Raw genomic sequence first — 115,343 nt, 5'->3', positions numbered from 1 at the left:
ACTGCGTCTTCTTGCAAACAATGTACAGATTGACTGTCAGGAAACGTATGGCATGGCAGAGGAGGATTACCGCAGATTTTCTGAGATCATGCGTTCACCGAATGGTATTATTTATATTACAGGGCCTACCGGTTCCGGCAAATCGACAACGCTCTATATGGTTCTCGAGGAACTGGCAAAGGGGCAGGTGAACATTTCCACAATTGAAAACCCGGTGGAAAAGAAGGTGCCGAGGCTGAACCAGATGCAGGTGAATACTACAGCAGGGCTCACGTTTGAGTCCGGGCTTCGGGCGCTTTTGCGTCAGGACCCGGATATTATTATGGTAGGAGAGACGAGAGATGCGGAGACGGCTTCTATTTCCGTGCGTGCCGCCATTACCGGGCATCTTGTGTTTTCCACGCTTCATACGAACAGTGCAATGGCATCTGTGGTGCGACTGATTGATATGGGGCTGGCGCCGTATCTTGTGGCGAATTCCGTGGTGGGGCTGATGGCGCAGCGTCTGATGCGGAAGGTTTGTCCACATTGCTGTGAACTGCGGAAGCTTCGGGAGGAGGAGAAATATCTGTTTGAAGCAGACCTGATTCCCGAGCAAGTGAAAGAAGCCAGGGGATGCGATCGTTGCCATTATACCGGGTATAGCGGGCGGATTGCTGTACATGAGATTGTAAAGATCGACCGTGTGTTGCGGGAAATGATTACTTCAGGGGCTTCGCTTGAGAAAATGGAAGAATATGCGAAAGAGCAGCAGGGGATGAAAACACTGCGCCGCAGGGCAGGCGAGCTGACTGCTGCAGGCATCACAACAGTGGAAGAATTGCAGAAGATTGCATATTATACGTGATATTTGTAGGTAGCCTGCCAGCTTTTGGCGGGGATTACATAGTTGAAAAATAGATGATTTGTCAAATAGCCACTTGAAAGGGCTGACATGGACGTTCTGTACAGGAGGATTTCAGAAAACTATGAGAGTTTATCTGTGTTTGAAACAGAGCGTCCGTGTCAGCTTTTTTGCTGTACGTGCTTTTATGGGATATTTTCTGCAAGCCTTGTTACGGCAACGTAAATATCCTGAATCCGGTACCAGGTACGCGGGCCGACGATTCCGTCCCGGGCAAGACCAAAGACGGACTGGAAGGTGCGGACTGCTTCCTGAGTCTGTTCTCCGAAAATTCCGTCGGGCGTCAGTTTCGGAATCAGTGGATAGTTGTTGGAAATGGCGTTCAGCTGTTCCTGAATCTTCATAACATCGCTTCCGACGGAACCGATAGAAAGCGGAAAACCAGGATAGGATTCCGGGACGCCGGAGACTTCCTCTGCCATATTGACATACATCGAATCGCCATAATAGTTGCGGATAATGGAAAGTGCATCGTACCCCTGCTCCCCAAGTTCAGCACTTCCCCACTGGGAGAGCCACTGAGGACACTGGACGCGGCGGCCGTCGCAGTACTGGGTCAAAATGGGCTGACGCACATTTGGACGGGAAAGATAATTCAGAAAAACATCGTCTACAGCCTGATCAATACTGTCAAAAATATTTCGGCCGTAAACCCATTTCTGGTCAAAGGCAGTGGAGGAGGTAATGGTGAAATTATAGCCTTTGTTGCGATACCATTCTGTATAAATGCGGTTCATTGTGAAAGACTGGATGGCCAGGATGTTGGCGATCAGTGATTCATAAGGCCAGGTAGCATAGATTTCACAGCTTGCCACATTTTTAATGTAATCTTTATAGCGGACATAATAATTTCCGGCAGAGGTGTCGCGTGGGGTTCCGTTGTGAACGACTACGTATTCCGGTACGACAACCTGATCCAGAACGATCTCTCCGCTGACGTTTACGGGCTTGATTTCATCCTCGGCAATTTTGGGAGGATAGATGCCGTAAAGTGTATGATCCGGAATTGTGATGGTGTCGGGAAGCTCTCCGGCTTCGAGAGGTCGCATTTTTACATTTTGCAAAGCAAGCTGCGTACTTAGTACTTCAATTCCGCTGACCACGACCGGCTCATAGCCTGGTGCAGTGATACGGATGGTGTATTCTGCGTAAGGCATGGTTTCCGATGGTGCAAGGCTGTATTCAATCGGTGGTGCATTGAGTTCCAGAATCTCTGTTTTTCCGCTGCTACCGGTCTGTACTTCTTCGAGAATGCTGTCAGGATCTCCGGTGTAGGAAATATCAACGGTGGCATTTTCAATAGGAAGATTCTGTTCAGACAGGGCGGTGATTTGCAGACTGCCTGTATCAACCATTTCAGTCTGTGCGGTGCGGATCATAAAGCTGTCGGATCTGTGATTCATAAATGTGCTCCTGTGGTACACTTACTTTTACTTTATGCAGATTTCGGCGACTTGTTACTGCAAAAGAGGGGAATTTCTGATCTGACAGAGGTGGGAAAGTTTATGAAAAAAAGATTGCAATCCATTACCGGATATGGTAGAATCGAAACAATTTGAGCACAAGTGGATGAAAGGAGCAAGAGACAGTATGAAAGCTTATCTGATACTGGAAGATGGCACTGTGTTTACGGGACAGAGTATCGGTTCGACGCGGGAAGTCATCAGTGAAATTGTTTTTAATACCTCCATGACAGGGTATCTCGAAGTGCTGACAGACCCCTCTTATGCGGGACAGGCGGTAGTAATGACGTATCCGTTGATTGGTAATTATGGCATCTGTTATGAAGATATGGAATCTGACCGGCCCTGGCTGGATGCTTTTATCGTCCGCGAATTATCACGTCTCCCCAGTAACTTCCGCTGTGAAGATACGATTCAGAACTTTCTTTTGAAATATGATATTCCAGGTATTGCAGGGATTGATACCCGCGCTCTTACCAAAATTCTCCGTGAAAAAGGTACTATGAATGGCTGTATTACGACAGATGGCAATTATAATCTGGAGGAGCTTTTGCCGCGCCTTCGTGCGTATACGACCGGCAAGGTAGTGGAGAAGGTAAGCTGCAAAGAAAAATATGTGCTGGAGGGCAATGGCGCGAAGGTGGCATTCATGGATTTTGGGGCCAAGCGCAATATTGTGCGGCGTTTGCAAGATAGAGGATGTCAGGTGACAGTGTATCCGGCGCTCACAAGTGCAGAGGAGATTCTTGCAGCAAAACCGGATGGTATTATGCTGTCCAATGGCCCGGGAGACCCGAAAGAATGTACATCAATTATCGAGGAGCTGAAAAAGCTTTATGCATCGGATGTGCCGATTTTTGCAATCTGTCTTGGACATCAGCTCATGGCGCTCGCGAACGGTGCAGATACACACAAAATGAAATATGGTCATCGTGGAGGCAATCACCCGGTGCGTGACCTTGCGACAGGTCGGGTTTATATTTCTTCTCAGAATCACGGGTATGTTGTGGATGTGGAAAGTCTCTCGCCGGAGATTGCGGTGCCGGCGTTTGAAAATGTGAATGATGGGACGAACGAAGGACTTTGCTATACAGGAAAGAATATTTTCACAGTACAGTACCATCCGGAGGCGTGTCCGGGGCCGCATGATTCTGATTATCTGTTTGACCGGTTTATGAAGATGATGGAGGTGGAAGCGTAATGCCGAAGAATCCTGAGATTAAAAAAGTACTTGTGATTGGTTCTGGCCCGATTGTGATCGGACAGGCGGCAGAGTTTGATTATGCGGGAACGCAGGCGTGCCGTTCTCTTCGGGAAGAGGGGATTGAGGTTGTGCTGCTCAATTCCAATCCGGCGACGATTATGACGGATAAGGATATTGCAGATAAGGTTTATATAGAGCCGCTTACCGTAGAAGTTGTGGAGCAGCTTATTTTGAAGGAGCAGCCGGACAGCGTGCTTCCCACGCTTGGCGGACAGGCAGGTTTGAATCTGGCGATGGAGCTGGAGGAACGCGGATTTTTAAAAGAGCATCATGTGCGGCTGATCGGTACGACCTCTGAAACGATTAAAAAAGCAGAGGACCGTCTGGAGTTTAAAAGCACGATGGAGAAAATCGGCGAGCCGGTTGCTCCGTCTCTGGTCGTGGAGAGCGTTGAGGAAGGCGTGAAGTTCACGAACAGCATCGGTTATCCGGTGGTGCTTCGTCCCGCGTATACACTTGGCGGAAGCGGCGGGGGAATTGCATATAACTATCAGGAGCTTGTGGAGATTCTGGAAAACGGTCTCCGTCTGAGCCGCGTTGGTCAGGTGCTTGTGGAACGTTGCATTGCGGGCTGGAAAGAGATCGAGTATGAAGTCATGCGTGACAGCGCAGGCAATGTGATCACAGTCTGCAACATGGAAAATATTGATCCCGTGGGCGTACATACGGGTGACAGTATAGTTGTGGCGCCGTCCCAGACGCTCGGCGACAAAGAGTATCAGATGCTGCGTACGTCCGCCCTGAATATTATCAGCGAGTTGAAAATCACCGGAGGCTGTAACGTACAGTTTGCGCTGCATCCGACGAGCTTTGAATACTGTGTGATCGAGGTGAATCCGCGTGTCAGCCGTTCTTCTGCGCTGGCGTCAAAGGCTACCGGGTATCCGATCGCGAAGGTGGCGGCCAAAATTGCGCTTGGCTATACGCTGGATGAGATCAAAAATGCGATTACCGGAAAGACGTATGCAAGCTTTGAGCCAATGCTTGATTACTGCGTTGTGAAAATGCCGCGTCTCCCGTTTGATAAATTCATCAGCGCCAGCCGGAGCCTGACGACTCAGATGAAGGCTACCGGTGAAGTAATGAGTATTTCCGACAGTTTTGAGGGTGGGCTGATGAAGGCGATCCGTTCTTTGGAGCAGCATGTGGATTGCCTGATGTCCTATGATTTCTCACATTTAAGTGAAGCGGATTTGAGAAAGCAGCTTGCACATGTGGATGATCAGAGAATCTGGGTGATCGCAGAGGCGCTGCGTCGCGGGATTTCTTACGAGGCTATTCATGATATTACGAAGATTGATATCTGGTTCATTGACAAACTGGCGATTCTCGTGGAGATGGAAGAGGCTCTGAAAAATAAGGAGCTTACGGTGGAGCTGTTAAAAGAAGCAAAGCGCATCGAGTTTCCGGATCATGTGATTGCCCGTCTGACTGGAAAAACAGAAGAAGAGATCAAAGCGATGCGGTATGAAAACGGCATTGTAGCAGCGTACAAGATGGTCGATACGTGTGCGGCCGAGTTTGCAGCGACAACGCCTTACTATTATTCTGTGTTCGGCAGTGAGAATGAAGCAGAAGAGACGAGCGGTAAAAAGAAAGTGCTGGTGCTTGGTTCAGGGCCGATTCGGATTGGACAGGGAATTGAGTTTGACTTCTGCTCCGTACACTGTACCTGGGCGTTTGCAAAAGAAGGCTATGAGACGATTATCATCAACAACAATCCGGAGACGGTGAGTACGGATTTTGATATTGCGGATAAGCTGTATTTTGAGCCGCTGACTCCGGAAGATGTGGAAAATGTCGTACGTCTGGAAAAACCGGACGGCGCTGTGGTTCAGTTTGGCGGGCAGACAGCGATCAAGCTGACCGAGTCTCTGATGAAGATGGGCGTTCCGATTCTCGGTACGTCTGCGGAAAATGTGGATGCGGCGGAGGACCGTGAATTGTTTGATCAAATTCTTGAGCAGTGTAACATTCCGCGTCCTGCCGGAGATACGGTGTTTACAGCTAAAGAAGCAAAAGAGGTGGCGCATCGTCTCGGTTATCCGGTGCTGGTTCGACCGTCTTATGTACTTGGCGGACAGGGCATGCAGATTGCGATTAATGATGAGGATGTGGACAGTTATATTGGTATCATCAACCGGATTGCGCAGGAGCATCCGATTCTGGTAGACAAGTATCTGGTCGGAAAGGAAATTGAGGTAGATGCGGTATGTGACGGTGAGGACGTCCTGATTCCGGGCATTATGGAGCATATCGAGCGTGCCGGTATTCATTCGGGAGACAGCATTTCCGTGTATCCGGCGCAGAGTATTTCCGCAAAGATCAAGCGTGTGATTGAGAATTATACGAGGAAGCTAGCGCGTTCTTTGCATGTAATCGGCCTGATTAATATTCAGTTTATTGTAAGCAATGATGAGGTTTACGTCATTGAGGTAAATCCGCGTTCGAGCCGGACCGTTCCGTATATCAGTAAGGTGACCGGGATTCCAATTGTGCCGCTGGCGACAAAGGTGATTCTGGGCGCCAAAATCCGTGATCTTGGTTATACTCCGGGGCTTCAGCCGGAGGCAGACTATTTTGCGATTAAAATGCCGGTATTCTCTTTTGAGAAAATCCGTGGTGCCGATATCAGCCTTGGGCCTGAGATGAAATCAACGGGAGAGTGTCTGGGAATCGCGGAGACGTTTGATGAGGCGTTGTATAAGGCGTTTCTTGGCGCGGGCATCAATCTGCCGAAATATAAAAACATGATTATGACCGTGCGCGATTCGGATAAGATCGAGGCCGCAGAGCTTGCGAAACGTTTTGAAGCGCTTGGTTACAATATTTTCGCTACAAAGGGCACTGCCAGGGCTTTGATGGAGGCCGATGTGCAGGTGCGTATGACAAGAAAGCTTGAGCAGGAATCTCCAAATATCCTGGACCTGATTCTGGGGCATGAAATTGATCTTGTCATTGATACGCCGTCTCAGGGCGTCGGACATGCAAAGGATGGTTTCGTCATCCGGCGAAATGCGATTGAGACTGGTGTGAATGTGCTGACCAGCCTTGATACGGCAGAGGCTTTGATTACAAGTCTTGAAAATAACAATATACACAAGCTGACGCTGATTGATATCGCGAAGGTAGCAACACGATAAGAAACGGGGAGCGCGTCCAACAGAACGTGTCTCCCCTTTCTGATGGCAGGAAGTTCCTGCATTGTTAACATAATATCACTTGCATTTTAAAAAGATTCACGATACAATGTGTGCGAAAGTAAGATGCCGCGAACCTTTCTGTCATATGTGGTTCGAGGCAGGATAGAAAGGCGAACTGTATACGGGAGGGACGTAATGCGTAAAAAATCGCATATTTCACTGGCCATGTATCTGGTAAGGGAACTGAAGCTGGAGGGCCTGAACAAACATAAAAAGGCGTTTTGCCTTGGGGCAATTCTTCCGGATCTGACTCCGAAGATGATTACATCACCGCATGAATTTGAAACATCGTATGAGAATATGAAGGATTTTGTGCGGAATATTTTCGCAGAGAATGCAGACAGTGAGTGGAAGGAACGGGTGCTCTGGAGAAGGATCGGCGTGGCGCTGCACTATATGGCTGATTATTTTACGTTTCCACATAATACTTCTTTTTCCGGAAGTCTGAAAGATCACTGCATGTATGAAAGTGAGATGAAATATTATCTCCGTGATTTTGTATACACTCCGGAAGCTGGACGGATATTCTGCGAAGCCAGGCGTATGGCGGCGGGGATTGGCAGTCTGGAGGCATTGTTTTCCTTTGTGAAAAAAAGGCATCGTGCTTATATGCAGGCGCCGCACAGTGTGGAACGTGACTGTTATGAAATTGTTATGCTTTGTTCTATTGCCTTTGTTGTGATGGCAGAGCTTGCCTGTGCACAGAATTTGGTGGCAGAGCCGGTATACCGGTGCGCATAAGGATGACTGTACAGGCGGACAGGAAGGAACGCGAAGCGAAAAACCAAGGAAGGGACGGTATTCACAAAGCTGGGTGCCGTCATTTTATTTGTGTACAGATTCTTAATATTTCCAAAATATGCTTGTGATTTTCTGCTCTGGTTTGTTATACTGATTTCAAAATAGGCAAAATTTCATCGCTAGATAAATGAGTTTATAGTGGTGTATGAAAAAGGATATGGGAGGATTTCAATATGGGATTGATAAAGGCAGCGCTTGGCGCCGTGGGCGGTACATTTGCGGATCAGTGGAAAGAATATTTTTACTGTGAGGCAATGGATTCTGAGATTCTGGTTCAGAAAGGACAGAAAAGAGTTTCCGGTCGTTCTTCGAACCGTCATGGCGACAGTAATGTGATTACGGACGGTTCCGGGATTGCAGTGGCAGACGGCCAGTGTATGATGATCGTAGAGAATGGAAAAGTGGCAGAGGTATGTGCGGAGCCTGGCGAGTATACGTATGACAGCAGCTTGGAGCCGTCGATATTCGGGGGCAGTCTCGGAGAGGGGATTCGCCGTACTTTTGCAGAGATCGGGCGCCGATTTACGTATGGCGGAGCGGCTGGAAAGGACCAGAGAGTCTATTATTTTAATACAAAGGAAATTATGGGAAATAAATACGGGACGCCGACGCCGGTTCCGTTTCGGGTGATTGACCGGAACATCGGGCTTGACGTGGATATTTCGATCCGCTGCAATGGCGAGTATTCTTACCGGATTGCTGACCCGATTCTTTTTTATACAAATGTATGCGGGAATGTGGCACAGTTTTTTGAGCGTTCCGAGATGGACAGCATGTTGAAAAGTGAGCTGCTGACCGCGTTGCAGCCTGCGTTTGCAAAGATTTCAGAGATGGGCGTCCGCTACAGCGCACTGCCAGGCCATACGATGGAGCTTGCAGATGCGCTCAATGATGTGCTTTCGAAGAAATGGAAGGAGCTTCGCGGCATTGTGATTGCTTCGTTTGGAGTAAATTCTGTTTCTGCATCGAAAGAAGATGAGGATATGATCAAGCAGATGCAAAAAAGTGCCATTCTGCGTGATCCGACGATGGCTGCGGCAACGCTCGTAGGAGCGCAGGGAGACGCAATGCGCACGGCAGCAGGCAATCAGGCAGGCGCCATGACCGGATTTATGGGCATGGGGATGGCCGGCGCGGCAGGCGGTATGAATGCACAGGATCTCTACGCAATGGGACAGAACCGCGCGAATACAGCAGCACAGGGGAATCAGGCCAGTCAGGCAGGAGCGGGTACCGGCGTGCCGGGGAAGGCATCTGAGACTGGAAGCTGGATCTGTGGATGTGGAACGGAAAACACAGGAAAATTCTGCCGGGAATGCGGTGCAAAAAGACCGGAGACTTCATGGAGATGTTCCTGCGGTGCGGAAAACACGGGGAAATTCTGTCAGGAGTGCGGTGCGAAAAAACCGGAGGGTTCCTGGCTCTGTACGTGCGGGACGATGAATGACGGGAAGTTCTGCCGGGAATGCGGTGCAAAGCGGCCGTAATCAGTCTACGAAATTTGATTAAAAAGCGCTGCGTAGGATCTGGTTTCTCAGACAGCCAAACCTGCGGGCGCTTTTTGTGAAAAACATTTAGAAAAGAAAACAGGGGGTAGATTATGTCAGACATTCTGGAATATAAATGTCCTTGCTGCGGAGGCGCGATTACATTTGACAGCAGGCTCCAGAAGATGAAATGTCCTTATTGTGATACAGAGTTTGAACTGGATACTCTGAAGGAGTTTGAAGAGGAGACAATAGACGAAGACCGGGGGCCGAGCTGGGAAGAGGAAAATGTAGAACAAAGCCGGGAAACGTTGGAAGATGATGCGGGAAATCTGGTTTCGTACATCTGTGAAGCGTGTGGCGGGGAAATTGTGGCGGATCAGAACATGGCGGCTTCGAGGTGCCCTTATTGTGATAACCCCGTAATCGTAATGAAAAAGTTAAGCGGGATGCTTCGACCGGATCTAGTTATTCCCTTTAAACTAGATAAAAAGCAGGCTCAGGAGCATCTGAAGTCACATCTGAAAGGAAAGGTTTTGCTTCCGTCCCTGTTTAAAACGGAGAACCGGATTCAGGAAGTACAAGGAGTGTACGTTCCGTTCTGGCTGTATGACTGTGATGCACAGGCGGAAATTCGCTGCCGTGCAACGCGGATTCACTGCTGGCGGAGCGGGGATTATCAGTATACGGAGACACAGCATTATCTGGTGAGCCGTGGCGGGGATATTGGATTTGAAAATGTACCGGTTGACGGTTCAGTTAAAATGGACGATGCGCTGATGCAGTCTATTGAACCATTTTATTATAAAGATGCAGTGTCTTTTGAGACTGCATATCTTTCCGGGTATCTTGCGGATAAATATGACCAGACGTCCGCAGAGTGTGCGCCGCATGCCAATGACAGAATGCGTAAAAGCACGGTAGATGCGTTTATGAGTACGATACTCGGCTATTCGTCCTGCATCCCGGAGCACACGGACATTCGGCTTCAGCAGGGAAGAATCCGGTATGCGCTTCTTCCGGTATGGATACTACATACCACTTATAAAGGAGAATTGTATACGTTTGCAATGAACGGCCAGACAGGTAAGTTTGTCGGTGATCTTCCGGCAGACAGCGGAAAAGCAGCCAGGATAGCCGGGCTTGTTTTTGCCGGAGTGTTTTCGCTTGTGATGTTGCTTACCGCACTGTTTTAGGAGGGGAGAGAGATGAAGAGATTGGGAAAAAAACAAAAAATACTGCTGTTTCCCCTGCTGCTTTTTTTGATTCTGGTGGGACTTGGATTTCAGGGGACGGCATCAAACAGTCAGAAGGTTGTAGATATGGCAGGCCTTTTGGATACGGAGGAAGAAGAGAAACTTCAGAAACAGCTGTCCGGGATTGCAGAGAAGTATGAATGTGATGTGGCGGTTGTGACTGTAAATTCCTGTGAGGGAAAACAGATTCAGGATTACACGGATGATTATTATGAAGCCAACGATTACGGATACGGTGCTCGTTATGACGGGATTATTCTGCTGATCAGCATGAAAGAGCGGAAGTTTCATATGGCGACTCAGGGCTGGGCGATCACGGCATTTACGGATTATGGGATGCAGGAGATTGATGACAGAATTTCGGGATTGCTTTCTGACGGGAAGTACTATAAAGCATTCCGGAAATTTGGAGACCTGGCAGAGGAATATATTGTTGAGGCGCAGAAAGGAACTCCTTTTGATGTAGACCATAAGTATAGAAAGCGGATGGAAATTGGAATGAAGCTTCTGATTTCACTGCTTGCAGGTCTTGCAGTAGCTGGATGTGTGGTTGGAGGGATGTTTGCACAGTTGAAGTCAGTTCGGGTAAAACATACTGCGCAGGAATACGTCCGTAGCGGAAGCTTTCATGTGACGAGGCAGAGGGATATCTTTTTATATCGGACTGTATCAAGAATCAAGATAGAAAAAGAGCAAAATTCGAGCGGCGGAGGCGGCAGCATAACACATACGACGTCAGGAGGGCGAAGTTCGGGAGGGCATACGGGGTCCTTTTAAAGAAGGTAAAATGTGTTGTCGAAAAGAGAATGACCTGGGGGAATCAATCCCAAAACGGGGTTTCAGGAAACAAGTTACCCCTTACTTTTGGATTGATTCCCCCAGGTTTGATTTTGAGCAGCGTTTTGTAGTTTCGAACAAACGAAACATTTTGTAACTCCGCGCAAATTAATGATGCTTGCTACTTGCAGGAAAAATTAAGGTGCGATAGCCCTGCCCCGATGCCAGATCTGGCGGATTTCCAGGTTCTGATCAAGCAGGACGATGTTTGCATATTTCCCTGGCTCCAGTGTGCCATAATCATCAGATAATCCGATTGCGCGCACTGGATTTGTGGCAGCGCATTTGATGACGCTTGCGAGAGGGATTTTCATTTCTTTGACAGCGGTGCGGACACAGTCCATCAGATTGGTAACGGACCCAGCCAGTGTGCCGTCTTCCAATACGGCAAGGTTTCCATTTACGTGTACGGTCTGTCCGCCAAGGTCGTAAGTGCCGTTTTTCATACCTGTGGCGCGCATACTGTCACTGATGAGGATAATGCGGTCATCGCCGAAAATCTTAAATGTGGTGCGGACGGCAGACGGATGTATATGGACACCGTCGCAGATCAGCTCCACCATACATGTTTCATGATCTGCTGCCGCGCCGATTGGACCAGGCGCGCGGTGTGAAAAGGGCGGCATGGCGTTGTAAAGGTGAGTCAATTGACTGGCACCACAGGAGAGTGCCTCTTTTGCAGTGTCGTAGTCCGCCACAGTGTGTGCCAGGGAAATATTGGTTTCCCCGGCATTTTTTTTGATGAAGTCAAGTGCGCCTTCTGTTTCTGGTGCAACGACGACTGTACGGATTTTATTTCCGGAAATATGTTGCAGGCGGCCGAGCATCGCGCTGTCTGCGGTGCGGATATAGTGTTCATTCTGCGCGCCTTTTTTTGCGGTGCTGATAAAAGGGCCTTCCATGTAAAGACCGCAAAAATCCGCTCCGTTTTCGCAGTCGAAGTCTTTTGCAGTTTGGCAGATGGCCAAAAGCGTCTCTTCCGGCATGGTCATGGTAGCGGGTGTGATGGAGGTAATGCCATGGCGCAGCTGGTATTCGGCGATTGTCCGAAAGGCTTCCTGCGTACCGTCGCAGCAGTCAGCTCCCATACATCCGTGGAAATGAATATCGGTAAGGCCCGGGATGACATAAGCTCCGCAGGCGTCAAACGTACATTCTTCTGCGGCGAGCGCATTGTATTCGCATTCTGAGAGGATGCGGTTATGCGACAGATAAACGGTATTTGCTGCAAAGCTTCCGTCTGCCTGAAAGGCTAACCCGTTTATGATTTTCGTTTTTTGCGCCATATTGATACTCCTTTAGATCAGTTCTGTACATTTGGAAAGCGCAGCCTCATCTGCGACAACGGTAACGTCGTTGTGAAGCTGAAGGATGGAAGCCGGTACCTGTGGTGTTACAGGACCGAAAAAGGCTTCTTTTACGATGTCAGCTTTATCTGCGCCGGATACAACCACAACGATTTTGTGCGCAGACATAATGGTCTTGATTCCCATGGTATAAGCCTGACGCGGTACGTCATTTTCTGATACAAAGAAACGCATGTTGGCTTTAATGGTGCGCTCGGACAGTGTAACACAGTGTGTCTCTTTCTCGAAAGCAGTTCCCGGTTCATTGAAACCGATATGGCCGTTATGTCCAAGGCCGAGAAGCTGAAGATCTACACCACCCAGGGAGTGGATGATATCATTGTACTGGCGGCAGGCCTTGTCGCTGTCTTCTTCCGTACCGTCCGGCAGAAAGGTGCGGCTTTTGTCAATATTTACTTTGCTGAATAGATGATCATTCATGAAATAGTAATAGCTCTGATCATTTTCTTTCGGAAGTCCTTTGTATTCGTCAAGATTCACGGTTGTGACTTCGGAAAAATCGAGATCCCCCTGATTGTATGCGTCAACCAGCTGCTTGTAAGTACCGATCGGCGTTGAACCGGTCGCAAGGCCGAGTACACAATGAGGCTTCATGAGAATCTGTGCAGAAATAAGGTTAGCTGCCTTGCGGCTGAGATCGCTGTAATCTTTGGCTTTTAAAATTTTCATAAAATAATATCCCCCGATGGTTTAATGGTGTATTTGCAAAGCCAGGGCTTTGCACAAAAATACTATAACATAAGTGGATGTTTGGTTTCAATAGAGGAATTGAAGGTCTTAGGGGACGGGCTGTCGCCCTATAGAACATAGAAATCGGCCTCCCGCTTCCATGCAAGCATGGCGCGGGAGGCCGATTTCTATGTTCTGCACGGCTCGTAGCTTTCGTGTCAGTTGTCCTCTGGTTTGCCTTCCGTGGTGTAGACCTGTCTCTTGCGGGCCATTTCATCACTTTCAAGGTATTCATCATACGTTGTAATCTTGTCGATCATTTTACCGTTCGGCAGGAATTCCATAATCCGGTTGGCTGTTGTCTGAACAATCTGATGGTCGCGGGAGGAGAAAAGCAGTACCCCCGGAAATTTGATCATGCCGTTGTTCAGGGCAGTGATGGATTCCATGTCCAGATGGTTGGTCGGTTCATCCAACAGAAGGACGTTTGCACCGGAAATCATCATCTTGGAGAGCAGGCAACGTACGCGCTCGCCTCCGGAGAGTACTTTGAGCTTTTTGACACCGTCATCACCGGCAAAGAGCATACGGCCAAGGAAGCCGCGGACATAGGTGGCATCCTTAATCTCAGAGAACTGAGTCAGCCAGTCAACGATGATCAGGTCATTGTCAAACTCTTTTGTGCTGTCCTTCGGGAAATAAGCCTGGGAGGTGGTAACACCCCACTTGTAGGTGCCTTCATCGGGCTCGATTTCACCCATGAGAATCTGGAAGAAGGTGGTCTTTGCAAGCTCGTTGCCGCCGATAAAGGCTACCTTGTCATCGTGTCCCAGGGTGAAGGTGATATTGTCCAGTACTTTTACGCCGTCGATGGTCTTGGAAAGATTTTCAACCTTGAGCACTTCGTTTCCGATTTCACGGTTTGGACGGAAATCAATGTACGGATATTTCCGGCTGGATGGTTTAATCTCGTCAAGCTGGATTTTCTCAAGCGCACGTTTTCTGGAGGTCGCCTGCTTGGATTTGGAAGCGTTCGCGGAGAAACGGGAGATGAACTCCTGCAGCTCCTTGATCTTTTCTTCTTTCTTTTTGTTGGCTTCTTTCATCTGCTTGATCAGAAGCTGGCTAGACTCATACCAGAAATCATAGTTTCCGGCGTAAAGCTGAATTTTGCCGTAGTCGATATCTGCAATCTGTGTACAGACTTTGTTCAGGAAATAACGGTCATGAGAAACGACGATGACTGTGTTGTCAAAATTGATCAGGAATTCTTCCAGCCAGTTGATGGCTTCGAGATCCAGGTGGTTGGTCGGCTCGTCAAGCAGAAGAATATCAGGATTACCGAACAGGGCGCGCGCAAGGAGTACCTTCACCTTCTGATTACCGTCGAGATCTTTCATCAGCATATAGTGGAAGGACGGGTCGATTCCGAGGCCGTTGAGCAAAGTGGCGGCGTCAGATTCCGCCTCCCAGCCGTTCATCTCGGCAAATTCGCCTTCGAGTTCGCTGGCGCGGATTCCGTCCTCATCAGAAAAATCCTCTTTGGCGTAGATGGCGTCCTTTTCCTTCATAATATCATAGAGACGCTGGTTGCCCATGATAACCGTGTCGAGTACCGGATACTCATCGTATTTAAAATGATCCTGTTCCAAAACGGAGAGACGCTGACCAGGCGTCATGGACACGTCGCCTTTTGAAGTTTCGAGCTTTCCGGAAAGGATTTTCAGGAACGTTGATTTTCCGGCTCCGTTGGCACCGATCAGGCCGTAGCAGTTGCCTTCAGTAAATTTGATATTTACATCTTCAAACAGAGCTTTTTTTCCGATTCGCAGAGTTACATTGTTTGCACTAATCATATTTTACCCTCATTTATATTGCTGTTATTATATTGCACTGTCTCTTATTTTACTGAAAAAATCGAAAAAAGCAAGGGAAAAATAGGGCAAGAGTTTACTTGTATTCGGAGATAAGTTGAGATAAGATATTCGCGCGGACAGTGTGCGCTGTCTTTCAAGGAAAGAAGAAGCAATAATGGTGAAAAGAACTGGTAAATTTAAGAGAAAAGAAGGGTGGATTATGATGAAATCCAAAGCCATGACAAAGGAATCAAAAAAGAAACGGGAGAAAGAACAGACAATTGATATGCTGCATGGCCCTCTGGCGGGGAAAATCATAAAGTTTACGATTCCGATTATGCTTTCAGGGATTTTGCAGCTTTTGTTTAATGCAGCAGATATTATTGTAGTGGGACGGTTTGCCGGAAGCAATGCGCTGGCGGCAGTTGGTTCCAACAGTGCATTGATTAATCTGCTGGTTAATCTGCTGGTGGGGCTGTCCATCGGCTCGGCGGTGGCGGTAGCCTTTTATTATGGTGCGTCAGAGTTGAATCAGGTAAAGGATACGATTCATACATCGGTGGCGCTCAGCATAGCAGGCGGGTTTGTCAGCGGAACACTGGGCTTTGTTTTCAGTCCGATTTTGTTGGAGCTGATGGACACACCGGAAAATATCATCGGACAGGCAACCCTGTATCTGAAAATCTATTTCCTCGGTATTCCTGCCATGTCGGTTTACAATTTTGGAAGTGCGATCATGCGTTCCCTCGGAGATACGAAACGGCCGTTGTATTATCTGATTACCGGCGGGATTGTAAATGTTGTGCTGAATGTGATCCTGGTGGCTGGATTTCATCTTGATGTGGCGGGCGTGGCCATTGCCACGGTAGTTTCACAGATGATTTCAGCGCTGCTGATTTTGCGGCATATGGCCCGGATGGAGGAATGCATCCGGCTTGAATGGAAAAAAATTCGGATTTCCAAAAACAAGCTTGTGCGGATTGCGCGGATTGGGGTGCCTGCGGGAATACAGTCAACGATCTTTTCACTTTCCAATGTATTGATTCAGTCGTCGGTCAACAGTTTCGGGGAGCTGGCGGTGGCTGGAAATTCTGCGTCCAGCAATATAGAAGGTTTTATTTACATAGCAATGAATTCTTTTTATCAGGCGGCCCAGACGTTTACCGGTCAGAATGTTGGCGGAAGAAAGTATGACCGGATTAACAAAGTATTTTTCAACTGCCTTATTATGGTAACGGCAACCGGACTTGTACTGGGGGCGATCGTGAAGCATTTTGCAAATCCGCTTCTGAACATCTACCTTCCAGGCAATGAATCGGCAATTGAATACGGAATTGCCAGAATCGAAATTATTGTGACGACCTACTTCCTCTGTGGAATTATGGATGTTTTTTCAGGGATGCTCAGGGGAATGGGGGAATCGGTGATGCCTATGGTTGTTTCGATGGTTGGGTCCTGTTTACTCCGTGTGGTCTGGATTTATACAGTATTTGCGGCAAACAGAACGCTTTCTGTATTGTACTGGTCGTATCCGGTTTCGTGGCTTGTTACAGAATCGGTACATTTGCTCTGTTATTTGTACGTGAAAAAGCGGTTGATACGGAACAATATGCACACAGCATGATGGAGAAGGCTGGTGGATTCTAAAAAACAAAAATGTTAACTTGTAAAACAAAATAGTTGACAAACAACTGGTGTTTGTGTAGAATGAAAAATGTCAACTAAAGAAGAGAAAAAGTTGACGAAAGAGGAGGATGCTATGGAGAATAAAAAATTGTCTACACAGAAGGTTGTGCTTGCGGGGATGATGGCAGCAGTGATGGCAGTGATGTCGCAGATTCAGTTTCCGCTTCCGTCAGGCGTACCGGTAACCATGCAGACGTTTGCAATGGCTTTGGCGGGGTATGTGCTGGGATGGAGATATGGTCTGATCTCCACGGCAGTGTATATTTTATTGGGAGCTGTAGGGGTTCCGGTGTTCGCTGGTTTTTCGGGCGGAATCGGGTTTGCCACAAGTCCCGCCGGAGGGTATATTTGGGGATTTCTGCCGATGGTTGCGCTGTGTGCATTTGGATATGAAAAGAAAAATTATGTATGGCTGTGTGTACTTTCCGTGCTAGGTCTTGCAGCCTGCCATTTGTTCGGAGTGATTCAGTTTTCGCTTGTCACCGGAATGGGATGGAAGGAAGCGTTTTTTGTGGCTTCCGTGCCGTATCTGGTAAAAGATGTTGCTTCTCTGGCAGGGGCTTACATAGCGGCCAAAGCTGTCCGGGCAGGTCTGAAAAGTGCCGGTGCACAGATGGCATAAAAGGGGAGAAAGAATTATGGAACTTCGTGCGCATCATCTGCTGTGTATTCCCATGTATCAGGGGCATGGCTATAGCGAAGAGTTTTGTGCTCATATGACAGAAGTAATAGAACGAATCAAAACGACAGAAGAGGAAATCCGGCCGTTGGCTTCTCCGGATGAGGTCTGTACGCATTGCCCAAATCTTGAGCCTGCTGTGCCAAAAGAAAAGGGAAGCAGGGGAGAGAAGCCGGAATCGGATATGGAGTTTCTTTTTAACCGTTACTGTGAACATGAACATCGGACGTCAAAAAAGGATGCTGATTTAATAGAACGGTTGGGACTGTGTTGTGGAAAAACGTACAGTCGCAGTGAACTGAAAGAGATTGTGCTGTCACATATGACGGAGGAAGTGTTCGATGCTTCCTGCGGAAAATGCGACTGGCGCAAGCAGGGACTGTGCAGCTTTGTGCTGTGGCAGAAAAAGTTCAGGGAATGCTTCTAAAAAGTGTAAAAATCCATGTGGTATTTATTGACAGAAATTGTTGCCCGTGTTATGTTAAAAAAGTAAACAATATAAAAGATGCAGCAAAGTGATTTACATTCCGCATAGATGTGGAACAGTAGATTTAAAAGGGAAGTCAGGTGAGATTCCTGCACGATCGGGTCACTGTAATTACGCGGCATATTCCATGACGTGAGTCAGCCATTGTGTGCGAGCATGAGAAGGCGGAATTGCCAGGAGGTAGAGTCAGGAAACCTGCTTTGCAGCGACAGTCAAATCTTCCCGCCAAAGATATTGCACTGGAATAGCTTAGAGGATATTAAGGATAAAGTGTCAGGCGGCACTTTACTTTTTGTGTTCAAAAGGCTTATCTGCGTTCCGGGAAGGGAACATGGAGGAAAAATGAAGAAAAGAGCAGTAAGTTTATTGCTGTGCGTGGGCATGGCAGCGTCACTGGTTACCGGCACAGGTGCGGTGGTCAGGGCAGAAGGAGAAACAGAAGTATTGACAGAAGCAGCAGAAGTGTCGGCAAATTATCCGCTGACGGTATCCACCTTCAATTATGCGAAGGAGCCGGTAGAGGAAACGTTTGAAAAGGCACCGGAGAGGGTTCTGACCTTCTGGCAGAATTCCCTGGAGACGATGTTGGCGCTTGGCCTGGGAGACCGGATTATCTGCGCGGTAGGAGTCAGCAAAGAGAGCGTTCTTCCAGAGCTTCAGGAGGAGTTTGATAAGGTCGCGTCCGGAAAGGAATACAATGAGTTTGTGGATACCAATGCGGCAATGAGCAAGGAATATGCGATTATGATGGAACCGGATTTCATTCTGGGCTGGAAATCCTCTTTTTCGGACAAAACCATCGGCGACGTGGATTACTGGCATGAAAATGGAATCCATACCTACATGGCACTGAATTCCAATGATATCAGTGAAAATCGTACTCTGGAAAATGAATATACCGATATCCTGACCATTGGTAGGATTTTTGACGTGGAGGATAAGGCGCAGGAAATCGTTGACGAAATGAAAGATGAGGTGGCGCGTGTTACGGAGGCTACCGAAGGACAGGAAAAGAAAAAAGTTCTGGTTGTGGAATTTATGAAGGATTCTATCTGGAATTATGACAAGACGACGCTTGCAGGAAATATGATAACAGAAATGGGCGCAGAGCTGCTGGATGCGGCAGGAGATCTCGGCGCTGAGGATCTTATTAATCTTGACCCGGATGTGATTTTTGTGATCGGTGACGAGACAAAAACAGAGAACCTGACAGGCGATCAGGGCTATGCAAGCCTGAAGGCCGTACAGAACGGAGCTGTATATGCCATTGATCTTTCCGATGTTTACACCAGCGGCGTACGTACAATCAACGGACTGAATGAGATCGGAAAAGCTCTTTATCCGGAGCTTTATACGGAGTAAGGATGAATAAGGATATGAACGACAAAAAAGCAGGTCTGATTAAAAAGACGCCAGGTTATGTGATGACTATGATTGTTTTGCTGATACTGCTGATTTTGTCTGTACTGCTTGCAGTAACTTTTGGCTCTGTGCGCATCCCTTTTCGGGATGTGTACGGAGTCATTCTGTATCAGCTATTTGGCATAGGAGATGCTTCTGTGTACGGAAGCGGAAAAATATACGACGTCGTATGCTTTATTCGTTTGCCCAGGCTGATGCTGTCCATGGCAGTAGGGATGGGATTGGCTGTATGTGGCGTCATTATGCAGGCGGTTGTGAAAAATCCGCTGGCGGAGCCGTATACGCTGGGCATTTCCTCAGGCGCGTCTCTTGGAGCCACAGTTGCGATTCTCCTGGGAGTCGGAGCGAGATTCGGATCGAACTATGTGGGCGTGATGGCCTTTCTGGGCGCATTCGGAATTTCCATCGCCGTTGTTGCGCTGGCGAATATCGGAGGAAGGGCAACGTCTGTCAAGCTTCTTCTGGGAGGAATGGCCTTAAGTTCTGTGTGCAGTTCTTTTTCAAGCTTTGTGGTATATTTTAGCAGCGATAACGATGCGCTGAAAAATGTAACGTTCTGGCTGATGGGCAGCTTTGCGGGGGCAAGCTGGGAAAACATTGCAGTGGTTTTCCCTATTGTGGTTCTGGCATTGCTGTTTTTCTGGAGTCAGTACCGCAACTTAAATCTGATGCTTTTGGGAGATGAGACGGCAATCACACTGGGAACCGACCTGCACAGGCTTCGTCAGGTTTATCTGCTGGTTTCGGCTGCGGTTGTGGGATTTGTCGTGTATTCCTCCGGTACCATCGGGTTTGTGGGACTGATTATCCCCCATCTGGTCCGAATGGTATTTGGCACGGATCATAAAAAGATACTGCCGATTTGCGCGCTGATCGGAGCAATTTTCCTGATTTGGGCGGATGTGCTCTGCCGTATTATCCTTCCCGGAATGGAATTGCCGGTGGGGCTTCTGACCTCTATGATTGGAGCTCCCTGTTTTATTTACCTGATGGTTCGAAAACGCTACGGATTCGGAGGCGGTGATTCATGAAGATTGAGACTAAGAAGGTGGAGCTGTCTCTGGGAAATGCGAAAATCCTGAAAGGGATTGACCTCCATGTGGGAAAAAAAGAGTTTGTGGGGGTGATCGGGCCCAATGGAAGCGGAAAAAGCACACTGCTGAAATGTATTTACCGGGTCCTGCAGCCGAGTAAAGGGGCTGTTTTGCTGGATGGCAAACCGCTGAAGTCTTATGCGGTGCGTGATTCTGCCAAGAAGATGGCAGTTGTGGCGCAGCATAATTATTACAATTTTGAATTTTCTGTCCGTGAAGTGGTTCTGATGGGCCGCGCACCACATAAACGGGCAATGGAAAGGGACAGCGCCGAAGATTATCAGATTGTCCGGGCAGCTCTGAAAACGGTGGGGATGAGTGCGTTTGAAGACCGTTCCTTTTCTACTCTGTCAGGCGGAGAGCAGCAGAGAATTATTCTGGCCCGGGCGCTGGCGCAGAAAACACCTTGCCTCATTCTGGATGAGCCGACAAACCATCTGGATATCAAATATCAGCTTCAGCTTATGAATATTGTAAAAGGGCTGAATCTGACGGTGATTGCAGCGATTCACGATCTGAATATAGCAGCGATGTACTGCGACCGGCTTCTGGTGGTGGAAAATGGATTAATAATAAAGAGCGGAACGCCGGAGGAAGTGCTGACGCCGGAATTTATCAAAGAGGTCTATGAAGTTGATGCGGATGTAATCAAAGATGAAAAAGGGGAAATACATATTCTTTATCATCCTACTTACAGAAAAATGAGGGAGGACAATGAAGAAAGTAGCAATGTTTAATTGCCTGAAGGCTAATGAGGTATGTGCAGGAGCAGCATGTATGAAAGCCTGGGCAACCAAAACCGGAAAGTTTACGGTTTATCAGGAGGAAGAAGTAGTGCTGACCGCCTTTGCAAGATGCAATGGATGCGGCAATATGCCGCAAAACAGCGCAGGGCTGAAAGAGAAGCTGGAAAGGCTCGTTTCGGAAGGAACCGAAGTGGTTCACTTTGGCGTGTGCACGAAAAGTAAAGACGCAGAGGAATGTCCGGTTATGACACAAATTGGAGAATGGCTGGGTGCGCACGGGATTGAAGTGGTGAGAGGGACGCACTGAAGCGGGATTGCGGGAGTATGCATGGCATACTTCCGTTTTATTTGTGAGAAGCCACAATGCAGGCGGAAACGCCTGCATTTGTATGAAGAAAAAAACAAAAAAAACAGGAAAAACAGGATGTCTGAAATGGACAAATATCGGTATATGTGCTAGAATTGAATCCGTATGAGAAGTAATAATGAGTATATGGACTCAAAAAAATAAGGAGGAATTTTCAAAATGGCAAGAAAAATGAAGACCATGGATGGTAATCATGCAGCAGCACATGCTTCCTATGCATTTACAGACGTTGCCGCTATTTTCCCGATTACCCCGTCATCCGTTATGGCTGAAGCCACAGACGAATGGGCAACACAGGGCCGTCTTAACATGTTCGGACAGACTGTACAGGTTACAGAGATGCAGTCAGAGGCAGGTGCTGCCGGTACCGTACACGGATCTCTTGCAGCAGGAGCACTGACGACTACATATACCGCGTCACAGGGTCTCCTTCTGATGATCCCGAACCTTTACAAGGTAGCTGGTGAGAGACTTCCGGGTGTATTCAACGTATCTGCTCGTGCTCTTGCAAGCCATGCACTTTCTATTTTCGGTGACCACTCTGACGTTTATGCATGCCGTCAGACTGGCGCATGTATGCTGTGTGAATCCAGCGTACAGGAGGTTATGGACCTGACACCGGTTGCTCATCTTTCTGCAATCAAGGGACGTCTTCCGTTCATCAACTTCTTTGATGGTTTCCGTACTTCCCACGAGATCCAGAAGATCGAGACATGGGATTATGAAGATCTGAAAGAGATGACAGATATGGATGCACTGCAGGCATGGAGAGATCAGTGCCTGAATCCGAACCATCCGTGTCAGAGAGGTTCTGCACAGAACCCGGATATCTTCTTCCAGGCAAGAGAAGCAATCAACCCGTACTACGATGCTATGCCGGCAATCGTTCAGGAGTATATGGACAAAGTAAACGCTAAGATTGGTACGGATTACAAGCTGTTCAACTACTATGGCGCTGCTGATGCTGAGAAGGTTATCATCGCTATGGGTTCTGTCTGTGATACAATCGAAGAGACAATCGACTACCTGATGGCAGCAGGCGAGAAGGTCGGCGTTGTGAAAGTTCGTCTTTACAGACCGTTCAGCGCAGAAGCACTGATTGCAGCTATTCCGGAGACAGTTAAGCAGATCACAGTTCTTGACAGAACAAAAGAGCCGGGCGCACTTGGCGAGCCGCTTTACCTTGACGTTGTTGCAGCTCTGAAGGGCAGCAAATTCAACGATACACCGATCTTTACAGGACGTTACGGACTTGGTTCCAAAGATACGACACCGGCACAGATCGTTGCTGTATACAACAACACAACAAAAGAAAAATTCACGATCGGTATTGTAGATGACGTGACAAACCTTTCTCTGGAACTGGGCGCTCCGCTCGTTACCACACCGGAAGGTACGATCAACTGCAAGTTCTGGGGTCTTGGCGCAGACGGTACCGTAGGTGCAAACAAGAACTCCATCAAGATCATTGGTGATAATACAGATATGTATGCACAGGCATACTTTGACTATGACTCCAAGAAGTCCGGCGGCGTTACGATGTCCCACCTTCGTTTCGGTAAGCTTCCGATCAAGTCCACATACCTGATCCACAAAGCAAACTTCGTAGCATGCCACAATCCGTCCTATGTACGTAAGTACAATATGGTACAGGAGCTGGTAGACGGCGGTACGTTCCTTCTGAACTGTCCGTGGGATATGGAAGGTCTTGAGCATCACCTTCCGGGCCAGGTGAAGAAATTCATCGCTGACCACAACATCAAATTCTATGTAATCGACGGTATCAAGATCGGTAAGGAAATCGGACTTGGCGGACGTATCAATACCGTTCTTCAGTCTGCATTCTTTAAGCTTGCAAACATCATTCCGGAGGAGCAGGCAATCGAACTCATGAAGGCTGCTGCAAAGGCTACTTACGGACGTAAGGGTGATGCGATCGTTCAGATGAACTACGATGCAATCGACGCTGGCGCTAAGCAGGTTGTTGAGATTCAGGTTCCGGAAAGCTGGAAGAACGCGGAAGCAGAGGACATCATCGCAAAGGATGTCGCAGGAAAGAGACAGGATGTTGTTGATTTCGTAAACAACATTCAGCATGCAGTAAATGCTCAGGAAGGTAACAACCTCCCGGTATCTGCATTCAAGGATTATGTAGATGGCACAACACCGTCAGGTTCTGCAGCATACGAGAAACGTGGTATCGCAGTAGATATCCCGGTATGGAATCCGGAAAACTGTATCCAGTGTAACCGTTGTGCATACGTTTGCCCGCATGCAGTTATCCGTCCGGTTGCAATGACAGAAGCAGAAGTAGCTGCAGCTCCGGAAGGACTGAAGACTCTGCCGATGACAGGTATGGCTGATTACAAGTTTGCTATCGTAGTATCTGCTCTCGATTGTACGGGATGTGGTTCCTGTGCAAATGTCTGCCCGGGCAAGAAGGGTGCAAAGGCACTTGCTATGGAAAATATGGAAGCAAACGTAGAAGCTCAGAAGTATTTTGATTATGCAGTAGAGCTTCCGGCAAAAGCTGACGTAGTAGAGAAATTCAAAGAGAATACCGTAAAGGGATCTCAGTTCAAACAGCCGCTGCTTGAGTTCTCAGGCGCATGTGCAGGCTGCGGCGAGACTCCGTACGCAAAACTGATCACACAGCTGTTCGGTGACAGAATGTTCATCGCAAATGCAACAGGATGTTCCTCTATCTGGGGTAACTCTTCACCGTCCACACCGTACACAGTAAACGAAAAGGGTCAGGGTCCGGCATGGTCCAACTCCCTGTTCGAGGATAACGCTGAGTTCGGTTATGGTATGCTCCTTGCACAGAACGCAATCAGAGGCGGTCTGAAGGCAAAAGTGGAAGCACTCGTTGCAAATGAAAATGCTCCGGCAGACGTGAAGGAAGCAGCTCAGGGCTGGCTGGATACCTACGGAGTAGGTGCTACAAACGGCACAGCTACCGACAAGCTGATCGCAGCTCTTGAGAACTGCGGATGCGAAGCTTCCAAAGAGATTCTGAAGAATAAAGATTACCTTGGCAAGAAGTCACAGTGGATCTTTGGCGGTGACGGATGGGCATACGACATCGGTTTCGGCGGCGTTGACCATGTACTTGCAAGCGGCCAGGATATCAACATCATGGTATTTGATACCGAGGTTTACTCCAACACAGGCGGACAGGCTTCCAAGTCCACACAGCCGGGTGCTGTTGCACAGTTCGCAGCTGGCGGTAAAGAGGTTAAGAAGAAAGATATGGCTTCTATCGCAATGAGCTACGGCTACGTATACGTTGCTCAGATTGCTATGGGTGCTGACTACAATCAGACCGTTAAGGCAATCGCAGAGGCAGAGGCTTATCCGGGACCGTCACTGATCATTGCTTACGCTCCGTGTATCAACCATGGTATCAAGAAGGGTATGAGCAAGGCTCAGACAGAGGAAGAACTGGCAGTTAAGTCAGGATACTGGCATCTGTTCCGCTTCAACCCGGCAGCAGAGTCCAAGTTCACACTGGATTCCAAGGCTCCGAGCGAGGACCTGATGGCATTCCTTGACGGCGAAGTTCGTTACAACTCTCTGAAGAGAGCAAATCCGGAAAGAGCTGAGAAGCTGTTTGCAAAGAACGCACAGTTCAACAAGGAAAGATATGAGTATCTGAACAAGCTGGTTACTCTGTACGGAAATGAGTAAACAGTGCTGAGCGTCAGATAACAGCAGATGAATAGAGGGCTGGGGGCATATTAGCCCCCAGTCTTTTTAACAAAGTGTAAGAACATTCTCGTGGAAGTCCAAGGAGGCGTGACTCCTGAATTTCTTATGGGATCACAACATTTTTAGTAAAGTTTTCAAGAATAAGGGCTGGCATTTGTGTTTTTATGTCGGTCCTTATTTTTAATCGTGCATTTAGTAAAATGTCGTAACTATTCAGAGCCAACACTATTCAAAGATGAAATTAGGGTGGCCTGAAATTGCATTTTTGATTGCTTCGTAAGCATTGTATCCCTGCTTATGTGCCGTACCAACGTAGGACATGATTTTCAGATAATCTCTGGCGCCTTCTTCAGTTCGGAAGCAGCCGGATACTTTGGTCTTAACCTTTATCATCCGAAGATCACGCTCTGCCTGGTTGTTATCAAACGGAACCATGAAGTTATGGATAAAAAGGCAGACCGAGGCCTTGTGATTCGCAAGGCGTTCTACCAAGGCAAGGATTTTTCCCTTTTTCTTCCGTCCACGTTTTTTCTCTGTGGTTTCCAGAAGAGGATTTTCTTTCCTTGCCAGTTCGAGGAGTTCATCATACTTCTTATCGAACTTATGATAGTGATAATAGCTCAGAGAGTCCTTGCCTTTCTCTATCGCTTTCTCTTTGACCTTTTTCATTTCCAGTAAAAGGTTTATAAACGCAGATGTCCATTTCTGGTCAGGATGATTTTCATTTATCCCTGTCAGCTCACGGAGTAGATGGGCACAGCAGACTGCATGCCGTATATCCAAGTAGTTCCAGTAGGAAGCCCAGCAGTCATGCATGGCAATCCCTCTGAATTCTGGGAGAACACCGCATTGCTCCATGCCTTCGGTCCCACGTTTGGGACTGATATCAAGATAGGTATATTCACAGTTTGAGGCATCATGAACCCACCAGAGCTTTTTATCCACTCTGGTTCCGGTTTCATCGAAATGTCCAAGTGAGGAACCGATCATCTTATCCTTTATCTTACCGACTGTTTCACTCAGGCTGTCAGCGCATCTTTTTACCATGCTGCTGATCGTTCCTGTTGCAATCGGAATGTTAAATACTCCGGAAAGAATCTCATGAGTGCGTTTGATGCTGACTGCACCCACGGTGTTTAATGCGACAGATAGTGCCTGCAGGTTTTCACCATATTGTACGGTTGCTTTTACATCAGAAGGGAATTCTCCTCTGCGGGTGTCCCCATGCAGCATACAGATTGGAAGTTCCAGTGCCTGATGTTCTGTTACATTGACTGTAACAACCGCATCAATCACATGGCGTTTTTCTGCGATGCATGCGGTGCCTTTACACATCTGATAGTGCGGACATCCTCCGCATGAGGATGGCATATGCCTGACGATTTCGTCCGGAGCTGTTATCACCGCCAGATGTGTTCCCTGGTGTCCGCTCTGCCCGCCAGCTTTTTTCCCGGATGGCTTCCGGAGACTCTTTGGGGCAGGCTTTTTAAAGCCATCGCTGGATGGCGGTTTGGAACTGTTTTTGGAATTCTTGTTAAGCTGTTCCTTCAGTTCCTGTATGGTCTGATTGAGTTGGGCAATCAACTGAGTCTGAGCAGCGATAGTTGTTGATAATGCTTCATTTTGTTGTAATAACTGTTTAATCAGTTCATCGTTTGTCAACCGGACCACCTTCTTCCGATAAAATTTGATACTTCTATTTTAACGGAAAATGAGCCAAAAAGCGAATCATATCGTTTTGGTGTACTGTCAAAATGACGGTGGATAACCAGAAAAAATCAGAGATTAACTGCCGATAACTCTCGGATAAAATTGACAAATAGTCCATTATTAGGCTGTGATCAAGGATTGATGATGCCATAATCCACAGGCCAAAAGCACTTGGCAGTTATATTGAAAAGTTATCCACTTTTCGTGATAAAGTAATGGTAAAACAGAAATTTTATTTTCTCTGTTTTGACCAAAAATCAATATGCACTAAACGGGGTGCTGAATAGTTACAAAATGTCAAAAAAGTGATAGTCAATATGTCGGAAAAATGATAGTTTTCCTCTGGATTTTTAATTAAAATGAACATAACAAAACTAAAGGGGGAAACCAAATGAAAAAGAAACTGGTTTGTATCATGTTAAGCGCAGCTTTGGCAGCGTCATCGGCTGTATCCGTAATGGCAGCAGAAACTACTGAGGCGCAGGGCAGTGTAGTAGTCAGCAAGACAGAGGGTGTGGTAGACACAGCGTATGGAAAGGTTCGCGGTTTTATTGATGAGGGTACGTACACATTCCGTGGTATTCCTTATGCAAAGGCAGAGAGATTCCAGATGCCGGAAGCTCCGGATGCATGGGACGACGTGCTGAACTGTCTCGTTTATGGACCGACTGCACCGATTACGAAAATGACGAGTCCGGATGGCGGAGATTTCCTGATTCCGCATCGTTACTGGGCGCAGAATGAAAACTGCCAGAATTTGAATATCTGGACACAGAGCGTTGATCCGGAGGCAAAAAAACCTGTTATGGTATGGTTCCATGGCGGCGGATTTACAAATGGTTCTGCGATTGAGGGTGTGGCATATGACGGAAAGAACCTGAGTGAGTATGGCGATGTGGTAGTCGTAACCGTGAATCATCGTCTGAACGTACTGGGTTACCTTGATCTGTCCCAGTATGGCGAGGAGTATAAATATTCAGGAAATGCAGGTATTGGAGATCTCGTGGCTTCCCTGAAATGGGTTCAGGAAAATATCGCGAATTTCGGTGGTGATCCGGAAAATGTAACAATCTTCGGACAGTCCGGTGGCGGACGTAAGGTAATGAGCATGATGATGACACCGGAGGCAGAAGGACTCTTTGACCGTGCGGTTGTTCAGAGTACCAACACCTCTTATCAGTCTCAGGAAGCAGCACAGCTTGTTGCAGCTTATACACTGGAGAATCTCGGACTGACCGGAGATCAGGTGGATCAGCTGAAGGATGTTCCGTATGATGCCCTGGATGCAGCGGCTTCAGAGGCACAGAAGAGAGTAAAAGATGAGCTTGGCACAGGCGGAAGCTGGGTGCCGGTAATTGATGGCGATTATCTTCCGGCAGCTCCTCTGGACGGCGGTCTGCAGGAGTGGACAAACGACGTTCCGCTTATGATCGGAAGTACATTTGGAGAGAGCAATTCGTTCTCTGAGGTGGACCCGAACGCTGTAAATAAAAATGACTGGACGGAGGAAGAAGTAAGCACCAAACTGGAAGAGAAATTTGGCGAGAAGGCAGAGAGCGTTCTGGAAGCATTCCGTCAGGCATGGCCGGAGAAAAAAGATGCAAATGCATACTATGTAGACGACAGCAAACGCCGTGCGGCATTCGAGGTTGTAAATACAAGAATTGAGGCTGGCGCTGATGCAAACTACATTTATCTGGTTTCCTACGAGCCGCCGATCGAGGGTGGTGTAAGCCTGTGGCATTGCGGTGAGATTCCGTTTATATTCCACAATCTGGATCTGCTCGGCGTGGGCGCTTCCTATGGCAATACGCCGGAAGCATACAAATTGCAGGATGAAATGTGCAGCGCATGGGTGAACTTTGCAAGAACTGGTGATCCGAACGGAGAAAATGTACCCGCATGGAGCGCCTATACAGCAGACAGCGAGGCAACTATGGTATTTGACACAGAGAGTGGCGAGCGAGTTTCCTTTGACAAAGAGCTTCAGGAAGCGATGCAGAAATAAAAAACAGAAGGCAGAGCCCGGGTGAGGGTATCTGCATGTATAATTGGCGGCTGCCGCGGAGGAAAATACTCCGCGGCCTGTCTGCGTTTGGTATTCAGAAAAAGGCTTCCTAGTCATCCCTTATTTTGTATATTTTAATCATGATTCTGTTTTTGAAATAGTGTTTCACAATTTCCTAAAAGGTTTTATAATTGAAATTAGGGAGGCGGTTGCATGGAAAAGAGGAAACTGGGCAAATGGTTTGTTGTGTTGGCGGCAGGAATCGTGCTTCTTGGTATGTTTCTGAGCAGAAAAACGCTGAGGGAAAGACAGAGGGAACAACAAAGCGCAGAACCTGTGAAATTGTCCTTTTATCTGCGAAAGAGAGAGACAATACATATTTTTGAAGACATCGTAGAGAAGTTTAATCAATCCCAGGATGAGGTTCAGGTTCACACTGTGGTCGTGCCGAATCCGGATGTAGATTTAAAGATGCGGGCGCTTAATGGAGAATTTCCGGATATTGTTGAGATGATTGCTTCTTCTGGCGAAAGTGTCCGGCAGTATGCGCAGGGAGGATATCTTGCAGCTCTGGATGATACGGGGCTTGTGGATCGGCTGATGGAAGGTTATGAGCCATATCTGACAGTAAACGGGGCTGTTTATATGATTCCGCTGTCAGTGAATTTTCGCGGGCTGTTTTTGAACTGTGATCTGATGGAAGAAGCCGGCTATGAGGTCCCGGAAAACTATGAAGAACTGCATGTGTTGCTGGAAAAAATCAAAGCCAGAGGGGAACCGGCCATGGTTTTTCCGGACAAGGATGTGTGGACGCTGCATCAGGGCTGGGATGCAGTCTATACGGTTGAGTGGGGAAGCAGGAAAGACGCTTACTGCATGGCTGCGAATGGAACACAGGGACTCTGTGAAAATGAAGGTTTTGGAAAATCGTTGGAAATGTATCTGGAACTGAGAAAGTATGGTCAGGAGCGTTCCTGGGAGACCGGATATGATGAAGCGGTCAGTGCGTTCGCGGGAGGGGATGCATGGATGTTTCTTCAGGGAAACTGGGCTTATTCTGCGATCAAAAAACAGAATCCGGATATTCGTCTGGTATTTATTCCGTTTCCGACTTTTAGCGGAGACGCGCCGCAGGTGTTTGTAAAACTGGATTCTGTCATTGCCTTATCTGCATCATGTGAGCACCCGGAGGCAGCGCAGGTTTTTCTGGAATATCTTCTGTCAGAGGATGTAATGAATGATTATACGGAAAAAACCGGAGCTTATTCCTGCATCAAGGGAGGAAATGGTGATCTGTCTTTTGCAAGGGAGTTTGTAGAGCGGCTGGAGAAAAAGGAGTTTGTGCTGGAGATGATGGCAGTACCGGACAGTGTGTATGAGGTAAGAGACCAGGGGCTTTTCCGGCTGATTCTCGGACAGGACAAAAATTATGGCATAAAAGAGTTTCTGAATGAGCTTGATGAAGCGATTGAGATGCGCAAAGAAGAGATTTTAGATGAAGTGAAATGGGAGCAGGCGCAATAACAAGATTCTAAACAGAGTAAAATAGGAGCAATCAAAATGAAAAAGAGACGGAAATTGTCATTTCGGATGCAGCTTACCGCCAGTTTGCTGGGATGCCTGTTTTTTTCTATTCTCATGATTGCAGTATGTCTGGCGCTAAATATAAGGGAGACAGAACGGAGCAATCGGGCACATATTGCCCGCCAGAATGAGCAGTGGGCGACGGAAGTAGATTTTATGCTGGCAGGGATCGACAAAATGCGCTTCCTTCATCTGGCTGACGATGAAGTGAACCGCATTGTCGCAGAGGGTGAAAATAAAAGTCAGGTGCAGGCGGTTTTCGATGAGCAGTATATGAGCCGGCTGCTGGCTGTACTGTGTACGACAAATTCTGATGTGCTTCGCATTACAGTAGTGACAGAGGCAGGTGTGATTTATGGAAATTATATCGAGGATTCCAAAGGCAGTGTGGCGCTGGCACAGCAACATCTGCTCTACGAAAAGAGAGACAGCAGAAGCAAAATGACAGTCACAGATGTCTATGAGGGGGCAATCAATCTTGTTCCGTATTCTTTGCTGACGTTTTGCTATCCGTTTTATGATATTGCGCATGGAGAAAGTCTGGGAACCATCTATATTGATATGAATTTCGGCGCAATGAGAGAGCGCTTTGATGCACTGGGGAATCAGGAGGGCTGGTCCAGATATGTGCTCAACAAGAATGGAGTGATTTATGCATCTGATCCCCGATTGGGCGATCGGATCGGGGATCAGGAGCAGGAAAAAATCAGAGAGCTGGCGCAAAATGGAGACGGAACCGGAAGGCTGGAAATTGACCGCCGGACGTATGTGATTCATGCACAGTATGTAGAAGCATTAGATTGGTATTTTATCCAGTGTGTGCAGCGAAGTTCCTTTATTTCCGAGGAGATGAGCAGGATTTATTTGCTTGCTTTCTGGGTGATTCTTCTGTTGTGCGGGGAAATAGGCGTCGGGACATTTTTGATGAAACGTATCAGCGCGCCGATAAAAGAACTGTCGCTGGTGATGAGCCAGGCGGCGACGAAAGAGAAACGGGAACTGCACCGCATGGAATCCCGCAGGGAGTATCCGGTAGAAGTACAGGAAATTACGCTTGGCTACAATGCGATGATTGAGCGGATTCAGGAAAATATCATCCGTGAATATGAAAATGAATTGAATCAGAAAAAGACCGAGCTTCAGATGTTGCAGTATCAGATCAATCCTCATTTTCTGTACAATACACTGAATATCATGAGTTCGATTGCGAGGCTGCATGAGATCCCGTATATTTCGGATATTTCAGAAAGTCTTTCGAGAATATTTTCATATAATGTAAAAGGCGGGCAGGTTGTGACGCTGCAACAGGAACTGGATAATCTGCAGAATTACATCCGGATTCAGATGATTCGATTTCCAGAGAAATTTGAGGTGTCATGCAGAATGGAGCCCGGCATGGAACACTGCCGAATTCTGAAGTTTCTGTTGCAGCCTTTGGTAGAAAATGCAATCGACCACGGAATTGCCGAAAAACGTAGAAAAGGCCTGATTGTGATTGGAGCAAGCAGAAACAGCGACGGCGAAGCAGTAATTGTGATCGAGGATAACGGGGCAGGAATCGCGGAGGAAGAACTGAAAAGACTTCAGAATATGCTAGATGAGGAAGCGGGAGTTGCAGCGGAAGATCATACAGGGGAAATTGGGATTCGGAATGTCCATATGCGTGTGCGGAATTATTACGGTACCTCATATGGAATTGTGCTGGAAAGCGAGCGGGATAACGGAACCAGGGTGAAAATTACATTGCCTATGATCAAAGAGGAAACGGTAAAAACAGAGATCATAAAAGAAAAGACAATAGAAAAAGAGATGAGAGCAGAGGAGGCGAGGACAGATGCTGAAGGTAATTGTGGCAGATGATGAATATTTTGCAAGAAAAGCACTTGTCAAAATGTTGGAAAATATGACGCTTCCGATTGAAATCTGCGGAGACTGTGAAAACGGACTGGATGTTGCGGAGCTTTTGAAAACGTGTTCGGCGGAGTTGGTCATTACCGATATTAAAATGCCGGAAATGGATGGGCTGAAACTGTCGGAGTACATAAAAACACAGGGACTCGATACAGATATTATCATTGAAACCGGCTATGCGGATTTCGGCTATGCCAGGACTGCCATACGGTATGGTGTGAAAGAATATCTGATGAAGCCTTTAAATGAAAAGGAACTGCGGGAAGCTATTCAGAATGTGATTCAGGAACGTTTGAAAAGGAGCGGCTTCTCGGGAACACCGGCGCGTAACCGGGAGCGCAGTCAGAAGCATGCGGATAAAGAAAATACAGCGATGATCGACGAGTTGCTTGATTATTTGGAACGAAATTATTTTGATGATATATCGCTGGACGAGCTGGCAAAGGAGAAGTATTTTGTTAGCAGCAGCTATCTGAGCCGCCTGTTTAAATCGTGCACAGGACAGAACTTTATGAAATATCTGATTGAGCTTCGGATGGAAAAAGCGAAAAACTTTCTGGAATACAGTGAGATGGACATCAGTGAGATTGCCGCATGTACCGGATACAATAATCCGTCACATTTTACACAGACCTTCCGGCGTTATTATGGTATGTCACCGAAAGAATACAGAAAGCGGCTGGAATTAGGATAAAAGAAAATATTACGCAAGCCTAATAGACAGAGTTTTTAAATGATGTTAGAATATACCAAGGAACCACAGAATTTCTGGTAAATAGTGATATGTATATAGAAAATGTGGTATCTCAAAAGAAGGAGGAAGATGGGATGAATAAAAAATTGCTCTCAGTGGTTGTCGGGGTTGTCATGGCAGCCTGGCCAGTGGCCGTACAGGCACAGACTACTTTGACGACGGTAGGTGCGGTGCCGGGTGCAAGGTGGGTTCATGGGACGACGCTTTTAAGTGTGGAAGGGCGAGAAGGCTATGGTCTTATGACAGTAGATGGTAAAATGCTGACTGCAGAGGTTTACGACAGCAGCATGGAGTACTACAATGGCTATATCGTTGCCAGACCGATATCGGAAGATTTGAATTGTACAGGCCTGCTTGGTCTGAACGATTTAAGCGGAGCCGCTGTAATGCCTTTCCAGTATGGGGAAGTGAAGGTATTAAGCAGCCATTGGGCGCTCGGGATTGTGTTGGAGAAATCAACCGCAAGCCAGTATGATTATCAGAGTTTGATTGGAGATAATTATTACCTGATTAAGAACGTGGATGTGTATTATATCGAGAATGGCAAGGGCAGCAATCTGGCCACGCTTACGAGGGATCAGTATATGGATGCACGCGCAAGTGAGACATACATTAATATCGAGGACCGTACCACGAATACGGTGACGCGGTATGATGCACAGTTCCAGGCAGTGGAAACAGAGGTGAAATATGTTTACGAGCTGCCGCCAGATCCGGACGATCTGGTTACGTATCGGGAAAACGGACAGTATGGTGTAAAGGATGGGCTGGACAATATTGTTATGGAGCCGGCCTTCCAGAGTATTTATGATTATAATGGTGCGTATGCAGTTGTTTCGACCGGCGAGAAAAAGGGACTGATTGATGCACAAGGGCAGGTAGTTATTCCAGCAGAATACGACGATATCAAGCGCAGCTATTATACGCCGGAGGGTACCAGCGACTATAATGCAAACGGTTATTTTGCAGTGGTTGCGGACGGTAAAATAGGTTTTGTGGATGAAACAGGAGCAGTGACCTGTGAACCGAAATATTCAGAAAACGCGGCGGAGATCATGGGAGCATCGGCACTTCTGACAGATCTGGAAGGCAATCAGCTGCTGATTGCGGCAGATGGCGTGGAAACCCGGTTGGAAGGGTATGACAGGGTCCGGGCGTGTGATTATGGGTCCGGTATGTATTATGAGGTGCAAGATGCGGATTATAATGAGGGATTGATCGACTGGCATGGAAAGGAATTGCTGCCATGCGAGTATGCCGATCTTGCATTTTCCGGTGACGGTCAATATGTCCTGGCGCGTTCGCGGGATGATTACAGTACCTGCGTTATTTATCGAGTTACCTACGAAAAGGATAACCCTGAAAAAATTCCGGAAGTGGAACTTGTAGACGAAGGAATGGAAGCGATAGAGTCTGAAACGGAAACCATATTTGAATTAGAGCCTGAGTCAGAAGCCGAGACAGTGTCCGGAGCGGAAAACGAATCAGAAGCCGAGACAATGTCCGGGGCGGAGACCGAAACAGAAACAGAGGCGATACCTGGAGTGGATACTGAGACAGAAGCAGAGACGATGTCTGGAACGGAAGCTGTGACAGAAGGAACAGATCTTGGCGCAGGTGATACGTCGGCTGTTGTTGCTTTGCTTGACGGAGCGATTAGTCTTCTCGACGGAGACGCAGCGGCAAACAGTGTTTCAATTCAAACGCTTCTGGGGAATGCCAAAGGGCTTCTTGGAGAAGGACAGGAAGCAGTGGAGAGCATTCTGGACAGTGCGGTTGCGATGCTTCAGAATGAAGGGGTTGATGCGCAGAGCGTGAAAACACTGCTGGAGAGCGCAAAGACTTTATTGTAACAGAATACGGAAAATTCCAGAGGTGCTGCAGAATTACAGTTGTGATCTGCGGCGCCTCTTTGCAGTGTTTACATTGAAAAATTTCTGTGATAATATAGCTTGTGAAGAAGCAGGCTTTTTGCCTGGGAGTAAACAGAGACTGAGGATAAGAAAATGGGAAACCGGAGAAAATACGAAGAAGAGGATTACAGACGGAATGGACCGAAAGCTCCGACACGGAAAACGGCCGGGAACGGCCAGCGCAAACGTAAGAATGCACCACCGGGCAGGCAGGGACGCGCAGAAGCTTTCGGACAGGCACCGCGGCGGCCGGGAAGAGTATTCACATTGTCAAACATTTTGGTAGCAATTGTGGGGTTCTTTTTTATTTTGAGTCTTTCGGTGGTGCTGGTTTTGAATCTGCGGACGATTTACTATTTTGATATCCGTTCGCAGCAGCTGGAACGGCAGACCGGACTTTCGGAAGAGCAAATCCGGGAGAATTACGATGCTTTGATTGATTACAATTTAATTACAAAACGGGTAAAAACGCTGGAATTTCCTGATTTTCCAATGTCAGAATATGGAAAAATTCATTTTGCAGAGGTAAAGCGCATTTTTGTTTTTTTTCAGTATTTGTGTGTGTTCTCCGGTATCATTATGCTGGTGTCCTTGTTTAAGAAACTGCCAAAGAAGGATTATGGAAGCCTGAAGCTGATGTCTATTCTGACAGCTGTCGTACCGGTTGTTCTGGGGGTACTGGCGGCAACGAACTGGAATGCATTTTTTATCAGGTTCCATGAGCTATTTTTTGATAATAATTACTGGATTTTTGATCCGAATACTGATCCGGTTATCCGGATTCTTCCGGATGTTTTTTTCTTCCACTGTGCGGCTGTTATTCTGTTATTTCTGGCAGTTGGCTGCATTTTGTCCGGAGCATTCTACCGGCTTGCGACGAGAAAGTATCGCCGGGCACATTATTAGTGGGAACTGCACGTAAGGGACAAAAATACGGTCCTCGGGTGCTCATAGCAAGGAGGTTTATATGAAGTTAGAAAAGATTCCGCAGTATGAACTTATAAAACAGGAACGTTTGGAAGATATCAAGTCGGACGGCTATCTTCTGCATCACAGAAAGAGCGGCGCCAGAGTTCTGGTGCTTGAAAACGACGATGAAAATAAGGTGTTTGATATTGCATTTCGCACGACGCCGGATGACAGTACGGGAGTTGCGCATATTCTGGAGCACAGTGTGCTGTGCGGAAGCAGGCTGTTTCCAGCTAAGGACCCGTTTGTGGAGCTGGTAAAGGGCTCGCTGAATACATTCCTCAATGCGATGACATATCCAGATAAAACGATGTACCCGGTGGCGAGCTGTAATGATAAGGATTTCTGCAATCTGATGCATGTATATCTGGACGCTGTTTTTTATCCAAATATATATAAGAAGGAAGAGATTTTCAGACAGGAGGGCTGGAGCTATCAGCTTGAGTCGGAAGCAGAGGAACTGATTTATAATGGTGTTGTTTACAATGAGATGAAAGGAGTGTATTCTTCACCGGAGGAGATTTTGGATGGTGAGGCGATGCATGCGCTGTTTCCGGATACGACGTACGGTGTGGATTCCGGCGGGGACCCGGAGCATATTCCGGAGCTAGAATATGAGAAGTTTCTGGATTTTCACAGAAGATATTATCATCCTTCAAACAGCTATATTTATTTATATGGAAACATGGACGCGCAGGAGCGGCTGGCGTGGCTGGATGCGGAATACCTGAGTCATTTTGACTACAGCCCGGTGGATTCTGCGGTAAAGCCGCAGTTGCCATTTGACAAGATGCGGACGGTAACACGGAAGTATTCCGTATCAGAATCAGATGAACTGTCAGACAGCACGTATCTGTCGTATCATGCAGTGGTTGGGACGAGCCTTGATGTGGATCTTACGAATGCGTTTGCAGTGCTGGAGTATGCGCTGCTGTCTGCGCCTGGAGCTGTGCTCAAGCAGGCGCTACTGGATGCAGGGATTGGCAACGACATAATGAGTTCTTACGAGAGCGGGATTTATCAGCCGTTTTTCAGTATTATCGCAAAGAATGCAAATTCAGAAGATGCCAGTCGGTTTATGGAAGTCATCCGGAATACGTTACAGGATGTATGCGAACACGGGTTAAATCAGAAAGCGCTTTTCGCCGGCATTAATACCATGGAATTTCGGGCTCGCGAAGCGGATTATGGCAGCTATCCGAAGGGGCTCATATATGGAATTGATGTGTTTGACAGCTGGCTTTATGATGAGAAAAGACCTTTTGATTATCTGAAGCTTGACGTTTATGACCGCCTGAAGGAAAGGGTAGGAACCGGTTGGTTTGAAGAGCTGGTGCAAACGTATCTGCTTGAAAATACGCATGCGGCACTCGTGATTCTGGAGCCTGAGCGTGGTCTGACTGCAAAAAAGGAAGAGGAGGCAGCGGCCAAGCTGCAGGCGTACCGAAAGTCGCTTACCGATGCAGAATTACAGGAGATTATTGAAAAAACTGCGAAGCTTCGTGCATTTCAGGAGACACCCTCCACACCGGAGGAGCTTGCCCAGATACCGATGCTGACACGCCAGGATATTGGAAGGGAAGCAGCAGGGTTCCAGAATACGGAATATACCTGGGAGGGGACAACAATTCTCCATCACAATGTGTTTACAAATGGGATTGCTTATCTGGATCTGCTTTTTGATATCAGCCGCGTTGCTGCTGAGGATATTCCGTATCTTGGCATTTTAAAGGCTGTGCTTGGTATGGTAAATACGGAACATTACACATATCAGGATTTGAACAATGAGATCAATATGTATACAGGAGGGATTTCAGCCGGGCTGAATGTTTATCCTGTTTTGGGAACAGACGGTGAAATACGGGTATTTGCAGGAATCCGTTCAAGGGTTCTTTATGACAGGTTGCCGTATGCATTTGAGATGTCGGAAGAAATATTGCTGCATTCTTCCCTGGAGGATGACCGGAGGCTGTATGAAATTGTGGCAAAGCTGAAATCCCGTCTTTCGATGCAGCTTTCTTCAAGCGGTCATGCGACGGCGGCAGGCAGAGTGTTGTCCTATCTTTCTCAGCTGAATGCATTTCAGGATGCGATTTCAGGTATTGGCTTTTACCAGCTCATCGAAGATCTGGAAGCAAATTTTGAAGAAAAGAAACAGAGAATGAAAGACAAGCTGCGTCTTTTGGTGCAGGAGCTTTTTCACAGAGAAGGATTGTTTGTCAGCATAACTTCGGATGAGGAGGGGCTTGCACTTCTTCGGAAGCCCTTTACTGCATTTGTGGAACGGTTGCCGCATGCGGAATATGAGAAAAAGGAAAACAGGCTTGGACTGACAAAGAAAAACGAAGGCTTTATGACGCCGGGACAGGTACAGTACGTGGCGCGTGGGGGGGATTTTGCAAAGGCAGGTTTTGACTATACCGGTACGCTGCGGATTGTGAAGGTGCTCATGAGTTATGATTATCTGTGGACGAATGTCCGGGTTAAAGGCGGGGCATACGGATGCATGTGTTCGTTTGGGCGCACCGGCGCGTCCTATTTCGTATCTTACCGTGATCCGAATCTTCGTGCAACCAACGAGGTATATGAGAAGGTGCCGCAGTACCTGGAACAGTTTGAGGCAGATGAGCACGAAATGACAAAATATATTATCGGAACAGTGAGTGAGCTGGATACGCCGCTTACGCCTGCAGCGAAGGGGCGCAGGTCTTTGAATGCATACTTCAGCAAGATTGCATTTGCGGATGTCCAAAGGGAGCGGGATGAAATTCTGGATGCAACGCCGGAACAGATTCGTGCGCTTGCTCCGCTTGTGCGGTCTATTTTGGAGGAGGCGGCGATCTGTGTGATCGGGAATGAGGAAAAAATCAAAGCAGAGAGGGACCTGTTCTCTGAGATAAAAATGCTGACAGGAAAATGTGTGCAGCCATACATGAATGAGGGATAAAATGGAAAATGCAAAATTCAAATCCGGATTTGTGACGCTGATCGGACGTCCGAATGTGGGAAAATCTACACTGATGAATCATCTGATCGGGCAGAAGATCGCGATCACCTCAAACAAACCGCAGACGACGCGCAACCGGATACAGACCGTGTATACGTCAAAAGAAGGACAGATAGTATTCCTTGACACACCCGGTATTCACAAAGCGAAAAACAAGCTGGGTGAATACATGGTAAACGTCGCGGAGCGTACCTTAAAGGAAGTAGACGTGGTGCTCTGGCTGGTGGAACCAACGGATTTTATCGGGAAGGGTGAGCAGCATATCGCACAACAGCTGAAGAAGGCGAATGTTCCGGTTATTTTGATAATGAATAAGATTGATACGGTGGATAAGAGCCGGATTGAAGGATTTCTGGATGGTTATCGAAAACTGTTTGAGCAGTCGGAGGACAGCCGCCGTTCTTATGGGTTTGCAGATATGATACCGGTGTGTGCCCTGCGCGGTGTCGGTGTGGAACGGGTGCTTGATGCTATTTTCCGGTATCTGCCGTATGGTCCGAAGTATTACGATGACGATACGGTGACAGATCAGCCGCAGCGTCAGATTGCCGCAGAGCTGATCAGAGAGAAAGCACTGCGTTGTCTGGAAGAAGAAATTCCGCATGGCATTGCAGTTTCGATTGAACGGATGCAGGAGCGACTGGACGGTAGCATTATGGATATTGAGGCGACTATCATCTGTGAGAGGGAGTCACATAAGGGCATTGTGATCGGAAAGGGTGGCGCGATGCTGCGCAGGATTGGCTCGCAGGCCCGTCATGAGATTGAAAAAATGCTGGAAATGCAGGTGAATCTGCAGCTGTGGGTCAAGGTAAAAAAAGACTGGCGCGACAGTGATTATATGATCAAAAACTTTGGATATGATAAGAAAGAATTATGAGTGATCCATTACACGTAACCGGAATGGTACTGACTGCCGTACCGTCCGGTGAATATGACCGGAGAATTGTCCTTTTGACCAGAGAGCGGGGGAAAATCACAGCTTTTGCGCGCGGCGCGCGGCGTACAAACAGCCCGCTTCTGGCTGCGGCAAATCCATTTGCGTTTGGAACCTTTACTGTTTATGAAGGAAGAAACGCCTATACGCTGGTGCGCGCTGAGGTATCAAATTATTTCACAGAGGTAAAGGAAAATTTTGAGGCTGCGTGTTACGGGTGTTATTTTATGGAGGTGGCAGAGTATTACACACGGGAAAACCTGGATGGTTCCGCTGTGCTGAATCTATTGTATGCAACCCTGCGTGCGCTGACGAAAAAGGTGCCTGATAATGAGCTGATACGCTGTATTTTTGAGATGAAGGCAATGGTATTAAACGGAGAATACCCATATGATGTTGTACAGAATCCCTCCCTTTCTGAGTCGGCGCGATATGCGCTGGCGTTTGTCCTTCAGGCTCCGCTCCAGAAGTTATATACTTTTACATTGGCGCCGGAGGTTTTTTCAGAATTTCGAGGGGTGCAGGATCGTTTGAATGCAATGCAGATTGACCGGAGTTTTAAGTCATTAAAAATACTGCGGGCAATGGTGGATGGGATTGCATGAATTGTATGACAAAGGACTTGAAACCAGGCTGGTTTGCATGTATAATGAATGGGATTTGTTAGGAGGAGCTACTACAGTGTTTGGGAGAAAATTACCGATAGCGGCAGTGATGGCGGCAGGTGTGATGCTGCTTGGGGGTTGCGAATCGCTTGGGCAGAAACCATGGACGCCACAGCAGGCGGCGGCCGTGTCCTTGGATGAGGACGGAAAGATCACAGAAATTATTCAGGAAACGCTGGGTGCAGCGTATTATGATGCGGCGGAGCTTCAAAATATGGTTACGTCTGAAGTGGCGGATTATAATGCGAAGCACGGTGCGGACACCATTAAGGTGATATCGTTTGAGGCTGCGGACGGTAAGGTCACACTGAAAATGGAGTATGCTTCAGCCGGAGATTATGCGGAGTTCAACAATACAGAGTTCTATTATGGCTCTATGATTAATGCGCAGCTCTCAGGATATCTGTTTGATGTCTCGTACAAGAGAGTGAGCGACGGCGTTGTGCAGGGCGGGCCGGTGTCCGGTACCCAGGTAATCAAGGGAATGGATAAGCAGGTTCTTGTTTTGCGGGCTCCGATGGAGGTGCAGGTACCGGGGGAAATCCTGTATACCAGTACGAATGCAGATGTACTTTCTGCGAATGTGGTCAATGCAACAGGGCAGCAGGAGGAAGCGGAGGACGAGGGCCTTGTACTTCCTTCCAATGCAGTATATAAGGCAAAGGACAAGGCAACCTTTGCGGAGACGGCTGCAGCTAACCGGGTTTATATTGTGTTCGATCTGGAATAGTATGGTAAGTGAGAGAAGGTCAGGGCAGAGAACAGACTGTACCGGACGTTCCTGAAAAGATAGACCATGGAAAAGGCAGTGGAGGAGAGAATTATGGAAAAGACAATGGAAAAAATTGTGGCGCTTGCGAAAGGCAGAGGCTTCGTGTATCCGGGTTCTGAGATATACGGTGGCCTTGCAAATACCTGGGATTACGGAAATCTCGGAGTTGAACTCAAGAACAATGTAAAAAAAGCATGGTGGCAGAAGTTTATCACAGAGAATCCATACAATGTTGGTGTGGACTGTGCGATTTTGATGAATCCGCAGACCTGGGTGGCATCCGGCCATCTCGGTGGTTTTGCAGATCCGCTGATGGACTGTAAAGAGTGCCATGAGCGTTTCCGTGCAGATAAGGTGATTGAGGATTACTGTGCGGAAAAAGATATGACGCTGCCGAAGCCGATCGACGCTTTTTCTCAGGAAGAGATGAAGAATTTTATCGAAGAGAACAATGTTCCGTGTCCGACCTGCGGAAAGCACAATTTTACAGATATCCGTCAGTTCAATCTGATGTTTAAAACCTTCCAGGGTGTAACCGAGGATGCAAAAAATACCGTATATCTCCGTCCGGAGACCGCACAGGGTATTTTTGTGAATTTTAAAAATGTACAGCGAACCTCCAGAAAGAAACTTCCGTTTGGTATCGGCCAGATCGGAAAGTCTTTCCGTAATGAAATTACACCGGGCAATTTTACATTCCGTACAAGAGAATTTGAGCAGATGGAGCTTGAGTTTTTCTGTGTTCCGGGAACGGATCTTGACTGGTTCCAGTACTGGAGAGGTTTCTGCTTTGACTGGCTGAAAAAGCTGGGTATGAGCGAGGATGAACTGCGGTTGCGCGATCATGATCCGGAAGAGCTTTGCTTCTACAGCAAGGGTACGACAGACATTGAGTTCCTGTTCCCGTTTGGCTGGGGAGAGTTGTGGGGCATTGCAGACCGTACTGACTATGACCTGACGCAGCATCAGAATGTGTCCGGTGAGGATATGTCCTATTTTGATGACGAGAAAAAGGAAAAATATATTCCATATGTGATCGAGCCGTCGCTCGGTGCAGACCGTGTTGTTCTTGCATTTTTATGCAGTGCATATGATGAGGAAGAGCTTGAGGGCGGAGATATGCGTACCGTACTTCATTTCCACCCGGCGCTTGCACCGGTAAAGGTAGGTGTGCTCCCGCTTTCCAAGAAGCTGAACGAGGGTGCTGAGAAGGTTTATGCCATGCTTTCCAAGTATTACAATTGTGAATTTGATGACAGAGGTAACATCGGAAAGCGTTACAGAAGACAGGATGAGATTGGTACGCCGTTCTGCGTGACTTATGATTTCGATTCAGAGGAAGACGGTGCAGTGACCGTACGCGACCGCGATACTATGGCGCAGGAGCGCGTGAAGATCGAAGATCTGAAGGCATATTTTGAGAAGAAATTCGAGTGGTAATTTCCTGTTTAGTCTTGCGGGTATCATGAAATTTTGATATAATCCGCTAGGATATAGTTATGGCCAGTAATTGACAGCTGCGGCATGTTGCGGCAGCTGTGGTTACCAATATTTAGGAGGATGAAAAAATGAGTGAATTAAAAGGTGCAATGATCATTGGACAGTCCGGTGGACCTTCCTCAGTAATCAATGCCAGCTGCTATGGCGCGATCAAGGCTGGTCTTGATTCTGACGTGATCACGAAAGTGTATGGTGCAGCAAATGGTATCGTTGGTGTGCTCACGGACAAGCTTTATGTAATGGATGAGGAAGATCCGGAAGAGCTTGCTATCATGAGATACACACCGTCATCCGCACTGGGTTCCTGCCGTTATAAAATTGCAGATCCGGATGTAGATGATACGGATTACAAGAAAATCCTTGAGATTTTCAAGAAGTATGATGTACGTTATTTCTTCTACAATGGTGGAAATGATTCCATGGATACCTGTAACAAGATTTCCAAATATATGAACAAGGTTGGTTATGAGTGCCGCGTGATGGGTATTCCGAAGACGATTGACAATGACCTCTTTGGTACCGACCACTGTCCGGGATTTGCATCTGCAGCAAAGTATATCGCTACTTCTATGGTAGAGGTATATCAGGATGCACACGTTTATGACAAAGGACAGGTTACGATCGTGGAGATTATGGGACGTCATGCAGGATGGCTTGCAGGCGCTGCTTCTCTGGCTCGCGTTACCGGCTACGGTCCGGACCTGATCTACCTTCCGGAGGTAGACTTCAATCAGGAAGAGTTCCTTGAGGATGTTGAGAGACTCTGGAATGAGAACCACAACGTTCTGGTTGCAGTATCTGAGGGTATTCATTATGCAGACGGTACTTTTGTATCCGAAGCAAAGACTTCTGCTACTGATGGATTTGGACATGCACAGCTTGGTGGACTGGCTGCGAAGCTTGGCGATGTTGTTAAGACAGCAATTCCGGGTGTAAAGGTTCGTCCGATCGAGCTTTCTCTGCTTCAGAGATGTGCAGAGCACTGTGCATCCCAGACAGACTCTGAGGAATCTTTCATGGCTGGACAGACAGCTGTAAAAGAAGCAGTTGCAGGCGTTACAGACAAGATGGTAGGCTTCAAATGTACACGTGATGAGAACGGTTACAAGTGTGAAGCAGATCTTCTGGAGCTATCTTCTGTAGCAAATTACGAGAAGAAGGTTCCGGTGGAATGGATCAATGAGCGTGGCAACAATGTGACAGATGCATACATCGAGTACGCACTTCCGCTGATCCAGGGTGAAATCCAGATGAAGAAAGAAAATTCTCTTCCGAGATTTGTACATCTGAAGAAAGTTGTTGCGAAATAAGCAGGCTTTGAAATATGACTTTGGCAGATGCTGAAGAAAGCTGTTTTCAGGCACAGGGATGAAATTCCTGTGCCTGATTCATTGTGTCATAGTAAAGGCTCTCCTATGGTTTTTATTTTATCATAGAAGAGCCTTTTGGTGGTTATTTTACAGAAAAAGTTTCACATTCTCTAGTGTTGTGATACCATCTGCAAATTTTTCCTTCATATACTTAGTTACTGTACATTTGCGTTGTAGATCACTTCACCGGTTTCCACATTACGTGAGTAATGCTCGAAGAAATCCCAAACCATTCCTGCGTACTGCGGGTACAGGCAGTGAACGATGCTGTCAATATACTGGAAGCCGACCATTGGTACATCGTTCTCATCTAAGAAGTACCAATAGTGGTTTGTGTACTCATCGTTCATTACATAAGAGCCCATTACGTCTGCGGTAAAACCTACCATCGGATATTTCTCAAAGTCTGGATTCTCCGGCAGGGCTTCCATCTTGTTCAGCTGCTTGAAGCTGCTTACCAGATTGTAGAAATCCGGAACGATGTCATGAGTCACTGAATCTACGTTAAATCCCATGTCGTACTCAGAAGTAGAGATACAGATCGGCAGACGTACATTGTCAAATGCTGTAAGCTCTTCCTCTGTCGGGCCGGCATTCATGATACCAGCCTGCGGATAAGCAGCTGCGAACAGGCCAGGATCGCCGTACATAGTTTCGCAGGTACCAAGGCTGCCCATGGAGTAGCCATTTACATATACGCGGGAAGCATCCAGCGCAGGGTATTTTTCAAGCATAAGGCGAACCAGAGCCGGGAATGCCTGTTTCAATGCAGCGCGTCCATCTTCGGAGAAGTTGTTCATGCTGGAATATTCCGGAGCAACAATAGCGATACGCTCTTTACCGGCTACCACCAGCCATCCCTGGCCGTCTACATACTGACGCGGATCGTCGCCGCCGCCATGTACACACAGCAAAAGCGGAACTGAGCCGGCAGGTGCAGTGTTGTTTTTAACCTCTTCCGGCAGGTACTCAAACCAAGTTTGAACGTATTCACCCTCAGCGTTGGTGAACTCACTCAGTTCTTCACTCTTCGTCGTGATTTCATAGATACCATCAGCTGTTACACCATTGATCAACGCGTTACGCTCAGACAGAGAATATGGTGCGCAGTCATTGCCATAGCCCTGATATGGAGTAGAAGCGGAATTGAGGCCGCTTTTCAGTTCCTGGCCGCGGACAGCCTTCACGAACAGACCATAATATGCTTTGTTGATAAGCTCGTTGGCCGGAGCGTCGCTCGTCATGGAAACAACCCTACGTACAGGATATTCCTGGTTGTACCACTCAACCGAGTCAGCTGTGATATGCTGAGCCTTTGCGCCGTTGGCTTCACAGTATTTGGCAATAATGTCTTCGTTGCTATTTACAAGGCAAACCGGTACACTGTCTGCAACAGTACTAATGCGTTCCATATCGCCGTTAATCAGCAGCATACCAGCAATACGGCTCACATAATCCTGTGTTCCGGCAACATAGTTGTTCAAGAAGGTAGCACCTCCGTCAATACCGATTACATAGTAGAAACCAAAGCCGCCGTAGTAGGAAGCATCTACATAGCTTACATCTTCTCCGTCCTTTGTGCCCGCTGCATTGATTGCGAACATGGCGGTCTGCAATGCATAATAATTCTTCTGATCAGCAGCCGTAAAGCCTGCTTCCGGATCAGACGGTGTCACCAAGATCACGCTACCGCGCGCCTGATCGATGATGTCAATAACACCCAGCTCCTTCAGGTATGCCTGAGCTTCATCCTTGGAAGCAAAACTCTTGTCTGAATACACTACGATATTGGTATTCAAGCGAACAGCTGCATTGATGCCGTACATATCAGCGCTGCGGTAAACATAAGTCGTGTCGCCCGGGAATGCATCCATTACCGGATGAGCTACATAGGTCTTGCTGGCAAAAGGCTGCAGTGCCGCAGGCGCATTGGCACGAGCTTCCGTTATAGTTTCAAAGGTCGGCTCATTGCCAAGGGTAGCCTTGTAATCCAGAGCCAGGGCGCTGCTCGGCGCACAGGCCGTCAGCATAACGGTAAGAGCCAACATTTTACAAAGATCTTTTTTCATTATACTTCCTCCTTTATTTTAATGATCTCTTGAAACCTTGTTGAAAATCTTCGTAAATATTATCCTGATTCCAATTCGGATAATATTTACTTGTCAATGTCCAACGCCAGAGTTTCGCTGGTCTGATCAATCAAAATTCCGAGAGATCATTGTTTAGTGCGCATATTTTATCACCAAAATCACAATAAAAATACGGAAAATAATTAGTATTTTGTATGTTTTTTTAATAATTATAACTGTAACATTTTAAAAGTTTATTTTTTTTGGATAAAATATAATTTTTTTTGATTTTTCAAACCGCAGTTAGCTAAAAACCTTTTCATACAGTCTTTCAGAATCATTTGGAGCCATATATTCACAACAACTGTAGAAGCGCACTGTATTATAAAAGGTTCTTATATATTTGAAAAAGAGGCAGTAGACAAGCGTGTAATCCTGTATTCGGAAAAGTTCATCTTTTTAAAGCGATACAAAGAAAAAGACGTCAGCCTTTTCTGAGCTGTTTTTTTCTGTTTTGTGACAATTTTTGGCCTGTCCATCGTTGAAACTGACAAAGTTTTCACAAAAAAGATGATTGTTTTTGAAAATATGCATAAAATTGACGAGTATTTCCTTGACTGGAACAGGAAATATGTTACAATTAAAGACAGATGAGCGGCTGCATGTGTTCTGCAGTCGGATTCAGCAATTACTATAGTAGGAGGAAGTTGAAACATGACAAAATGGGTTTATATGTTTACAGAGGGTAATGCAGACATGCGCAACCTTCTGGGCGGCAAGGGAGCGAATCTCGCAGAGATGACGAATCTCGGGCTTCCGGTACCGCAGGGCTTCACGATTACAACAGAAGCTTGTACCCAGTATTATGAGGATGGCAGACAGATTAATGATGAGATCATGGCACAGATCATGGAAGCGATCGAGAAGATGGAAAGCATCACCGGAAAGAAATTTGGTGATAAAGAAAATCCGCTTCTCGTTTCTGTTCGTTCCGGAGCAAGAGCATCCATGCCTGGTATGATGGATACTATTCTGAATCTGGGCCTGAACGAGGATGTAGTGGAAGTGCTCTCAGCAAAATCAGGCAACCCGCGGTGGGCATGGGACTGCTACAGAAGATTTATCCAGATGTTCTCCGATGTAGTTATGGAAGTAGGCAAGAAATATTTTGAAGAGCTGATTGACAAAATGAAAGCGCAAAAAGGCGTGACGCAGGATGTGGAGTTGACAGCAGAGGATCTCAAGGAGCTGGCAAACCAGTTTAAGGCTGAGTACAAAGAGAAGATCGGCGATGATTTTCCGACAGATCCGAAGGTACAGCTGATGGAGGCAATCAAGGCTGTATTCCGTTCCTGGGACAACCCGCGTGCAAACGTTTACCGTCGTGACAACGATATCCCGTATTCCTGGGGTACTGCTGTAAACGTTCAGATGATGGCATTTGGAAATATGGGCGATACGTCCGGTACAGGCGTTGCATTTACACGTGATCCGGCGACCGGTGAAAAGCACCTGATGGGTGAATTTCTTCTGAATGCACAGGGCGAGGATGTGGTGGCAGGTGTCCGCACACCGCAGAAGATCGCACATTTGAAAGAGGTTATGCCAGAGGTTTATGACCAGTTTATTACGATTTGTAATACTCTGGAAGATCATTACAGAGATATGCAGGACATGGAGTTCACGATTGAGGACAAGCATCTGTATATGTTGCAGACACGTAACGGCAAGAGAACGGCTCAGGCCGCGCTGAAGATTGCCTGTGATTTGGTTGATGAGGGCATGATTACAGAAGAGAAAGCTGTTGCCATGATCGACCCACGTAATCTCGACACGCTGCTTCATCCGCAGTTTGATACGGAAGCACTGAAGGCAGCGGTTCCGATGGGTAAGGCGCTTGGCGCATCACCGGGAGCTGCATGCGGAAAGGTTGTGTTCACGGCTGAGGATGCGAAAGACTGGGCTGCAAGAGGCGAGAAGGTAGTTCTCGTTCGTCTGGAGACCTCTCCGGAGGACATCGAAGGAATGAAGAGCGCACAGGGTATCCTGACGGTTCGCGGCGGTATGACAAGCCATGCAGCAGTTGTAGCGCGTGGTATGGGTAAATGCTGTGTATCCGGTTGCGGTGAGATCGTGATGGATGAGGCAAACAAGAAATTCACGCTCGGCGGTAAGGAATTCCATGAGGGAGACTGCATTTCGATTGATGGTTCCACCGGAAATATCTATGATGGCATTATCCCGACCGTAGACGCTTCGATTGCAGGTGAGTTTGGCCGTATTATGGCATGGGCGGACAAATATAGAACACTGGGTGTCCGCACGAATGCAGATACACCGCAGGATGCGAAGAAGGCACGTGAACTGGGCGCAGAGGGAATCGGCCTTTGCCGTACAGAGCATATGTTCTTTGAGGGCAACAGAATTGCGGCATTCCGCGAAATGATCTGTTCTGAGACAGTAGAAGAAAGAGAAGCAGCCCTGGAGAAGATTCTTCCGGAGCAGCAGAGTGATTTTGAAGCTCTGTATGAAGCACTGGAAGGACATCCGGTTACGATCCGTTTCCTGGACCCGCCTCTCCATGAGTTCGTTCCGACCGAGGAAGCTGATATTGAGAAGCTTGCATCCGCACAGGGCAAGAGCGTTGACGTCATCAAGGCGATCATTGATTCTCTGCATGAGTTCAACCCGATGATGGGTCACCGTGGATGCCGTCTGGCAGTTACGTATCCGGAAATCGCAGCCATGCAGACAAAGGCTGTGATCCGTGCAGCGATCAACGTACAGAAGGCTCATCCGGACTGGAACGTATGCCCGGAGATCATGATTCCGCTTGTTGGCGATAACAAGGAGCTGAAATATGTAAAGAAGACGGTTGTTGAGACAGCAGACGCAGAGATCGCAGCTGCAGGCGCCACGTTGAAGTACCAGGTAGGTACTATGATCGAGATTCCGCGTGCGGCACTGACAGCAGACGAGATTGCAAAAGAGGCTGATTTCTTCTGCTTCGGTACAAACGACCTGACGCAGATGTGCTACGGCTTCTCACGTGACGATGCAGGGAAGTTCCTGAATGCATATTATGATGCGAAAATCTTTGAGAACGACCCGTTTGCAAAACTTGACCAGACAGGTGTCGGAAAGCTGATGGAGACAGCAATCGCACTTGGAAAACCAGCTAATCCGAACCTTCATGTAGGTATCTGCGGCGAGCACGGCGGTGATCCGTCATCCGTAGAGTTCTGCCACAAGCTTGGTCTGGACTATGTATCCTGCTCACCGTTCCGCGTACCGATCGCGAGACTGGCAGCGGCACAGGCGGCTATCTTAGAAAAAATCAATGGGAAGATTTGACCGTTGATGTTTATATCTAAATAATCATAAGCGTATCATTAGAAATAGTGGTACGCTTATTTTTTTGACCTAATTTGCAGCTTTGAACATTCTGCCATTCGTCTATATAATGAAGTCAAAAAAGGATGGTGGGCTTTATGAGAGAAAAGAAAAATCATTTGTATGTGGTGTTGTGATAAACTAAAGTTGTAACGGAAGTGGCTAATAAGATATAATTCAACTATAAAGAAAAGAGGTACTTATTATGCCACAGAATTACACTCCTGAATTTAAAAAAAAGATTGTCCGCCTCCGGCTGGAAGAGGGAAGAACGATCAAAAGCATCACCACGGAATACAGCATTTCCAAAGAAACCATCCGACGCTGGTGTAATGAGTTGAAAGAAGAATGCCCGACAAGCCCCGATACGAAAACAGAATATGCTAACATGAAAGAGAGGCTTAAGCTAAAAAGAGAAAATGAGGAACTTCGAAAGAAGATCCTTTTCTTAAAAAAAGCAGCGGCATTCTTCGCAAAGGAAATCGATTAGAGGCTTATCGGTTTATGGAACAGCATAACAGAGAATTCGGCGTCCGCAGGCTGCTGAGACGGCGTGTCAGGATACCGGACTATGGCTGTCTATCTGGCACGCAGCGGATGTCATTACAGCGCAGCTACCGTGCAAAAATACATGAATACGGAAAAGAGACTGTATTTCCTCGTCCGTCCGAAGAGACCGGGTTATCGGCGTGGGAAACCGCACAAAGTCTTTGAAAACAAGCTCGGGCAGGAATTTCGTGCAGAACAGGCAAATCAGGGAAGGTCTGATCCTTCACAGTGATCATGGTTCCCAGTATACATCAAAAGCGTTTGTAGAATTCTGCGAATCCGTCCATGTAATCCAGAGTATGAGCAGAGCAGGGCTACCGTACACCTTATCAGGCGGGATATGCCTCATAAATATAAAAATAAATTTTTTAGCCATAAGCGTTACAAAAATGCTTGACCACTACAACCACAACAGTCAACGCCTGCGTGGACAATATTTAGCGCATCTGGGAGGAACACGCCGACACAAAAGCGGCACAACTCGTCTTTTGTGATTTATTGACGCCTACCAATAAAAAGATAATAGAAACGCAGGAAGTCAGAGAAAATGCTTTTTCCAATAGAAAAGTACAGGATAATTTTAGAGATGGGCTGCCGTATCCTTATACGAAACAAGACGGGGTGGACTTTATTTCTGCTATGCTGTCTGCGGATGAAAATGAAACATTTGCTTTTGCCATAACTGCAGATGGACGGGTGGTGGGAAGTATCGGTGTTTTCCGCCAGGGGAATATCCACAGGCGGACAGCCGAGTTGGGATATTATATTGCGGAAGGATACTGGGGAAAAGGAATCATGACAGAGGCTGTAAAACAGGTCTGCGAATGTGTTTTTGAGAAAAGTGATATTCTCCGCATTTATGCAGAGCCATTTGCGTATAATATGGCATCTTGTCGTGTCCTGGAAAAAGCAGGTTTTCAGTATGAGGGGACGTTAAGAAATAATGCAGTAAAAAACGGGAAAGTGATCTATACGCGATTGCGTCTGGATTGGAATTTTGGAATAAACTTTTGTTGTGGATGTTTGACGTAGATTCAATTTATTGGAATGCGGTATGGTTATTCTTTGTATTGCTTGGTGGGTTTAGCTTTCTATTAGGAATGAAACGATTAAAGCGGAGAAAGGGATGATCCTGGCTATATGGAGGCGATTTTATGGAAAAAGTAATTTTATATGTTCATGGAAAAAATGGAAGTTATATGGAAGGTGAACAGTACAAGAAAAATTGTATGGGCTTTGATATGGTTGGGATAGACTACCAGGATGATGTCCCGTGGGTTGTGCAGGATCAGATCCGGGCGGCATACGATAAAGCCTGTGAAAGATACAACCATATTTATATCATTGCGAATAGTATAGGCGCTTACTTTGCAATGCACGCATTACAGAATTGTGATATTGAGAAGGCTTTCTTTATATCGCCTGTACTTGATATGGAAAGGCTTATACTGGATATGATGAGGTGGGCGGATGTATCGGAGAGGGAACTGTGCGAAAAGGAGGAAATTATTACTGATTTTGGAGAAAAGCTATCATGGACATATTTATGTTTCGTCAGGGATAATCCAATAACATGGAATATTCCTACGGAGATTTTATATGCAGGAAACGATGCTCTTATATCCCGTCAGACAGTGGACATGTTTGTCAGTAGTCATCATGCGGCTCTTACCGTGATGGAAAATGGGGAGCATTGGTTTCATACAGATGAACAGCTTGCCTTTTTAGATGGCTGGATGAAAAGGGTAATATGTTAAAATGATATAAATTGGAGAGAAAGAGGCAGCCAGATGAGGAATGTGGATTTTAGTATGGAGTTGAAGCGGGCGGAATGTCCGGTAAAGGTTGCGGAGATTGTGGAGAAGACAATAAGGGCCGTCTATCCCCATTATTATCCTTCTGGGGCGGTACAGTTTTTTCTGGACCTGCATAACGAACAGAGGGTAAGGGAAGCACTTGCCAGGGAAGATATTTATTTTGCGGAGGTACAGGGGGAAATTGTGGGAACCGGGAGTATTCGGGGGAATGAGATCTGCAGGCTGTTTATTTTACCGGAATACCAGGCAAAGGGTTATGGAAACAGGCTGATGGATTTCCTGGAAGATATGGTTTTCAGGAAATATCATGCAGTACATATTGATGCGTCTTTTCCGGCGGAAAGTATGTATTTGAAACGGGGATACCGGATAAAAAACTATGAGAAAATTGAGACAGGGGGCGGGGACTATCTCTGTTACCATACAATGGAAAAGGCGGCAGGTGGAAAGGGATAAAGATTTTCAGGAGGGAACAGATGGATAAATGGTTTACTGTTGACAGGATAGATGAGGGTACTTATATCATCAGCGAATACCGGCATTGGGAAGAAACACATTGTTATCTGCTGAATGGTTCCGGGCGGAGCCTGCTGATCGATACGGGGCTTGGGATCTGTAATATTTATGACGAGGTGGTGAAGCTGACAGACCAGCCGGTTACGGCTGTTGCCACGCATATCCATTGGGACCATATCGGAGGGCATAAATATTTTTCAGATTTCTATGCCCATGAAGAGGAATTGGGATGGCTGTCGGGCGGGTTCCCTTTGTCTATGGAAACGGTCAGGGGCATGGTAGTTGACCGCTGTGAACTGCCGGAAGGTTATGATGTGGGCAGCTATGAGATGTTCCAGGGGAGGCCGTCCGTGGTTCTGCACGGTGGAGAAGAGATTGACATTGGCGGAAGGACGATAAAGGTGTTTCATACGCCGGGACATTCACCGGGGCATATGTGCTTTTGGGAACCGGAGCGTGGATATCTTTTTACAGGGGATCTGATCTACAAGGATACCTTGTTTGCGTATTATCCATCTACAGATCCGGGAGCTTATCTTTCCTCACTGGAAAAGATGGCGTTTCTTCCTGTGGAAAGGGTGTTTCCGGCGCACCATTCCCTGGATATCCAGCCGGAGATTATCGGCCGTATGAGAGATGCTTTCCAGGGATTGAAGGAGAGCGGGAAACTGCGTCATGGAAGCGGGACTTTTGATTACGGAGACTGGGCGGTCTGGCTGTGATGGGGGATGAGGGAGGAAGGCAGGATGGAGACAGAAGATATTATTCTTGAAAAGGCAAAATATGAGGATTGGAGATCGATATACCGGAATGTCTGGTCAAGGCCGGAAACAGCAGAATATATGGTATGGAAAGTGACGGCTGATGAGGATGGGGCCAGGGAGAGGATACAGAGGACGATTGCATGGCAGGAAACCCATGATGCGTGGCTGGTCTATGAGAGGGGCAGCGGGCAGGCCATTGGTTTTGCCGGAGTGGAGGAAACAGAGCCGCATATTTATCATGAGACTGGTATTGCCTTGGGACCGGAGTATGTGGGAAGGGGATATGGGAAACAGATACTGCGTTTATTGATGGAATACTGTATTTCTTTAGACGGGCAGGAATTTTATTATTCTACACGGACAGGGAATCTTGCTTCAAGGGCACTGGCCTTATCCTGTGGATTTACTTATCAGCATTCGGAGCGGAGGACAGACCAGCGCAGTGGGAAAACTTATGAATTGGAGATTTATAAAAAGAATCTGGAAAGTATAGGGGGATATGAAGCCGAATGAGATATTGAAGTATTGACTGGAGAATCTGGAGGGTAGCGCCTTTGTGGGAGTGTGAAACTTTTTCTGTAAATATGTGATTGAAGGGTTCTTCTATGATAAAATCAAAATGATCATAGGAGGGCCATTTATTATGGCAAGAGAGAAGAAACCTGTACATCGGGTATAAATGACAGAAGGAAAACGTAACATTATCCATCAGCTCCTGGAAGAATACGATATTCAGACAGCTGAAGATATTCAGGATGCGCTGAAAGATCTTCTGGGTGGAACGATCAAAGAAATGATGGAAGCAGAAATGGATGATCATCTGGGATATGAAAGATCTGAACGCTCTGATAACGAGGATTACCGAAATGGCTACAAACGCAAACGCGTAAACAGCAGTTATGGCACCATGGAGATTGAGGTCCCTCAGGATCGCAAATCCACTATTCTGTCCGGGATAACGGAATGATTCGCAAACTAGCGGCATATGTGATCCTGGGAATCAATACGGAAGGAAAAAAGGAAGTCCTTACCATTCAGGTTGGAGATAACGAAAGCTCTGGCAGCCCTTGAGAGGGTAACAGAAAAATGGACACCAAAATATTCGAATTCCATGAAACGCTGGAAGGATAACTGGGATTCTATTTCTCCGATCTTCAAGTTTTCAGCAGATGTCCGGAAGGTCATATACACGATCAATGCCATAGAATCCCTGGATTCCACGTATCGGAAATTAAACCAGAAGAGAAGCGTATTTCCGAGCGACACAGCGCTGCTGAAAGCCCTGTATCTGGCTACTTTTGAAGCAACAAAAAAGTGGACTACTACCATCCGGAACTGGGGCCTGGTCTACGGTGAACGGAGTATTATGTATGAGGGACGGCTTCCAGAATAAAAAAACAGTTTGGTTAAAACAGGCGGAAAAGCCGCCTGTTATTGACATACCATCCTCTGGATGGTATATATAAAACAAAGGTGGAATATCTAATTTTTAAGCATTCCACCAAGTCTTATCATAGAAGAATCCTATTTACAGACTTTTCTTCATACCCTCTTTTGCGTTTTGCATAAAACTTGAACAAAGCTTAAAATAACAGCTTCAAATTAATGGCAAATAAATTTCACCTCATATTTTTCTTTCTTACTACATTGAAAAATCGTCGGATTATTTCCACAACGTTGTTCTACCAACTCATATATGAATTTTGACTCTTTCTCATTGATCTTATAGTTCAGCCATTCATCTATGATCAGCACTTTATAGTTTCCCAGTTTCTTCCGGTATCGTACCTGCTTTCTGAGGTTATCTTTGTGGGTCTGAAAATGTCCCAGCATATCCGGCATTCTGATATAACATGTCCAGAAAGTCTGTTTACATGCTTCTACACCCAGGACACATGCAAGATAGGTTTTCCCAGCACCCGTCGGGCCTGTAATGATCAGGTTTGTTGCAGCACCTACGAATCCCATGGTTGCAAGATTTGCGATCTTCTCTCTACTGATATCCCGTGCATCACAGTCTAAAGTTTCAAGCTTTCATAAATAGGTAGGAAGGGGGATTCCATTGAAGTTGGCATTGCCATGATGCTTTTTTGTATGAAGCTAAAATGCTGCTTTTCCCAGCCTGCGATTTCCTGTACTTCGTCAAGCAGAAGATAGTAGCGCATACGATAATGTGATCGGCGGGAGTGCCGCTTTTTATCAAATCGTCCTGTAACGTTTCTAAAATCGTGGATTTCCCACAGAGGCGAATCCCTGTAAGGATTTTTAACAGTGGTATATCGCGGTAGGTTTTCAGTATTTCTAAATAATGATTTCTTTTTTATCGTTATAATATGCATGTATCAAAGGCACACATCAATAGTTAAGTCTTCCCACTGATTCTTCTCAGGAAGAATGGCGATTATCTGCACGAAGGGCAGCGAAAGACTTTTCTATTGAGGAAAACAGAGTTGAGAAACCGGCATTTTTCTGCTATACTTTACCGGAAAACAGTCCAAGTTTGTGACAAAAGGCAGGCGGAGGTATTAGATGCAGATTTCAAGCAGATTTACGATTGCGGTACATGTACTTGTTTGTATTGAAACGTTTAAAAATGATTATAAAGTGACGAGCGATTTTCTTGCCTTGAGTGTGAATGTGAATCCTGTTGTGATCAGAAGATTATTACAGCAGTTAAAAAAAGCCGGAATTGTAAATGTTGTGCGGGGCAGCGGTGGTACAAGTGTGGAAAAACCCCTTGACGAGATCACGTTGCTTGACGTCTATAACGCTGCGGAGTGCGTGGAGGAAGGAGCACTTTTTCATTTTCATGAAAATCCCAATCAGCTTTGTCCGGTAGGAAAAAATATCCATGCTATTTTAGATACGAGGCTTGAAGAGATTCAAAGAGCAATGGAAAATGAAATGAAGTCAGTGACAATACAGGATGTGATAAATGACGCGGAAAAATTAATTAAGATAAAATAGAGTAAGGTACCTTTCCCTTGGATGTGGGGTGAAATTTAGATGAATTTTGATATAACCATTGACATTACAACGGATTGGTAGTATAGATATAGATGTATCTATAATTATTACAACCAATAGGAGGAAATGTTATGGCGAATTATAACAAAATCAGTGTGGGACCAGATGCAAGAACGGAGCTTCATGACAAGCTTTCTCTGACCGGAGCAGAAATAAGTATGAATCATCTTCCGGCAGCAAAATGATGTGTGGCCACGATATGGAGCAGCCTATTAAATAAAAAATTAAGAAAAGAATGTTATAGCAGCCTGCAGCAGGGGCTGCTATAATGTATTTTGGAGAAATTATCAATGCCCTAGCTTATCACTGTAAAAAGAATAATTTTACATACGGAGGAAACTATGTATATAGCAGATTTACACATCCATTCCCGGTATTCCCGGGCAACGAGCAGAGAGTGTACACCGGAGCATCTGGAGCTGTGGGCGCGCAGAAAAGGCATTCACATCGTGGGGACCGGGGACTTTACCCATCCGGCCTGGCGGGAGGAACTGAAGGAAAAGCTGACTCCTGCTGAAGACGGTCTGTATGTGTTAAAGGAGGAATATCGGATTTCGGATGGAATAACGCCGGATTCGTTTTTGCCCCGTTTTGTAATTACCGGGGAGATCAGTTCGATTTATAAAAAGAATGACCGGGTGCGCAAGGTACACAGTCTGATTTTGCTGCCTGGTCTGGAGGCAGCGGAGGTTGTGTCCAAAAAGCTGGAGCTGATTGGAAATATTCATTCCGACGGCCGCCCGATTCTGGGACTGGACTGTCATTCGCTTCTGGAGATTTTGCTGGAGCTGTGTCCGGAATCTGTTTATGTGCCGGCGCATATCTGGACGCCGCATTTTTCTCTGTTCGGTGCATTTTCCGGGTTCGATACCGTAGAGGAATGTTTTGAAGATCTGTCGCCGTATATTCATGCAATGGAGACGGGGCTTTCCTCAGATCCGCCGATGATCTGGCGGGTTTCTGCCCTGGACAAGTACCAGCTGATCTCGAACTCCGACGCCCATTCCCCGGCAAAATTGGGGCGGGAGGCCAATCTGCTGGATATTCCGCTGAGCTATGAGGGGCTGCGGGAAGCGATTCAGACGGGAAAAGGGCTGTACGGGACGATTGAATTTTTCCCGGAGGAAGGAAAGTACCATATGGACGGGCACCGGAAATGCAACCTTTGTCTAACCCCGCAGGAGACGGAAAAATATAACAGAATCTGTCCGGTATGCGGGAAAAAGATTACGATTGGAGTGTCGCACCGGATAGAACAGCTGTCTGATCGGTGCGAGGGATTTGTCCGGGAAAATGCGAAAGCGTTTGAAAGCCTGGTTCCCCTTCCGGAGGTGATCGGTGCGTCTATGGGCCGTTCTGCGGAGAGCCGCGTGGTGCAGAAGGAATATCAGAATCTGCTGCTGCGCCTGGGTCCAGAATTTGAAATCTTGCGAACGATTCCGACAGAAGAAATTCAAAGAGTGACAGGTAGTCGGATTGCAGAGGGGATCGGTCGGCTGCGCGCCGGAGAGGTAGAGCGGATTCCTGGCTTTGACGGCGAATATGGAACGATTCAGCTGTTCCGGGAAGAAGAGCTGGCATCCGCAGAAGGACAGCTGGATTTTTTCAGTATGCTGAGGGTTGGACAGGAGGAGAAAAAGAAGACTGAGATTGTACGGGAGATTGCCGTTTCGGCCAAGAAGATGCAAAAGGCTGCGCCAGAGCTGATACCCGCACCTGCCTTGACCTCTGTGTCTTCTGCTGCGCAATTAAATCCTCTGCAGGAAGAGGCTGTGCGCGCAGTGGACCGAAGAATCGCGGTGATCGCAGGCCCCGGAACCGGAAAGACGAAAACTTTGATTTCTCATTTGCTGTACCTGCTTAGGGAGAGAAGGGTAAAGCCTGGTGAAATCACTGCCGTGACCTTCACCAACCAGGCCGCCGCAGAAATGAGAGAGAGACTGCAGAAACAGCTTGGGGGCAGGCGGAAGCTGCAAAGCATGCAGATCGGTACCTTTCACGCGATTTGTCTGAATGTATTAAAAGCCCGGGGGCTGGAATTTTCTCTTATTGATGAGACAGAAGCAGCGGAAAAGGCACGGTGTGTAATTGAGGAAAACGGCCTTACGGTCAAGCCGCGGGTATTCCTGGAGCAGATTTCCAGGATAAAGTCAGGTATTGAGGAATTTGAAGATGTAGAGCTGCAACGTGCATTTGAACTGTATCAGGAAAAGTTAAAAAGCAGCCGGCAGATGGATTTTGATGATCTGTTGCTGGAAACAGTGAAACTTATGGAGTGTGAAGATGCACAGAGCAAGAAACCGTTTACCTATCTGTTGGTGGATGAATTTCAGGACATAAACCCGCTGCAATACCGGCTGATGAAAGCATGGAATGAGGGCGGAAGGGAACTATTTGTGATTGGCGATCCCGACCAGTCGATTTATGGATTCCGTGGAGCTGACAGCGGATGTTTTGCCCGGCTTAGCCAGGAGTTTGGCGAGGTGAGGATTGTCCGCCTGGTTGAAAACTACCGGTCAGCACCGGAAATCCTGAATGCGGCCCTGGGAGTAATTTCACGCAATCCCGGCGAGGCGCGTATCCTGCATGCAAACTGTGAGACGGGTGGCCCAGTGCGGCTTGTAAAAGCGGGAAGTGAGATGGGTGAAGCCATATTTGTGGCTAAGGAGATCAGCCGTTTGGCCGGCGGAATTGGAATGTTGGAGGCAGACGAGGCGGCGGAAACCATGCAGGATGGAAAGCTCCGGGGCTTTGGCGAGATAGCTGTTCTGTATCGGACACACAGACAGGGCGAGCTATTGGAAAAATGCCTGCGGCAGGAAGGGATTCCCTATGTTGTTGCCGGGCGCGAGTCCTTTTTGGCAGATGAGACGGTGCGGGCAAGCCTGGAATTTTTCCGATACCTGGAGAATCCGGCGGCGTTGTCGGAGCGTGGACCATGCCTGCGAACACTGTGGAATTTAGATGAAAATGAAATCAGTTTGGCGGTGATGGACGGTATGGCGGAGAAGCTGCGCCCTGCGTTTCAGAAGAAAAAGCCGCAGAAGTTTTTGGAGCTTTGGATGCAGGAAATGCAGCTGGAGGAAAACGGCGCGATGAAAAAGCTGGCCGGTATGACCGTCTTTTACCAGACGATGACGGAATTTTTGAGCGCTTTGTGTCTGGGTGTGGAGAGCGATCTGAAGCGCTGCGGCGGTCGCCATTATACGGCAGAGACGGTTACGTTAATGACACTCCACGGTTCCAAAGGCCTGGAATTTCCGGTTACCTTCGTTTACGGCGTGCGGGAAGGCATGATTCCGTATGAAAGTGAAAAGCACCCGGCAGACCAGGAAGAGGAGAGGCGGCTCTTTTATGTAGGCATGACCCGGGCAAAGGAGCAGCTGATCGTGACCACCTCCGGGGAGGAATCGGGGTTCCTGGTTGATTTGCCGGAAGAGACAATCCGGCGGGAAGATGAGAGCAGACGCAAAAAGCGGGAGAGCTGCCGGCAGATGAGTTTGTTTGATTATATCAGCTAAACCAAGAGGGTATCATGAATGAAAAGAGTTCCGTGGTTTTTTTAAGTGATAAGGCAGGATATGTTCCCGTAAAAAGGAAGGTATCCTGTCTTTTTGTATGAAAGTGAGGAAATTTATATGCAAAAATTTTATACAGCAGAAGCAGTAACTGAAGGTCACCCGAACAAATTGTGCGACCAGATTTCAGATGCGATCCTGGATGCGTGTCTGAAACAGGATGAACAGTCCAGAGTGGCCTCGAAGTGAGTAGGACGGATTTTGTGGACATTCAAAATAAAAAAGAATGTGGAGGGAACAGACAATGGAAAAGACGATTTTTGAGGAAGTGGGCGTCAAATACGAACGGCAAGGCGATTACTTAATACCGTGCTTAACTGTACCCGCCGATGCGCGTAGAAAGAACTCCAATGTGCCAAAAAAGAAATAAAACAATTTCACACCCATTCCACATTAGTATGGTATGCTTAAAAAGAGGTGATTTATATGGCAACATTACTCATTGTTGAAGATGACCGAAAAACAAACGAAGCAATATGTGAGTATCTAAAATCAGCAGGGCATATGCTAATATCAGCGTATGATGGTGCTGCTGCATTACAATCTTTTGATGAATGCAATATAGACTTAATTGTGCTTGATATTATGCTCCCTAAAATATCGGGGCTTTCCGTTTTGCATGAAATAAGGAAAAAAAGCTCTGTTCCTGTACTTATGCTAACAGCGATTGAAGATGAATATACCCAAGTTACAAGTTTTGATGAACAAGCAGATGACTATATCACAAAGCCCTTTTCTATGGTTTTATTGGGTCGGCGTATCACAGCTCTTTTAAGAAGAAGTGGAAAAGGGATATTGCCTAATACAATAGCATTTGACGATGTAATTGTGGATTTCTCTGGTTATTCTGCAAAGGATAGTAATGGAAAAATTGATATTACTCCAAAAGAAATAGATTTGCTAAAGTTGCTTGTGGAACATAAAGGATTGGTTCTTACCCGCACTCAAATACTTGATGATTTATGGGGGGATAGTTATCCTATTATTGACAGGACAATAGATACTTATATTAAAAATTTGCGAAAGAAACTAAGACTTGAATGTATCGTTACTGTTAAAGGTATAGGTTACAAGTATGAGGTGAATACATGAAGAAAATAAAGATATTTCCAAAGACTTTTATATATACATTAGGATTGATGCTCTTTATTGTTGGGGTTGCCCATCTTTTGCTTTACTTATTCATTCCACACGAAATTATGGATGTTACGATTAAGGCAAGTGAGCAAATATCTTTCAGCACAGATATTAATGTAGCACCTTATGTTAAGCAGACAATCGTAGATGCTCTGCCAGTATCTCTTGTTTGCTGTATTATTATTTCCATAGTTTGCTCTTTTTGGTTTTCCAGAAAAATAACTGTTCCAATTAAGCACATCAATATGGCAACAAAACAAATGGCACAAATGGAGAAAAATGCTGTCTGTACTATTAGCTCAAAAGATGAAATCGGTGCGTTGGCAGATAATATAAACTATTTGTATCAAAGCCTGCTGTCAGCAATTCATAATCTTGAAGTTGAAAAACAATATGTAAGCGAAAGTGAAAAATCAAAAGTTGATTTTTTGCGGATTGCTTCGCACGAATTAAAAACGCCTGTTACGGCTTTAAATGCTACTTTAGAAAATATGATACTCGGTATTGGAAAATATAAAGACTATGATATTTACTTGCCAGAATGTAAAGAAATGACGGAATATCTTGCTGATATGATACATGATATTCTTGAAACCTCAAGGCTAAGCATATCATCCGAAAAGGAAACAGCGGTACAAACTAATTTATCAGAAGTGATTTCTGCTTTATGCGAACCATATATGTTGATTGCAAAGGCGAAGGGTATTATATTTAGACTGGAATTGTTTGATGATTTTTCGGCAGTTTTGCCACAGCATTTGTTTGAAAAAGCTATTTCCAATATTCTTTCCAATGCGGTAGCATATACAGAAACAGGCAAAACAATTTATGTATACTTTGATGAAAAAAATCTTATTATCGAAAACGAATGCCAGCCTATTTCTGATGAAATATTACGACATTTATTTGAGCCGTTTTATCGTCCAGATTTTTCCCGAAACCGTGATAATGGCGGAAATGGGCTTGGACTTTACATTGTCGCAACCTTGTTTCATACAATGGATATTTCATATTCATTTATTCCTATGAAACATCCACAAGGAATGAAATTTATTATCAATTTAAAATAGCCCATCATAGTGAAGAAGCTCTCCAACAATCGGGGAGCTTTTTTGTTTAAAATATCCTTGAATTTCACATACATTTCATACTGGTTCCATATTGGGAGATTATGATATAGCCGTTCACTAAAATTAACATCAGAAAACGGAGGTAATAGAATGGGGACAATCAAGAGAGCATTTTTATACGTCACAAGAAAAAAAGGAAAAAGTATATTGCTTTTTTTCGTCCTTCTTGTTATGGCAACCTTTGTGCTGTCTGGAATTTCGATTGAAAGGGCTGCACGGTTAGAGCAGAAAAAGCTGCGGCAAACAATGGGAGGAACATTTGAACTATTGCCCGAATTTTCTGAAAGTAACCCACATTTCAAGACAATCAATGATAATGAGGGTGGGGTGACATTATACACGGAACGTCCTTTGACACAGGAAATGATTGATTTAATCTTGCAAATGGACGGAATAAAAAGTTGTGATGCAGATACGCAAAGCAATGTTTGGCCTAATCTTGAAATATTTAAGGGAAATGTTCCGTTAAAAGGGGAATTAAATGATTCTGTATACGCAAGAACCGTTTATTCAAGTGAAACCAATGCTTTTTTTACATCACAGAAATTAAAGCTAATTGAGGGAAAGCATATTACGAACGCCGAAAAGTATTCAGCCATAATAAGCAAAGAATTAGCAGATAAAAACGGCTTGAAAATCGGAGACACCTTTTCGATAACAGCGGATTGTAAAGTTGAAATAAAAATTATCGGATTTTATGAAATCCTTAAACCTGACTCTACATTTGAAAATATCGCTACCTACGAAAAAATAGAAAATCAGATTTTTGTCGATTACTATACGTTGCAAGAACTTTTCAGAGATACACCCGTAGGCTTTGTTTCGGCAAAGTTTTTGGTCGATGACCCCGCAAACCTTGAAAAAATTGTGAATGAAATAAGGGGAAATTCTGAAATTGATTGGCAGGCGTTTACACTTACTACCGACAATACAGAGTATCAAGATGCTGCTGCTCCACTTGAAAAGCTACAATCCTTGGTTACATCAATTATTTTGGTTATTGCATTGGTCAGCGGAATAATTCTTGCCTTAATACTTACCATGTGGGGAAGAAGTCGCATCCATGAAACAGGGGTATTCCTTTCTCTCGGCATTGGAAAAGGTAAAATCGTCAGTCAATATCTGGCAGAAGTTTTTATGATTGCCGTAATCGCTTTTGGTTTATCTTTCTTTATGGGTAATGCGGTTGCAAATCAACTGGCAAACAAACTTATTGAAAGTCCGTCAAGTGGAGAAAATTTAAGCAATGATAAAGATGCAGTTTGGGACATAAAGGACGATTATGGTCTCTTGTTGGATGATGTTCAAGTCACAATAAAAGATGATAGTGAGATTTCTACACCACAAAATGATGAACAGGACGTAATACCGCCCGAAGCAGAGGTATCAGTTGATATTGCAAAAACAGAGCAAATCCACATTTCAGTTGATATTCTCGATATGTTGCTGCTATATCTGATTGGTATTGCAATCATTGCGGTTTCAGTGATTCTCTCATCGGGTACGGTAATGCGTTTGAAGCCAAGAGAAATTTTATCAAAAATGAGTTAACGAAAGGAGTTTTTACAAATGTCTGTATTTGAAATGAAAGATGTATCTTATTCTTATGACAAGAGCAAAAGAATATTGACAGCGGTAAATGCCGTGTTTGAAACAGGAAAAATGTATGCCATACTGGGAGTGTCTGGCTCTGGAAAGACTACTTTGTTATCACTGCTTGGCGGGCTGGATGTTCCGCAAAAAGGTGAAATTATATTTGATGGTGTGGATATTTCAGAGCATACACTTGAATATCATAGACGCAATCATGTTTCACTTATATTTCAAAGTTACAATCTCATTGACTATATGACACCTGTTGAAAATGTAAAGCTGACCGCAAAGCAGAATGCCCTTTTCGTGTTAAAACAACTTGGATTAACTGAAGATGAAGCGAAACGCAATGTAATGAAATTATCAGGCGGACAGCAGCAGCGTGTTGCAATCGCTCGTACATTGGCATCGGACACACCTATTATTTTAGCTGACGAACCGACAGGAAATTTGGACGAGGATACTGCTGCTGAAATAACAGAAGTTTTAAAAAATTGTGCCCATCAGATGAATAAGTGCGTCATTATTGTTACTCATTCTAATGACCTTGCAAAGCAAGCTGATATGGTTTTTCGATTGAAGAAAGGCAAGCTAGAACAGTTATGAGAACAGAATGGAAAAGTTTTCCTTATTTTTTAATACGGTAAAGTTTGGGAAATGCCAATGCCATAGAAAAAAAACAGCAAAATTTTTTGAGCCATTGACAAATTCTCTGATTTGAAGTATCATATAACGGCGATATATAACAGTGTTACAGACGGGGGTGGGATAATGAGCGAAGCAGAACAGACAACACTACACTTAATCCTTTCAGCCGCTATGCAGGAATTTCTTGAAAAAGGCTATAAGTCTGCTTCCTTGCGGAATATTGTCAAAACGGCGGGCGTAACGACAGGCGCGTTTTATGGCTACTATGACAGTAAAGAAGATTTATTTGAAGCACTGGTAGGCGAACACTACAACTTTTTACTGAAACGCTTTTGCAAAGCCCAAAAAGAATTTGCAGAAATCCCGCCAGAGGAACAACCCGGCAATCTTACCTCTACTTCCGGCGAGTGTATGTATGAAATGCTTTTGTATGCCTATGAACACTTGAATGAATTTAAGCTTATACTTTGTTGTTCGGAGGGAACGCGTTTTTCAAAATTGATTGATGAAATGGTAGAAATAGAAACAAAGGGCACACATGATTATTTAGCGGTTCTTGAAAAGTTAGGCAGACCTGCGCCGCCCATTGATGAACGGTTAGAGCATATCTTGATTACAGGAATGTTTAATACTTTTTTTGAGTTGATTATACATGAAATGCCACTTGAAGAAGCAAAGCATTATTTGAAAGAAATGAGAGCTTTCTATACTGCCGGGTGGATGAAAATTATGGGGCAATCATAAATCGAACAATTTCGATTACAAAAAATTTGTAAGGGCAATCTGCCCTATCATTTTTACACATGGGTTAGCTTTAACTAACTTTTAAAAGATATTACTAACCAAAATACGGATATTTGAGGGCAGCTATTTTGTTCTCATATCATAAAAACATTTTTAAGGAGGTTTTTTCAATGCAAAAACAGTCAAATCTATCAAGATTGATGGGCTATGCCGGAGGACATAGAATATTGACCTATCTTTCTTGGGTACTGTCCGTAATGAGTGCGCTGCTTTCTCTTGTACCTTTTTGGTATATATGGCGTATCATTCACGACATACTGGAAGTTTCCCCGGACTTCGTGGAAGCAGGGAATGTCACAAGCTACGGCTGGTCTGCCGTATTGTTTGCGGTTATTTCTATTGTTGTCTATATAGCCGCTTTGATGTGTTCGCACATGAGCGCGTTTCCGGGTTGCCGCAAATATCCGAAAAGAACTTATGCGTCATATTACAGCCTTGCCGCTTGGAGTAACGGAAAAGTATGGAAGCGGAAAGCTGCGGAGAATCGTAAATAGTTCCAGTGCCGCTACGGAAACGTATCTTGCACATAGGCTTCCCGACAAAGCAGGGGCGATTGCCACCCCCATAGGGCTGCTTTTCCTGTTGCTTGCCTTTGACTGGCGGTTAGGGCTTTTAAGCCTTGTTCCCGTTGTGCTTGGTTTTCTGATTATGATGAAAATGACAGGGAAAGACATGGAGAAGCGAATGGAGCAATATCAAAACGCGCTTGCTGATATGTCAAATGAAGCTGTTGAATATGTGCGGGGCGTACCCGTAGTAAAGACTTTCGGGCAGACAATTTTTTCTTTCAAACGCTTCAAAGACGCGATAGACAATTACGAAACATGGGTAATTGCATATACAAAGGGGCTGCGTCTGCCTATGATGTTCTATACAACGGCAATTAACGGCGTATTCGCGTTTCTGATTGCCGGGGGTATTCTCTTTACAAGGGGCGGCGTAACAAATGAACTTCTGTTAAACCTTATCTTCTATATTGTGATTACTCCCGTCATTGGTACGACGCTTACAAAAATTATGTTTATGAGCGAGGACGCAATGATTGTAGGCGACGCAATTAACAGGATTGATGAAGTGTTGAACGAAAAACCATTGTCTGAAAGCAGCGTGAATAATATTCCTGAAAATAATGGAATTACATTGGAACACGTTAGTTACAGCTATGACGGAGAGAAAAACGCGCTCAATGATGTATCTCTTTCCATAAAGCCGGGGCAGACGGTCGCATTGGTAGGAGCGTCTGGCGGCGGTAAGACAACGCTTGCAAATATCGTCACAAGATTTTTTGACCCGCAAAAAGGGCGCGTACTGATAGGGAATATCGACATACGCGACATTCCGAAAGAAACATTGATGAATAAGGTATCTTTTGTATTTCAGAACAGCTGCCTTATCAAAACGTCCATATTGGAAAATATTTGTATGGCAAAGCCTAACGCTACACGCGAAGAAATCGCCCATGCACTGGAAGCTGCACAGTGCTTGGATATTATTGAAAAATTACCGAACGGTATAGATACGGTTGTCGGAACAAAAGGCGTGTACCTGTCCGGCGGTGAACAGCAAAGAATAGCGATTGCCCGCGCAATTTTGAAAAATGCGCCTATTCTAATTCTTGATGAAGCAACCGCGTTTGCCGACCCCGACAATGAGGTGCGCGTACAGCAGGCTTTATCTGCTCTTTCAAAGGGCAAGACCGTCATTATGATTGCACACAGGCTGTCGTCAATCACAGACGCGGATTGCATTTATGTACTGCAAGACGGTGAAATTGTCGAAAGCGGCACACATAGCGGACTGATAGAGCGAAACGGCATATTTACAAAAATGTGGAAGAATTATTCCGAAGCGGCAGAATGGAAGATTTTGAATGAAAATAAGGGATTGGAGGTAAACGCATGATTAAGACATTGCAAAGACGTTTTGCATTATCAAGACAGGGGGCTGTCGATTTGATAAAGGGCTGTATTGCTTGTGTCGCACAGGATATATCCTTTATGCTTCCCGTCGGACTGCTCTATTACTTTGTCATTGATACCATGAACGGGGGCATAAATGGAAGCCGCATTGCGTTCTACGCGGTTGGTGCTCTGGTTTGCTTATGCTTTATTTTTATTGTGACATGGTTTCAGTATAACGCCACTTACTTAGCGACTTATGTGGAAAGCGGTGTAAGGCGTATATCCTTAGCAGAACAGCTCCGTAAAATCCCATTGTCCTTTTTTGGCAAGAAAGACCTTGCTGATTTGACAAATTCGATTATGGGCGACTGCGCCACTCTTGAACAGGCATTTTCCCATTATGTACCCGCATTGGCAGGCTCCCTTATTTCTACAACGCTGATTGCAGTTTGCCTTTTCGCTTACGACTGGCGAATGGCTCTTGCGGCGGTTTGGGTTTTACCGATTGCATTTACAATCACATTCTTTTCAGCCCGCATACAGGAATACTTCAACCGTAAATCCGTAGCGGCAAATGTCGCGCTTGAAAGCGGCGTACAGGAGTGTATCGAAAGTTTGCAGGACTTAAAGGCGAATAATGCGGAAGAAAGTTATCTGAAAGGGCTTGGCAAAAAAATTGATGATGTGGAAAAGCGGCACATTATAACAGAGCTTGGGACAGCACTTTTTGTTGTTTCTTCAACGTTGATATTAAAGTTTGGGATTGCTACGGTTGCGCTTGTAGGTTCTGCGCTGCTCATTCGTGGGGAGATTGATATTCCGCTGTTCTTTATGTTTCTGCTTGTAGCTTCAAGGCTGTATGCCCCGCTTGAGGGTGCATTGCAAAATCTTGCTGCGGTAATCTCTACCAAAACGAACATAAACCGTATGAATGAAATCCTTGACCAGCCTATCCAGACAGGAACAGACAGGCTGACAAATAAAGGCTATGATATTGTATTCGACCATGTAGGATTTGCTTATAATACCGGGGAAACCGTATTGAAAGACGTGTCTTTTACGGCGAAACAGGGAGAAGTTACCGCCTTAGTCGGACCATCCGGCGGCGGCAAAACTACGCTATCACGCCTTGCAGCGAGGTTTTGGGATATAAGCAAGGGGAAAATCACTGTCGGCGGTATGGATATATCGAAAATAGAGCCGGAAACTTTGTTGTCGCTTTATTCTATCGTATTTCAAGATGTGACGCTGTTTAACAACACAATCATGGAGAATATCAGAATAGGCAGAAAGGACGCAACCGACGAAGAAGTGATTGCAGCGGCAAGACTGGCAAATTGTGAAGAATTTGCGGCAAAGCTCCCGGACGGGTATCACAGTATGATTGGTGAAAATGGCTGCGAACTGTCCGGAGGGGAAAGGCAGAGAATTTCAATCGCCCGCGCTTTCCTTAAAAATTCCCCTATCATCTTACTTGATGAAGCAACGGCAAGCCTTGATGTGGAAAACGAAACATTGATACAGGCTGCTTTATCAAGGCTGATAAAGGATAAGACCGTACTTGTTATCGCCCACCGTATGCGTACAGTAAGCGGTGCGGATAAAGTGGTTGTTCTTTCAGACGGTTCTGTTGCTGAACAGGGAACGCCGGAAAAACTGATGAACACAGGCAGGATTTATCCGCATATGGTAAAACTGCAAATGATTAGCAGGGATTGGGGTATTTAACATGAATACCGAATAGATAATATGCCCCATATGCCAAAGCAAAACAAGGTTAAAGATACGGGTGATGCCGAATTGAAAAACTTTCCCCTATATTGCCTGAAATGCAAGCACGAAACCCTTATTAACGTACAACAAATGAATATATCAGTTATCAAAGTATGAAACCAGATAAGGACAAAACTCAAAAATTGTGTTCAAGACAGCAGACACAAATATGTGGAGTGAATATCTTATTTGGAGGAAATAGAAAATGACAAAATCATTATTTGAGGAAATGGGTGGCAAATACGAAAGGCAAGGGGATTACTTAACTTAAAGATAGTATATACATACAGCCTGCTGACACATTGCTTGCAGATGCCCCGCAGAAACCAAACCATACAGAAAAGGAGTTTTTGCATATGAAGTCAATATTTGAACAGTTAGGCGGCACATATCACGAAGAAAATGGGTATCTTATTCCAGATTTAATATTACCCAACGAAGAAGAACAGCCGATAGGCACATGGGGACAGCGGCATCAGGATTATCTGAAACAGTACCACAAGGTTACATACACCAATCTTCTCACAAGTGGCAGACTGAACTCCTATCTAGCCGTCATTGACAGGCAGGCGCAGGAACGCTTTGAAAGGCTTATAGAGAGCATGAAACAGGCACAGGACATAACGGAACGGCTAAAGGAAGAAAATGCCATAGAGTGGACAGGCAAAATAAATAATATAAGGGCTTGTGCGAGGGAAATTGTGAACGGAGAAATTATTTTTATATAATCAGAATTGGCGGCAGGGAATATAATTCTTTGCCGCCTTTCAAATGGAGTAACTATATTATGAAATTAGCTTGTGAAATATATTGCTGATTCTTATCCAGCAAATGTTTTAGGGTTTTCAGTCCTGTTTCCAATTGTTGTAAGGAATCAGGGGAACAGGTTGCAATTCTTATAGCTGTGGATTCAGCTTTGCCAACGGTAAAACGGTCAGAAACAGAAGATATGAATGCCATTGTCTGTTGCCTGCATTTCCAACTGATAACCGTTATAATGGGCAGGCAGGGGCAGCCATTGGAAGAAGCTGTATTCATTCGGGCAGATGCTGTCTGGAAAGTATTTTTTATATATCCTGTTCCGTTCTTTTGCCTGTCTTTTTTTCTGCCCTATGATTCTGCCTGCATTGCCGCTTGCAATTAATTCGCTTATAATTTCTGCGTTAAGCAGCGGTATTTTCAAATTTACATTATTAGCCGTTTCAAGAAAGGTTTGTCTTAAGCAATCAGGGATAACCATATATGCGCATCTTAAGCCTGCTGAAAGTGATTTTGACAGGCTGTGCAGGTAAATGGTATTATCTGGTATCAATGTCTGAATCGGTTCTCCTGTATCATTTGCAATAAATCCATAAGCGTCATCTTCCATTAAAATCAGATGGTATTGCTGTATGAGGCTGGCAATTTTCCTTTTTCGTTCCATTGACATGACAGTTCCTGTCGGATTATTGCAGGACGGCATTAGGAAGATTCCTTTTATATCCATTATCCTGCACTGCTTTTCCACTAGGTCGGGTATCATTCCATCCTCATCTGCGGCTACTGATATCAACTGGACATTTAACTGTCTGGCTAAGCCGATAAAATTGGAATAAGTGTAAGAATCAGTTAGGATTTTATCTCCAGAGTGGAAAAGAGCCAAAAATACAATCGTCAGGGCATTTTGAGTTCCTGCCGTCAGCATGATGTTTTCAGGCTCTGTTTCTATATGGAAAGATTTCAGCCATTTTATGGCGGTCTGTTTGTGCTTGTAAGATTCCGATATGCTGTCAAATTCAAAAAGATACTGGGAAGTATTGCGTTGTATGGTTTTTTGCGCAATATCAGCGACAATCTTATTATACTGGTAAAAAGGTCTGATTATGCCCAGTTCTACGCACCCGTTATTTGCCTTATGTAAAAAAGGGATGGCGGCATTTGGGGATACAAATGTGCCTTGCCCTATATTGGCATAGATTAGCCCCTTATTTTCACAAATCTTGAATGCACGGGTTATTGTGCTTAGGTTCAAATCAAGAAAGTCTGCTAATTCCCTTTGGGGCGGCAGTTTTGTATTTCCAGCCAGTTTGCCGCTTTGGATATCCTGTTCCAAAAGTTCCGCAATAGATATATAAATTGGTGATTTTAATTTTTCTTTATCGGGTATCCATGGCATTGGGTAATTTTCAAAAGAATTAACTGGCAAGCTTTTTCCCTCCCTGCTCAAAATTGTCTTACATACAATATTAGCATTGAAAACATACAAAGTCAAGAATATAATCTATATTGTATGTATTGTGTGCAAACAATACCATGCAACAAAAAGGAATAAATTTTATTTTAGTAGGAAAGAGGTTACGAAATGAAGGATTTAACGAGAGAACATGAGTTAAAGACAATATTTTTATTTTCACTGCCAATTTTGGTCGGCAATCTATTCCAGCAACTATATAATCTTGCGGATACGGTTATTGTAGGTAATTTTTTGGGGAAAGAATGTCTGGCGGCGGTAGGGTTCAGTTTTCAGATACACTATCTGCTGATTGCCCTTTCTATGGGCATTTCAATGGGGGCAAGCATATTGGTTTCACGTTATTTTGGCAGTAAGGACATGGAATCTGCGAAAAAAGTTATGGATACGGGATTTGCTTTCTGCTTTTGCCTCAGTTTGATAATTGCTGCTTTGGGCATATGTTTTTCCTATCAGATTCTGCTTGTCTTCCGAGTGCCGTCCGCTTTGCTTGAAGCGGCTGACATATATCTTAAAATTATGTTTATCGGCGTTATCCCCACGTTTGCATATAACGCGCTTACAAATATTCTTCGCGGGATGGGGGATTCAAAAACACCTACATATATTCTGATAGTGGCAGCGCTTCTGAATATTGTGCTTGATATATTGTTCATTAAGGCATTCGGAATGGGTGTGGCAGGGGCGGCATTTGCGACTGTGTTATCGCAGCTTTTGTCATTTATCGTTTGTATGGTATATATGAAAATACATTATCGCAGCTTGTTTATTAATGTATTGCATTTACAGTTTGACAAGGCAGAATTAAAAAAGAGCTTGAAGATAGGTACGCCCGCCATGATACAGCAAGTATTTGTGAGTGTGGGATTTATGTCATTGCAGTTTCTGATTAATGGGTTTGGCACGGATTGCATGGCGGCATATACTGCCGCATCTAAGGTAGATGCTTTTGCAGAAATGCCCGCCTTGAACTTAGGGCAGGCTATGACTAATTTTACTGCCCAGAATTTAGGGGCAAAAAGGAAAGACAGGGTATTGAAAGGCGGGAAATACGCATTGGTTATGGGGATTGCAGTATCAGCGTGTATTTCTGTTGTCATTGTATTGTTTCCGTCTGTATTTATATCAATATTCAATAGGGATACGTCTGTTTTAGATATTGGCAACAGCTATCTGAAGATTGTGCCTGCTTTTTATATTATCTTTGCAGCCATGCAGGTATTAAACGGATTGCTTTTGGGGTATGGAAAATCATTTGTGCCGATGATTGCTTCCATATGTTCCCTGTGCTGTCTTCAAGTGCCTGTCGCTATTATTTTGTCTGGCACAAAGCTTGGTTATAATGGAATTTGGATAGCCGCTCCAATCGGCTGGTTTGGAGGGCTATTAATCCGCGCAATTTATTTTTATCATGTCAGCAAAAAAGAAAAACAATAAAAATATACATAAAGAATTTTACCAAACTTGAATCAATGGATAAAAAATTAATGTGGCAATTTAAGCAACAGCTATCTGCAAAAAAACAAATTTGTGTTGAGGATAAAAAGAAGATGGATAGCTATTGCTTATTGCCTGCATTTCATTCATAGCATGGATGTTCACCATATAAAAATACGGCGTGTGGTGGGCGGTATTGCTATGCCCTAAAAAACTTAACAGACACTCTCCAGACCTGTTTTTGAAGTTTGGAGGGTTTTTTATGTTCTTTTTTCGGGCGGTAATCTATCTGCTCATGCAACACAGAATTTATCCGTACATAGCATATCGGGGAATAGCAGGAAGCCAGTTAAAAAAATCCCTGCCCATGCAACGCTACTTCTTGCCATGCAACCAGAAGTATAATCTCCACTTAACAGAATATGTATCTCCTATAACCGTATAGGTCACCGAGCCTTTGCGGTTTTTCTTTTGTCGTTTTTTATCGGAATGTGCCGCAGGGCTGTTTCTGCTGTTGGCTGCCGTTCGCCTCCTATCCAATCTGGTTTTTAGCATTTTCAAAAATTTCAGATTGGAGGAAAAAAGAATGGCATACAACAACGGACGGGAGAACAGGAAATGGCTTATCTGGAAAGAAGCCGAGGAAAAAATATTACGGGAGCATGGAGTTGATGAAACCACCATTGAACAAATCCGCACAGACGACAGGGCAGACTTCAATTCCAACAGGCGGTTTTACCATTGGACAAGCGACTTTGGCGAATACCTTGAGGGAATGGCAGACAGGGAGCGGAATGCCGAGGTAAAGACCGTTGCTGATTTACTGGATGAGATTGAGGACGAAACTCTGTATCGGGCATTGCTTACTGTGGACAGGCGTACCCTGCAAATCATCCTGCTGAAAATGCAGGGCTATTCCACAAAGGAAATTGCACCGCTTGTTGGATTGACAACAGGGGCTATTTATGCACGATTAGACCATCTGCGGAAAAAGTTGCGGAAGATTTTATAACCAACTAATAAAGACAGCTTTTTGACGGGCTATTGGGTGGGGGATAAAATTCCCCCGCCAAATTATAAAATTGATGTATAAAATTCCTGTCCACAGGGAATACTAAAAAGTTTGCCCAAAATCTTGACATGGGTACAGCCGCTATGATATTCTGAAATACCCGTGAGGGAATTGGAAGATTGAAAATGAAATAGCACATAGATGGAAGAACGGAATGTCAGCCAATGGACAAGGCTGACCGCTGCCGAATTTATGCTGCCCTTTTCGGCTGGTGTATGGCAGCATGGTTTTGAATTTCAAAGCCGTTACATAGCATTGCGAATCCGAGCAGGAGAAAACACTCCTGTCATTCGTGGTGCGGTGTGGCGGCTTTTTCATTTATCCAAAAGTCAAGAGAAATCAAATCCAGAACGGAGGTGCAGGGACATAGGATTTTCTTTTCGGAGGGTAAGACAGGCGTTAAGAATACCGCTGCACAGGAAAAATGCTCTGTGGCATTGTCCACAGAGATAGCGAGCATCGGATTGTGTCAGCCATAGCGGAAAATGCTTTGCATTCCCCGCTATGACCGCGGTGCTCCTCGAATGCCCATGCAAGCATGGCATTCTCATCGCTACTCGCGCACAATCCAATCCACAGCCGAAAGGCGTATGGACTTCACGCAGGGGACAGCCCCTGAATACCCCGAAGAAAGGAATTTAAGACTGGAGGATTAAGGAAAATGAGCAAAGAAAAATCAGAAAAGGGCGTGCGGAATGTCCCGATTACCGTCCGATTGAACGAGGGAGAACATGAAAAATTAAAGCAGTGCGCCGCCGCTTGCGGTCTGTCCGCTGCCGAATTTATGCGCCAGTTATGCAAGGGAAACGCCCCGCAGCCGCAGCCAAAAACCGAGTTTTGGGAACTGTTAAACAAGCTCTATGAAGTGCATGACGCTTTCAAAAAGTGTGTCCCATACTATCCAACCGCCACTGAAATCTGTAAGGAGATTGAGGATTTTATCTTAGAACTGCAACAGAAAACAACTCTCCCACAACGGTTCAGCATAGAAGAATTGACAGAACAGGGGGCGGTCTGATATGGCGGTAACGAGCCTATGGCATGTCAAAGGGAGCATAAAAGACGTGATTGACTATATAGAAAATCCAGAAAAGACCGTGCCGAATGAAGATATGCAGGACTTCTTTGACGTGTTCTCCTATGTGAAAAATCCGTCAAAAACAAATGAGGGCGAGTATGTTTCCGCTATCAACTGTTTGAAAGAAACCGCATTACAGCAGATGATTTTGACAAAGAAGCAGTACCAAAAGACAGGCGGATATATCGCATGGCACGGCTACCAGAGCTTCAAGCCAGACGAGGTAACGCCCGAACAGTGCCACGAAATCGGATTAAAACTGGCAAGGGAAATGTGGGGCGATAAATACCAGATAATCGTTGCCACCCACCTTGACAAAGGACATCTCCATAATCATTTCTGTTTTAACTCCGTTTCTTATCTGGATGGGAGCAAATATAATTACTCAAAATCCGAACAGAAACGGCTAAGGGAGGTGTCCGACCGCTTATGCCGAGAGTACAGTTTATCGGTGATTGAAAACCCCAAGAAAGCCCCTGCAAGACCGCTGTATCTGGACGAAAAAAGCGGAAAGCCGACACGGTACAACGTCTATCGGGAGGATTTAAGGGAAGCAATCAACGGGAGCAGGGATTTACAGCACATGATGAAATACCTTACCGATAAAGGATATGAGATTGATTTTTCGGGCAGCCATTGGAAAATGAAGCTGCCGCAGTACAGGCATTTCACAAGGTTAGACACGCTTGACGAACGGCTGACTCCCGATTTCATACGGTCATGTTTAGGCGGGGCTTCCCGATATGGAAACTACAAAGCAAGGATTTCCTACTCCCCGCATATGCCAGAGCAGTATAAAAACGCATGGAAACCGCATCAGAAAACCACAGGGATTTTAGCGTTGTATTACCACTGGTGCTATCAGCTGGGGATATTCCCCAAAGGCACAGACTACAAGCCGGCAAGCCCGCTGATGAAAGAGGAGCTTCGGAAACTGGACGAGATTACCGCACAGGTAAGGTATATGTCAAAGCATAACATCTCTACCCTTTCCGACTTACACGCCGACAGGGAGAAAAACCAGACCGAAATGAATAAACTGATTGACTACCGCCAGCACTTGCGGAACAAGGTACGCCGTGCCACACCAGCCGAAAAAGAAACACTCCGAGCCGAAAAGCAGGGCGTGACGGAGCAGATAACAGAGCTTAGGAAACGGCTGAAATATGCAGACGGGATTGAAAAACGCTCTGCCCATATCGACAACTGCTTAGACCAAATCCACGATACGATTGAAAACCAGCGGTTAAACCAACAGAAACAGCCAGTTAAAACAGACCGCAGGAGGGAGGAATCATTACGGTAAAACAGCTATTTGACAGAATAATTAAGTCAGGAATCCAGCCAAAAGAGAAAGGAATCCCAACAGGGTATTTCATAGAAAAGGATGGGCAGACTTCTTTTGTCTGCGGCAAAAACATTGTCCATCTTACAGAGCATTTCAGCGGGAAAAAACAGACCGTGGAAACGCTTGCGGAGAATGTCATGCGGTACGAGATGAAAAAACCATAAGAAGAATATTGTTGCAATGATGGAAAAACGGCCTGCCCCATGCTATAATAGATTCATGCAAGCAGTGTATTGTGGCGGGCTGTTTCCAAAGACAGGAGGTTAAAACAAGTGAAACAGCAGCAATACAATACAGCGTTATATATGCGTTTAAGCCGTGATGACGAGCTGGAAGGGGAAAGCGCAAGCATTTCCACGCAGAAACAAATACTCAGGGATTACGCAAATGAACAGGGATTTTTAGTCGTTAACGAGTATGTGGAAATGTAAACCGCTTAATTGATACAAAGGGCATGAATAGAATATCGGGAAAACCGCTGAAAGCAAGGGGTTCTGGCACATAGGGTGTTGCCGGAATCCCTTGTTGGTTTTTAGGGCTGTGCCAAGGCAGCACGGGAATTCGTGCCAGTCGGTGGAGGGGCGGTCATTTTTGACCGCCCCTCAAAGGCGTTTGAACACAGTGGTCAGATGGAGTGACCACCCCCGTGGTCATTTTGACCGCTCTGCTTGTCCAATTTGAACACAGTGGCCACTTTGCAAAAAACGTGTAGAGATTTGTCGGAACATCTTGCTGGTTCTTTTTTTGTACAAAACTAAAGACGAATTTCAAAATATAACTTGAAAAATGCAGGGATGATGCTTATAATAGAGTAGAATACGATGAGGAGAAAATTGATTATATTATTCGCAATCGAGAATTAAACATAGGAGGTTTTGCTTTGGATACCGTGAAATATTTATCAGCACAAGATATTTCGGCCATTTGGGGAATTACAAAACGCAGAGTACAGAATCTGTGTGCTAATAATAGAATTCCTGGAGTCATTCGTATAGGTAATATGTGGGCTATTCCTGCTGATGCTACAAAGCCAAAGGATGCAAGAGTATGTGAACATCCAAAAGTTGTCATCCCTACTGGAACAGTGATGCATAAAGCAAGAAGAAGTATAAAGATCATAGCTGATGCATCTATTAAGGAGCTTAAAGAGAAGGGGTTGTCACCAGTCGATGCTTTGCAGACACTTGTGGTTTTTTTCGCTGCAAAATTATTGGAAGTTTACATTGATGACTTTGAAACCTGCTTGAATGCTTGTGAGAATTTCTTTGGATATAAAATCTCTATTCATGTTTCCAGTAATGCAAATCAGAGTATAGAGAAGTATATCACGGAAAATGGAATGTGCCTTGATGATTCTTTAGCATGGTTATATCAGTTTGGTAGTAAGAAGTCAGGTGAATTTAAGTACAAAGACACACAGTTCTTCACTGAAAAATATATGATAAACACACTTGTGGAATCGCTTCATATTGATACTAAATCCAAGATTATCGATCCTGCATGTGGCGGAGGAAATTTTCTACTCTATTCTTTTGAGGTTCTTGCTGGTCAGGTGGCAGATAAAGGCAACAGTAATAAGGCAAAGTATGCTATTGATAATTTGTACGGATATGAAATAGACCGTTTCCTTGCGCATGTTGCATCTTTCAATTTGAAAATGAAAGCACTCGCATTTATTAGCAAGGAAGATGACGTTTCTATTGATATATTCAATAATTGTCATCCGAGAATATTCTACCCCCAGAAGGATTCAATACCAGGTTTTTTGGATACAGAATGGAATAAACAGTTTGTTGTCAATTGTGACAATAGAGAAGTGCTTCGACTTATTGATGTTTTCGATGGAGCTAATGTAGTGGTTACGAATCCTCCTTTCCGAACTATTAAGGGAATGCCGGCAGAACAGAAAGAATATCTGCAGAAACATTATCCCATGGCAAAATGTGATATGTGTAACGCTTTCATTGAAAGAGTTATGGAGATTCTTCCTTATGGTGGAAAAGCTGCAATGGTTACGCAGAATAGCTGGATGTATCTCGATAGTTTTACTTCTTTAAGGAGTATGCTATTAAAGAAATATACAATTGATAATATCTGGGAACTTGGCTCTAATGCCTTTTATGACATTTCAGGAGAAAAGGCTAATGTGATCCTTGTGACATTTGCAAAGAATTTGCCAGATAAGGGACATGAAATTAGACTTAGCCTTTTAAGAAACTTGAGCATTGAAAAGATTGAAAGAGCATTGGAAGTAAAGACTGTACATTTCCTGTCTGTAAAACAGGGTGATATCCTCAAAAATGCTGAGTCTAGATTTGATATGGTCAGCACAGAACACTTGAAGAATATTCAAGCAAGCTGCAATCAATATAAGGAATATGCTGTACCTATGCAAGGGACATCTACGGGGGATGCCAAAAACTTGATTGATTACTATTGGAAACATCTTGGAGATGAAGATTGGATACCTGTGAGCAAAGGGGGAGGCTATTCCCGTTTTGAAGGATTGAATTCATATTGTGTGAAGTGGGGGAAAGATGGAGAATATATTAAAAATACAAAAGGATCTGCTATCCGTAATGCAAATTACTTTGATCAGACGCAATTGGTGTTTAGTGATACAGGAACAGCCGGATTGAATGTCAGAGTACTTATGCCTGGACAAATTTTCGTAGCATCGGGGCCAGGAATTAGAATAAAAAAAGGTAGAAAGTTATCGCATCTTGCATTTTTGAATTCTCGTTTTGCTGCTTTCTATGTGCGACTTGCATCTCCGAAAATTACAATAGCAGCAGGATATATTGGACAAATACCTGTAACTGAGAAAATCCTTAATTCCTCAACCTTGGAAAAAAGTGCTGAGCAATGCTTACAGTCAAAAAAACACAGACTTGCAAAGCGCCCTAATAATATCGAGTTTTCATATGTCAGACATACAGAGGGAATGAGTATATTAGAAATGGCGCGTACATGGTTTGCAGAGGATATCAATGACGAATGGACCCAGTTGCTGAATGAACAGAAGATTGAGGATGAGATTATGAAAGAGATGCGTCTTACTTCCGAAGATCGGCAGGCAATTGATAATTATATCGGAGAAAGAATGATTCTCGCATCAGGACATGAAGGTGATGAAGGGAACATTATTGAAGCTGATGTTTTAGGGATTCTTAGATACGACTGTTTTCCAAGAAGAACAAAAGCAAACAAAAAATCTTTGGGATCGGATGGATTGATCGAGTATATTTCACAGGTAAAGAAAATTCCATGCGAGAAAGTGTACTCGATAATTTCGGAGCAATTTGACTGGTTTGAAGATAACTATATTAGCCTTTATATGCATGCGTTGGTCATATCAGCGATGAAATACCGTGAGGTAAATAATGCGAATCTGTCTGTTGATAGATTATTATCTGAGATGTGTGTCTCGGATGTACAAGATATTGAGTATGCAAAGAACTGGATAGAGAAGCGTTTCAATGGTATACATAGTAGTACTTTTGAAAGAAAGCCTCTCTTAGAATATATTCCTGCAAGAAAGACTATAGTGTGGGTAGAGGAGTAAAATGTGGATAGTAGAACATATACAATTGCAGACATGCTATTGGGAGCAGCAAGGGAGAAGTTTTCTGGAGATTATACAGATGTACCGAAAATAAGGGTGTTTTGGCATAATACGATATTTCTGTTTTTTTCTTCGATTAATCAACAGAGATTAATTAATGTTTCTGATTTAGAATTTGACGAAATGCAAGTTCTAGGACTTATGCCTAAATATCTTTCTGATTTTCATGATAAGGAAAGAAAAATCCTTGATAAATATATCAGTAAGGCAGTGATTGAATATCTTTCAAGTGAAAGCAGCGTGAATGATTGCCGTCAAGAGCTTTTGAACGTTGAACTTGATTTTACAAATGGAGATATCGCTTTATTTACAGACAAAGTGAGCAGGGATAATACGGGATCATATTACACACCAAAGAAGCTGGCAGAAGAAATTGTAAAGAAGACTTTTAGTGGAAGAATCTTTGAAAAAGAAAAATGTTATAGAATTGCAGATTTTTCATGTGGCGGAGGCGAATTTTTCCTTGCAATAATGAACTACTTGAAAGAGCAAAGTGGTATTGATTACAGACATTCAGTTAGATGGTTTTATGGAGTGGATATTGATCCAATTGCTCTTCAGATTTGTATTGTAAATCTTCTTCAATATGCTGACCAAAATGAATGGAAAACAATAATTTCTCATTTTATATTTGGTAATCCTTTAATGATAAGTGATAGGGAATTCAGTGAAGAGGAGAAAAACAGTTTGTTTGCCATGCGCCGTCTTTATTCTGATGGTCTTGGCATGCCAGAAAGCTTTTTTGAAGGTTCTTATGATGTGATAGTTGGAAATCCTCCGTGGGAAAAGATTCGATTCGAAGAGAGAAAGTTCTTCAGAGGGATTGTTAATGGCATTTCTGATATTTCTCAAAAGAGTGTAAGAGATGAAGAGGTGAAGAAGCTGAAAGACACTTGGTCAGTTGTATATGATTGGCGAAACAAGGTATGTGATGAATATTCTCAAATGACTGCGACAAAGTACAGGCATTGCAGAATTAAGAATGCTGTGGTGGGTGAATTGAATACATACTCACTTTTTACAGAGTTGGCCTATAATATGCTATCCGACAACGGATTTCTAGCACTTATAGTTAAAAGCACTTTGGTGACGGCACCCGTTCATCAAAAGTTGTGGTCAACATTTCTTTCTGATAAATCAGTAAAAGGTGTATATTTGTTTGAGAATAAGAATAAGATTTTCAGTATAGATTCTCGTGAACGGTTCGTTGTTTTTGTGGCAGCAAAAGAACACAGGGGGATTTTTGAGTTTGCCACTGGGCTTAGAGAACCTGAGATGCTTTGTACTGCAAAGTCGATAATGCTGACGGAAGATGATTTGTTGGAAATAAATCCTTTTACAAGCACCATTCCAAATGTGAGCAACAATGATGAGATTTCTTTTTTAAAAGAAGCACACAATCGTTTCATGCTGTTCTCGGATGTATATCCGAATTGTCATTTTGGAAGACTTATTCATCTTACTGCACATGCTGCATCAATTGATAAGAAAGTATCAATTGACAATGTTCCGATATATGAGGGGAAATTCATAGAACAGTATGATGCTAGGTATGCTACATTCCGCGGGATACCTGATTCAAAGAAGTATGCAAATAAGGCATCAGCTATAAAATTAGATGTAAAGGAGAACAAAAGTAAGGAACTACCAGAATGTAGATATTTTGTTCATAAGGAATTATGGGATAAGTACCTGCATCAATATAGTGAGGAGTATTCTCTCTGTTGGAGAAGTCTTACATCACCGACAAATAAACGGACGATGTTGGCTATGATTCTTCCGACTTGTCCTACCTGTCAGTCAATTCAGATGCTCCAGACAGAGAATGAGGAAGAACTTGTATTGCTGCTTGCTTTGTTTAACTCCATACCATTTGATTATTTTGTGAGAATAAAAATGCCAGGTCTCGACCTGACGCAGAGCGTTATAAAGCAGATTCCCGTACCTGCCAAAGATGATTATAAAGAGGTCATTGAGTTTAATGGAAAGGAAGATACACTAAAGAGACACATTCTTTCATATACTATTAGTATTTTGAAAGGAGAAAGCAGACTGTCCCACCTAGTAGGAAAATTTGAAGGACGGATTTATGAGGTGGAGGGATTTGAAATGTCTGAGAAACAAAAGATGATAGATCTTCTCTTTAAGAAAGCCTATCATCTTGATGATGTTATATATAAAAATATATTACTTACATTTCCTAAATATTAAGCAGACCATACTGCTTAGACGCATGGTTGCTACCATTTCTAGCTACAAAAATACTTTCGGATTTCAGGTTATCAAGTTCCGATTCTGGGAGTACGGACATAACATAATAATCGGTTCGGATCTTTTCCAAAATGATTATCTTGTGAACTAGCCATTCACCGTCTTCAGCAGATGTAAGTTTTTCGTTGGAGACGGTTTCCCCTTTGAGTTGAATTCTCCATGAACCGTTGGGGCGCTTGCCGCTTTGATGCAATTTGATAGTGCATCCTACATAGTCTTTTGCGTTGTAATTGATCGTTATATCTTTCTCGAAAGTAACATTTGTAGGATCAATATCGAAGAATACAACTGAACCGAGAACAGAGGAGTTTTTGTCAGTTTTGTAGCGAGTTCCGTCACCTGTCCCATGTATAAGGCTACCAAGCATGGACAAATCAAGAATGTTACGGGAGCCGCCTGTCATTTCTCTTGTTTCAAACCACATCTTTTCTGAATCATCTGATGGCGCAATTGACTCTGCAGAAGTAACCTGTACATTTCGATCATTCACTATTATTTTCTTGCCTTGTCCTTCCTTCTTGACCCTTGGAATATGTACTCGACCGAGAGTGCCGAAAGGATCAACGGTGAACTTATTTTTTTGCTTTGAGCTCTCACGCATGGATTTTGCGGTGTCAATTTGGAGTTGTATCTCATGCCGAAGAAGATCAGCATCTAGCAGTTTATCTAGGTCGCCCACATCATTTATTTTGAGAGAAAATGCACAAGTTTCTGCTTTGTAAGATGATACAAGATCTTTCAAATCATTTAGTGTATTGAGCATGTCAATGTCTGTTTTGGAATCTGTATCTATAATAATCGCTGATTCATAGTTTGTCCACAAGCCACCTCCTGTAAGATTGTTTGAACCGACTGCCATCCAGTCAGAATTTTTAAGATCAGAAAGATAATAGGCTTTAGAGTGGAAGGTTACGACTGGGTTTTTATCATGGACTATATAGAGATTGTCCACAAGATAGAAAAGGTTTAGCACTGCTTCGTAGGACGTTCCATGGGCATCTAATCCAATAAAAGCATCGACTGTGCCGCCACTATCACGAAAATTCTGTATGGATTCTTTCATGCGAAGAACACCACTGTTTTTTGCAAAAGCAGATATGATGATGAAATATTTGTATGTATCTTTTGACAGTTTATCATTTAAAATAGTTCCTAATTGTCCATTAAATGGCTGATTAATCAATTGTGGCATATGATTTCCTCTTTCAAGAGTCTCGAATCAGATTATTCTCTAAAATTTCTTTTTTTATAATATCACATGACTTTGTAAAAAGATAGGAGCAATTGTGCTTTTTTTAGTATTTTTAGCCATTCATAAGATGATAATCACCATATTCCGGTTCGCATTTTTTTGTTTATAGGGTGCAAAGGGGGTCATTGTTGCAAGTATGGTTTTTTGCTTTGCTGTTGCGATGCATGAGTTGTTCTGCTTGGCAATTCTGCACCTCTTTTTTGCAATTGTTCAGTAATCGTTAAATTTTATGCTATTGATTTAGAAAAACATAAAAATAAAACAGTAATACCTGTATGAAAACACAAGTATTCTACCTGTCCGTCAGGCAGGTTTTTCAAAGAATATTAACAGGCTGGATGTTTATTTTGCTACAAGTTCCGGATAGATTTTTCTTTTGGTTTCGATCAGCGCACCCATTACACGGCGTCCTTTATCGCTGACCAGATACCTTCTTGAATGAGGAACTTTCCGAATCAGTCCATGCGCCCTTAATTTTGTAAATTCCCTGCTGGTTTTTCCTTTTACCTTGGCAGAATCGGGATTAGCCCTATTGGTTGAATGGCGGATTTCCCTGTTCGTAAACCCACGGATGAGATATTTCCCATCCGAAACGGACTCAAAGAGAAGAAACGTCTCGGCAGACCAGACATTATATCCGCTGTAGTTTCTCCCTCCCAGTTTTTTCCGACAACAGATACTGTTGATCTCCTTTTCAATGGTTTTTGCCGGGATTATGTTCTGCATGGAATCCAGAAAACGCTTATTTGCTGCTTTGGAAATTTCAGCATACCGGTATAAGTTAGCGATAGACTTACCCATGGGAACCCACCGTTTGGATGTAGTTCCGTCTTCATGTTGTACATCCTTATAGACCTTGAATTCCCTCGGGTCATTAATGGTCATTTCTACCCGCAGGCAGCTGAATTTATCATACATCTTGATACTGTTGGACTTCATTTTGAATTTAATCCTCCAGCCTTCTGGGCGCTTACGGTAATCGGAGACTGCCTCTCCCTGAAACTTATGGTGAAGTTTACGCCCAAGAAAAGAAAAAATATCCGTACAGTTGAAGTCATAGAATGCGTGGCCTACCAGGGATGGATAAATATCCTCCAAAGCCTCCCGGCTCTTAAACATAACATCGGTAGCGTACTCGCATTGATCCACACACCAGTGGTATCCCTGGTGGAAGGTTTTTTCAATCGTATCAAGATAAGGGTTCACTTTATGTGCAAAGAGGTCAAGCTGCCTGCACAGGCTTTTGGAATCAAACCTGTCGGCAAGCTCCTGTGCCTTTTTTATGTCGCTGATTTCGTAAAAGGAGTTGTCATACATCTGGTAAGAGATGCCGTTTTGCTCAAAGACATGCTTCATCAATTCCCGCCCATTGATATAGACCTGGATAAGAAAAGGGAACCATGTCTGGAGCTTGACATGCATGAAGCCGAAATGCTTATCAAGGAAATAGAAGTAATAGTATTTGCATTTGCGGTTTACTGTGTCAAGGGAAAGCAGCCCGTTGTCATGTTTTTTAGGCTGCAGAGTCTGGCAGTATTCCACTACTGAGAGGATACAGATGAGGCCCTCATCCACCGGATGTTCTTCAAGAGCCTGTAAAGCTGCCTGTTCCTTTGAAGTTTTAGAAGATGTAAGGTAAATCAAAGGCCGTTTATCAGAAGCAGCCATATTTTCTGCATAGGAGACAATATCCGCAGTTACCTGATTGGCATAAGACGAAAAATCTTTAAGCAGGACATTTTGTTCAGAGAGGAAAAATCCTTTTCCGGAAGTGGAAAAGAACTGGCGGATATGGCCTTTGATGATCATCCTGTCAAAAAAGGAGAATGTGCCATTGATTTTATCTTTATATTGTTCTAAAATAGTGTTCATAGGATCATCCTTTCGTATGAATGCTTGCAGGGGAATTTAGTTCCCGATGGATTGGTACGCAGATACCGTATAAGTGCATTATAGCACGTGCATCTACGAATAGGATGATTCTTTTGTTTTTATAGTTTGATTGCAGCCAGCGGCTGCGGTATGGTATAATGAACCTATCAGAAAAAAGAAGGTTTTCAGCCCATGCCGGATACAGCACAGGAGTACAAAAAGCAGATCAAAGAACTGGAACAGCAGGTCCTGCTCCTTAAGGAGCAGGTTGATTTCCTTACCCGTAAACTTTATGGGACAAAGTCAGAGAAGACGTCTGCCCTTGAAATAGAGGGACAGATGTCTCTTTTTAATGAAATGGAATCCTGTGCTGATCCGGATGCCCATGAGCCGGATTTGGTGGAGGTCGAAAAACATCTGCGTAAAAGGAAATATGCCGGCCAGCGGGAGAAGCTGATAAAAGACATTCCCCGCAGCAAAGTGCTCCACACGATCGATGAGAGTGAACAGATCTGTGAAAGGTGCGGGAGCGCCATGGTAAAAGTCGGTGAGGAGTTTGTCCGTACTGAAGTACAGTTCATTCCTGCCAGCCTAAAAGTGGTCGATCATTACCGGGAAACTTATGAATGCAGGGCATGCCGAAAAAACGGAACACCTTATATGGAGAAGTCTCCGGTGCCCTGTCCCCCGGTCATGCACTCCCTTGCATCTGCTTCCACGATTTCGTGGCTCATCCACCAGAAGTTTGAACTGGGTATCCCCTTATACCGCCAGGAAAAGGAATGGGAGGCCATGGGACTGTCATTAAGCAGGGCGACGATGTCGAACTGGCTCATGGTCGTCTATCGGGACTGGCTTTCCCATGTGGTCGGTCATCTCAGGCAGGAACTTCTGAAACAGGAGTATCTGCACATTGATGAAACCCGCGTACAAGTGCTGATGGAACCAGGGAGGAAGAACACTTCGGATTCTTATATGTGGGTCTACTGCAGCATCAGGGACTGCAAACAGCCGGTCCGGTATTTTGAGTACCAGCCGGGGAGGGGTGGGAAATATCCCGAAGCGTTTTTAAAAGGCTACACCGGATATATCCATACGGATGCTTATTCCGGATACAATGGAGTGAGGGAGGTCACAAGATGCCTGTGCTATACCCATCTGCGCCGCGCTTTTGTGGACGCGCTGCCAAAAGACATCCATGACCCGGAAGCTTCCAAACCCGCGGAAGCAGTCCTGCGGCTGAATAAGTTGTTTGAGATAGAAAAGGAATTGGACGGCCTTCCCCCGGAGCAGAAGAAAAAAGAACGGCTTAACCGCGAGAAACCGCTTCTCGAGGCTTTTTGGTCATGGGCAGAGATAAACTCTGACGGAGAACTGCCAAAGTCAAAACTCCATACAGCTTTCCATTATGCCCTGAACAACCGGCAGGAGTTCTTCAACTATCTTGAGGATGGGAACTGTTCCATCAGCAACTCTCTAGCGGAGAACTGTATCCGTCCGTTTGTGATCGGCCGTAAGAACTGGCTGTTTGCGGGAAGCCCGAAAGGTGCTGCCGCAAGTGGAGGGATCTACACCCTGGTCGAGACAGCGAAAGCCAATGGACTGGATGCAATGAAATATATCAAATATATCCTATCAGATATGCCGGGGAGTACATTTCTTGAAAATCCGGAATATCTGGATGATTATCTGCCATGGGATCCCATGGTACAGGAACGTTGTCGATAACCACTGCCCTTTTAGTATAGAGGGTTGGTGGTTATTTTTCTATCCACTATCTTATTTGACGCTTACGACATATAGGTATTTTTTAGAAAAAACGAAAGATATTGACATGTAAGTACTATATGTATATAATGTGTATGTATAAACATCACACTAGAGGAGGCGAGATATTTGAAGATTGTAATATCGAACACATCGGAAGCCCCCCTTTACCAACAAATTAAAGACCAGATAAAAGATGCAATCTTAAAAGGAGAATTAGTAGAGGGCGATGCACTTCCGTCTATTCGTGCCTTTGCAAATGATTTAAAGGTCAGCGTCTTAACAATACGGAGAGTCTATGATGAATTGGAACAAGAGGGATTTGTAACAAGCCAAGTCGGTATCGGCACTTTTGTTTCTACAAGCAACATTGAATTATTGCGGGATTCCAAGCGGAGGCTTGTGGAGAAAAAAATGCTTGATATGATTCAGACAGCAAAATCTTTGGGCATTAGTAAAGATGAATTAAATGCCATGATGGACATTTTATACGAGGAGGAAAACTGAATGGATAACATTTTAGAAGTATCTGGATTAAATAAAAGATATGGTGATTTTGCCTTAAAAGACATCTCCTTTTATTTGCCAGACGGCTGTATCACGGGATTTGTCGGAATCAATGGAGCGGGAAAAACTACTACTCTCCGAAGCATCTTAGGGCTTACAAATAAGGTGTCTGGAAATATAAAGTTTTTTGGCATGGACATGGATGGGAATGAAAGTAAAATAAAAGACCGCATCGGCATTGTGCTTGATGAAGGATGCTTTTATGATGAATTAACGCTCTTAGAAATGAAAAATGTAATTGCCCCCGCTTACAGAAATTGGTGCGAACAGGACTATATAGATTACATGGAACAGTTTTCATTGAATCCGAAACAGAAAATCAATACCCTGTCAAAAGGAATGCGGATGAAATACGCTTTAGCTCTGGCACTTTCTCATAAAGCGGAATTGCTTATCATGGACGAGCCAACAAGCGGACTTGACCCATTAGTCCGAAGCCAGCTTTTAAATATATTAAAGGACTATATGGGCAAAGGTGGAAAGGGCGTATTTTTCTCTACACATATTACTTCCGATTTGGAAAAGATTGCAGATATGTTGATTATGATTGATGGCGGTGAGATTGTTTTTCAAGAGGAAAAAGACCAGTTGCTTGACAATTACCGAATCATAAAGGGAAGCACTGAAAAACTGAATACGGATACAAGAAAATATTTTTTGAACATTGAGGAAAGTGCTTTCGGCTTTACGGGAATCACAAAACAGGGTTCTGATGTTATGGAGCATATGCAGGACGCTCTTACAGAAAGACCCACAATCGAGGACATCATGATATTGTCAATATTGGTTGACACTTTTTTTGCAAGGATATCAATGCCTAAGCAGCAGTATCCAGAGCTTCATAATATCTCTGCCGCTTGACCATAGGAGGAAGCCCATCATTGGAAGAGCATATCCTCCTGTTGTTCCAATAACTGATGAAATATCTCCAGATGAGGGTTTTCAGTTCCTCTACTGTCATTTTTTCTGTGTCATGCCTCCCATAGATGAGTTCTTCCTTCATCCGAGCCCACATGCTCTCGCAACGGGCATTGTCATGGCAGCGTCCGCCGGCGCTGTTCATGCTCTGGAGAATGCCATACTTTGCTACTGCTCTGCGGTAGGTCTCACTGGTGTACTGAGATCCACGGTCAGAATGGATGATGGCTCCCCTGAGCGCCGGGTAAGACCGGACCGCATTGGTAAGCGTACGCTCGCATAGTACGGCTTTCATGTTTGTATCCATTGCCATGCCCAGAACTGCAGCATCGAAACAGTCAAATATGGCAGATACATAGAGTTTTCCATCTCTTGCTTTGATCTCGGTTATGTCCGTGATACATTTTTTGAGTGGTTCCCTGGATTTGAAATCCCTTTTCAGCAGGTCCTCAGATTTACGCGCCTCACGATCTGCTTTGGTGATCCCATTTGGTCTGTGTTTCGGGCGATGGCTCAGCCCGATCTCTTCCATGATGCGGTAGACAGTGCGTTCACTGGGAAGGTGGACACCTTCCGTCTGTTTTAAAAGAAGCGCCTGATACATACGGATCCGTCCGTAAGTGTCGTTGCATTCATCCTCAGACACGACTGTCCTCATGGCATCAGCTAACTGCTGGTATTTCCACGGACGGTCTTTGTCTGCCAGATATTTATAAAATCCCTGCCGGGTTACTTTCAGCATCCGGCAGTAGAAAGAAATCTTTCCCTTTATAACGCCGTCCTTGGTTTTTATGGCAAGGAACATCATTCTCTGCCTTTTGCAGACTTCCGACGGCTGGCGGCGAAAAAAGCGCTTGCCTCTTGGGCGGATGCCCATAAGGAAGTAAATAGAATTTCCGGAAAAACCGGCATGGCAGAGGTCACGCCGGTTTTTCTGTCAGTAGTTCCGGTTTGGCAAGTGGAATCCGGATTTTCCCCACATAGGTAAAATAGACTTCAATCGTGACATGTTTCTTCCCGCCGATCTTCTCTGGGCTGTGGATCACAATCTTTTCAATCAGCTCATTTACCGTAGCGGCGTCCAGCTCCTGCAAATCGGAATACCTGTCGGCAAGCTGGAGGAAACGCCCCACATCGGCAATCTGTCTGGCTTCATTTTCAATTTCTCTCTCCAGCGAAGCTGCAAGCTGCTGAATTTCCGCCTGCTCCGCTTCATACTGTGCCGAAAGTTTTTGAAAGCGGAGGTCGCTCAGCTTGCCAAGAACGGAATCTTCATAAAGCCTTTGGATGATCTTGTCCAAATCCTCCATGCGCTTCTGCGCCCCGGAGAGGGCTTTCCGCTTCTGTGCCAGTTCCGCCTTCCGGCTGGCTTCGTCCTGCGCCAGCATTTCCTGGGTGAAATCATCCCGGAACAAGCGCACATAGGTCAGCGTCCCCTGAATACATTCCAGAACCCGCCTATAAAGCGTGACTTCCCGGATGTAGTGGATTTTACAGGAACCTGTATTGCTCTTATAGTTGGAGCAGACAAAATGATCCTGTGAATCATCCTTGTAGGTGTTGCAGGTACAGTAATAGAGCTTCGCACCGCAGTCGGCACAGTAGACAAGTCCGGAGAAAATGCTGGTTTTCCCTGTCTTTGTCGGCCTGCGCTTGTTGGCTCTTAACACCTGTACCCGTTCCCACTGTCCACGTTCAATAATCGCCGGCTGCGTATCTTCAAATACCCTCTGGTTTTCTTTTGGGTTTTCCATCCGCTTCTTGAATTTGAGGGATTTGGTATAGGTCTTGAAGTTGACGGTACAGCCAGTATATTCCGGCCGCTCCAGTATTCCAGCGACAGACTTCGCACACCACTGGTACAGGTTATCCGGCATGGACCATCCTTTCTGTCTGGCGTTATACGCAGTAACCGTCAATACCCTGTCGGCAGTCAGGATTTTTGCGATCTGCATGGGGCCTTTGCCCGCAATGCATAGGTCAAAGATACGCCGCACCACCTTTGCGGCTTCCTCGTCTACAATCCATTTCTTTTTATTCTCCGGGTCTTTGATATATCCGTAGGGCGGATTGCTGGCGATATGTTCCCCGGCTTCTCCGCGCATTTTTACGACTGCCCGGATTTTTTTGCTTGTGTCCTTTGCGTAATAATCGTTAAATACGTTTTTGAACACGGCGAAGTCGTTTTCGCCCTTTGCGCTGTCCACATCATCGTTGATGGCGATAAACCGGACATCGTAGGCGGGGAAAATGAAATCCTGTAGCCGCCCCATATAGGAATATTCCCGGCCCAGACGGGACAGGTCTTTGACAATCAGGGTAGAAACCGAATAATCTTCCACATATTTCATCATTTCCTGAAATCCGGGCCTTTGAAAATTCGTTCCTGAGAATCCGTCGTCCACGAAAAACATGGGATTGCGGAATCCGTGTTCCGCCGCATATTTGGACAATAACGCCTTTTGGTTGGTGATGGAATTGCTCTCCCCATCAAGAGCATCGTCCTGACTTAGACGGCAATATAACGCTGTGATCTTATCTGGCTGCTGGTTCATAGTAGCTCCTTTCCTCCCGTATATCGGGATAACAGCCAGGTAAACGGTTGCCTATATTATAACGTGCCGTTCCTCTTTTTTCAGCAGCTTTCATTCGGTTTCCTCCAAATTTCCTGCCATGATACGGCGCAGCTTGTCCAGTACGCTTTCCGCCTCTCCCTCCGTATAATGGGGGATGACATGATAGACCGTATTCCCTTCAACGGCAATCATTTCTTCTGTGCTGAAATCAAACTCGAAAACGCCGTCTTTGAAATGCTCTGCCACACGCTCGGCAATTTCAGGTTTCAGATTTTTTGGAAGTTTGCTTAAATCCACAGGCTTACACAATCCCATCACGCTCCTTCCTTGCGGGCAAAATATTCAGCGTAATGACCGCCGGACGGCCAAGCCCCTGTTTTTTACGGATGATTAGACCGTTGCGTTCCAATTCCTGAAATGCCCTAGTCGCCACCTGCCTGCTCCTATGTAGTTTTCCTTTTGCTTCTTCCAGCGTAAAGTAGAGACGAATCCGCCCGTCCGGTTCTATGTATCCGTTTTCTCTGGAAATACCCGCCCGGTCTAAGAGCAGGGCATACAGTACCTTTGCATCGTTGGATAAGTCCATCGGCACCAGAAAACGAGGAAACGGCAGATAGGGCGGTACGCCGCTGTCCTCTTTGTAAGGCATCAAAAAATCATTTTGCATTATGTACTCCTTTCCATCAATCCCTCCCTGATTGATTGGATTGATATTGACTTTCTTGTTATTAACTTTTTCTCTTTAATTTCCGTCTAAATATGGGCCGTCAAGGCCGTCTGGAAATCCGCCGCCGGAAAGAGAGGAACAGGGCTGCCCGGAGCGTCAGGTTTTCCAGTCTCTGAAAATCCAGTATTGGAGAATCCCATATAGGTGGAAATGGCAAAAGCGGTAAATTGGCAAAGTAGAAACCAACACCTATCTGGGGAAATCCCGTTTAGGTTAAAATCGTCCTGCGGACAGTTAAAAGCAGGTTTTAGAGGGGAGCAGGGGATTTATCCCTCATACCCGTTGACCGCAGCCTGAAACGCCAATAATCTCAAGGCTTTTTTGCTTCTAATTGTCCGCATTGGAGCCGCCTTTTCCTGTCGCTGGCTGTTTTCTGTCTGCGGTAGACTTTCTTTGCACAGAGTTTACAGTATTTTGCCCGGTTGGAACCGGGAAGGAATGATTGGCCGCAGACCACGCAGCGTTTTAATTCCTCCCGGAACAGCAGCGCCGTTTCCAGCGGTCCGTCCAGCGGCAGGACAGCGCAGCGGAACCATTTGCAGAGAAGCGAATAGGAAATACTCTGGACGCAGACACATTCCTCCCCGTTGTCCAGAAGAATACAGTTTCCGTTATCGTAGTTGCAGCACTCGTGTACCAGTTTACGCATCCGGCGGTACTGCGGATAATTCATTACTGGAATCTGATTGTGGATAAAAACGCCTCCTTCCTACCGTAAAAAAATATCCCTCTACTATACAGTTCATTTTTGGGGCAAAATGACGGGGGTATTTTGCAAATTTCACAAAAAATTCATAATTGCCGTGTTCGGGTAAGCGGTTATAAAATAAACCCCTCATATATCCGTACATTTTTAAGAGGAAAGTTGCCGTCTGCATAAAAATTTGTCAAAAAAATCCGCCGCAGTTGTTCCTGCGACGGATTTTCTATGGAGCAGACAGATATTCAAATTTATACCCGATTCCGGCAACACTCTCAATATAATTTGGCAGATTGGGTTCAAACCTTAGTTTCTTCCGAAGTTTGCTCACATGGTTATGGATTGCCTTCCTTGAATAGAAATTATAATCCTCTTTCCAGACTATATCGGTAATCAATTCATAAGTAAAAACACGCTTTGGGTTGGCAGCCAGTAATGCCGGTATGTCAAATTCTTTGCCTGTCAGAGAGATAACTCGCTCCCGGACTCTTACAATACGGTGCTCCAGGCAAAGATAAAGTTCGCCTTCCTGTATTTCTGTCAGGACATTTTTGATTTTTGTAGGTGAAGCATGATAAGAATCACGAACAAATTTAGGGGAACTCTCTTGCCCCGTTTTAAAAACACGGGGCAGGAACGGATGTGGGTAAGAAACAAATCCTCCGTTGCAAACCTAAACACACTTGCCCATATCAGTCTTTTGGCTGTTGCCATTGCTGCAGTTACTGGCAATTCCGGTCAATCCTACCGCAAGCTAAAATCTTTAAAACGGACTGCCTGACTTTTGTAACTGAATATTCTCTGATTTTCGTAGGTTTTGGACTTACGTTAGCTTTGTTATGCCTAAAAAGCGTCTTCCCTCAACATTAAAAGTCTAACAGCCAAATCTCATCTTAAAATCAATGCGTTTTGCTCTTCTCTATCAACTTTATTTCAAGATTTTTACCATTATTTTGAATCTTCAACAAAATACATAATTCTCCGTATCAGCTCCGGGATATTTACCGGGGAGATGATATAGTCGTTCACGCCCTCATGCCGGTATTCATATTCCGTGGCAAGGTCGTTGTTCTCGGTGAGGATAAAGAACGGCAGAAGCCGGACAGGGGGATTCTTCATTTGGAACATCCCCGCCACCCGCCGCAGCGTATGAAACAGCTCCATTGCTGTGCCGTCCGGCAGTTCCAGATCGCACAAGATCAGGTCTATTTCCTTATCCTCAAAAATCCGGCGCTTGGCCTCCCCAATCGAGGGAACCAGAATCAAGTCAAAGCCCTTTTGCAGCATAGCCGCCCGCAGCACTCCGGCGTTGGTATCTTCCGCATGGACAAAGAGCAGCTTGTGAAAAGTCGGGGCCTTTTCGCCGGATAATTGACGGTAGGCATATTCCACCAGCTTATCTTGCAGCAGCAGCCCTTTCATTTTGTCCATGCACAGCGTCGCGCCCCGGCGCATAGCCTCCTGTTCGTAGTCGTCCTTGTCATGGCAGGACGCCAGAATAAAAGGCAGCTCCTTGTCTGCGGCCCGCACTTCGTCCAGAAAATCCATGCCGGAACCGTCCGGCAGGTCGAGATCACAGCAGACCACCAGCGGCATTTCCTCTTGGATGGCGGCCCGCGCTTCTTTCAGCGTACAAGCCGTTTTTACCGGGTAGCCCCGGTGCTGTAAGTATTTTTGCAGGCACCATGTATAGGTGTCGCTGTCGTCGATCAGCAGTATCTTTTTCATGTGTCCTCACCCCCAATATTGATTTACCACAAGCATAAACTACAAATGTTACACAAATGTCCGAGGTGCCTTTGATTTCGACAAGAAAACAGGCTGAATTGTTACAAAGCTCGGACATTTCAAAAATTTCTTTGAGAAATGGCGAAAAAAGCGGGGCAGCACACGCCGCCCCGCCGATCCCATACGGTTATTCCATCGCCCGCATTTGTTCGATCAGGGATTGTTTTTTCTGTCTGCGGACTGTCCATACAGACAAGATCAGTTCCATTCCGAACAATACCAGAATGAACAGACCCATTTCCAAAACCGGGAATTTGTAAGGCACTACATTTCCGGCAAAAGCACCTACACTCATTTTTCTGCAAGCAAAGATGGAAGCCGGAAGCCCAACGATCAGCGTCGCCAATGTTGCAAAGAGCGCATAGCACAGCCCCTCACAGATGTTCATTTTACATAGCTGTTTTTGTGTTAGGCCGATAGAACGCAGAATACTGTTTTCCTGCTTTCGGGCTATCTGGTTAGAGAGTGTCGTATTGATAAGGTTGATAACGCCAAAGAGAAATACCAACCATGAAAGTATCTCCATACTGCCAAACGCAAAAGAATTTGTCATTTCTTCATATTCAATCACTGTATTGATTTCATCTAAGGCAATATTACTATGGCTGGCAACAATATTTTTCAATTCAGCTCCCACATAGTCTGTTTTTTTAGGGTCATTTACAATGCTCCATGAATAGTCAATAGAGGTGATTTCCGGGTGCAGTTCGTGGAACAACGCTTCTGGTGCAAAAAGAGTTGCCCCATCTAAGTGCATCCTGTCATGTCCTGAATATACCTTTGCAGGAGCGTATAACCCCGATATGGTAACAGAAACGGATGGCTGTTCTTCTCCCAAAGAAATCTCAACCTTTGAACCAACACCCATATCCTCATTCTGCTTTAGCACATTATAGTCAATTACAATACTACGGGAATCTGTTGGCATGGTTCCCTCTGTCAGAGCCGCTTCAACTGCCGCATAATTCTGGTCGGTCAGCATATCGCACATACCACCAGCTTGATGAATCTCTGTTTTATAAGTTGCATGGAGAGATTGCCTGCTTGGAATTATATCTGTAACGCCATCAATAGATAAGATTTCCTGCTTTAATTCCTCATTCAATGGATTTCCCGCTGCCATAACCTTTTCTTCTGTCATTTCAGAATCCAAATAAATTTTATAGTCGCCGTCTGGGAAAAACTGTCTTGCAAGTGCCTCTGGTGAGCGCAGCAAAACAATGGAGGATACCACAAGCAGGATAATTCCGCCCAAACTCAATGAGGCTACAATAGCAACGGTCTTTTTTCGGTCACGCTTAAAATTTGCAATTCCCATTGAAACAGGATTGAGCTTGATATTCTTTTTCCGGCTGCGGATGTCCTTTTGCGCCGGGGTAAAACGGACGGCTTCAATCGGGGAAATCCCTGCCGCAATTTTTACCGGCTTACGGATGGAAACAGATACCATGATCCAACTGCTTATGAGTGTCAAAATAACCGTTGCCACATAGGAAACAGCGTTAAAACCCTTAGAAAACAGGAGAAAACCGCCACATATGCCCAACACTGTACCTATCACAATCCCGATACTGCCGAGTTTGCGTCCCTCCCGCTTTACAATCCGCTTGATTTGCTTTGGCGTTGCACCAATCGTCCGAAGCTGCCCGTAACTCTGGATTTTGTCATTGATGGAGATACGGAAGATACTCTGGATCACAATGTAGCCGCCAATCAGAACAAGGGCAATCACGCCAGCCATCAAGGTAAAGTCGTCAAAGGGTTGTTTGGAGGCATAGGTGAAATACCTGTTGTTCATGCTGGGGGTAGGAAGCTGATATTCCTCCGCAATCTCCCTGCAATAAGAGGTCATCAGTTCTTCGCCCAACTGGTCGCTGTTTTTGAAATGGACATAGGCACGATAACCAGCCGGGTCAAACCCATCCCATTCTGTCAGGGCAGCGTTGGAAAGAATGATAGCGCAGGTATTTGCTTCTTTCTCATTTACGCTGTCCATAATGCCGGTAACGACATAATCACCATGAAAGCTCTCGGTGTCTAAGGTCACAGTGTCCCCGATCTTGGCATTGTGTCCATAGGTGGAAAGAAAGTATTCGCTTACGACAACTTCATTTGCTTTTTCAGGAACCCGACCCTCTAACAACTCCATCTGCGCCTTGGTAATCTCCATCATTTGAGCGTCACAATACACATAGGACGCATGATAGCCCTGTTCCGAAAGTTCCTCACCCAGTATATAGTAGCCGCCTACGCGCTCAAACTCCGGCAGTCCTTTTAGGGTTTCAATATCGTTTTCCTCTACGCCCAGCCAAACCGCCTCATAAGTATCGGCAACCTGATTGCGCTGCATTTGTGTCAGGGAGGTAGACACAATTCCCGTAAAGCAGATTAGAAACGCCGCCAGCGCAACGGCGATCACCACCATCAGATTCCGGCGCTTCTCGCTTTGCAAACTTTTCTTTGCCAGCTTCTTTGTAATGGCGCTGGTATCATTCTCAAAAGGCCATGTCATAGCCCGCCACCTCCTTACTCCACAATCTTTCCGTCCTCAATGCGGACAATCCGATCTGCAAGGCGGGCAATGTCGTTGTTGTGGGTAATCATCACGACAGTTTGCCGAAACTCCGCGCTGGTACGCTTGATAAGCCCCAGCACCTCGGCGCTGGTCTTGCTGTCAAGGTTTCCGGTCGGCTCGTCGGCCAGCACAATAGCCGGTTTGGTAATCAAGGCGCGGGCGATAGCCACACGCTGTTGCTGGCCGCCGGAAAGATTGTTCGGCATATTTTTCAGTTTATCTTCCAGTCCCAGCAGGTGAACGATCTCGTCCAAAAACTTCTGATCCACCGTGTCCCCGTCCAGCTCCACCGGCAGGACAATGTTCTCATACACATTCAGAATGGGAACAAGGTTATAGTTCTGGAAGATAAAGCCGATGTTGCGGCGGCGGAAGATGGTAAGCTGTTCGTCGTTCATTTTCGACAATTCTTTGTCCCGGACAATCACATTACCGGAAGTCGGGGTGTCCAGCCCACCCATCATGTGAAGCAGGGTAGACTTGCCGCTGCCAGAGGTTCCCACAACGGCCACAAATTCACCGTCATTTACGGAGAAGTTCACGCCGTCAAGGGCGCGGGTAATGTTCGGCTCTGTGCCGTAATACTTTTTCAGATCAATCGTCTGCAAAACGCTCATACTCAAAACTCCTTTCAAGGCTTTCTGCCTGTTGATAAGGCTATTGTAAAACCCAAATGTCCGCGAAATGTTACAGCGGCCAAAAAATTTCATTGAAAATCGGGGTGAAATGTTACAACGCTCGGACATTTCAAAAAAATTTACGGCGGGCAGCCGGAAATGGCCGTCCGCCGCGTTCTATTTTGTAGGCAGCATAATGGAAAATTCCGAACCCTTGCCCGGCTCCGAAACCACTTTGATATAGCCGCCCTGCCGCGTTACGATCTCGCGGGCCAGATACAGGCCAATGCCCACGCCCTGCTGTTCGTGTACTTCTTCCTCACGATAGAAGCGCCGGAAGATGGCGGCCTGATTGCTTTCGGAAATGCCCTTGCCGGTGTCGGTCACTTTGATCTCCACATACATTTCCCACAGCACCACCGACACAGCGATTTTCCCGCCTGCCGGGGTGTACTTCACCGCATTGTCCAGCAGGTTAAAGAGGGCTTCGGATGTCCACTTGCTGTCATGGGAAACGGTCAAATCCTCCGGGCAGTCCACGGACACGGCAATTTCCTTTTTCTCCGCTGCATACACGATCCCACTCATGGCCTGTGCCACGGTATCAAAAAGGCGGCCCGGTTTCTTATCCAACTGGATCACGCCCGTTTCCAGCCGGGAGGTTTTCACAAGGGCCTGAAAGAGAAAGTCCAGCTTATCCGTCTGGCTGCGGATTCCCCGGATAAAATCGGTGCGCTCTGCCTCGGTCATAGGCTTTTCCAGCAGGGTGTCCGTCGCCATTTTCAGATTGCTTACCGGCGTTTTCACCTGATGGGAAATATCCGATACAAGGGTCTGTAACTCCTGCCGTTCCTCGTCCACCCGGCGGCGGTTCTCCTGCATGATCTGGTAAAGCCTTGCCAGCCGGTGTCCGATTCTGGCAAGCTGGGTTTCGCTGTCCTCCGGGCGCTGGGGCGCTTCATTCCCGGCGATCATGTGGTCTAAAGTCTGGCACAGGTCAGCGGTAAACTGCGACAGCCGCTTTCCAAACGCCTGCGTCAGTACAAAAATCCCCACAAGGGCGCACAGCAGCAGCGCCCCGCCCGTCAGCAGCACCGCAATCTGTTTTGTCACAAGAAACAGGGCTATGGTGATTCCGGACATGGAGAGGACAAGCCCCATTGCCACCCGGCCAAACAGCCGCTTTACCGAGAGGTTTTGAAACTTCATTTCGCCTCGCCTCCCGTCCACTGATAGCCCATGCCGTAAACGGTCTTGATGTAGGGCGTGCCGCCGTCGGATTCGATCTTGCTGCGAATCCGGCTGATGGAGGTTGTCAGGGTGTGTTCATCCACAAACTTCTCGTCTATATCCCACAGCTTTTCCAGAAGCTGCCCACGGGTCAGCACTTGCCGGGGATTTTTACGGAACAGGTTCAGCATTTTGTACTCCATCGGGGATAAGGTCAGGGGCTTGCCGTTTAGGGAAGCCGCCTGCTCCGAGAAGTCCAGCAACAGCCGCCCGTCGTCGTAAATGTCCTTGGCCGGTTTGTGGTGTTCCAGCATGGCGAACATGGCTTTGATTTTTCGCTGCAAGGCCCCGATCACAAAGGGCTTTGTGATGTAGTCCACCGCGCCCACCTCATAGCCCCGTATCTGGTCGCTCTCCTGATCGTTGGCGGTCAGGAAAATTACGATGGTGTCCGGGTGCTGGGGCTTTATCAGTTTGCACAGCTCAAAACCGTTGCCGTCCGGCAGGTTGATGTCCAGCAGCACTAAATCAAATTCCCGCTGGCGGATGGCTTCGGCTGCGGTTCTGGCATTTAGGGCAGAACCGCAGCCGTAGCCGTCTGCGGTCAGGTTATAGGCCAACATCTTATTCAAAAAACTGTCGTCCTCGACAATTAAAATCTGCTTCATATCCTCACTTCCCTTTCTTTTTTAGTTTTTTATAAATAATTCCTGGAAAAATAATGCTGAACAGTAACTATTCAGAGCCAACACTATTCAAAGATGAAATTAGGGTGGCCTGAAATTGCATTTTTGATTGCTTCGTAAGCATTGTATCCCTGCTTATGTGCCGTACCAACGTAGGACATGATTTTCAGATAATCTCTGGCGCCTTCTTCAGTTCGGAAGCAGCCGGATACTTTGGTCTTAACCTTTATCATCCGAAGATCACGCTCTGCCTGGTTGTTATCAAACGGAACCATGAAGTTATGGATAAAAAGGCAGACCGAGGCCTTGTGATTCGCAAGGCGTTCTACCAAGGCAAGGATTTTTCCCTTTTTCTTCCGTCCACGTTTTTTCTCTGTGGTTTCCAGAAGAGGATTTTCTTTCCTTGCCAGTTCGAGGAGTTCATCATACTTCTTATCGAACTTATGATAGTGATAATAGCTCAGAGAGTCCTTGCCTTTCTCTATCGCTTTCTCTTTGACCTTTTTCATTTCCAGTAAAAGGTTTATAAACGCAGATGTCCATTTCTGGTCAGGATGATTTTCATTTATCCCTGTCAGCTCACGGAGTAGATGGGCACAGCAGACTGCATGCCGTATATCCAAGTAGTTCCAGTAGGAAGCCCAGCAGTCATGCATGGCAATCCCTCTGAATTCTGGGAGAACACCGCATTGCTCCATGCCTTCGGTCCCACGTTTGGGACTGATATCAAGATAGGTATATTCACAGTTTGAGGCATCATGAACCCACCAGAGCTTTTTATCCACTCTGGTTCCGGTTTCATCGAAATGTCCAAGTGAGGAACCGATCATCTTATCCTTTATCTTACCGACTGTTTCACTCAGGCTGTCAGCGCATCTTTTTACCATGCTGCTGATCGTTCCTGTTGCAATCGGAATGTTAAATACTCCGGAAAGAATCTCATGAGTGCGTTTGATGCTGACTGCACCCACGGTGTTTAATGCGACAGATAGTGCCTGCAGGTTTTCACCATATTGTACGGTTGCTTTTACATCAGAAGGGAATTCTCCTCTGCGGGTGTCCCCATGCAGCATACAGATTGGAAGTTCCAGTGCCTGATGTTCTGTTACATTGACTGTAACAACCGCATCAATCACATGGCGTTTTTCTGCGATGCATGCGGTGCCTTTACACATCTGATAGTGCGGACATCCTCCGCATGAGGATGGCATATGCCTGACGATTTCGTCCGGAGCTGTTATCACCGCCAGATGTGTTCCCTGGTGTCCGCTCTGCCCGCCAGCTTTTTTCCCGGATGGCTTCCGGAGACTCTTTGGGGCAGGCTTTTTAAAGCCATCGCTGGATGGCGGTTTGGAACTGTTTTTGGAATTCTTGTTAAGCTGTTCCTTCAGTTCCTGTATGGTCTGATTGAGTTGGGCAATCAACTGAGTCTGAGCAGCGATAGTTGTTGATAATGCTTCATTTTGTTGTAATAACTGTTTAATCAGTTCATCGTTTGTCAACCGGACCACCTTCTTCCGATAAAATTTGATACTTCTATTTTAACGGAAAATGAGCCAAAAAGCGAATCATATCGTTTTGGTGTACTGTCAAAATGACGGTGGATAACCAGAAAAAATCAGAGATTAACTGCCGATAACTCTCGGATAAAATTGACAAATAGTCCATTATTAGGCTGTGATCAAGGATTGATGATGCCATAATCCACAGGCCAAAAGCACTTGGCAGTTATATTGAAAAGTTATCCACTTTTCGTGATAAAGTAATGGTAAAACAGAAATTTTATTTTCTCTGTTTTGACCAAAAATCAATATGCACTAAACGGGGTGCTGAATAGTTACGCTGAACAATAATAAAAGTACCATCAACGCAATCATTTCTTTTACCGGATAGCGGAAAGCGAAATAGGAAATCTGCATTTTCATATACCACTGCATGATACCAATCCCTAAATTTCCAAAACTCATAAGCAATCCACATAACAGTAACCAATAGAAAAGACCCTCTGTTACAAACATTCGATATTCTTGTTTTTTTGTCATCCCTACACGTTCCAGGATTTTACACTCCCATTGCCGAAGCATAATATCCGATATTCTTGTATTTGCGAAATTCATAATTCCTATAAATATTAAAATTCCACTAATACTCATAAGCAGCCATCTACTTGTCTGAATATAGTTCTGCTCCTTTAGCAGACGTTCTGATTTAGAATCTAAATAAAACAAGTTCAATTTATCAGCGTGTCCATATTTTGATTGAAATTCCATATTATAATTGCGAATCATCTGATTCAGTCTTTCTCGGATAACTGACTCCTGATTTTTGTCAACATTAAATTGTATTTCAAAAATTTGTGGTGTTAATTTTTCTACCAGCCAATCATATGTAGTCTCTGTTACCAATAGGATATTTATATTTTTACCATCCCAGCACAATTTCATCTCTGGGAAATCATCCTCTGTTATATCCAGATAACCACAATTTACTAATTTCTCAGGAACTAAACTGCTCATTTCCGTACCAACCGGAACCAGATCATAAAATTCCATCTCTGTTCCTATATAATCCTGCACTTCTCCTGCTATATAATCTGACATCCTATGATCATGTAGCACGATTGTTCCATGATTATTTTGAAACTGCTCCCAATTTACTAGCTTATCATTTTTCTGAATAAAGTCTTTTAGTTCTTCCTGCTCCCCGATACTGACTGTCTGAATTACCGTGGATATTTTATCTCCATTGATTAGAATCTTTATATTCTCCTTGCCATTTTTTCCGACGATCGGATAAAATCCTTTAATGTTTTCTACTGAATGAAGTTCGTTTCCTATGGTCGTTTCAATATCATTCATAAGGGACTTCGGAAAAAACTTCATATTCTTTGTGTCCGGTGATGATTCAATTAAATAATTGCAAGCTTCCTCTGTAATTCCTATTTGGAAGTCCGGCTCTTTACTATAATAATTCTGTAAATCCACTCCATTCACAATTACCGCAGAACATAATGCCAATTCGCACCCAAGCCATAATGACAAACTTGTTATCCCAAATGTTTTTTTATTCCGAAATAAATATTTCTTTGCAAGATAAATTTCAGGATGTTTTCCCCAATAGCGGAATTTCTTTATCTTCGGTTTCTTCCTGCTTTTATGATAAGTGACCGCCTCCGTATATTTCATACACTCCAACGGACTTAATTTCCTCATTTTTCTTTTCAGACATTCCACTGCCACTCCCAACGTGAAAATCACAAGAACAGTCGCTAGGATAAGAAGTTTGGGTTGAAAGAAAACCATTCTTTCTAATTTCCATGTATTCTCTGCATACATTTTTTCTAATAACAATGGCATAATACCCCATATAAACATTCCTCCTAAAACTGCTCCAGCGATACTTCCCGTAAGTCCTATTTTTAGCATCTCACGATTCATGACTTTAATATTCTGCTTTTGTTCCACACCAATTACTTGTAAAAGACCATAACGTTGTAAATCTTTTTCCAGCGAAATATTTAGGATATTGTAAATAAACAAAAACATAGAAAGTAAAACCATAACCGAAAAAAAGACTGCAAATCCATAACTTCCCATCATTTCACTTATTGCCCGATATTCTGCTGGGTTCATACTTACAATTCTCTGTCCCTCATTCAACTTTATGTTATTTGTCAGCATATGTTCTATTTGCGAACCACTGGAATATTTCTTTGTATGATCTATTAAAATCCTACATGGCTCCCATTGAAGTCCGTTCTTCTCCATTGATTTCTCTGATAAAAAAGCCACAGAAGCACCGGAGGTTTGATTTTGATACTCTGTAAAATACCCAGAAAGTAAAAAGTTCTGCATACCGGTTCCACTGGTATTGAAAATGTCATTCCAATAAAAATCCAGTTCAATTTCCATGCCCACTTCGGGATTCTTGATTCCAAGATATTGCAGAGTTTTCGTAGAAAGCATAATTTCATTTTCTTTTTCTGGATAAGTCCCTACCACATTTGTAAATGCAGGACGTATCATTTTTTCAAATCCGGTCACATCTGTAATGACGCAATCACAATATTTTATGGAATCATCTAATAATTTTCCTGCAAACTTTTCTTTCCCAATGCTTTCTATGCATGGTAGCTGTGTAAGCTGTTGTGTCATATCCGCTGTACCATTTTCAATATAGGTCGATACAGCCATACCATCGGCTTTCATATTTTTCTGAATATCAATCGCCATCTTCCCATAGATTAAAGAGAACACACTAAAAATCACGCCTACAGTAATTGTAATTACGATAAACAGTAGACGATTTCTGTTTTGATTCTTTTTCCTGGAAGCATCCATAAGCACTCTTTCAGCCGACTGATTACAATCGTAATTCTCCATCCTATACAACCCTCCCATCTTTCATCTGAATAATCCGATCTGCCATAGCTGCTATTCTTTCATCATGTGTAACGATAATCATTGTCTGGCTATATTTTTTACACATCTTTTTCAAAAATTTCATAACGGATATACTGGTTGTAGAATCTAAATTTCCTGTCAACTCGTCTCCCAAAAGTATGGTAGGATGTGTATAAATAGCTCTGGCGATTGCGACCCGCTGCTGTTGTCCACCAGATAAAGTCATAGGATTTTGTAATAGTTTTTCCTCAATTTCCAGTTCTTCAGCTATCCGCATTACTTCTTTTTTACTGATATTTCTTTCCATAAGTTTGGCAGGTAAAACTATATTTTCAAATACATTCATCTCTGGGATTAAATTAAAATTTTGAAAAATAAACCCAATATGCCATCTTCTGAAGGAACTCCTTTCCTCCATAGATAACTGTGTAATATCTACATCATTGATATAGACACATCCGTGTGTGGGATTTTCCAAACCACCTAGTAAATTGAGCAACGTGGTCTTTCCGCAACCTGAACTTCCCATAATAGCTACAAATTCATTTTCTTCAACTGTGAAAGATATATCATCAACTGCTCTTAAATGAAAACACTAATCCCCCAGCTATGCTGGGGAGAATAGAGTAAGCCGTAGCAAAGAGGATACCTTAAAAAAGCCTCCTATGCTAATATGAGAAAGGTGTCGCAAGCCAATCTCAAGAATAGGAGGCGGTCCAAATGGACAGTAAAAGTTTATCACATACAAGATGGAAATGCCAGTACCATATTGTATTTATACCTAAATACCGAAAAAAGAAATTATTCGGACAGTTGAAGCTCGATGTACGGGAAATAATAAGTACATTATGCAGATACAAAGGAGTAGAAATAATAGAAGGAGCAGTGTGTGCCGACCATGTACACATATGCGTAAGTATTCCGCCAAAGCTAAGTGTTTCAAATTTTATGGGATACTTAAAGGGAAAAAGTACGCTAATGATATATGACAGGCATCCGGAACAGCAAAGCAAATGGAATAAAGCATTTTGGGCAAGAGGGTATTATGTAGCAACGGTAGGAAATGTAACAGAGGATGCTATAAAAAAATATATTCGGGACCAGTCAGAAGAGTCTCGGAAAGAAGAAAGTGAGGGAGCCGCTTTTTAGCGGCAGCAAGTAATATAAGCTTGCGATACCCGCCTTTCAGGCGAGCAGTAACAGAGCCCTTGGGGGCGTTTTTCAAACCCCCACTTGAAGTGGGGGTTGGTGATTAGTGTTCTCCATTAGAATATTCTTTTGTTAAAGATACTGTCTTTACTGCTGCCATATCAATCCCCCTTATCTTTTTCAGATAGTATAACAGGCAAATGTCCGCGAAATGTTACAACGAGCAAAAAAATTTATTTTTTTCATTCATTTCTCTGTTATAGCAGTTCAAAATAATAACTCTATTATAGGCAGTTATCAAAGGTTTATCAATGCGGCAACTGTAAACAGATCCTCTGCCAAAGACTCTTAAAACTACTGGCAAGCAATGCATCTTTACGTAAAAGATGCCTACCAGGCAGAAATTTCGTTCCCGTAATTCCTGCCTGTTGCTTGTTGGTGATATGTCCCCAAACCCCTAAGATCATTGCCGCTGGCAATGGCTGCGCGTTCCGTTGGAACGCTGAAAAATCGAAAGTTAATATCTTACCAAAATAAAAAATGCTATGCAATCAGTGAACCTTTTGCATAGCATTTTCTATTTTTCCGTTTACCTGGCGTAAGTCATAAGTTTTGTAATGTTTCCTTATGGGCTACTGCCATTCGAGAAATTCGTTTTCCTCTTTCAGGCGGCGGATTTCCTTTTCCTGCTCCTTGACCTGTCTGCGTAGGAGAGCCAGTTCTTCTGCAAGATTCAAGGCAGTTTCCGGAGTATGTGAGCCGGAACCGACATTCAGTCTTCCCTCTCTGGCAGCCTTTGTCCACGCATATATAGTGTTTTCAGGGATACCTAACTCGGCTGCAGCTTTTGCACCGCCAAGCTCTTTTGCTAATTTTACGGCTTGGATTTTATATTCCATGTCGTATTTCCGTTGTTTTTTTGCCATTGTAGTTGCCTCCTTATTTCTCTTTGATTATACATCAAATCCTTGAGTGTAAGGTGTCAACTAAAATGATACAACATCATCATGCTTGCGAATGTGGAAAGGAGAAAAAAAGATGTTAATTAGCTTAGTGAAAAAAGAATTTCTGATTGTAAAGAAATATGTAGGCATCATGCTTATCGTGTCATTTCTGATTCCGCCCGTTATGCTTTGGCGGATGCCAGAAGCGGCGGGGGCAATGGGATTTACGCTTACTGTTATTTTTAGCATTTTCATGTTGACCCAGTATGTTTCTTTAAAGGAATATCAGTATCCAAAGGCAACTACCCTGCTTTGTGCATTGCCCTATCCCCGAAAAATGATTGTGCTTTCAAAATACTGTTTTTGTCTGATTATTTATGCGGTCTGCTGTTTGGTCTTTGGGATTGACACAATCATTTTCCCCAAATTAGGAACATTTGATATAAGAATGGCGGCTATCGCTTTTTTAGTAATCACGATACCATTATCTTTTTATTTTCCTGCTTTGTATAAGTTGGGATACGAAAAGACAAAATTTGTATTTGTCATAATTATTATGGTATCCCCTGTTTTATTTGCCTTTCTGTTTAAACCAGAAAATGCGGTAAGATTTAGCTTTTTAGACAGTATTTCTACAACAACGATAGCAATTTTAAGCATTATCATCGGTCTTGTCACCTTTTCAATATCAGCCATTCTGTCAATTCGGTTTTTTGAAAAAAGTGATTTGACGTAGGAGGTTTCATATGGAGCGTGATGTAATAGTAATGTATATGATAGCGGGTGTATCGTTTTCCTTTGCTTTATTCAACTGTATTCTTTTTGCAATAAAACATGGAAAGACAATGAAAACGAGTGGAACGATTGTTTCCATAAAATCAACAAATCCGACAAATGAAAAGTGGCGTAATGCAAAATTGGCAGAGATTTCCTATCGGGTTAATGACAGAAACATTGTATCTGAAAATCGCATACAAGTTCCTTCAACATCCATGATAGGAACACCGATTACCGTTCGTTATGACCGAAACCAACCAGAGAGAATATACAGTTATTCTGCGAAACGAATAATCACGGGATTTTTAATTGGCATAGGCAGCGTACTGATAGCTGTACTTATGCAAATCCATTAGAGAAAGGGGGATAAAGGATATGCCACATTTTCCAGAATGGTTTGTAATTATCTGCATTCTGCTTCCTGTTGCAAACTTGATTTATAAAGCATGGAAAAACAGAAAGGAATGATATGCTCCCATTAAAGTAGACAGACAAAATAATAAAACTGTCACTGTAAGGAAATGTAAACTGCTTATTTGATACAAAGGGAATGAACAGAATATCGAGGAAACTGTTGAAAACAAGGGGTTCTGGCTTTTTGGGGGTGCCGGAATCCCTTGTTTGACTCCGTGTACACCCCTCGGAGGCAAAGTTAAAAAGTATGGGGGCAAAATTAAAAAGTATAAGGCAAAATTAAAAGGTTTGGGGCAAAGTTACATTGTATCAAAGACGGCTATTAGATAGAGGAGCATATTTCATGGGACAACATTCAAAATACTCTTTTGAGATGAAACTGGCTGCTGTCACAAAGTATCTGGAGGGAAGTTGTTCAACAGAAAGTATTGCCCGAAGCCTGGGAAACAAATGGGACACGCATCGTCAAGTGGGTGACCTTGTATCAGGTACTGGGAGCAGATGGGTTAAAAACATCCCCCAAATTCAGCGCCTATTCAGCCGAAACAAAACACAATGCCGTCTGTGATTACCTTTCCGGCAAAGGGATATGAAGGGAAATCCAGAAAAAGTATGGAATCCGCTCGGATAAACAGCTTCGCAACTGGATTATGAAGTATAATGGTCATGAAAATCAAAAAACTTCTTTCACAGGAGGAAACAGTAGCCTGGCCAAAGGAAGAAAAACCTCATATGAGGAACGGGTGCAAATTGTAACATACTGCATGGAGCATGGAATGGATTATGCTAAGACAGCAGAAAAATACCAGGTATCTTACCAACAGGTTTACCAATGGACAAGGAAATACCAGTCAAACGGCGTAGTAGGGCTTATTGACAAAAGAGGGAAAAGAAAATCTGAAACGGAGATGTCGGAACTGGAGAAGCTGCGTGCAGAAAATAAGCTTCTTCAAGCGGAAAAGCGCAGAGCCCAGCTGGAGGTTGCTTTCTTAAAAAAACTCGACGAAATCGAAAGGAAGCGGTTCTAAGCCAGACACAAAATGAGACGGTTTATCTGGCAATACAGGAAATATATGACGAGCAGGGATGCTCTATATCGGAACTCTGCAGATTTGCGGGAATTTCGCGTTCTGCTTATTATAAATGGCTGAACCGGAAACCAAGTGAAAATGAGAAATTCAACCAGAAATTATGCATCCTTATCAGGCATGCGTACGAGGAAAAAAGCGGGATTCTGGGTTACAGGCAGATGACGATTAAATTGAACCGTGAAAATGAATTTCAAGTCAACGCAAAGAGAATCTTGCGCCTTATGCGGATTTTACATCTGAAATCTGTGTGCCGGCGCAGGAGAAGAAACTATGTAAAATCAACGCCAGAGGTTACTGCCGAAAACATCTTAAACCGGGAGTTCCATGCGGAACGTTTTGGGGAAAAATGGCTTACAGATGTAACGGAGATGAAATATAGAGCCAGTGGGAAGGCATACCTGAGCGCCATTCTGGACTTGGCAGATAAAAGTATTGTTTCCTTTGTCATTGGACATTCCAATAATAATGCCCTTTTTTTTGAAACCTTTGACAATGCCCATGAAAACCATCCAGATGCAAAGCCTTTATTCCACAGTGACCGTGGGTACCAATACGCCTCAAAATATTTGAAGGATGCTGCATAAAAACTCTGCCAGTCCTCCTTATGACTGGCAGGCTAAAATTTCTATTTTTTTAATTGTCTACTTGACAGGGAGCGGTTCAGTTATTTTCTCCTTGATTTATGCGGCTTTGCGGGCGTTGAAATGACAGGGTAAGGGTTTTAGATGTCTGCTGTCAAAAATGGCGTTCTATTGCGTAACAGGAATAAGAATTATTTCTGAAAAGTCAGAAGGTAATGGATAGAAATTTTCGTGTGTCTATGATAAAATGAAGCATACATAGTATTCAAAATATATTTATGAAATATTGATAAGGTGATTTATGTAGACTAGTATCAAAAAACGATTTCTCCAGACTTGCAAAAGAAAATTAAAGGCGTAATACAAGCTAAAGGAAATGAAGAGAAAAAGCAAATAGAAAGATTGAAAAAATTTTTCTATTCTATGGAATTTTCGGATATACAAGCACTTCTTTTTACAAAGAAATAGACAACGGTAGAAGAAAGCAAAGCTGAATTTCTTTCTAAGCATGAGAAACTTACGGAATTATTAGAAGAAGATATAAGAACCGCTTTTGATACATTTTCATTTAGAATTGATAAAGATTTAGAATCTCAAATATCATATTAGTTGATTATGTTATGGCTCGATAGTCCATTGGTAGGACGTCCCTCTTCATAAGTATATTTGTTAAAATGTATTTATGAAGGGGAAAGATTTATGCGACTTCACGGGCGTTGAAATGACAAAATAGGGGTTTTATATGTCAGCCCTTAAAACGGCGTCCTATTGCGTAACAGAAAAGCAGAGAACGACCACTAATGAAAGTGATGTGTTCTCTGCTTTTACTTGCCCCCTGTTAGTCAGCGCTGAAGATAAGTTGTTGTGAATACTTCCTTATCAACTCAAAAACAGTATGTCACTACCAAGGCCCAGTATGGAAGGATCATTGCGGACAACAGGACGCTTCAGTTTACAGCGAAATCCGAACTGATGGATGTGGAGCAGAATTATATCCGGACATCGCGGGGGGTATGGGAGCGCTGAGCGCTATTTTGATTTTAAGGGGACTGCTCCATTATGTGAACATTACTTTTTCTGGACTGGACGTACGGAAAAAGTAATGTTCACATAATGGAGCTCGTGCTTTGCATAGGGGCGCTGTTCGGGATTTGTATGGTGGTTCCGCTTTTGTTCTATAAGCAGTTTGGGGAGGCATCTGCTGTGCAGAAATCAGGTGGTTTCAATTTTGTGAAAAGGTTTTAGTTGTCAGAGACGAAAGCGATTTTGGAGGTATGTATGCAAAAGCATCAGATTTTAAAGATCTACGGAACGGATTATAAGGGGATGACGAAGCGGCTCCTTACGGAAGCAGATTTGAAAGAGCGGATACCGGGAAAGGGGGCGAGGATCGGGATTAAGCCGAATCTTGTCTCGCCTACCCCGGCTTCTTATGGGGCGACTACTCATCCGGAGGTGGTTGCGGGAATTATTGAATATTTGCAGGAGAACGGATTTCGGAATCTTGTGATTGCGGAAGGCTCCTGGGTGGGCGATAAGACGGCGGAGGCCGTTTCAGCGTGTGGATATGACGAGCTGGTGGGGCAGTACGGAGTAGAATTTCTTGATACACAGAAAGACGGCTCGTACAAAGCAGATTGCAAAGGGCTGGAATTGAATATCTGCAATTGCGTGAAGGAGATAGACTTTCTCATTAATGTGCCGGTGCTGAAGGGACATTGCCAGACAAAGATTACGTGTGCGCTTAAAAATATGAAAGGGCTGATTCCAAATTCTGAAAAACGGCGGTTTCATTCGCTTGGACTGCATCGGCCGATTGCCCATCTGGGGCTTGGTATTCGTCAGGATTTTATTGTCGTGGATCATATCTGCGGTGATTTGGATTTTGAAGACGGGGGAAATCCGGTCGTCAAAAACTGTGTGATGGCTGCCTGCGATCCCGTTCTGGTGGACGCCTATGTCTGCAGTCTGCTCCACTATGCGGTACAGGATGTGCCATATGTGGAAATCGCGCAGCGCCTTGGCGTTGGCAGCGCGGACTTGGAGCATGCGCAGATACTCACCTGCGGCATCTGGAACGGGAACAGGCTGGAAAACCAGAAGCAATCAGAACGAAAAGAGGCGTGTCAGACAGATAGCGCAATACAATCAGAAGAAAAAGCTTTTTGGCAGGCGGACAACGAGTCGCTACCGCTTGCCCGTAAGGTGGTGGAGCTTCAGGATGCGGTGGAAGAGGTGGAATCGTGCAGTGCCTGTTATGGGTATTTACTTCCGGCGCTGGAGCGTTTGAAACAGGAGGGCTTGTTGAATAAGCTGGAGGAAAAAATCTGCATCGGGCAGGGATACCAGGGCAAAACAGGTCAGATTGGAATCGGACGCTGTACAAAGGATTTTATTTACAATGTGAAAGGGTGTCCGCCTACGGAAGACCAGATTTATGAATTTCTGAAGCATTATATAGGTTCCAACTATGTAATTTGATTTTGTAATTCAATGCTGTACATGCTATACGGGAAAATGCCGCTGTGGGCCATTGGTACAAAACTGCAAAAGCAGAAGACAGAAAGTGTGGTAAGATGGATCTGCACGCCATAGAATAGTGAAAAGGCCCTTGCTGTGGAGGCATGGATGAAAAAAATGCAGCACAAAATGGCAGCGGCAGTTCTGATCGTTCTTTCCGGTTTTTTTGCAGGTACGTTTCTTCCGGAAGTTTTCCGGATGGGGAAGGGTACTTATGCAGGCCTGCTCAGTCTGTACAGTCTGGGAAAGTATGAGAATGCTGTGTTTTTGCCGGAGAAGATATTTCCTTATATTTTGAAGATCAGGCTGCAGACGCTTCTGTTTTTATGGATGAGCTGTTATACTTCAGCAGGCGTTCTGTTTCACCTGGGGTATGCATGGTGGCTGGCTGCTTCGGCTGGTCTTTTGCTGTCACTGTTTGTATTACGGGAAGGGGGCGCCGGCATTTTGCTGTTTTTCTGCTGTGTTTTTCCGCAGTGGATTCTCTACGCTGCGATGTGGAAACAGGAGCTTGCTTTTTTGCTGCGTCTGCGAGGCAGAAACAGCGTGGCAACAGCGGTGCAGGCGGCAGCGCTTCAAAGAGGGCAGTTGAGTTCTCTTACAAAACTGGTTGTTTTTTGTGTGGCAGGATGTGTAGTGGAAACGTTTCTGGGAAACTGGACCTTAAAAATTTTTTTGGAGATTTTTCACTGAGGATCACCATATCTGGTGGGGGATAAAAAGGCTTTGACGAGATCTTGTAAAAGCCTGTAAATACAGGGCTTTCAGGCTGTTTTGCGGGAAAAATTCTCATTGATTTTATGAAAAGAATTGATTATAATCATGTTACTTGACTGTGGGGGGAGAGTAAAAACAGGAGAGGGGTACTCCTGTTTTTTGCGTGTATACAGAGGAAAATGGAAAGCTTGAGGGATTTTACGATGGGCATAGAGTTACCCCTTTTTATTGATTATTTAAAAGAGGATAAAAATGCTTCAGAGAGTACTGTGAGTTCTTACCAGCGGGATTTGAGAAGGCTGGACAAATATCTGGCAGAACATGGGATTGACGATGTACAGAGCGTCACAGCGACCAATTTAAATTCATACGTTTTATATCTGGAAAGGCAGGGGCTTTCTACGGCGACTGTGTCGAGAAATGTGGCGTCGATGAAGGCTTTCTTTCACTATGCATGCCGCAAGCATAAGATTGAGAACGATCCGACTGAGACGATTAAGGCGCCGCATATTGAAAAGAAAATGCCGGATATTCTCAGCAAAGAAGAAACAGTGCGTCTTTTAGAACAGCCTGCCGGGGACTCTCCGAAGGAGCTGCGCGATCGTGCGATGCTGGAGCTTCTTTATGCGACTGGTGTTCGAGTGACAGAGTTGATTTCGCTTGAGATACCTGATGTACAGCTGGGGATGAATTATATTGTGTGCCGGGATGCAGGAAAAGAGCGTGTGATTCCATTTGGCGAGAATGCCAGGAGATCGTTGGAGCGTTATCTGCGGTCCGGTCGGGACGCGCTGTTGAAAGGGCAGGAAAGCAGTTACCTGTTTGTGAATTGTTCCGGAAAAATGATGAGCCGCCAGGGGTTCTGGAAGCTGATCAAGCAATATGCATCCAGGGCAGGGATTGTGGCAGATATTACTCCGCATACGTTACGTCATTCTTTTGCGGCCCATCTGGTGCAAAATGGCGCTGACCTGAAAGCTGTTCAGGAAATGCTGGGGCATTCTGATATAGCGACAACTCAGGTGTATTTGAATATGAATGTAGAGCGGGTACGCAGCGTATATCGGGAGGCGCATCCGCGCAGATAGAGAAAATCTGTACCTTACCGCTGTATAAGGTGCAGATTTTTTATGCAATAAAGGAGAAAATCTTAAGATATCATTCAGAAATTACACGGTATTTCTTATTTTGTCATTGAATATTCAGGAAAAAATTAGGAAAAAATAAAAAAGAATACAGGAAATTTAGAGATACCATGCTTTAGAATATTACAAAATACAATCGTTAATCGCGAACAAGACGGTCGCTTCTTGAACCAATCTATAAAATGAGGTTCCGAAAGAAACAAGTTACCTCTTATTTTTTATATAATTGTTCAGGGGGACTATTGAGAAAGCGTTTACAATTGGATGATGAGAATAGAGCAGAAAGGTGGAAATCTGAATTGAAAAAAAGAATGCTTGTCAGCTGCTGTATGGCAGCTGTGTGTATTATAGGGGTGCTGGGATATAAAGGCTATGAATATGCGGACCGTGCGGTAAATGCCGGGCCAGGGCAGCTTGTGGCAGGTTCTGTGACGGATTCCGGGATTTATCATCAGCTGGATTTGATGCAAAAAGAAGAAAAGAAGATCGGCGCGATTCTGGAGCATTATGAAGAATATCCGGAAGAACTTTTGGATATGCTGACACGCAATATGGCAATGTTGGATTTTGTTCTGGATTATCCGCAAAAGAAGGGGCAGGTATTTGCAGATTCTATCGGAGAGGTGACAAAGGGAGAAGTGCCTTTGCTGTTGCAGTGGGATGAGCGGTGGGGCTATGGTGATTATGGCACCAGTTCCGTGGCAGTGAGCGGTTGTGCGCCGACGGCGCTTTCCATGGTCATTGCAGGTCTGACCGGAGAGAACCGTGTTACTCCATATACAGTGGCCCAGTATGCACAGGAGAATGGATATTATGTGCCAGGGGTTGGAACAAGTTGGGATTTGATGGAAGAAGGTGCCCGCCAGTTTGGCGTGGAAGGAACGAAAATGAAACTCTCAGAGCATGAGGTGATGACAATGCTGCAATTTGGATATCCGATCATTTGCAGTATGATGCCAGGCGATTTTACAACTTCCGGTCACTTTATAGTACTTTCTGCGCTGGAGGACGGAAAAATTCGTGTGAAGGACCCGAACAGTGCAGAACGCAGTGAGAAGCTGTGGGATTATGAGACTTTAGAGAGTCAGATCAAAGGGCTTTGGGTGTTTATAGAAAGTAAATAATATAAAAGCAAACGTCAAGGGGATTGGTTTTAATAAAATACGGGAGGAAGACAGATGGAAGAGAAGTGGTGGATGAGGAGTGTTGTATATCAGATTTATCCGAGAAGTTTTTGTGACAGCAACCAGGATGGGGTGGGGGACCTGAATGGAATCCGGTCTAAAATACCGTACCTGAAGAAACTCGGGATTGATGTAATCTGGCTGAGTCCGGTGTATGAATCTCCGAATGCAGACAATGGGTATGATATTTCGAACTATTATGCGATATCCCCGGAATTTGGCACCATGGAGGAGATGAAGAGCCTGATCCGGGAATGCAGGGAAAGCGGAATCAGAATCGTGATGGATTTGGTGGTCAATCATACATCCGATGAGCATGCGTGGTTTTTGGAGGCAAAAAAATCGGAAGACAGCCCTTACCGGGATTATTATATATGGCGGAAGGGGGAAGCAGGCAGCCCGCCCAATGATCTGCGCGCGTGTTTTGGAGGCAGCGCATGGGAATATTCGGGAGAGACCGGAGCGCATTATCTGCACCTGTTCGGGGTAAAACAGCCGGATTTGAACTGGGAAAATGACGCAGTGCGAAAAGAAATCTGGAATATGATGAATTACTGGATTGATCTGGGTATCGGTGGCTTCCGGATGGACGTTATTGATCTGATCGGAAAGGTCCCGGATCAGGGAATTACAGGAAATGGACCGATGCTGCATACATATTTGCAGGAAATGAACCGGGAGACATTTGGGACAAAAGATCTCCTGACAGTGGGGGAATGCTGGGGTGCTGACCCGGAAAAGGGAAGAATGTATTCTGATCCGGCCCGCAGGGAGCTCAGCATGATTTTTCAGTTTGAGCAGAGTATGCTGGATGAGCAGCCGGGAAAAGAAAAATGGGATTTGCGCCCCCTTCAGCTGAGGGAATTAAAACAGGTTTTCACAAGATGGCAGACAGAGATGGAGGGCCATGGCTGGAACAGTCTTTTCTGGAATAACCATGATCTTCCAAGAATTGTATCACGCTGGGGAGACGATGGTGTGTAT

At 44.8% G+C, this 115,343-nt stretch carries 88 protein-coding genes, 8 pseudogenes and 1 riboswitch (2 of these 97 only partly in view); of the genes and pseudogenes, 71 read left to right on the top strand and 25 right to left on the bottom strand.

From position 1 onward, the window contains the following. A protein-coding gene (locus AC6I2O_RS12530; protein WP_497742813.1) for a GspE/PulE family protein crosses the window boundary here: on the top strand, positions 1 to 847 show its 3' portion. 836 nt of this gene lie to the left of the window's left edge; 847 of the gene's 1,683 nt are visible here — the last part of the coding sequence; its start codon lies beyond the left edge, outside the window; it ends in the stop codon at positions 845 to 847. Between the two features lie 182 nt (positions 848 to 1,029). On the opposite strand, the gene AC6I2O_RS12525 is transcribed toward AC6I2O_RS12530, so the two are convergent. Then, complete coding sequence (locus AC6I2O_RS12525) at positions 1,030 to 2,307, bottom strand: peptidoglycan-binding protein (RefSeq protein ID WP_497742812.1); 1,278 nt, start codon at positions 2,305 to 2,307, stop codon at positions 1,030 to 1,032. Between the two features lie 187 nt (positions 2,308 to 2,494). Between AC6I2O_RS12525 and AC6I2O_RS12520 the strand changes: the two genes are divergently transcribed. The 6 genes from AC6I2O_RS12520 to AC6I2O_RS12495 all read left to right on the top strand — a co-directional run bounded on the left by AC6I2O_RS12520 (position 2,495) and on the right by AC6I2O_RS12495 (position 11,155). Further along, positions 2,495 to 3,568, top strand: a complete 1,074-nt coding sequence (locus AC6I2O_RS12520) for a carbamoyl phosphate synthase small subunit (protein ID WP_497742811.1) — start codon at positions 2,495 to 2,497, stop codon at positions 3,566 to 3,568. Beyond that, positions 3,568 to 6,774 carry a carbamoyl-phosphate synthase large subunit gene (carB, locus tag AC6I2O_RS12515; protein ID WP_120391808.1) on the top strand — a complete coding sequence of 1,069 codons (3,207 nt, stop codon included), beginning with the start codon at positions 3,568 to 3,570 and terminating at the stop codon, positions 6,772 to 6,774. Before AC6I2O_RS12520 ends, carB begins: the two co-directional genes overlap by 1 nt. A gap of 195 nt (positions 6,775 to 6,969) precedes the next feature. Next, the gene (locus AC6I2O_RS12510) at positions 6,970 to 7,575 is read left to right on the top strand and encodes a zinc dependent phospholipase C family protein (protein WP_497742810.1); all 606 of its coding nucleotides are present in this window, start codon (positions 6,970 to 6,972) and stop codon (positions 7,573 to 7,575) included. 233 nt (positions 7,576 to 7,808) lie between these two features. Further along, positions 7,809 to 9,122, top strand: a complete 1,314-nt coding sequence (locus tag AC6I2O_RS12505; RefSeq protein WP_497742809.1) for an SPFH domain-containing protein — start codon at positions 7,809 to 7,811, stop codon at positions 9,120 to 9,122. A 113-nt stretch (positions 9,123 to 9,235) separates the two neighbouring features. After that, a complete protein-coding gene (locus AC6I2O_RS12500) occupies positions 9,236 to 10,318 on the top strand; it encodes a TFIIB-type zinc ribbon-containing protein (RefSeq protein ID WP_497742808.1) in 1,083 nt (360 codons plus the stop codon). 12 nt (positions 10,319 to 10,330) lie between these two features. Next, positions 10,331 to 11,155 carry a TPM domain-containing protein gene (locus AC6I2O_RS12495; protein WP_120391804.1) on the top strand — a complete coding sequence of 275 codons (825 nt, stop codon included), beginning with the start codon at positions 10,331 to 10,333 and terminating at the stop codon, positions 11,153 to 11,155. Positions 11,156 to 11,352: 197 nt separating this feature from the next. On the opposite strand, the gene nagA is transcribed toward AC6I2O_RS12495, so the two are convergent. From nagA to AC6I2O_RS12480, 3 genes are all read right to left on the bottom strand, one after another. Then, a complete protein-coding gene (gene nagA / locus AC6I2O_RS12490; protein ID WP_120391803.1) occupies positions 11,353 to 12,501 on the bottom strand; it encodes an N-acetylglucosamine-6-phosphate deacetylase in 1,149 nt (382 codons plus the stop codon). Between the two features lie 12 nt (positions 12,502 to 12,513). Further along, a complete protein-coding gene (gene nagB / locus AC6I2O_RS12485) occupies positions 12,514 to 13,251 on the bottom strand; it encodes a glucosamine-6-phosphate deaminase (protein ID WP_120391802.1) in 738 nt (245 codons plus the stop codon). A 218-nt stretch (positions 13,252 to 13,469) separates the two neighbouring features. Next, entirely contained in the window at positions 13,470 to 15,107 is a 1,638-nt protein-coding gene (locus AC6I2O_RS12480) for an ABC-F family ATP-binding cassette domain-containing protein (RefSeq protein ID WP_120391801.1), read from the bottom strand. 220 nt (positions 15,108 to 15,327) lie between these two features. Here AC6I2O_RS12480 and AC6I2O_RS12475 point away from each other — a divergent pair, with 220 nt between their 5' ends. The 8 genes from AC6I2O_RS12475 (at position 15,328) to nifJ (ending at position 25,278) form a co-directional block, all read left to right on the top strand. Beyond that, complete coding sequence (locus tag AC6I2O_RS12475; protein WP_497742807.1) at positions 15,328 to 16,731, top strand: MATE family efflux transporter; 1,404 nt, start codon at positions 15,328 to 15,330, stop codon at positions 16,729 to 16,731. Positions 16,732 to 16,866: 135 nt separating this feature from the next. After that, positions 16,867 to 17,415, top strand: coding sequence for a biotin transporter BioY (locus AC6I2O_RS12470; protein WP_497742806.1), 549 nt, complete (start codon positions 16,867 to 16,869; stop codon positions 17,413 to 17,415). Positions 17,416 to 17,431: 16 nt separating this feature from the next. Continuing rightward, the gene (locus tag AC6I2O_RS12465) at positions 17,432 to 17,899 is read left to right on the top strand and encodes a DUF1284 domain-containing protein (protein ID WP_120391799.1); all 468 of its coding nucleotides are present in this window, start codon (positions 17,432 to 17,434) and stop codon (positions 17,897 to 17,899) included. 69 nt (positions 17,900 to 17,968) lie between these two features. Continuing rightward, positions 17,969 to 18,176, top strand: a riboswitch (cobalamin riboswitch). A 125-nt stretch (positions 18,177 to 18,301) separates the two neighbouring features. Beyond that, positions 18,302 to 19,321, top strand: a complete 1,020-nt coding sequence (locus tag AC6I2O_RS12460; RefSeq protein WP_120391987.1) for an ABC transporter substrate-binding protein — start codon at positions 18,302 to 18,304, stop codon at positions 19,319 to 19,321. A gap of 14 nt (positions 19,322 to 19,335) precedes the next feature. Continuing rightward, positions 19,336 to 20,412, top strand: coding sequence for a FecCD family ABC transporter permease (locus tag AC6I2O_RS12455; protein WP_497742805.1), 1,077 nt, complete (start codon positions 19,336 to 19,338; stop codon positions 20,410 to 20,412). Beyond that, positions 20,409 to 21,212 carry an ABC transporter ATP-binding protein gene (locus tag AC6I2O_RS12450; RefSeq protein ID WP_497742804.1) on the top strand — a complete coding sequence of 268 codons (804 nt, stop codon included), beginning with the start codon at positions 20,409 to 20,411 and terminating at the stop codon, positions 21,210 to 21,212. The genes AC6I2O_RS12455 and AC6I2O_RS12450 overlap by 4 nt, the downstream gene beginning before the upstream one ends. Next, entirely contained in the window at positions 21,190 to 21,528 is a 339-nt protein-coding gene (locus AC6I2O_RS12445; protein ID WP_120391796.1) for a CGGC domain-containing protein, read from the top strand. The genes AC6I2O_RS12450 and AC6I2O_RS12445 overlap by 23 nt, the downstream gene beginning before the upstream one ends. Before the next feature lie 219 nt (positions 21,529 to 21,747). Then, on the top strand, positions 21,748 to 25,278 hold the full coding sequence (gene nifJ, locus AC6I2O_RS12440; protein WP_120391795.1) for a pyruvate:ferredoxin (flavodoxin) oxidoreductase: 3,531 nt from the start codon (positions 21,748 to 21,750) through the stop codon (positions 25,276 to 25,278). 246 nt (positions 25,279 to 25,524) lie between these two features. On the opposite strand, the gene tnpC (AC6I2O_RS12435) is transcribed toward nifJ, so the two are convergent. Then, positions 25,525 to 26,961: an IS66 family transposase gene (tnpC, locus tag AC6I2O_RS12435; RefSeq protein ID WP_497741574.1), complete on the bottom strand. Its 1,437-nt coding sequence runs from the start codon at positions 26,959 to 26,961 to the stop codon at positions 25,525 to 25,527. Between the two features lie 439 nt (positions 26,962 to 27,400). Here tnpC (AC6I2O_RS12435) and AC6I2O_RS12430 point away from each other — a divergent pair, with 439 nt between their 5' ends. The 12 genes from AC6I2O_RS12430 (at position 27,401) to AC6I2O_RS12375 (ending at position 44,339) form a co-directional block, all read left to right on the top strand. Then, positions 27,401 to 29,017, top strand: a complete 1,617-nt coding sequence (locus AC6I2O_RS12430) for a carboxylesterase/lipase family protein (protein WP_497742803.1) — start codon at positions 27,401 to 27,403, stop codon at positions 29,015 to 29,017. A gap of 213 nt (positions 29,018 to 29,230) precedes the next feature. Beyond that, on the top strand, positions 29,231 to 30,541 hold the full coding sequence (locus AC6I2O_RS12425) for an ABC transporter substrate-binding protein (RefSeq protein ID WP_497742802.1): 1,311 nt from the start codon (positions 29,231 to 29,233) through the stop codon (positions 30,539 to 30,541). A 36-nt stretch (positions 30,542 to 30,577) separates the two neighbouring features. Then, complete coding sequence (locus tag AC6I2O_RS12420) at positions 30,578 to 32,461, top strand: cache domain-containing sensor histidine kinase (RefSeq protein ID WP_497742801.1); 1,884 nt, start codon at positions 30,578 to 30,580, stop codon at positions 32,459 to 32,461. Then, positions 32,436 to 33,206: a response regulator transcription factor gene (locus AC6I2O_RS12415; RefSeq protein ID WP_120391791.1), complete on the top strand. Its 771-nt coding sequence runs from the start codon at positions 32,436 to 32,438 to the stop codon at positions 33,204 to 33,206. The genes AC6I2O_RS12420 and AC6I2O_RS12415 overlap by 26 nt, the downstream gene beginning before the upstream one ends. A gap of 134 nt (positions 33,207 to 33,340) precedes the next feature. Further along, entirely contained in the window at positions 33,341 to 35,119 is a 1,779-nt protein-coding gene (locus AC6I2O_RS12410) for a WG repeat-containing protein (protein WP_497742800.1), read from the top strand. A 153-nt stretch (positions 35,120 to 35,272) separates the two neighbouring features. Then, positions 35,273 to 36,085 (top strand): TIGR01906 family membrane protein, encoded by an 813-nt coding sequence (locus AC6I2O_RS12405; RefSeq protein ID WP_497742799.1) that lies wholly within the window; start codon positions 35,273 to 35,275, stop codon positions 36,083 to 36,085. Positions 36,086 to 36,146: 61 nt separating this feature from the next. Beyond that, entirely contained in the window at positions 36,147 to 39,095 is a 2,949-nt protein-coding gene (locus AC6I2O_RS12400) for an insulinase family protein (protein ID WP_497742798.1), read from the top strand. A 1-nt stretch (position 39,096) separates the two neighbouring features. Next, positions 39,097 to 40,035 (top strand): GTPase Era, encoded by a 939-nt coding sequence (gene era / locus AC6I2O_RS12395; RefSeq protein WP_497742797.1) that lies wholly within the window; start codon positions 39,097 to 39,099, stop codon positions 40,033 to 40,035. Continuing rightward, the gene (gene recO / locus AC6I2O_RS12390; protein WP_497742796.1) at positions 40,032 to 40,697 is read left to right on the top strand and encodes a DNA repair protein RecO; all 666 of its coding nucleotides are present in this window, start codon (positions 40,032 to 40,034) and stop codon (positions 40,695 to 40,697) included. The genes era and recO overlap by 4 nt, the downstream gene beginning before the upstream one ends. Continuing rightward, positions 40,684 to 41,487, top strand: a complete 804-nt coding sequence (locus AC6I2O_RS12385) for a hypothetical protein (protein WP_497742795.1) — start codon at positions 40,684 to 40,686, stop codon at positions 41,485 to 41,487. The genes recO and AC6I2O_RS12385 overlap by 14 nt, the downstream gene beginning before the upstream one ends. A gap of 93 nt (positions 41,488 to 41,580) precedes the next feature. Continuing rightward, entirely contained in the window at positions 41,581 to 42,969 is a 1,389-nt protein-coding gene (locus tag AC6I2O_RS12380; protein ID WP_120391986.1) for a glycine--tRNA ligase, read from the top strand. Between the two features lie 128 nt (positions 42,970 to 43,097). After that, complete coding sequence (locus AC6I2O_RS12375; protein ID WP_120391784.1) at positions 43,098 to 44,339, top strand: 6-phosphofructokinase; 1,242 nt, start codon at positions 43,098 to 43,100, stop codon at positions 44,337 to 44,339. 215 nt (positions 44,340 to 44,554) lie between these two features. Here the strand turns inward: AC6I2O_RS12375 and AC6I2O_RS12370 are convergent, their stop codons facing one another. Then, positions 44,555 to 46,468, bottom strand: a complete 1,914-nt coding sequence (locus tag AC6I2O_RS12370; RefSeq protein WP_120391783.1) for an alpha/beta hydrolase family protein — start codon at positions 46,466 to 46,468, stop codon at positions 44,555 to 44,557. Between the two features lie 714 nt (positions 46,469 to 47,182). On the opposite strand from AC6I2O_RS12370, the gene ppdK reads away from it, so the two are divergent. The 10 genes and pseudogenes from ppdK to AC6I2O_RS12320 all read left to right on the top strand — a co-directional run bounded on the left by ppdK (position 47,183) and on the right by AC6I2O_RS12320 (position 54,900). Beyond that, positions 47,183 to 49,822 (top strand): pyruvate, phosphate dikinase, encoded by a 2,640-nt coding sequence (gene ppdK / locus AC6I2O_RS12365; protein ID WP_497742794.1) that lies wholly within the window; start codon positions 47,183 to 47,185, stop codon positions 49,820 to 49,822. 244 nt (positions 49,823 to 50,066) lie between these two features. Further along, positions 50,067 to 50,351, top strand: a complete 285-nt coding sequence (locus tag AC6I2O_RS12360) for a transposase (RefSeq protein ID WP_497742793.1) — start codon at positions 50,067 to 50,069, stop codon at positions 50,349 to 50,351. A gap of 81 nt (positions 50,352 to 50,432) precedes the next feature. Beyond that, positions 50,433 to 50,642 carry a hypothetical protein gene (locus tag AC6I2O_RS12355; protein WP_497742988.1) on the top strand — a complete coding sequence of 70 codons (210 nt, stop codon included), beginning with the start codon at positions 50,433 to 50,435 and terminating at the stop codon, positions 50,640 to 50,642. Further along, positions 50,551 to 50,904 carry a DDE-type integrase/transposase/recombinase gene (locus AC6I2O_RS12350; RefSeq protein WP_497742792.1) on the top strand — a complete coding sequence of 118 codons (354 nt, stop codon included), beginning with the start codon at positions 50,551 to 50,553 and terminating at the stop codon, positions 50,902 to 50,904. Before AC6I2O_RS12355 ends, AC6I2O_RS12350 begins: the two co-directional genes overlap by 92 nt. A 4-nt stretch (positions 50,905 to 50,908) precedes the next feature. Further along, a complete protein-coding gene (locus tag AC6I2O_RS12345) occupies positions 50,909 to 51,442 on the top strand; it encodes a GNAT family N-acetyltransferase (protein ID WP_497742791.1) in 534 nt (177 codons plus the stop codon). 122 nt (positions 51,443 to 51,564) lie between these two features. Then, on the top strand, positions 51,565 to 52,167 hold the full coding sequence (locus AC6I2O_RS12340) for an alpha/beta hydrolase (RefSeq protein ID WP_497742790.1): 603 nt from the start codon (positions 51,565 to 51,567) through the stop codon (positions 52,165 to 52,167). A 33-nt stretch (positions 52,168 to 52,200) separates the two neighbouring features. Next, positions 52,201 to 52,683 carry a GNAT family N-acetyltransferase gene (locus AC6I2O_RS12335; RefSeq protein ID WP_497742789.1) on the top strand — a complete coding sequence of 161 codons (483 nt, stop codon included), beginning with the start codon at positions 52,201 to 52,203 and terminating at the stop codon, positions 52,681 to 52,683. Positions 52,684 to 52,703: 20 nt separating this feature from the next. Continuing rightward, the gene (locus AC6I2O_RS12330; RefSeq protein ID WP_497742788.1) at positions 52,704 to 53,465 is read left to right on the top strand and encodes an MBL fold metallo-hydrolase; all 762 of its coding nucleotides are present in this window, start codon (positions 52,704 to 52,706) and stop codon (positions 53,463 to 53,465) included. Between the two features lie 24 nt (positions 53,466 to 53,489). Further along, positions 53,490 to 54,020 carry a GNAT family N-acetyltransferase gene (locus AC6I2O_RS12325; protein ID WP_120391741.1) on the top strand — a complete coding sequence of 177 codons (531 nt, stop codon included), beginning with the start codon at positions 53,490 to 53,492 and terminating at the stop codon, positions 54,018 to 54,020. A gap of 166 nt (positions 54,021 to 54,186) precedes the next feature. After that, positions 54,187 to 54,900, top strand: a pseudogene (locus tag AC6I2O_RS12320) (transposase). Between the two features lie 209 nt (positions 54,901 to 55,109). Here AC6I2O_RS12320 and AC6I2O_RS12315 read toward each other — a convergent pair. Further along, a pseudogene (locus tag AC6I2O_RS12315) lies at positions 55,110 to 55,526 on the bottom strand (ATP-binding protein); the annotation flags it as partial. 510 nt (positions 55,527 to 56,036) lie between these two features. Between AC6I2O_RS12315 and AC6I2O_RS12310 the strand changes: the two are divergent. From AC6I2O_RS12310 to AC6I2O_RS12250, 13 genes and pseudogenes are all read left to right on the top strand, one after another. Next, positions 56,037 to 56,474, top strand: coding sequence for an Rrf2 family transcriptional regulator (locus AC6I2O_RS12310; protein WP_120391739.1), 438 nt, complete (start codon positions 56,037 to 56,039; stop codon positions 56,472 to 56,474). Positions 56,475 to 56,875: 401 nt separating this feature from the next. Next, entirely contained in the window at positions 56,876 to 60,055 is a 3,180-nt protein-coding gene (locus AC6I2O_RS12305) for a UvrD-helicase domain-containing protein (protein ID WP_497742787.1), read from the top strand. Between the two features lie 117 nt (positions 60,056 to 60,172). Next, a pseudogene (locus tag AC6I2O_RS12300) lies at positions 60,173 to 60,292 on the top strand (S-adenosylmethionine synthetase N-terminal domain-containing protein); the annotation flags it as partial. 64 nt (positions 60,293 to 60,356) lie between these two features. Next, a pseudogene (locus AC6I2O_RS12295) lies at positions 60,357 to 60,443 on the top strand (TnpV protein); the annotation flags it as partial. Between the two features lie 95 nt (positions 60,444 to 60,538). Continuing rightward, entirely contained in the window at positions 60,539 to 61,204 is a 666-nt protein-coding gene (locus AC6I2O_RS12290; RefSeq protein ID WP_497742786.1) for a response regulator transcription factor, read from the top strand. Beyond that, positions 61,201 to 62,319: a sensor histidine kinase gene (locus AC6I2O_RS12285; RefSeq protein ID WP_497742785.1), complete on the top strand. Its 1,119-nt coding sequence runs from the start codon at positions 61,201 to 61,203 to the stop codon at positions 62,317 to 62,319. The genes AC6I2O_RS12290 and AC6I2O_RS12285 overlap by 4 nt, the downstream gene beginning before the upstream one ends. A 150-nt stretch (positions 62,320 to 62,469) precedes the next feature. After that, on the top strand, positions 62,470 to 63,930 hold the full coding sequence (locus tag AC6I2O_RS12280; RefSeq protein ID WP_497742784.1) for an ABC transporter permease: 1,461 nt from the start codon (positions 62,470 to 62,472) through the stop codon (positions 63,928 to 63,930). Between the two features lie 18 nt (positions 63,931 to 63,948). Further along, complete coding sequence (locus AC6I2O_RS12275) at positions 63,949 to 64,578, top strand: ATP-binding cassette domain-containing protein (RefSeq protein ID WP_497742783.1); 630 nt, start codon at positions 63,949 to 63,951, stop codon at positions 64,576 to 64,578. A 165-nt stretch (positions 64,579 to 64,743) separates the two neighbouring features. Continuing rightward, positions 64,744 to 65,364 carry a TetR/AcrR family transcriptional regulator gene (locus tag AC6I2O_RS12270; RefSeq protein ID WP_120391733.1) on the top strand — a complete coding sequence of 207 codons (621 nt, stop codon included), beginning with the start codon at positions 64,744 to 64,746 and terminating at the stop codon, positions 65,362 to 65,364. 170 nt (positions 65,365 to 65,534) lie between these two features. Further along, positions 65,535 to 67,326: pseudogene (locus tag AC6I2O_RS12265) on the top strand (ABC transporter ATP-binding protein). Continuing rightward, positions 67,323 to 69,053 (top strand): ABC transporter ATP-binding protein, encoded by a 1,731-nt coding sequence (locus AC6I2O_RS12260; protein WP_497742782.1) that lies wholly within the window; start codon positions 67,323 to 67,325, stop codon positions 69,051 to 69,053. The pseudogene AC6I2O_RS12265 and the gene AC6I2O_RS12260 overlap by 4 nt, the downstream one beginning before the upstream one ends. A 21-nt stretch (positions 69,054 to 69,074) precedes the next feature. Further along, positions 69,075 to 69,215, top strand: a complete 141-nt coding sequence (locus AC6I2O_RS12255) for a cysteine-rich KTR domain-containing protein (RefSeq protein ID WP_497742781.1) — start codon at positions 69,075 to 69,077, stop codon at positions 69,213 to 69,215. A gap of 239 nt (positions 69,216 to 69,454) precedes the next feature. Then, positions 69,455 to 69,826 (top strand): TnpV protein, encoded by a 372-nt coding sequence (locus AC6I2O_RS12250; RefSeq protein WP_016213431.1) that lies wholly within the window; start codon positions 69,455 to 69,457, stop codon positions 69,824 to 69,826. 206 nt (positions 69,827 to 70,032) lie between these two features. On the opposite strand, the gene AC6I2O_RS12245 is transcribed toward AC6I2O_RS12250, so the two are convergent. Then, entirely contained in the window at positions 70,033 to 71,283 is a 1,251-nt protein-coding gene (locus tag AC6I2O_RS12245) for an aminotransferase-like domain-containing protein (protein ID WP_497742780.1), read from the bottom strand. 156 nt (positions 71,284 to 71,439) lie between these two features. Between AC6I2O_RS12245 and AC6I2O_RS12240 the strand changes: the two genes are divergently transcribed. The 7 genes and pseudogenes from AC6I2O_RS12240 to AC6I2O_RS12210 all read left to right on the top strand — a co-directional run bounded on the left by AC6I2O_RS12240 (position 71,440) and on the right by AC6I2O_RS12210 (position 82,099). Further along, entirely contained in the window at positions 71,440 to 72,765 is a 1,326-nt protein-coding gene (locus tag AC6I2O_RS12240; protein WP_120391730.1) for an MATE family efflux transporter, read from the top strand. A 586-nt stretch (positions 72,766 to 73,351) separates the two neighbouring features. Continuing rightward, positions 73,352 to 73,777: an RNA polymerase sigma factor gene (locus tag AC6I2O_RS12235; protein WP_016213427.1), complete on the top strand. Its 426-nt coding sequence runs from the start codon at positions 73,352 to 73,354 to the stop codon at positions 73,775 to 73,777. Between the two features lie 721 nt (positions 73,778 to 74,498). Further along, on the top strand, positions 74,499 to 74,855 hold the full coding sequence (locus AC6I2O_RS12230) for a plasmid mobilization protein (protein WP_016306716.1): 357 nt from the start codon (positions 74,499 to 74,501) through the stop codon (positions 74,853 to 74,855). Between the two features lies 1 nt (position 74,856). Then, entirely contained in the window at positions 74,857 to 76,221 is a 1,365-nt protein-coding gene (locus AC6I2O_RS12225) for a relaxase/mobilization nuclease domain-containing protein (protein WP_160253586.1), read from the top strand. A 314-nt stretch (positions 76,222 to 76,535) separates the two neighbouring features. After that, positions 76,536 to 76,688: pseudogene (locus AC6I2O_RS12220) on the top strand (recombinase); the annotation flags it as partial. Between the two features lie 464 nt (positions 76,689 to 77,152). Beyond that, positions 77,153 to 79,828: an Eco57I restriction-modification methylase domain-containing protein gene (locus AC6I2O_RS12215; RefSeq protein WP_497742980.1), complete on the top strand. Its 2,676-nt coding sequence runs from the start codon at positions 77,153 to 77,155 to the stop codon at positions 79,826 to 79,828. Positions 79,829 to 79,831: 3 nt separating this feature from the next. Further along, complete coding sequence (locus AC6I2O_RS12210; RefSeq protein ID WP_497742779.1) at positions 79,832 to 82,099, top strand: Eco57I restriction-modification methylase domain-containing protein; 2,268 nt, start codon at positions 79,832 to 79,834, stop codon at positions 82,097 to 82,099. On the opposite strand, the gene AC6I2O_RS12205 is transcribed toward AC6I2O_RS12210, so the two are convergent. Continuing rightward, on the bottom strand, positions 82,089 to 83,351 hold the full coding sequence (locus AC6I2O_RS12205; RefSeq protein ID WP_497742778.1) for a phospholipase D family protein: 1,263 nt from the start codon (positions 83,349 to 83,351) through the stop codon (positions 82,089 to 82,091). The genes AC6I2O_RS12210 and AC6I2O_RS12205 overlap by 11 nt on opposite strands. 402 nt (positions 83,352 to 83,753) lie before the next feature. After that, positions 83,754 to 85,283, bottom strand: coding sequence for a hypothetical protein (locus AC6I2O_RS12200; protein WP_497741803.1), 1,530 nt, complete (start codon positions 85,281 to 85,283; stop codon positions 83,754 to 83,756). A 192-nt stretch (positions 85,284 to 85,475) separates the two neighbouring features. On the opposite strand from AC6I2O_RS12200, the gene tnpC (AC6I2O_RS12195) reads away from it, so the two are divergent. The 3 genes from tnpC (AC6I2O_RS12195) to AC6I2O_RS12185 all read left to right on the top strand — a co-directional run bounded on the left by tnpC (AC6I2O_RS12195) (position 85,476) and on the right by AC6I2O_RS12185 (position 88,478). Then, positions 85,476 to 87,011 (top strand): IS66 family transposase, encoded by a 1,536-nt coding sequence (gene tnpC, locus AC6I2O_RS12195; RefSeq protein WP_497742777.1) that lies wholly within the window; start codon positions 85,476 to 85,478, stop codon positions 87,009 to 87,011. 168 nt (positions 87,012 to 87,179) lie between these two features. Further along, positions 87,180 to 87,557 (top strand): GntR family transcriptional regulator, encoded by a 378-nt coding sequence (locus AC6I2O_RS12190; RefSeq protein WP_016220811.1) that lies wholly within the window; start codon positions 87,180 to 87,182, stop codon positions 87,555 to 87,557. Next, the gene (locus tag AC6I2O_RS12185) at positions 87,558 to 88,478 is read left to right on the top strand and encodes an ABC transporter ATP-binding protein (protein WP_497742776.1); all 921 of its coding nucleotides are present in this window, start codon (positions 87,558 to 87,560) and stop codon (positions 88,476 to 88,478) included. It abuts the gene before it with no gap. Here the strand turns inward: AC6I2O_RS12185 and AC6I2O_RS12180 are convergent. From AC6I2O_RS12180 to AC6I2O_RS12115, 14 genes and pseudogenes are all read right to left on the bottom strand, one after another. Continuing rightward, the gene (locus tag AC6I2O_RS12180) at positions 88,435 to 89,343 is read right to left on the bottom strand and encodes an IS3 family transposase (RefSeq protein WP_497741599.1); all 909 of its coding nucleotides are present in this window, start codon (positions 89,341 to 89,343) and stop codon (positions 88,435 to 88,437) included. The two genes, AC6I2O_RS12185 and AC6I2O_RS12180, sit on opposite strands and share 44 nt — an antisense overlap. Positions 89,344 to 89,455: 112 nt before the next feature. Then, positions 89,456 to 91,090: a recombinase family protein gene (locus AC6I2O_RS12175; RefSeq protein ID WP_444114859.1), complete on the bottom strand. Its 1,635-nt coding sequence runs from the start codon at positions 91,088 to 91,090 to the stop codon at positions 89,456 to 89,458. A gap of 90 nt (positions 91,091 to 91,180) precedes the next feature. Next, positions 91,181 to 91,426 carry a hypothetical protein gene (locus AC6I2O_RS12170; protein WP_444114858.1) on the bottom strand — a complete coding sequence of 82 codons (246 nt, stop codon included), beginning with the start codon at positions 91,424 to 91,426 and terminating at the stop codon, positions 91,181 to 91,183. After that, entirely contained in the window at positions 91,413 to 91,778 is a 366-nt protein-coding gene (locus tag AC6I2O_RS12165; RefSeq protein ID WP_444114857.1) for a replication initiator protein A, read from the bottom strand. Before AC6I2O_RS12165 ends, AC6I2O_RS12170 begins: the two co-directional genes overlap by 14 nt. Positions 91,779 to 92,148: 370 nt before the next feature. Beyond that, positions 92,149 to 92,511: a cysteine-rich VLP domain-containing protein gene (locus AC6I2O_RS12160; RefSeq protein ID WP_497742775.1), complete on the bottom strand. Its 363-nt coding sequence runs from the start codon at positions 92,509 to 92,511 to the stop codon at positions 92,149 to 92,151. 253 nt (positions 92,512 to 92,764) lie between these two features. Next, positions 92,765 to 93,004 carry a winged helix-turn-helix domain-containing protein gene (locus tag AC6I2O_RS12155; RefSeq protein ID WP_444114867.1) on the bottom strand — a complete coding sequence of 80 codons (240 nt, stop codon included), beginning with the start codon at positions 93,002 to 93,004 and terminating at the stop codon, positions 92,765 to 92,767. A gap of 482 nt (positions 93,005 to 93,486) precedes the next feature. After that, on the bottom strand, positions 93,487 to 94,266 hold the full coding sequence (locus AC6I2O_RS12150) for a response regulator (RefSeq protein ID WP_497742774.1): 780 nt from the start codon (positions 94,264 to 94,266) through the stop codon (positions 93,487 to 93,489). A 187-nt stretch (positions 94,267 to 94,453) separates the two neighbouring features. After that, positions 94,454 to 96,838 (bottom strand): ABC transporter permease, encoded by a 2,385-nt coding sequence (locus tag AC6I2O_RS12145; protein WP_497742773.1) that lies wholly within the window; start codon positions 96,836 to 96,838, stop codon positions 94,454 to 94,456. Positions 96,839 to 96,852: 14 nt separating this feature from the next. Beyond that, positions 96,853 to 97,518, bottom strand: a complete 666-nt coding sequence (locus tag AC6I2O_RS12140; protein ID WP_002586600.1) for an ABC transporter ATP-binding protein — start codon at positions 97,516 to 97,518, stop codon at positions 96,853 to 96,855. A 177-nt stretch (positions 97,519 to 97,695) separates the two neighbouring features. Then, complete coding sequence (locus AC6I2O_RS12135; protein WP_497742772.1) at positions 97,696 to 98,727, bottom strand: sensor histidine kinase; 1,032 nt, start codon at positions 98,725 to 98,727, stop codon at positions 97,696 to 97,698. Then, positions 98,724 to 99,416 (bottom strand): response regulator transcription factor, encoded by a 693-nt coding sequence (locus tag AC6I2O_RS12130; RefSeq protein WP_497742771.1) that lies wholly within the window; start codon positions 99,414 to 99,416, stop codon positions 98,724 to 98,726. Before AC6I2O_RS12130 ends, AC6I2O_RS12135 begins: the two co-directional genes overlap by 4 nt. A gap of 83 nt (positions 99,417 to 99,499) precedes the next feature. Then, positions 99,500 to 100,936 carry an IS66 family transposase gene (gene tnpC, locus AC6I2O_RS12125; RefSeq protein WP_497741574.1) on the bottom strand — a complete coding sequence of 479 codons (1,437 nt, stop codon included), beginning with the start codon at positions 100,934 to 100,936 and terminating at the stop codon, positions 99,500 to 99,502. A 315-nt stretch (positions 100,937 to 101,251) separates the two neighbouring features. Beyond that, positions 101,252 to 103,816 (bottom strand): FtsX-like permease family protein, encoded by a 2,565-nt coding sequence (locus AC6I2O_RS12120; protein WP_497742770.1) that lies wholly within the window; start codon positions 103,814 to 103,816, stop codon positions 101,252 to 101,254. 1 nt (position 103,817) lies between these two features. Further along, positions 103,818 to 104,423: pseudogene (locus AC6I2O_RS12115) on the bottom strand (ABC transporter ATP-binding protein); the annotation flags it as partial. 134 nt (positions 104,424 to 104,557) lie between these two features. Here AC6I2O_RS12115 and tnpA point away from each other — a divergent pair. Next, the gene (gene tnpA, locus AC6I2O_RS12110) at positions 104,558 to 104,986 is read left to right on the top strand and encodes an IS200/IS605 family transposase (protein WP_172497717.1); all 429 of its coding nucleotides are present in this window, start codon (positions 104,558 to 104,560) and stop codon (positions 104,984 to 104,986) included. Positions 104,987 to 105,618: 632 nt separating this feature from the next. Here tnpA and AC6I2O_RS12105 read toward each other — a convergent pair. Next, entirely contained in the window at positions 105,619 to 105,912 is a 294-nt protein-coding gene (locus AC6I2O_RS12105) for a transposase (RefSeq protein WP_497742769.1), read from the bottom strand. Between the two features lie 91 nt (positions 105,913 to 106,003). On the opposite strand from AC6I2O_RS12105, the gene AC6I2O_RS12100 reads away from it, so the two are divergent. From AC6I2O_RS12100 to AC6I2O_RS12055, 10 genes and pseudogenes are all read left to right on the top strand, one after another. Continuing rightward, the gene (locus AC6I2O_RS12100; protein ID WP_497742768.1) at positions 106,004 to 106,666 is read left to right on the top strand and encodes an ABC-2 transporter permease; all 663 of its coding nucleotides are present in this window, start codon (positions 106,004 to 106,006) and stop codon (positions 106,664 to 106,666) included. A 10-nt stretch (positions 106,667 to 106,676) separates the two neighbouring features. Continuing rightward, positions 106,677 to 107,063, top strand: a complete 387-nt coding sequence (locus tag AC6I2O_RS12095) for a DUF3592 domain-containing protein (protein ID WP_497742767.1) — start codon at positions 106,677 to 106,679, stop codon at positions 107,061 to 107,063. A gap of 708 nt (positions 107,064 to 107,771) precedes the next feature. Beyond that, entirely contained in the window at positions 107,772 to 108,149 is a 378-nt protein-coding gene (locus AC6I2O_RS12090) for a helix-turn-helix domain-containing protein (protein WP_497742766.1), read from the top strand. 23 nt (positions 108,150 to 108,172) lie between these two features. Beyond that, positions 108,173 to 108,796 (top strand): annotated as a pseudogene (locus AC6I2O_RS12085) (IS3 family transposase); the annotation flags it as partial. Positions 108,797 to 109,657: 861 nt separating this feature from the next. Continuing rightward, positions 109,658 to 109,819 carry a hypothetical protein gene (locus tag AC6I2O_RS12080; RefSeq protein WP_497742765.1) on the top strand — a complete coding sequence of 54 codons (162 nt, stop codon included), beginning with the start codon at positions 109,658 to 109,660 and terminating at the stop codon, positions 109,817 to 109,819. Between the two features lie 252 nt (positions 109,820 to 110,071). Beyond that, positions 110,072 to 111,274, top strand: a complete 1,203-nt coding sequence (locus AC6I2O_RS12075) for a DUF362 domain-containing protein (RefSeq protein WP_120391719.1) — start codon at positions 110,072 to 110,074, stop codon at positions 111,272 to 111,274. Positions 111,275 to 111,421: 147 nt separating this feature from the next. After that, positions 111,422 to 112,006 (top strand): hypothetical protein, encoded by a 585-nt coding sequence (locus AC6I2O_RS12070; RefSeq protein WP_120391718.1) that lies wholly within the window; start codon positions 111,422 to 111,424, stop codon positions 112,004 to 112,006. Positions 112,007 to 112,233: 227 nt separating this feature from the next. Continuing rightward, the gene (xerD, locus tag AC6I2O_RS12065; protein ID WP_120391717.1) at positions 112,234 to 113,118 is read left to right on the top strand and encodes a site-specific tyrosine recombinase XerD; all 885 of its coding nucleotides are present in this window, start codon (positions 112,234 to 112,236) and stop codon (positions 113,116 to 113,118) included. A 356-nt stretch (positions 113,119 to 113,474) separates the two neighbouring features. Next, on the top strand, positions 113,475 to 114,299 hold the full coding sequence (locus AC6I2O_RS12060; RefSeq protein WP_497742764.1) for a C39 family peptidase: 825 nt from the start codon (positions 113,475 to 113,477) through the stop codon (positions 114,297 to 114,299). Between the two features lie 54 nt (positions 114,300 to 114,353). Further along, positions 114,354 to 115,343: the 5' portion of a glycoside hydrolase family 13 protein gene (locus AC6I2O_RS12055; RefSeq protein ID WP_497742763.1), read on the top strand. It continues 642 nt past the right edge of the window; 990 of the gene's 1,632 nt are visible here — the first part of the coding sequence; its start codon is at positions 114,354 to 114,356; the stop codon falls past the right edge of the window.

Source organism: Blautia sp. St.27G3 (assembly GCF_059728505.1).
The sequence above is the reverse complement of the archived record's forward strand: the minus strand, read 5'-3'. Positions and strand labels throughout refer to the sequence as shown.

What these genes read in the sequence shown, in the direction of transcription:
- AC6I2O_RS12305 (WP_497742787.1), top strand. Translation starts at nt 56,876, where the DNA reads ATGTATATAGCAGATTTACACATCCATTCCCGGTATTCCCGGGCAACG.
- AC6I2O_RS12225 (WP_160253586.1), top strand. Translation starts at nt 74,857, where the DNA reads ATGGCGGTAACGAGCCTATGGCATGTCAAAGGGAGCATAAAAGACGTG.
- AC6I2O_RS12100 (WP_497742768.1), top strand. Translation starts at nt 106,004, where the DNA reads ATGTGGAAAGGAGAAAAAAAGATGTTAATTAGCTTAGTGAAAAAAGAA.
- AC6I2O_RS12525 (WP_497742812.1), bottom strand. Translation starts at nt 2,307, where the DNA reads ATGAATCACAGATCCGACAGCTTTATGATCCGCACCGCACAGACTGAA.
- xerD (WP_120391717.1), top strand. Translation starts at nt 112,234, where the DNA reads ATGGGCATAGAGTTACCCCTTTTTATTGATTATTTAAAAGAGGATAAA.
- AC6I2O_RS12405 (WP_497742799.1), top strand. Translation starts at nt 35,273, where the DNA reads ATGGGAAACCGGAGAAAATACGAAGAAGAGGATTACAGACGGAATGGA.
- AC6I2O_RS12335 (WP_497742789.1), top strand. Translation starts at nt 52,201, where the DNA reads ATGAGGAATGTGGATTTTAGTATGGAGTTGAAGCGGGCGGAATGTCCG.
- AC6I2O_RS12285 (WP_497742785.1), top strand. Translation starts at nt 61,201, where the DNA reads ATGAAGAAAATAAAGATATTTCCAAAGACTTTTATATATACATTAGGA.
- AC6I2O_RS12205 (WP_497742778.1), bottom strand. Translation starts at nt 83,351, where the DNA reads ATGCCACAATTGATTAATCAGCCATTTAATGGACAATTAGGAACTATT.
- AC6I2O_RS12170 (WP_444114858.1), bottom strand. Translation starts at nt 91,426, where the DNA reads ATGGGATTGTGTAAGCCTGTGGATTTAAGCAAACTTCCAAAAAATCTG.
- AC6I2O_RS12370 (WP_120391783.1), bottom strand. Translation starts at nt 46,468, where the DNA reads ATGAAAAAAGATCTTTGTAAAATGTTGGCTCTTACCGTTATGCTGACG.
- AC6I2O_RS12145 (WP_497742773.1), bottom strand. Translation starts at nt 96,838, where the DNA reads ATGACATGGCCTTTTGAGAATGATACCAGCGCCATTACAAAGAAGCTG.
- AC6I2O_RS12415 (WP_120391791.1), top strand. Translation starts at nt 32,436, where the DNA reads ATGCTGAAGGTAATTGTGGCAGATGATGAATATTTTGCAAGAAAAGCA.
- AC6I2O_RS12430 (WP_497742803.1), top strand. Translation starts at nt 27,401, where the DNA reads ATGAAAAAGAAACTGGTTTGTATCATGTTAAGCGCAGCTTTGGCAGCG.
- AC6I2O_RS12105 (WP_497742769.1), bottom strand. Translation starts at nt 105,912, where the DNA reads ATGGCAAAAAAACAACGGAAATACGACATGGAATATAAAATCCAAGCC.
- AC6I2O_RS12520 (WP_497742811.1), top strand. Translation starts at nt 2,495, where the DNA reads ATGAAAGCTTATCTGATACTGGAAGATGGCACTGTGTTTACGGGACAG.
- carB (WP_120391808.1), top strand. Translation starts at nt 3,568, where the DNA reads ATGCCGAAGAATCCTGAGATTAAAAAAGTACTTGTGATTGGTTCTGGC.
- AC6I2O_RS12495 (WP_120391804.1), top strand. Translation starts at nt 10,331, where the DNA reads ATGAAGAGATTGGGAAAAAAACAAAAAATACTGCTGTTTCCCCTGCTG.
- AC6I2O_RS12465 (WP_120391799.1), top strand. Translation starts at nt 17,432, where the DNA reads ATGGAACTTCGTGCGCATCATCTGCTGTGTATTCCCATGTATCAGGGG.
- AC6I2O_RS12425 (WP_497742802.1), top strand. Translation starts at nt 29,231, where the DNA reads ATGGAAAAGAGGAAACTGGGCAAATGGTTTGTTGTGTTGGCGGCAGGA.
- AC6I2O_RS12510 (WP_497742810.1), top strand. Translation starts at nt 6,970, where the DNA reads ATGCGTAAAAAATCGCATATTTCACTGGCCATGTATCTGGTAAGGGAA.
- AC6I2O_RS12160 (WP_497742775.1), bottom strand. Translation starts at nt 92,511, where the DNA reads ATGAATTATCCGCAGTACCGCCGGATGCGTAAACTGGTACACGAGTGC.
- nagA (WP_120391803.1), bottom strand. Translation starts at nt 12,501, where the DNA reads ATGGCGCAAAAAACGAAAATCATAAACGGGTTAGCCTTTCAGGCAGAC.
- AC6I2O_RS12250 (WP_016213431.1), top strand. Translation starts at nt 69,455, where the DNA reads ATGAAGTCAATATTTGAACAGTTAGGCGGCACATATCACGAAGAAAAT.
- AC6I2O_RS12175 (WP_444114859.1), bottom strand. Translation starts at nt 91,090, where the DNA reads ATGAACCAGCAGCCAGATAAGATCACAGCGTTATATTGCCGTCTAAGT.
- AC6I2O_RS12200 (WP_497741803.1), bottom strand. Translation starts at nt 85,283, where the DNA reads ATGAACACTATTTTAGAACAATATAAAGATAAAATCAATGGCACATTC.
- tnpC (WP_497742777.1), top strand. Translation starts at nt 85,476, where the DNA reads ATGCCGGATACAGCACAGGAGTACAAAAAGCAGATCAAAGAACTGGAA.
- recO (WP_497742796.1), top strand. Translation starts at nt 40,032, where the DNA reads ATGAGTGATCCATTACACGTAACCGGAATGGTACTGACTGCCGTACCG.
- AC6I2O_RS12410 (WP_497742800.1), top strand. Translation starts at nt 33,341, where the DNA reads ATGAATAAAAAATTGCTCTCAGTGGTTGTCGGGGTTGTCATGGCAGCC.
- AC6I2O_RS12480 (WP_120391801.1), bottom strand. Translation starts at nt 15,107, where the DNA reads ATGATTAGTGCAAACAATGTAACTCTGCGAATCGGAAAAAAAGCTCTG.
- AC6I2O_RS12420 (WP_497742801.1), top strand. Translation starts at nt 30,578, where the DNA reads ATGAAAAAGAGACGGAAATTGTCATTTCGGATGCAGCTTACCGCCAGT.
- nifJ (WP_120391795.1), top strand. Translation starts at nt 21,748, where the DNA reads ATGGCAAGAAAAATGAAGACCATGGATGGTAATCATGCAGCAGCACAT.
- AC6I2O_RS12120 (WP_497742770.1), bottom strand. Translation starts at nt 103,816, where the DNA reads ATGGAGAATTACGATTGTAATCAGTCGGCTGAAAGAGTGCTTATGGAT.
- AC6I2O_RS12375 (WP_120391784.1), top strand. Translation starts at nt 43,098, where the DNA reads ATGAGTGAATTAAAAGGTGCAATGATCATTGGACAGTCCGGTGGACCT.
- AC6I2O_RS12310 (WP_120391739.1), top strand. Translation starts at nt 56,037, where the DNA reads ATGCAGATTTCAAGCAGATTTACGATTGCGGTACATGTACTTGTTTGT.
- AC6I2O_RS12290 (WP_497742786.1), top strand. Translation starts at nt 60,539, where the DNA reads ATGGCAACATTACTCATTGTTGAAGATGACCGAAAAACAAACGAAGCA.
- AC6I2O_RS12150 (WP_497742774.1), bottom strand. Translation starts at nt 94,266, where the DNA reads ATGAAAAAGATACTGCTGATCGACGACAGCGACACCTATACATGGTGC.
- AC6I2O_RS12380 (WP_120391986.1), top strand. Translation starts at nt 41,581, where the DNA reads ATGGAAAAGACAATGGAAAAAATTGTGGCGCTTGCGAAAGGCAGAGGC.
- AC6I2O_RS12330 (WP_497742788.1), top strand. Translation starts at nt 52,704, where the DNA reads ATGGATAAATGGTTTACTGTTGACAGGATAGATGAGGGTACTTATATC.
- AC6I2O_RS12470 (WP_497742806.1), top strand. Translation starts at nt 16,867, where the DNA reads ATGGAGAATAAAAAATTGTCTACACAGAAGGTTGTGCTTGCGGGGATG.
- AC6I2O_RS12280 (WP_497742784.1), top strand. Translation starts at nt 62,470, where the DNA reads ATGGGGACAATCAAGAGAGCATTTTTATACGTCACAAGAAAAAAAGGA.
- AC6I2O_RS12325 (WP_120391741.1), top strand. Translation starts at nt 53,490, where the DNA reads ATGGAGACAGAAGATATTATTCTTGAAAAGGCAAAATATGAGGATTGG.
- AC6I2O_RS12500 (WP_497742808.1), top strand. Translation starts at nt 9,236, where the DNA reads ATGTCAGACATTCTGGAATATAAATGTCCTTGCTGCGGAGGCGCGATT.
- AC6I2O_RS12340 (WP_497742790.1), top strand. Translation starts at nt 51,565, where the DNA reads ATGGAAAAAGTAATTTTATATGTTCATGGAAAAAATGGAAGTTATATG.
- AC6I2O_RS12445 (WP_120391796.1), top strand. Translation starts at nt 21,190, where the DNA reads ATGAAGAAAGTAGCAATGTTTAATTGCCTGAAGGCTAATGAGGTATGT.
- AC6I2O_RS12505 (WP_497742809.1), top strand. Translation starts at nt 7,809, where the DNA reads ATGGGATTGATAAAGGCAGCGCTTGGCGCCGTGGGCGGTACATTTGCG.
- AC6I2O_RS12090 (WP_497742766.1), top strand. Translation starts at nt 107,772, where the DNA reads ATGAAGTATAATGGTCATGAAAATCAAAAAACTTCTTTCACAGGAGGA.
- AC6I2O_RS12460 (WP_120391987.1), top strand. Translation starts at nt 18,302, where the DNA reads ATGAAGAAAAGAGCAGTAAGTTTATTGCTGTGCGTGGGCATGGCAGCG.
- AC6I2O_RS12095 (WP_497742767.1), top strand. Translation starts at nt 106,677, where the DNA reads ATGGAGCGTGATGTAATAGTAATGTATATGATAGCGGGTGTATCGTTT.
- AC6I2O_RS12135 (WP_497742772.1), bottom strand. Translation starts at nt 98,727, where the DNA reads ATGAAGTTTCAAAACCTCTCGGTAAAGCGGCTGTTTGGCCGGGTGGCA.
- tnpA (WP_172497717.1), top strand. Translation starts at nt 104,558, where the DNA reads ATGGACAGTAAAAGTTTATCACATACAAGATGGAAATGCCAGTACCAT.
- AC6I2O_RS12455 (WP_497742805.1), top strand. Translation starts at nt 19,336, where the DNA reads ATGAACGACAAAAAAGCAGGTCTGATTAAAAAGACGCCAGGTTATGTG.
- AC6I2O_RS12240 (WP_120391730.1), top strand. Translation starts at nt 71,440, where the DNA reads ATGAAGGATTTAACGAGAGAACATGAGTTAAAGACAATATTTTTATTT.
- nagB (WP_120391802.1), bottom strand. Translation starts at nt 13,251, where the DNA reads ATGAAAATTTTAAAAGCCAAAGATTACAGCGATCTCAGCCGCAAGGCA.
- era (WP_497742797.1), top strand. Translation starts at nt 39,097, where the DNA reads ATGGAAAATGCAAAATTCAAATCCGGATTTGTGACGCTGATCGGACGT.
- AC6I2O_RS12275 (WP_497742783.1), top strand. Translation starts at nt 63,949, where the DNA reads ATGTCTGTATTTGAAATGAAAGATGTATCTTATTCTTATGACAAGAGC.
- AC6I2O_RS12270 (WP_120391733.1), top strand. Translation starts at nt 64,744, where the DNA reads ATGAGCGAAGCAGAACAGACAACACTACACTTAATCCTTTCAGCCGCT.
- AC6I2O_RS12075 (WP_120391719.1), top strand. Translation starts at nt 110,072, where the DNA reads ATGCAAAAGCATCAGATTTTAAAGATCTACGGAACGGATTATAAGGGG.
- AC6I2O_RS12450 (WP_497742804.1), top strand. Translation starts at nt 20,409, where the DNA reads ATGAAGATTGAGACTAAGAAGGTGGAGCTGTCTCTGGGAAATGCGAAA.
- AC6I2O_RS12185 (WP_497742776.1), top strand. Translation starts at nt 87,558, where the DNA reads ATGGATAACATTTTAGAAGTATCTGGATTAAATAAAAGATATGGTGAT.
- AC6I2O_RS12355 (WP_497742988.1), top strand. Translation starts at nt 50,433, where the DNA reads ATGGCTGTCTATCTGGCACGCAGCGGATGTCATTACAGCGCAGCTACC.
- AC6I2O_RS12255 (WP_497742781.1), top strand. Translation starts at nt 69,075, where the DNA reads ATGCCCCATATGCCAAAGCAAAACAAGGTTAAAGATACGGGTGATGCC.
- AC6I2O_RS12360 (WP_497742793.1), top strand. Translation starts at nt 50,067, where the DNA reads ATGCCACAGAATTACACTCCTGAATTTAAAAAAAAGATTGTCCGCCTC.
- AC6I2O_RS12130 (WP_497742771.1), bottom strand. Translation starts at nt 99,416, where the DNA reads ATGAAGCAGATTTTAATTGTCGAGGACGACAGTTTTTTGAATAAGATG.
- AC6I2O_RS12400 (WP_497742798.1), top strand. Translation starts at nt 36,147, where the DNA reads ATGAAGTTAGAAAAGATTCCGCAGTATGAACTTATAAAACAGGAACGT.
- AC6I2O_RS12180 (WP_497741599.1), bottom strand. Translation starts at nt 89,343, where the DNA reads ATGATGTTCCTTGCCATAAAAACCAAGGACGGCGTTATAAAGGGAAAG.
- AC6I2O_RS12235 (WP_016213427.1), top strand. Translation starts at nt 73,352, where the DNA reads ATGGCATACAACAACGGACGGGAGAACAGGAAATGGCTTATCTGGAAA.
- ppdK (WP_497742794.1), top strand. Translation starts at nt 47,183, where the DNA reads ATGACAAAATGGGTTTATATGTTTACAGAGGGTAATGCAGACATGCGC.
- AC6I2O_RS12385 (WP_497742795.1), top strand. Translation starts at nt 40,684, where the DNA reads ATGGGATTGCATGAATTGTATGACAAAGGACTTGAAACCAGGCTGGTT.
- AC6I2O_RS12070 (WP_120391718.1), top strand. Translation starts at nt 111,422, where the DNA reads ATGAAAAAAATGCAGCACAAAATGGCAGCGGCAGTTCTGATCGTTCTT.
- AC6I2O_RS12140 (WP_002586600.1), bottom strand. Translation starts at nt 97,518, where the DNA reads ATGAGCGTTTTGCAGACGATTGATCTGAAAAAGTATTACGGCACAGAG.
- AC6I2O_RS12475 (WP_497742807.1), top strand. Translation starts at nt 15,328, where the DNA reads ATGATGAAATCCAAAGCCATGACAAAGGAATCAAAAAAGAAACGGGAG.
- AC6I2O_RS12230 (WP_016306716.1), top strand. Translation starts at nt 74,499, where the DNA reads ATGAGCAAAGAAAAATCAGAAAAGGGCGTGCGGAATGTCCCGATTACC.
- AC6I2O_RS12165 (WP_444114857.1), bottom strand. Translation starts at nt 91,778, where the DNA reads ATGCAAAATGATTTTTTGATGCCTTACAAAGAGGACAGCGGCGTACCG.
- AC6I2O_RS12260 (WP_497742782.1), top strand. Translation starts at nt 67,323, where the DNA reads ATGATTAAGACATTGCAAAGACGTTTTGCATTATCAAGACAGGGGGCT.